Source organism: Paenibacillus sp. GM2 (assembly GCF_900069005.2).
Lineage (GTDB): Bacteria > Bacillota > Bacilli > Paenibacillales > Paenibacillaceae > Fontibacillus.
Genome location: NZ_LN831279.1, coordinates 3,192,071 through 3,307,413 on the forward strand (window position 1 = coordinate 3,192,071; position 115,343 = coordinate 3,307,413).

General features: G+C 46.7%; 93 protein-coding genes and 2 riboswitches (2 of these 95 running past the window's edge). Of the genes, 20 read left to right on the forward strand and 73 right to left on the reverse strand.

The window, feature by feature from the left end:
* The 3 genes from BN1360_RS24120 to BN1360_RS24130 all read right to left on the reverse strand — a co-directional run.
* Nucleotides 1–2,909, reverse strand: the 5' portion of a protein-coding gene (locus tag BN1360_RS24120; RefSeq protein ID WP_068782371.1) for a cellobiose phosphorylase. The gene continues 319 nt to the left of window position 1, outside the view; the window shows 2,909 of its 3,228 coding nt (coding positions 1–2,909); the start codon lies at nucleotides 2,907–2,909; its stop codon lies beyond the left edge, outside the window.
* Between the two features lie 23 nt (nucleotides 2,910–2,932).
* Complete coding sequence (locus BN1360_RS24125; RefSeq protein ID WP_068782372.1) at nucleotides 2,933–4,267, reverse strand: glycoside hydrolase family 30 protein; 1,335 nt, start codon at nucleotides 4,265–4,267, stop codon at nucleotides 2,933–2,935.
* Nucleotides 4,268–4,345: 78 nt separating this feature from the next.
* The gene (locus tag BN1360_RS24130; protein ID WP_068782558.1) at nucleotides 4,346–5,350 is read right to left on the reverse strand and encodes a LacI family DNA-binding transcriptional regulator; all 1,005 of its coding nucleotides are present in this window, start codon (nucleotides 5,348–5,350) and stop codon (nucleotides 4,346–4,348) included.
* Nucleotides 5,351–5,546: 196 nt separating this feature from the next.
* On the opposite strand from BN1360_RS24130, the gene BN1360_RS24135 reads away from it, so the two are divergent.
* On the forward strand, nucleotides 5,547–5,867 hold the full coding sequence (locus tag BN1360_RS24135; protein ID WP_068782373.1) for a hypothetical protein: 321 nt from the start codon (nucleotides 5,547–5,549) through the stop codon (nucleotides 5,865–5,867).
* 11 nt (nucleotides 5,868–5,878) lie between these two features.
* On the opposite strand, the gene BN1360_RS26335 is transcribed toward BN1360_RS24135, so the two are convergent.
* Nucleotides 5,879–6,283 (reverse strand): diguanylate cyclase, encoded by a 405-nt coding sequence (locus BN1360_RS26335; RefSeq protein WP_068782374.1) that lies wholly within the window; start codon nucleotides 6,281–6,283, stop codon nucleotides 5,879–5,881.
* 338 nt (nucleotides 6,284–6,621) lie between these two features.
* Here BN1360_RS26335 and BN1360_RS24145 point away from each other — a divergent pair, with 338 nt between their 5' ends.
* From BN1360_RS24145 to BN1360_RS24155, 3 genes are all read left to right on the forward strand, one after another.
* Nucleotides 6,622–6,960: a L,D-transpeptidase gene (locus BN1360_RS24145; protein WP_068782375.1), complete on the forward strand. Its 339-nt coding sequence runs from the start codon at nucleotides 6,622–6,624 to the stop codon at nucleotides 6,958–6,960.
* A gap of 88 nt (nucleotides 6,961–7,048) precedes the next feature.
* Entirely contained in the window at nucleotides 7,049–7,795 is a 747-nt protein-coding gene (locus BN1360_RS24150; RefSeq protein ID WP_068782376.1) for a threonine/serine exporter family protein, read from the forward strand.
* A gap of 30 nt (nucleotides 7,796–7,825) precedes the next feature.
* On the forward strand, nucleotides 7,826–8,281 hold the full coding sequence (locus BN1360_RS24155) for a threonine/serine exporter family protein (RefSeq protein ID WP_068782377.1): 456 nt from the start codon (nucleotides 7,826–7,828) through the stop codon (nucleotides 8,279–8,281).
* Between the two features lie 139 nt (nucleotides 8,282–8,420).
* Here the strand turns inward: BN1360_RS24155 and BN1360_RS24160 are convergent, their stop codons facing one another.
* The 8 genes from BN1360_RS24160 to BN1360_RS24195 form a co-directional block, all read right to left on the reverse strand.
* Nucleotides 8,421–9,530 (reverse strand): FtsW/RodA/SpoVE family cell cycle protein, encoded by a 1,110-nt coding sequence (locus tag BN1360_RS24160; protein ID WP_068782378.1) that lies wholly within the window; start codon nucleotides 9,528–9,530, stop codon nucleotides 8,421–8,423.
* 14 nt (nucleotides 9,531–9,544) lie between these two features.
* On the reverse strand, nucleotides 9,545–10,675 hold the full coding sequence (gene ftsW, locus BN1360_RS24165) for a putative lipid II flippase FtsW (protein ID WP_068782379.1): 1,131 nt from the start codon (nucleotides 10,673–10,675) through the stop codon (nucleotides 9,545–9,547).
* Nucleotides 10,676–10,719: 44 nt separating this feature from the next.
* Nucleotides 10,720–11,067 carry a hypothetical protein gene (locus BN1360_RS24170; protein WP_195714304.1) on the reverse strand — a complete coding sequence of 116 codons (348 nt, stop codon included), beginning with the start codon at nucleotides 11,065–11,067 and terminating at the stop codon, nucleotides 10,720–10,722.
* Between the two features lie 437 nt (nucleotides 11,068–11,504).
* On the reverse strand, nucleotides 11,505–12,602 hold the full coding sequence (locus BN1360_RS24175; RefSeq protein WP_229521098.1) for an FAD:protein FMN transferase: 1,098 nt from the start codon (nucleotides 12,600–12,602) through the stop codon (nucleotides 11,505–11,507).
* Nucleotides 12,603–12,742: 140 nt separating this feature from the next.
* Nucleotides 12,743–14,071 carry a magnesium transporter gene (mgtE, locus tag BN1360_RS24180; protein ID WP_068782559.1) on the reverse strand — a complete coding sequence of 443 codons (1,329 nt, stop codon included), beginning with the start codon at nucleotides 14,069–14,071 and terminating at the stop codon, nucleotides 12,743–12,745.
* 297 nt (nucleotides 14,072–14,368) lie between these two features.
* Nucleotides 14,369–14,541: riboswitch (M-box (ykoK) riboswitch) on the reverse strand.
* A gap of 243 nt (nucleotides 14,542–14,784) precedes the next feature.
* On the reverse strand, nucleotides 14,785–15,984 hold the full coding sequence (locus BN1360_RS24185; protein ID WP_068782382.1) for an AI-2E family transporter: 1,200 nt from the start codon (nucleotides 15,982–15,984) through the stop codon (nucleotides 14,785–14,787).
* A 288-nt stretch (nucleotides 15,985–16,272) separates the two neighbouring features.
* A complete protein-coding gene (locus BN1360_RS24190) occupies nucleotides 16,273–16,437 on the reverse strand; it encodes a hypothetical protein (RefSeq protein ID WP_157259361.1) in 165 nt (54 codons plus the stop codon).
* 582 nt (nucleotides 16,438–17,019) lie between these two features.
* A complete protein-coding gene (locus BN1360_RS24195; RefSeq protein ID WP_068782560.1) occupies nucleotides 17,020–17,517 on the reverse strand; it encodes a DUF2798 domain-containing protein in 498 nt (165 codons plus the stop codon).
* Nucleotides 17,518–17,856: 339 nt separating this feature from the next.
* Here BN1360_RS24195 and BN1360_RS24200 point away from each other — a divergent pair, with 339 nt between their 5' ends.
* Nucleotides 17,857–18,780, forward strand: a complete 924-nt coding sequence (locus BN1360_RS24200) for an AEC family transporter (protein ID WP_068782384.1) — start codon at nucleotides 17,857–17,859, stop codon at nucleotides 18,778–18,780.
* A gap of 90 nt (nucleotides 18,781–18,870) precedes the next feature.
* Here the strand turns inward: BN1360_RS24200 and BN1360_RS24205 are convergent, their stop codons facing one another.
* Complete coding sequence (locus tag BN1360_RS24205) at nucleotides 18,871–19,047, reverse strand: hypothetical protein (RefSeq protein ID WP_195714326.1); 177 nt, start codon at nucleotides 19,045–19,047, stop codon at nucleotides 18,871–18,873.
* A 334-nt stretch (nucleotides 19,048–19,381) separates the two neighbouring features.
* Here BN1360_RS24205 and BN1360_RS24210 point away from each other — a divergent pair, with 334 nt between their 5' ends.
* From BN1360_RS24210 to BN1360_RS24220, 3 genes are all read left to right on the forward strand, one after another.
* A complete protein-coding gene (locus tag BN1360_RS24210) occupies nucleotides 19,382–20,053 on the forward strand; it encodes a LemA family protein (protein ID WP_082790188.1) in 672 nt (223 codons plus the stop codon).
* Entirely contained in the window at nucleotides 20,050–20,868 is an 819-nt protein-coding gene (locus tag BN1360_RS24215) for a TPM domain-containing protein (RefSeq protein WP_082790189.1), read from the forward strand. The genes BN1360_RS24210 and BN1360_RS24215 overlap by 4 nt, the downstream gene beginning before the upstream one ends.
* A 102-nt stretch (nucleotides 20,869–20,970) precedes the next feature.
* Nucleotides 20,971–21,747 carry an HAD family hydrolase gene (locus tag BN1360_RS24220; protein ID WP_068782385.1) on the forward strand — a complete coding sequence of 259 codons (777 nt, stop codon included), beginning with the start codon at nucleotides 20,971–20,973 and terminating at the stop codon, nucleotides 21,745–21,747.
* 26 nt (nucleotides 21,748–21,773) lie between these two features.
* Here BN1360_RS24220 and BN1360_RS24225 read toward each other — a convergent pair whose 3' ends face one another.
* The 5 genes from BN1360_RS24225 to BN1360_RS24245 all read right to left on the reverse strand — a co-directional run bounded on the left by BN1360_RS24225 (nucleotide 21,774) and on the right by BN1360_RS24245 (nucleotide 30,421).
* Complete coding sequence (locus BN1360_RS24225; RefSeq protein WP_068782386.1) at nucleotides 21,774–23,849, reverse strand: GTP-binding protein; 2,076 nt, start codon at nucleotides 23,847–23,849, stop codon at nucleotides 21,774–21,776.
* Between the two features lie 171 nt (nucleotides 23,850–24,020).
* Nucleotides 24,021–24,764, reverse strand: a complete 744-nt coding sequence (locus BN1360_RS24230; RefSeq protein WP_068782387.1) for an amino acid ABC transporter ATP-binding protein — start codon at nucleotides 24,762–24,764, stop codon at nucleotides 24,021–24,023.
* A gap of 17 nt (nucleotides 24,765–24,781) precedes the next feature.
* Complete coding sequence (locus tag BN1360_RS24235) at nucleotides 24,782–25,441, reverse strand: amino acid ABC transporter permease (protein WP_068782388.1); 660 nt, start codon at nucleotides 25,439–25,441, stop codon at nucleotides 24,782–24,784.
* A 20-nt stretch (nucleotides 25,442–25,461) separates the two neighbouring features.
* Nucleotides 25,462–26,238: an amino acid ABC transporter substrate-binding protein gene (locus BN1360_RS24240; RefSeq protein WP_068782389.1), complete on the reverse strand. Its 777-nt coding sequence runs from the start codon at nucleotides 26,236–26,238 to the stop codon at nucleotides 25,462–25,464.
* A gap of 427 nt (nucleotides 26,239–26,665) precedes the next feature.
* Nucleotides 26,666–30,421, reverse strand: a complete 3,756-nt coding sequence (locus tag BN1360_RS24245) for a carbohydrate-binding domain-containing protein (RefSeq protein ID WP_069188409.1) — start codon at nucleotides 30,419–30,421, stop codon at nucleotides 26,666–26,668.
* 371 nt (nucleotides 30,422–30,792) lie between these two features.
* Here BN1360_RS24245 and BN1360_RS24250 point away from each other — a divergent pair, with 371 nt between their 5' ends.
* On the forward strand, nucleotides 30,793–31,800 hold the full coding sequence (locus BN1360_RS24250) for a LacI family DNA-binding transcriptional regulator (RefSeq protein WP_068782390.1): 1,008 nt from the start codon (nucleotides 30,793–30,795) through the stop codon (nucleotides 31,798–31,800).
* A gap of 171 nt (nucleotides 31,801–31,971) precedes the next feature.
* On the opposite strand, the gene BN1360_RS24255 is transcribed toward BN1360_RS24250, so the two are convergent.
* Together BN1360_RS24255 and BN1360_RS24260 are read right to left on the reverse strand one after the other, a co-directional pair.
* Nucleotides 31,972–32,496 (reverse strand): mismatch-specific DNA-glycosylase, encoded by a 525-nt coding sequence (locus BN1360_RS24255; RefSeq protein WP_068782391.1) that lies wholly within the window; start codon nucleotides 32,494–32,496, stop codon nucleotides 31,972–31,974.
* Nucleotides 32,493–33,248, reverse strand: coding sequence for a YwaF family protein (locus BN1360_RS24260; RefSeq protein WP_068782392.1), 756 nt, complete (start codon nucleotides 33,246–33,248; stop codon nucleotides 32,493–32,495). Before BN1360_RS24260 ends, BN1360_RS24255 begins: the two co-directional genes overlap by 4 nt.
* A 247-nt stretch (nucleotides 33,249–33,495) precedes the next feature.
* On the opposite strand from BN1360_RS24260, the gene BN1360_RS24265 reads away from it, so the two are divergent.
* Both BN1360_RS24265 and BN1360_RS24270 read left to right on the forward strand, forming a co-directional pair.
* On the forward strand, nucleotides 33,496–35,118 hold the full coding sequence (locus BN1360_RS24265) for a glycoside hydrolase family 9 protein (RefSeq protein ID WP_068782393.1): 1,623 nt from the start codon (nucleotides 33,496–33,498) through the stop codon (nucleotides 35,116–35,118).
* An 89-nt stretch (nucleotides 35,119–35,207) separates the two neighbouring features.
* Nucleotides 35,208–36,191, forward strand: a complete 984-nt coding sequence (locus BN1360_RS24270) for a hypothetical protein (RefSeq protein ID WP_068782394.1) — start codon at nucleotides 35,208–35,210, stop codon at nucleotides 36,189–36,191.
* Nucleotides 36,192–36,267: 76 nt separating this feature from the next.
* Here BN1360_RS24270 and BN1360_RS24275 read toward each other — a convergent pair whose 3' ends face one another.
* The 3 genes from BN1360_RS24275 to BN1360_RS24285 all read right to left on the reverse strand — a co-directional run bounded on the left by BN1360_RS24275 (nucleotide 36,268) and on the right by BN1360_RS24285 (nucleotide 42,073).
* On the reverse strand, nucleotides 36,268–37,194 hold the full coding sequence (locus BN1360_RS24275) for a DMT family transporter (protein ID WP_068782395.1): 927 nt from the start codon (nucleotides 37,192–37,194) through the stop codon (nucleotides 36,268–36,270).
* A 318-nt stretch (nucleotides 37,195–37,512) separates the two neighbouring features.
* A complete protein-coding gene (locus BN1360_RS24280) occupies nucleotides 37,513–40,944 on the reverse strand; it encodes a DUF5704 domain-containing protein (RefSeq protein WP_068782396.1) in 3,432 nt (1,143 codons plus the stop codon).
* 7 nt (nucleotides 40,945–40,951) lie between these two features.
* The gene (locus BN1360_RS24285) at nucleotides 40,952–42,073 is read right to left on the reverse strand and encodes a copper amine oxidase N-terminal domain-containing protein (RefSeq protein WP_068782397.1); all 1,122 of its coding nucleotides are present in this window, start codon (nucleotides 42,071–42,073) and stop codon (nucleotides 40,952–40,954) included.
* A 545-nt stretch (nucleotides 42,074–42,618) separates the two neighbouring features.
* On the opposite strand from BN1360_RS24285, the gene BN1360_RS24290 reads away from it, so the two are divergent.
* Together BN1360_RS24290 and BN1360_RS26475 are read left to right on the forward strand one after the other, a co-directional pair.
* Complete coding sequence (locus BN1360_RS24290) at nucleotides 42,619–42,972, forward strand: hypothetical protein (protein WP_082790190.1); 354 nt, start codon at nucleotides 42,619–42,621, stop codon at nucleotides 42,970–42,972.
* 503 nt (nucleotides 42,973–43,475) lie between these two features.
* A complete protein-coding gene (locus BN1360_RS26475; protein WP_082790191.1) occupies nucleotides 43,476–43,682 on the forward strand; it encodes an IS3 family transposase in 207 nt (68 codons plus the stop codon).
* Nucleotides 43,683–45,238: 1,556 nt separating this feature from the next.
* Here BN1360_RS26475 and BN1360_RS24300 read toward each other — a convergent pair.
* From BN1360_RS24300 to BN1360_RS24380, 21 genes are all read right to left on the reverse strand, one after another.
* The gene (locus BN1360_RS24300) at nucleotides 45,239–45,601 is read right to left on the reverse strand and encodes a hypothetical protein (protein ID WP_068782399.1); all 363 of its coding nucleotides are present in this window, start codon (nucleotides 45,599–45,601) and stop codon (nucleotides 45,239–45,241) included.
* A gap of 43 nt (nucleotides 45,602–45,644) precedes the next feature.
* Entirely contained in the window at nucleotides 45,645–45,878 is a 234-nt protein-coding gene (locus BN1360_RS24305) for a hypothetical protein (protein WP_068782400.1), read from the reverse strand.
* A gap of 207 nt (nucleotides 45,879–46,085) precedes the next feature.
* Nucleotides 46,086–46,187 carry a hypothetical protein gene (locus tag BN1360_RS26110; protein WP_229521151.1) on the reverse strand — a complete coding sequence of 34 codons (102 nt, stop codon included), beginning with the start codon at nucleotides 46,185–46,187 and terminating at the stop codon, nucleotides 46,086–46,088.
* A complete protein-coding gene (locus BN1360_RS26115) occupies nucleotides 46,144–46,482 on the reverse strand; it encodes a hypothetical protein (protein ID WP_229521156.1) in 339 nt (112 codons plus the stop codon). The genes BN1360_RS26110 and BN1360_RS26115 overlap by 44 nt, the downstream gene beginning before the upstream one ends.
* A 62-nt stretch (nucleotides 46,483–46,544) precedes the next feature.
* Nucleotides 46,545–46,823: a hypothetical protein gene (locus tag BN1360_RS26120; protein WP_068782401.1), complete on the reverse strand. Its 279-nt coding sequence runs from the start codon at nucleotides 46,821–46,823 to the stop codon at nucleotides 46,545–46,547.
* On the reverse strand, nucleotides 46,759–46,959 hold the full coding sequence (locus tag BN1360_RS26125; RefSeq protein WP_229521099.1) for a hypothetical protein: 201 nt from the start codon (nucleotides 46,957–46,959) through the stop codon (nucleotides 46,759–46,761). The genes BN1360_RS26120 and BN1360_RS26125 overlap by 65 nt, the downstream gene beginning before the upstream one ends.
* Before the next feature lie 781 nt (nucleotides 46,960–47,740).
* Entirely contained in the window at nucleotides 47,741–48,037 is a 297-nt protein-coding gene (locus BN1360_RS24315) for a DUF3349 domain-containing protein (protein ID WP_068782402.1), read from the reverse strand.
* 1 nt (nucleotide 48,038) lies between these two features.
* Entirely contained in the window at nucleotides 48,039–48,902 is an 864-nt protein-coding gene (locus BN1360_RS26130; RefSeq protein ID WP_082790192.1) for a DUF1308 domain-containing protein, read from the reverse strand.
* A gap of 62 nt (nucleotides 48,903–48,964) precedes the next feature.
* Nucleotides 48,965–49,243 (reverse strand): hypothetical protein, encoded by a 279-nt coding sequence (locus BN1360_RS26135; RefSeq protein WP_068782403.1) that lies wholly within the window; start codon nucleotides 49,241–49,243, stop codon nucleotides 48,965–48,967.
* Nucleotides 49,179–49,379, reverse strand: coding sequence for a hypothetical protein (locus tag BN1360_RS26140; protein ID WP_229521099.1), 201 nt, complete (start codon nucleotides 49,377–49,379; stop codon nucleotides 49,179–49,181). Before BN1360_RS26140 ends, BN1360_RS26135 begins: the two co-directional genes overlap by 65 nt.
* A gap of 758 nt (nucleotides 49,380–50,137) precedes the next feature.
* Nucleotides 50,138–50,650, reverse strand: coding sequence for a DNA polymerase III (locus BN1360_RS24330; RefSeq protein WP_068782404.1), 513 nt, complete (start codon nucleotides 50,648–50,650; stop codon nucleotides 50,138–50,140).
* 14 nt (nucleotides 50,651–50,664) lie between these two features.
* A complete protein-coding gene (locus tag BN1360_RS24335; protein ID WP_068782405.1) occupies nucleotides 50,665–55,437 on the reverse strand; it encodes an RHS repeat-associated core domain-containing protein in 4,773 nt (1,590 codons plus the stop codon).
* Nucleotides 55,438–55,449: 12 nt separating this feature from the next.
* The gene (locus BN1360_RS24340) at nucleotides 55,450–55,788 is read right to left on the reverse strand and encodes a WXG100 family type VII secretion target (protein ID WP_068782406.1); all 339 of its coding nucleotides are present in this window, start codon (nucleotides 55,786–55,788) and stop codon (nucleotides 55,450–55,452) included.
* A gap of 17 nt (nucleotides 55,789–55,805) precedes the next feature.
* On the reverse strand, nucleotides 55,806–56,084 hold the full coding sequence (locus tag BN1360_RS24345) for a WXG100 family type VII secretion target (RefSeq protein ID WP_068782563.1): 279 nt from the start codon (nucleotides 56,082–56,084) through the stop codon (nucleotides 55,806–55,808).
* 3 nt (nucleotides 56,085–56,087) lie between these two features.
* The gene (locus BN1360_RS24350) at nucleotides 56,088–56,882 is read right to left on the reverse strand and encodes a hypothetical protein (RefSeq protein WP_068782407.1); all 795 of its coding nucleotides are present in this window, start codon (nucleotides 56,880–56,882) and stop codon (nucleotides 56,088–56,090) included.
* A gap of 15 nt (nucleotides 56,883–56,897) precedes the next feature.
* Nucleotides 56,898–58,304 carry a hypothetical protein gene (locus BN1360_RS24355; RefSeq protein ID WP_148466640.1) on the reverse strand — a complete coding sequence of 469 codons (1,407 nt, stop codon included), beginning with the start codon at nucleotides 58,302–58,304 and terminating at the stop codon, nucleotides 56,898–56,900.
* A gap of 54 nt (nucleotides 58,305–58,358) precedes the next feature.
* Complete coding sequence (locus BN1360_RS24360) at nucleotides 58,359–58,652, reverse strand: EsaB/YukD family protein (protein ID WP_068782409.1); 294 nt, start codon at nucleotides 58,650–58,652, stop codon at nucleotides 58,359–58,361.
* 20 nt (nucleotides 58,653–58,672) lie between these two features.
* Entirely contained in the window at nucleotides 58,673–59,428 is a 756-nt protein-coding gene (locus BN1360_RS24365) for a vWA domain-containing protein (RefSeq protein WP_068782410.1), read from the reverse strand.
* 86 nt (nucleotides 59,429–59,514) lie between these two features.
* Entirely contained in the window at nucleotides 59,515–59,787 is a 273-nt protein-coding gene (locus BN1360_RS24370) for a WXG100 family type VII secretion target (RefSeq protein ID WP_068782411.1), read from the reverse strand.
* 93 nt (nucleotides 59,788–59,880) lie between these two features.
* Nucleotides 59,881–63,978, reverse strand: a complete 4,098-nt coding sequence (essC, locus tag BN1360_RS24375) for a type VII secretion protein EssC (RefSeq protein WP_195714306.1) — start codon at nucleotides 63,976–63,978, stop codon at nucleotides 59,881–59,883.
* A 617-nt stretch (nucleotides 63,979–64,595) separates the two neighbouring features.
* The gene (locus tag BN1360_RS24380) at nucleotides 64,596–64,901 is read right to left on the reverse strand and encodes a hypothetical protein (RefSeq protein ID WP_068782413.1); all 306 of its coding nucleotides are present in this window, start codon (nucleotides 64,899–64,901) and stop codon (nucleotides 64,596–64,598) included.
* Between the two features lie 225 nt (nucleotides 64,902–65,126).
* Here BN1360_RS24380 and BN1360_RS24385 point away from each other — a divergent pair, with 225 nt between their 5' ends.
* A complete protein-coding gene (locus BN1360_RS24385; protein WP_068782414.1) occupies nucleotides 65,127–66,488 on the forward strand; it encodes a lipase family protein in 1,362 nt (453 codons plus the stop codon).
* A 12-nt stretch (nucleotides 66,489–66,500) separates the two neighbouring features.
* Nucleotides 66,501–66,776, forward strand: coding sequence for a hypothetical protein (locus BN1360_RS24390; protein WP_068782415.1), 276 nt, complete (start codon nucleotides 66,501–66,503; stop codon nucleotides 66,774–66,776).
* Nucleotides 66,777–66,855: 79 nt separating this feature from the next.
* On the opposite strand, the gene BN1360_RS24395 is transcribed toward BN1360_RS24390, so the two are convergent.
* From BN1360_RS24395 to BN1360_RS24460, 14 genes are all read right to left on the reverse strand, one after another.
* Nucleotides 66,856–70,197, reverse strand: a complete 3,342-nt coding sequence (locus BN1360_RS24395; protein WP_068782416.1) for a DUF5704 domain-containing protein — start codon at nucleotides 70,195–70,197, stop codon at nucleotides 66,856–66,858.
* Nucleotides 70,198–70,213: 16 nt separating this feature from the next.
* Nucleotides 70,214–71,464: an S-layer homology domain-containing protein gene (locus BN1360_RS24400; RefSeq protein WP_068782417.1), complete on the reverse strand. Its 1,251-nt coding sequence runs from the start codon at nucleotides 71,462–71,464 to the stop codon at nucleotides 70,214–70,216.
* 63 nt (nucleotides 71,465–71,527) lie between these two features.
* Nucleotides 71,528–72,508, reverse strand: coding sequence for a F0F1-type ATP synthase (locus BN1360_RS24405; protein ID WP_068782418.1), 981 nt, complete (start codon nucleotides 72,506–72,508; stop codon nucleotides 71,528–71,530).
* On the reverse strand, nucleotides 72,495–73,088 hold the full coding sequence (locus tag BN1360_RS24410; protein WP_068782419.1) for a hypothetical protein: 594 nt from the start codon (nucleotides 73,086–73,088) through the stop codon (nucleotides 72,495–72,497). The genes BN1360_RS24405 and BN1360_RS24410 overlap by 14 nt, the downstream gene beginning before the upstream one ends.
* Nucleotides 73,089–73,103: 15 nt before the next feature.
* Complete coding sequence (locus BN1360_RS24415; RefSeq protein ID WP_068782420.1) at nucleotides 73,104–73,493, reverse strand: hypothetical protein; 390 nt, start codon at nucleotides 73,491–73,493, stop codon at nucleotides 73,104–73,106.
* 66 nt (nucleotides 73,494–73,559) lie between these two features.
* Nucleotides 73,560–74,048, reverse strand: coding sequence for an ABC transporter permease (locus tag BN1360_RS24420; protein WP_068782421.1), 489 nt, complete (start codon nucleotides 74,046–74,048; stop codon nucleotides 73,560–73,562).
* A gap of 228 nt (nucleotides 74,049–74,276) precedes the next feature.
* Complete coding sequence (locus BN1360_RS24425) at nucleotides 74,277–76,349, reverse strand: hypothetical protein (protein WP_068782422.1); 2,073 nt, start codon at nucleotides 76,347–76,349, stop codon at nucleotides 74,277–74,279.
* Nucleotides 76,342–78,243: a P-loop NTPase family protein gene (locus BN1360_RS24430; RefSeq protein ID WP_324254314.1), complete on the reverse strand. Its 1,902-nt coding sequence runs from the start codon at nucleotides 78,241–78,243 to the stop codon at nucleotides 76,342–76,344. Before BN1360_RS24430 ends, BN1360_RS24425 begins: the two co-directional genes overlap by 8 nt.
* A 14-nt stretch (nucleotides 78,244–78,257) precedes the next feature.
* Nucleotides 78,258–79,106 (reverse strand): hypothetical protein, encoded by an 849-nt coding sequence (locus tag BN1360_RS24435; protein WP_229521100.1) that lies wholly within the window; start codon nucleotides 79,104–79,106, stop codon nucleotides 78,258–78,260.
* Entirely contained in the window at nucleotides 79,106–79,786 is a 681-nt protein-coding gene (locus tag BN1360_RS24440; RefSeq protein WP_068782424.1) for a CpaE/TadZ family protein, read from the reverse strand. Before BN1360_RS24440 ends, BN1360_RS24435 begins: the two co-directional genes overlap by 1 nt.
* A gap of 9 nt (nucleotides 79,787–79,795) precedes the next feature.
* Nucleotides 79,796–80,845, reverse strand: coding sequence for an SAF domain-containing protein (locus BN1360_RS24445; protein WP_068782425.1), 1,050 nt, complete (start codon nucleotides 80,843–80,845; stop codon nucleotides 79,796–79,798).
* Between the two features lie 247 nt (nucleotides 80,846–81,092).
* On the reverse strand, nucleotides 81,093–82,343 hold the full coding sequence (locus tag BN1360_RS24450; RefSeq protein ID WP_068782426.1) for a hypothetical protein: 1,251 nt from the start codon (nucleotides 82,341–82,343) through the stop codon (nucleotides 81,093–81,095).
* Nucleotides 82,340–83,434 carry a hypothetical protein gene (locus BN1360_RS24455; RefSeq protein WP_068782427.1) on the reverse strand — a complete coding sequence of 365 codons (1,095 nt, stop codon included), beginning with the start codon at nucleotides 83,432–83,434 and terminating at the stop codon, nucleotides 82,340–82,342. Before BN1360_RS24455 ends, BN1360_RS24450 begins: the two co-directional genes overlap by 4 nt.
* A 98-nt stretch (nucleotides 83,435–83,532) precedes the next feature.
* Nucleotides 83,533–84,453, reverse strand: a complete 921-nt coding sequence (locus BN1360_RS24460) for an AraC family transcriptional regulator (RefSeq protein ID WP_068782428.1) — start codon at nucleotides 84,451–84,453, stop codon at nucleotides 83,533–83,535.
* Nucleotides 84,454–84,610: 157 nt separating this feature from the next.
* Between BN1360_RS24460 and BN1360_RS24465 the strand changes: the two genes are divergently transcribed.
* Entirely contained in the window at nucleotides 84,611–86,722 is a 2,112-nt protein-coding gene (locus tag BN1360_RS24465; protein ID WP_068782565.1) for a glycoside hydrolase family 52 protein, read from the forward strand.
* Nucleotides 86,723–87,503: 781 nt separating this feature from the next.
* On the opposite strand, the gene BN1360_RS24470 is transcribed toward BN1360_RS24465, so the two are convergent.
* The 9 genes from BN1360_RS24470 to BN1360_RS24510 form a co-directional block, all read right to left on the reverse strand.
* On the reverse strand, nucleotides 87,504–88,466 hold the full coding sequence (locus BN1360_RS24470; protein WP_068782429.1) for a DMT family transporter: 963 nt from the start codon (nucleotides 88,464–88,466) through the stop codon (nucleotides 87,504–87,506).
* A 141-nt stretch (nucleotides 88,467–88,607) separates the two neighbouring features.
* A riboswitch (FMN riboswitch) is annotated at nucleotides 88,608–88,774 on the reverse strand.
* 910 nt (nucleotides 88,775–89,684) lie between these two features.
* Nucleotides 89,685–90,653, reverse strand: a complete 969-nt coding sequence (locus BN1360_RS24475) for an ABC transporter ATP-binding protein (protein WP_068782430.1) — start codon at nucleotides 90,651–90,653, stop codon at nucleotides 89,685–89,687.
* Between the two features lie 14 nt (nucleotides 90,654–90,667).
* Nucleotides 90,668–91,405, reverse strand: coding sequence for an ABC transporter permease (locus tag BN1360_RS24480; protein WP_082790209.1), 738 nt, complete (start codon nucleotides 91,403–91,405; stop codon nucleotides 90,668–90,670).
* A gap of 407 nt (nucleotides 91,406–91,812) precedes the next feature.
* The gene (locus tag BN1360_RS24485) at nucleotides 91,813–92,589 is read right to left on the reverse strand and encodes an ABC transporter permease (RefSeq protein WP_068782431.1); all 777 of its coding nucleotides are present in this window, start codon (nucleotides 92,587–92,589) and stop codon (nucleotides 91,813–91,815) included.
* 705 nt (nucleotides 92,590–93,294) lie between these two features.
* Entirely contained in the window at nucleotides 93,295–93,456 is a 162-nt protein-coding gene (locus BN1360_RS24490) for a hypothetical protein (RefSeq protein WP_157259362.1), read from the reverse strand.
* A gap of 551 nt (nucleotides 93,457–94,007) precedes the next feature.
* The gene (locus BN1360_RS24495; protein ID WP_068782432.1) at nucleotides 94,008–100,415 is read right to left on the reverse strand and encodes an S-layer homology domain-containing protein; all 6,408 of its coding nucleotides are present in this window, start codon (nucleotides 100,413–100,415) and stop codon (nucleotides 94,008–94,010) included.
* 320 nt (nucleotides 100,416–100,735) lie between these two features.
* Nucleotides 100,736–101,503, reverse strand: a complete 768-nt coding sequence (locus BN1360_RS24500) for a prolipoprotein diacylglyceryl transferase (RefSeq protein WP_068782433.1) — start codon at nucleotides 101,501–101,503, stop codon at nucleotides 100,736–100,738.
* A gap of 1 nt (nucleotide 101,504) precedes the next feature.
* Nucleotides 101,505–102,119, reverse strand: coding sequence for a TetR/AcrR family transcriptional regulator (locus BN1360_RS24505; RefSeq protein ID WP_068782434.1), 615 nt, complete (start codon nucleotides 102,117–102,119; stop codon nucleotides 101,505–101,507).
* A gap of 201 nt (nucleotides 102,120–102,320) precedes the next feature.
* The gene (locus BN1360_RS24510; protein ID WP_068782435.1) at nucleotides 102,321–103,130 is read right to left on the reverse strand and encodes a histidinol-phosphatase; all 810 of its coding nucleotides are present in this window, start codon (nucleotides 103,128–103,130) and stop codon (nucleotides 102,321–102,323) included.
* A 440-nt stretch (nucleotides 103,131–103,570) separates the two neighbouring features.
* On the opposite strand from BN1360_RS24510, the gene BN1360_RS24515 reads away from it, so the two are divergent.
* A complete protein-coding gene (locus BN1360_RS24515; protein ID WP_068782436.1) occupies nucleotides 103,571–104,017 on the forward strand; it encodes a hypothetical protein in 447 nt (148 codons plus the stop codon).
* Between the two features lie 187 nt (nucleotides 104,018–104,204).
* On the opposite strand, the gene BN1360_RS24520 is transcribed toward BN1360_RS24515, so the two are convergent.
* On the reverse strand, nucleotides 104,205–105,950 hold the full coding sequence (locus tag BN1360_RS24520) for an ABC transporter ATP-binding protein (RefSeq protein ID WP_068782437.1): 1,746 nt from the start codon (nucleotides 105,948–105,950) through the stop codon (nucleotides 104,205–104,207).
* On the reverse strand, nucleotides 105,947–107,704 hold the full coding sequence (locus BN1360_RS24525) for an ABC transporter ATP-binding protein (protein WP_068782438.1): 1,758 nt from the start codon (nucleotides 107,702–107,704) through the stop codon (nucleotides 105,947–105,949). The genes BN1360_RS24520 and BN1360_RS24525 overlap by 4 nt, the downstream gene beginning before the upstream one ends.
* A gap of 216 nt (nucleotides 107,705–107,920) precedes the next feature.
* Between BN1360_RS24525 and BN1360_RS24530 the strand changes: the two genes are divergently transcribed.
* The gene (locus BN1360_RS24530) at nucleotides 107,921–108,790 is read left to right on the forward strand and encodes a LysR family transcriptional regulator (RefSeq protein ID WP_068782439.1); all 870 of its coding nucleotides are present in this window, start codon (nucleotides 107,921–107,923) and stop codon (nucleotides 108,788–108,790) included.
* A gap of 44 nt (nucleotides 108,791–108,834) precedes the next feature.
* On the opposite strand, the gene BN1360_RS24535 is transcribed toward BN1360_RS24530, so the two are convergent.
* From BN1360_RS24535 to BN1360_RS24545, 3 genes are all read right to left on the reverse strand, one after another.
* Nucleotides 108,835–109,323 (reverse strand): hypothetical protein, encoded by a 489-nt coding sequence (locus BN1360_RS24535; protein WP_068782440.1) that lies wholly within the window; start codon nucleotides 109,321–109,323, stop codon nucleotides 108,835–108,837.
* On the reverse strand, nucleotides 109,320–111,617 hold the full coding sequence (locus BN1360_RS24540; protein ID WP_068782441.1) for an outer membrane protein assembly factor BamB family protein: 2,298 nt from the start codon (nucleotides 111,615–111,617) through the stop codon (nucleotides 109,320–109,322). Before BN1360_RS24540 ends, BN1360_RS24535 begins: the two co-directional genes overlap by 4 nt.
* 190 nt (nucleotides 111,618–111,807) lie before the next feature.
* On the reverse strand, nucleotides 111,808–113,094 hold the full coding sequence (locus tag BN1360_RS24545; protein ID WP_068782442.1) for an S-layer homology domain-containing protein: 1,287 nt from the start codon (nucleotides 113,092–113,094) through the stop codon (nucleotides 111,808–111,810).
* 324 nt (nucleotides 113,095–113,418) lie between these two features.
* On the opposite strand from BN1360_RS24545, the gene BN1360_RS24550 reads away from it, so the two are divergent.
* Nucleotides 113,419–113,877: a hypothetical protein gene (locus BN1360_RS24550; RefSeq protein ID WP_068782443.1), complete on the forward strand. Its 459-nt coding sequence runs from the start codon at nucleotides 113,419–113,421 to the stop codon at nucleotides 113,875–113,877.
* Nucleotides 113,878–113,997: 120 nt separating this feature from the next.
* Here the strand turns inward: BN1360_RS24550 and BN1360_RS24555 are convergent, their stop codons facing one another.
* Nucleotides 113,998–114,348 (reverse strand): RidA family protein, encoded by a 351-nt coding sequence (locus tag BN1360_RS24555; RefSeq protein WP_068782444.1) that lies wholly within the window; start codon nucleotides 114,346–114,348, stop codon nucleotides 113,998–114,000.
* 221 nt (nucleotides 114,349–114,569) lie between these two features.
* On the opposite strand from BN1360_RS24555, the gene BN1360_RS24560 reads away from it, so the two are divergent.
* Nucleotides 114,570–115,343, forward strand: the 5' portion of a protein-coding gene (locus BN1360_RS24560; protein ID WP_068782445.1) for a S66 peptidase family protein. It continues 150 nt past the right edge of the window; 774 of the gene's 924 nt are visible here — the first part of the coding sequence; its start codon is at nucleotides 114,570–114,572; its stop codon lies off the right edge, out of view.

Here is a 115,343-nt window from a genome sequence, read left to right on the forward strand (position 1 = left end):
ATCATCCATATACTGATAAACTCAGCCGTAGATCCACTAAGTCTGGCCACAAATCCCCGACCATGCACCTTAGGGTCCGGATTGACACTGGTCGCGATAAAGGATGAGTTTTCCAGCGTACTGCGGCCATAAACCGCCGGATCAAGGAACGGAATTAATGAGGTTCTCATCTCATGGAAGAACTGCTCCTGCAGCCCGCTCTTCAGCAGTGCAAGCAGATATTTATAGCTCATATGAAGAAAGACGGATTCCCGCTCCAGCCAGCCTGCGGTGAAAGCACGGATTCGTCCGATTTCATGGCTTTCCCCATCGAGACTCACCGAGGTCTTATACATCTGGATCTTATCATCGAACAGATCGCTGCGGCGGATATGCTCATAAGCCTTTCTCGCTTCTTCCGGGTCATTTAGCGTCTTCATCCAGCGTGCTGGCCCCTCAAGGAAATGGGGGAGCGGTCTTGGATCAAGCCGCTTAACCCGGGCTTTCGGCAAGCCGTAGCCGCTAATGACAGGCTGACCCAGCTCATCAACGACTGCTTCATATTCAACCGCCTCATATACAAAATAGGTTGGTGTTAATCCCTCCCCAAACTGGATTGCCAGCTTAATGCCCTGATCAAGCTTCTGTTCCATTTGGCAATAGATCGGCAGCAATTCCCCTGCCTTCAGCATGACTTCCTCTCCGCTGATGCCGAACCGAATCTCTTCACGATAATGCTCCCGGGCCGAGGCCACTTGATCCCAATAATCGAATTCCGTTAACTCACCTGACAGATTCCGCGCTAAATATTCGGCTACTTTCTGGAGAAGTGTGAACATTTCCTTAGGCACTGCAAGGATTTGGTCTGGCGATTCCGCAGCCGACTCCAACACAAATTTTACAATCCGGGTTAATTCGAAGGTCTCACTCATACCCGAGCCCAATAAACCTGGCAAGCCATTCATCGCATCGTTCCAGCCGGGCTTATTGCCTTCCATCTCGATCCCCATTCCATAAGGATCCAGGGTGGCGAACTTCACCAGGGAGAGCGACAACAGCTTAACGAACAGATTCGTACGATATACCTCTCCGCTGCCGCAGCCGGTTCTCAGCCAGTTGGTATGCTTCAGCGACAATCCAAGCTTTTGCATTTTCTCATCATCATGAACCGTCGCCCCATACTGGCGAACCTGACCGCCATTCAGCACATATTTCTCACTACGCGGCAGAACGCGAACCGGGCTGTCGAAGAAGGTGTATTCCTTCTCCTCAAACAGCATCTCCGCCTTGTGATCCGGGAAAATATCCAGATAGCTGTCGATCAGATCCATATTATAGGTCCAGTGATCCGACCAATAACCTTCGCCAAAGGAGGCCTCTATATTCTGAACCGCCAGCTTCAAAATTCCACTAAGCAGTTCTTCCTCACTGGTCTTCAGCTTTACACTACGGCTGGCAGCATAAGTGATAATCTGGCCGGGAGTGAACTTGCCAAGGCAAATCGTCTCCAGCTCCTGCCGATGAGAATGAAGCGCCTCCTCCAGCCATTCCCGCAGCTGTGCTGCCTTGTCAGCTGGTACTTGGAAGCTGGTACCCTCCACACTTAATGGATTATAACCGTCAGCCTGAATCAGACTGAAGAAAGTCCTGATATTAAACGTGCCAACCTGTGGGTTGAAGTAGATATCACTGCGCCGGTTCTGATTCGCATCGCGGAAGTTCCCGTTGCCTTGGGAATAAAATTCCGGTGCAATCGAGAAGAAGTTGTAGTCCCGCTCAAGATCCCCATGTTTGCGGGAATATAAATGGATAACGTAGCCCTCTTTGCCATTATCAAAAATGAACGGATACCCTCCGCGCAGGAAATTATCAAGGTAGCTCTGCCTGCTATAGGCGTCGAACAGGGGCTCAGCCGTTTTTGTAGCAATATCCTCGGTTAATTCCTCGGTCAGCTTGCTCGCTTCCGCATACTTTAATTCCACATAAGCCGGGGAAGCGATCGAGGATACCTTCCGGTTTAAGCGATCCAGACTATCTATATTTCCGATCAAGCTATAAATAACCGTACTCTGTCCAGGTTGCAGCGTCACTTCCGTTCCGCTGAAGCCACATGGCACTTTATTCGTACAGTATTGGGTCTCCCGCTTAAGATCAGCAACCGAATGCTCTGCAAAGCGATCTGGATAACCAAGCGAGGTATTGTCGCCGAAGATAATCTCAAAATCAGCGATCGGCCGGATCAACTGACCTTCTTCGTTGAAAGATAAATAGAAGTGGCCGTTCTTCACCTCACTGACCTCCGCTTCGTCCCCTGTACTGGAACGGACGCGGTAATATGGAACGCCTTGATCCAGGTTCTCGACCTCCATCCAGCTGCGCAGCAGATTGCCGATCTCCTTATAGCCTGAGTTCTCTACACCGTACGGCAGTATTTCCGGCATCCCGTCCAGAGCTTCCAGATGAATTGGCCGCCCGGAAATATTCGTCAGCTCAACCTTGCGCACAAGCGCTGCGAAGTCATCATTAGGAATATGAAAATAAGTGACCTGGGTCTGCAAGCCTTTGGATGAGTGAACCTCTGTTATGCTAATATTGTTGGAACGGATTTCCATTCTGCGCACAGCATCCTTGTCCGGAGCGGCGCTCTGGAACGGCTCATAGATAGAGTCCTGTCCGTCCATCTTGATGAATGTACGGAACCCTTTCATCGATACCGACTGGTAGGAGATGCTGGCCGGGGAAAATTCCATAATCGGACTGTTCTTGTCGCGAATCCCGAAGCTGCATACGGCCTGGCCGCGGTTCACATAGAACGTCCACATCGGAATCCCTTTTAGCCCGGCAATCCCTGGCAGGAAGCTGGAGAATGGCTTCGCTTGATCAAACTGCTCGATAACAAATGCATTGTCCTTGAACATAAAATTAGGCATAAATAATTGCACCCCTATCGTATTTACTTGATGATATATGTCGCGATCGAATGTGCCGGGAGCACTTCGGAGACCCCTTCTGATCCCAGAATAAGCGAGAACGCTTGCTGCTCGTCTGTTTCATTCATGACCACAGCGGCTATACCTCCGTCCGGATTGCGGAATGCCGTCGCACCGAGGGCTGCATTCCCGCAGCTCACACCGATTCGCACCGCACCAGGTAGGATATATTTGCTGAAATGGCCGATATAGTAGTAGGAAATATTGTAATGAAGCGTATCTGTCTTCGTATCAGCAATAATGGGTGCATCGCACAAGTTGTTGACATGGTTCGGACCGCCGGTCTCATCGAGAACCAGATTCCAGTCCAGATAGCCCTCTGTCCATTGGTTCAGGTCTCCGATCATATTACGACCATAATGCTCACCATTTGACCAGCTGCCGAACTTAGCTCCCCCTTCCTTGCAACCCTCCGTGAATAGCAGATGCTTATCCGGGAACAGATCATGGACCTTGCCGACATTCTCGAATTCCTCACTGACATACCAGTGGAACCCGGTTCCCCATACATACTTGGCAGCCTCCGGGTCGGAGAGCACCGCCGATGCCCGTTCGACCATCAGATCGCGGTTATGGTCCCAGATCAGGATATTCACATCCGGCAATCCTTCGCGATGCATTGTAGGGCCAAGGTAATCGCGCACGAAATCGCGTTCCTCCTCGCCGCTGTATATACAGGAGTCCCAAGTCTGCACTGCAGCCGGTTCATTTTGAACAGTAATCCCCCAGATTGGAACGCCTTCCTCGCGATAGGCCTTGATGAACTTGGTATAATACAGCGCCCATACATCCCGGAATTCAGGCTTCAATTGGCCGCCGTTATTCATCTCTCCATTCGTCTTCATCCATGCCGGCGGACTCCAAGGCGATGCAAGCATCGTAATATCCTGCCCTGCTGTCTTCACAGCATCATGGATTAGCGGAAGAACCCATTTCCGGTCTCTGGAAATATCGAAGCTGTTCAGCTCTGTATCGTTGTCCTCCACATACGTGTAGTTCTCAAGTGCGAAGTCACAGCTATGGATATGCACCCTGCCGATCGTATAGCCCAGACCCTGTTTCGGATCAAAATAACTGCGGATGACTTCATCCCTCTTCTCCGGGTTTATACGCGACAGTGTATAAGCAGCCGCCTCGGTAAACGCCCCTCCGAATCCAAGGATCGTCTGGAACTGCTGCTCTGGATCAAGCTTGATTGCCGATGGCGCTAATTCACTGCTAACGCTTGCAATCTGTCCCTGAAATGCAAGCCTCTCTCCTGAATCACGTGCGGTTAATACCTTAGACCAACTAGCCATGTTCATCTCTCCTTTTCATTGTTATCACTAAATCGAAACCGGTTTCGATTTTCGTTAAAAAAAAGGGAAACCGGAACCTCATAGCGGACGGCATGATTCCCGGATTACCAATTCAACTGGAATAACAGCCTGTTGTATTTCTGTTCCGCCTTCTATGCAATAGATTAACATGTCAGCGGCGCGCTTGCCAAGTACATATGTATCCTGCCGGACTGTAGTTAAGGCCGGTGTTAAATATTTTGCCATTTCTATATCGTCAAAGCCAACTACTGAAATATCTTCCGGCACCGAAAGACCATGTGCTTTAATGGCATCCATTGCGCCAATTGCAAAATTGTCCCCAGCCACGAAGACAGCTGTTGGCAAGGTATCCAACTTCAGCAGCTCCTCCATCGCAATTCGCCCGGATTCCACCGTATAATCATAACTTCCCTGTACAATGCGCTGCGGTAGAACCGACAGGCCCAATTTCTGCATCCCCTGCATATAGCCCTGCAGACGCTTTTCGCCGGCAAAGGTCTGACCGCCGTTAATATAGGCGATATCCCGATGACCCAGCGAGTATAAGTATTCAATTGCCTCAATACTTCCCGCCACATTATCCGAGTAAACGGTGCTCTTGCTGTCCGACTCCTGATCCAGCAGCACACAAGGGATATCGGATTCCAATAGTTCGATGAAATAGGGATCCGTATAATCCGGCAGCACAATGACAACGCCGTCAACGCCACGAATTTTACAATGCTCCAAATAACCGCTCTTCTTGCCGCCGATATCCTTGGAGACAAACATCAGGTCATATCCTTTGGAAGTAGCTACCTTCTTGAACCCCTCGATTACCCCACCGAAGTAAGGATGGAGGAGTCCAACCCCAGAAGTTTCAATGAACAAGATGCCGATCGTCCATGACCGCTTCGTCGTTAATGACCGGGCATGAGCATTTGGCAAATAGCCCAGCTCCTCAGCCGTATCCATAATGATTCGTCTCGTCTTCTGGCTAACATCGGAATAACCGTTAAATACCTTGGAGACTGTCGTCGGTGAGAACCCTGTTTTTTTGGCAATATCATAAATGGTAACTATCCTTCTCGCCTCCTGTATCGTCCGCACGATTCATGGAAATTGTAGTCGTCCTCCACTTTGAAGTCAATAGCCAGTGCACAATATATGCATCTTGGTCAAGGAGCAAATTTCTTGGTTGAACCCGGGAAATCCGGGGCAAACTTCCCATATGACCAACCCATCACACTTATAGATTATATACAGGAGGAACTTCATCATGGACGACTACCCGAAGACGACTGGTGATCTTGTCTACGAGCAATATAAGCTGCTTGCAGAATACCGCTTCGAGAACGATATCCCGCGTGACGATGCACTCCCTTTCGATACCCGAATTACCCAGGGTATAAGTGAACCCGGGCCTGAGGACAGCAGCGGCGAGGATCGCGAAGAATCCTTCCCCGATGTTCCCGATGCCGACGCGATCCAGTCGGATACCCCTGTAGATCCAGCCGCCCCCGACATCGATACGACGATGCACGGTATAGATCTCTTGAACGGCTACAATGGAGATGAAGCAGAAGAAGAGCGTGAGTAACAAAAACCGGGCTAGAGGAATGCAACGCACATTCCTCTAGCCCGGTTTTCTTTTTTTATTCCCTGGCCATTCCTACCTGAGTCCTCCCGTTGTCGGACTGTGCTCCTTAACGCCTCGGCGAATTGCGACAACATCGCATTCCCCGCCGAATGTCCGTAGGTATCATTCACTTTTTTGAAATAATCAATATCCATGATCATTAAAGAGAAGAGGCTAATAGAAAGAGGTTCAGCGGAATCGTTAAGATATTTCAGTATGATGTACACGAATAATCCAACAATGCTATAGCAAAACACAAATATAATCCATGTGATCCAATTCTGATTTTCAAACATAAGATTAACGGAGGACGTAAGCAAGGTTAATCCAAGCGTCCAGCCCCATCTGCTTAATGAAGGCTCTTTGCGGCGGATCATTGAATGGCGAACTCCCGGAAATCGATAAATACCGCTTCCTCCATCGGGAAATATAGTACATCAGCATAATGCCCAGCACACTACGGATAAGCCCGCTTAACCGTTAAAAGGGTAAAGTTGTTAATTATATTCTCAATCATAGCTGGGTAGATCACTCCATAGAAACAAAAATCCAGGCAGTGTAGCACAGCCAGGATTTCAGGGTAATAGTAAGCATACCCTATAAAGAGATGAAAATAATCGCAAGGCTGGTGTGGGATTTTCTATTTCACAACAATTTTTTGGAACATCCCCCATTTCCTAAGCATCCATATTTTTGAATCAAGGGAGGACATTTCATGCCTGATTATCGCATCATTGTGGATATATCGGATCGACAGCTCTACTTGCTGGACGGGGATACAGTAGTCAAGGGGTACCCGATCGGCGTGGGCAAGATGCTCACGCCAACTCCCATTGGCGACTATGTGATTATTAACAAACAGCCTAATCCCGGAGGTCCCTTCGGCGCTTTCTGGATGGGGTTGTCCAAGCCGCATTATGGCATTCATGGGACGAATGATCCCTCCTCGATCGGTCATATTGTCTCCCATGGCTGTATCCGTATGTTCAATAGTGATGTATTGGAGCTCTCTTCCCTAGTACCGATTGGAACCCGAGTGACGATACGAGGCTAGCTGGGGGGCAAAAGTATTCGCTTTGGGGAACACTCATGATATAATGACTGCAGTTATTTAGAAAGGACGGGGAGCCGGTTTGGACAGCATGGCTGCAGCTACACATGATCCTATCGATATATGTCTTCTGGCAGGAAGAATCATGCTGCAAAGCGGAGCAGAGACGTATCGGGTGGAGGATACGATGATTCGAATCGCCGATGCATTAAATCTGACCCCTTCGCAAAGCTATGTTACCCCTACCGGCATTATCTTTCAGTGCGGAGAGGAGCAGCAAGCGAAGCTGATCCGGATACAGGACAGGACAACGGACCTGCAAAAGGTATCCAGGGTGAACGATATCTCCAGGAAATTATGCAGTCATGCACTATCCGTTGATGATGCCTATAAGCTATTGACTGAGGTCGATACCGTAAACCAGGCTTATCCCGTATGGGTACAAATTGCAGCCGCAGCTCTATCAAGCGGTTGCTTTACTTATATGTTCAAAGCGGGTTTATCCGATTTTATCCCCGGAGTGCTATGCGGCGGACTGGGATTTTCGGCGTTCATTTTGCTGCATCGCTGGGTCAAGGTAAGGTTTTTTGCCGAATTTGTCGCCTCCCTGTTGATCGGACTGCTCGCGTTCCTGCTCGTCTCTATTGGAGTCGGTTCCCAGCTGGACAAGATTATTATTGGCTCCGTGATGCCGCTTGTACCTGGTCTGCTGATTACAAATGCAGTCAGGGATTTGATGGCCGGCCATTTGGTCTCGGGTTTGTCCCGAGGTGCGGAAGCTTTTCTGACCGCCTTTGCGATTGGTTCAGGTGTCGCCGTGTTATTCACGATATTCTAATTTGCCGGAAAGGGAAGGCTTGATTGATATATGACGCTTATTCTTCAGCTTATTACCAGCTTCCTTGCCAGCGCCGCATTCGTCGTTATCTTCAATGCGCCGCGGCGCACCTTACTGCAGTGCGGTTTGTCCGGGATGTTAGGCTGGGCAGCTTACTATTTGCTAACCCCCCGCATCGATACGATATTTGCCACCGTCACAGCCACTTTCATCGTCGGGGTGATCAGCCAGTTCTTCGCCCGAATCTACAAGAAGCCTGTTATTATTTTTAGCGTTGCCGGAATCATTCCTCTCGTTCCCGGGGGTCTGGCCTACGACGCGATGCGCAGATTCGTGGAAAATAATTATGATGCAGCTATTCAGCTTGCAGCCCAGGCATTTCTGATCTCCGGCTCCATTGCTATCGGACTTGTCATATCCGAAGTGCTGAATCAGCTAATTCGCAAACTCCCCATCCGGGTACCCAATAAGCTCCGCAACAAATAGACCCCAGTTCCCTTCTTCTAGGCACAAAAAAACCGTTTCTTAGGCCATTATGAGATAAAACTCATTTTGACCTCGAAGACGGTCTCTTCGGTGATAGATAGACGGTACATACATTCAGGTTGTGATTGCGCCAAGTTGCTTAATCATTCTGAGCATTAACACTCAGAACAAATCCGATCGCTATCATATTGGTAAGTAAGGAGCTGCCCCCGTAACTGATAAACGGCAAAGAAATACCTGTCAACGGCAAAATCCCGATATGCATACCGATATTAACAGAAACTTGAAATACCAACATGCCAATAAAACCGATCACAATATATGCTCCGGATCGCTCTTTGCTGTCCATTGCTACATTAATCATACGATATACAAGTGCAAAATAAAGCAGCAGCAGCACGGAGGAACCTATGAAACCAAATTTCTCGCCGATCACTACATATATGGAATCGGAATATACGTAGGGAATAAACCCTTTGCGTATATAATAGCCATCACTTCCGCTTAATCCGCCCGTACCGATTGCCGTCATGGAATTTTTCACATGCCAGGATTTGTCGGGATCGCTGGACGGATCAAGAAACGTTTGGATTCTCGACATCTGATGGGGTTCCACGATCTTCAACAACAATTCATAATTGGCATAGTAGAGCCAAAGTACGGTACAAATGATTATAATAACGATCCCGATAAACAAAATCATATAGATGGAACGAATGTTGCCAACCCATACCATGCTCATTACAATCCCTAAAAATACCAGCGCAGTGCCTAAATCCGGCTGCTTCATGACCAGAACAAAGGGAATCAAAAAAACGCAACCGATCGGCAATAAATCCTGTAAAAAACGAAGCGGCCGCCCTTCCCTCTTACCTAATAGATGGGCAATCAGCAAAACCGTAAATATTTTGGCCATCTCGGAAGGCTGGATCTGGAATTGTCCGATACTGATCCAGCGGACCGCTCCATTTATATTATGTCCGGCAAATTTGACCAGAATAAGCATCAGGATGCCAATTCCATACAAAATATAAGACACCTTGCCGAGCAAAAAACGATAATCTATTATGGACAGGCCCAGCATAGGAATACAAAAAGCTGCAAAAAAATAAATATTGTATAAATAAATGCCGTCTAAATGCGTACCCTGTGTGGCTTCATATATCGCAACCGTCCCGATGGCAACAAGGCAGCAAACGATAAACAACGTGGACATATCCAGTTTCGAAATTTGACGGAATTTAATCATAAGGCCAACAACCCCTATTTTTTTGAATTTCTACCGAGCTCTTGATGTTTGGGATAGCTGGCACGCGAAATATTTAGTAAAATGCCAGTGCTGGCTAAACATAAAACAAGGGAAGACCCCCCATAACTGATGAAGGGAAGCGGCACACCCGTAATGGGCAGAGCTCCAACAACGGCTCCGACATTTAACAGGAATTGCAAAAATATCATCATCACAATTCCTATTCCGAGCATTAAAGCGAAAGAATTGTTGCTCCTAAAAGCAGCGCGAAATCCCCGCCAAATAAAAAGAAAAAATACAATAATAAGGGATGATGTTCCAACAAAGCCCAATTCTTCCCCGATAACGGCAAGAATAAAATCCGTATGCGCCTCAGGCAGGTAAAAAATCTTTTGAATGCTGTGACCAATTCCAGTCCCGGTAAAACCCCCATGTCCCAAAGCAATAAGCGACTGAATCAGTTGATAACCAGATCCTTGCGGATCTTCAAACGGACTCAGAAAAGAATTAATCCGCTTGAGACGGTAACTTTTGCTGAAAGCCAGGTAAGAAAAGAGCGAGATCAAAGACAAGCCAAGCAGAAACAGATGGCGAAGAGCCGCATCACCAACGAGCAGGATTGTCACAGCCATACCGATTAGAATCAAAACCGTGCCAAAATCCGGCTGCTTCAGGACAAGCAGCGAAATAAGTCCGATCACCGTTACAACGGGAATCAACCCTCTACGAAAATCACGGATTTGTTCCCCTTTTCTGCTGATGGCCGTTGCCAAATAGACGATGACGGTCAGCTTGGCCAACTCGGAGGGCTGCAACGTAAATCCACCCACGGCAACCCAGCGTCTTGCACCATTGACATCCCTGCTCTGAACTAATACAAAAGCAAGCATTAACAGCGTAACCAGCAGCAGGAAAGGCGAAGCCTTCTTCCAACAATCCAGAGGAACCAACATAAAAACAAACATCAAAAACAATCCAAAAAAAGCAAATACCCCTTGCTTCATGGCATAATATGATGAAAAATCATGCCTCATGATCGCGGTGGTATAACTTGCACTAAATACCATAATCAAACCAAAGCCTACAAGAAAAAAAGTCAAAAAAAGAAGCAGAAAATCCGGACGGCCTTTTCTTTTATCTTTCAATGCACAGAACACCTCTCGGTTATTTCTGCCATTTGTGCGAATGTTTATTCCAGATCCAATTTGCCCTGATACACCTTCTTGGATAGCAGCTTCAGCTTGTCATCCCGCCAGCCGTATACATCCAGACCATTCCCCGCTTTTCCCAGAGACCAGCCAAGGACAAGCTCGGGTCGGCCGTCATAATTGATATCCAAGATCCCGACATAAGCCAGTCCGTAACCGAAACCATCAACCTCCGTGACCTTGCGCCACTCCTCTTGATGCTTCTTGAACAGCGCCGCTTTTAGCTTTTTCCCGGTCTTGTTCTTCTCTTCATAAACGATGATCGCTTCGTCAATGCCATCTCCATCAAGATCACCAAACGAAACGACGTTTCCCTTATTTTCTTCCATTGATGAAACTATCTGTGCTTTGTAAGGCAGCATCTTGATGAAATCAGGACAGATATCTTTGTTTTGAAGGCTTTCCTCCGGTAATGGGGATTCAATCAACTCGGTTGAAGTAGTCGGAATTTCACATCCTCCAAACAGCAATAAAATGATTGTCGATACAATTTTGGTTCCCAAGAACTTTCTAGGCACTCCCGCTCACCTTCCCCCTTGCAAGCTCATTAATAATCATATCTTTTCGGAAACATATTGTGGTTATGAAATGGTTAAAGTTCATGTTCGTAAATCCTGCCATTTATAGCACATCACGGCCATCCATTTAAGTTTCCCAATCATAACTGGTATTCTGGTTTTCACGCACTCAACTGGAGCAAAGTCTACAATAAAAAAGACTGCCTCCTCGGCAGCCTGCAAAATTCTAAATCCCCTATAATAGGAGGTCAATCGATGGTCTTCACGGTATAGTTCGGATTATTGAAGCGAATTTGTTCCTTTAGCCCTGGTGTCATGTAAATCTGATTGTCTTCCGTAATAAAAAGCGCTTCAACCCCCAAATGCTGTTTAATAACCTTTATGCCCTCTTCAAGACCCATAATAAATACGGCGGTGGAAGATGGGGCGTCGTTCGACATCGAATCGCAAATGATCGTAACACTTTTCAGCCCGCTGCGGCTCGGATAGCCTGTTCGTGGGTCCATAATATGATGATATCTTACGCCATTTTCAATGAAAAATCGTTCGTAAACGCCAGATGAGTCAATTGTTTTATTTTTGATCAGCACTCGGCCGAGCACCTCCTCACGAGCTTTGTCGGGATCCTGCAGCCCAATATTCCAGCTTTGCCCGTCCGGTTTGCTGCCAAGCGCTATAATGCTGCTGCCACCAAGATTGATTATCGCACTGTCGACTTGCTGGGAATTTAAATACGCCGCAATCCGGTCGGCGGTGTATTCTTTACCGATTCCCCCCAGATCAAGCGCCATACCCGGCCGAAGAAGCTTGATGGTGCGTTCCTTGGAATTTATCTCTACATCCTTGTAGCCGATCAGATGCACAGCTTTGTTAAGCTCAGGTTCGGAAGGTATATGCGCCCCCTCGTTGCCAATATTCCATAAGCTGATGAGCGGTCCGACGGTCGGATCGTATAATCCGCCCGTATCTACAGCGTAATCCAAGGCTGTTTGCACCACGTCAAATGTGTCCTGGGATACACGAACTGCTTGCTTGCCCGCTGCCTGGTTCACTCTGTAAATCTCGCTAGTTTCCAGCGTCCGGCTCAATTTTTGATCCATGTCTTCCATCAGATCTTTAATGTATTCAAGCTGACTTGGCTTGGCATGTTCGCCATATAGCTTTACGTTAACGACAGTATCAAAAATAAAATAGGTTTGCGAATAAAAGGCTGTTTCTTTGGATTCGGTTTTTGTCTCCTGGCCGAAGCCGGACAGGAAAGAAAGGCTTCCCCGGGCGAACACGGCTGTACCTATAGCTACAATAAAAAGTATAACAAGCGTGCCTGCAATCCATTTTCGTCTCATCATTCATTCCCCCACGGTTGTTCGGTTTGCGTCCCACCCATAATGGACTGGGATAATCCATGGTTATGGATTGTGATGCCCACTCATTAACTTGTTCAGCAAACTTTTTTTCTCATCTACTTTTCACAAAATAAATTGATTTACAGATTCAATATTGTTTTCGCAACCATGAAGTAAATCACAAGCCCCGTGCCATCCACAAATGTTGTAATGAATGGACCGGAGACGACTGCCGGGTCAAGCCTTAGCTTTCTAATAATCAGCGGCAGGGCAGAGGCTACAATTGAAGACCAAATGACAATAAACAACATGGTAATGGCTACAACTTGTGCAACCTCAAAGCCAACGCCCAGTATCGAAGCACGGATGAGGCCTGCTATGCCCATCACAAGGCCCAAGCATATCCCGATTGTTGCCTCTCTCTTAATAACGCGAAATAGATCCCTGAATTTGATCTCTCCAACGCCAACCGCGCGAATAATCGTTGCAACAACCTGCGTACCCGTATTTCCACCCGTACCAACGAGCAATGGAACAAAAAATGCCAGTGAAACGACCGCTTCAAGCGTATCTTCAAAATGTTTCAGCACCGTTCCTGTATAAGCTTCAGCGATAAATAATATGAGCAGCCAAGGGAGACGCTTCTTGAAAATGCTCCAAAAGGAAGCCTCGAAGTAAGGCTCGTTTAGAGGTTCGCTGCCCCCTAATTTCTGAATATCCTCGGTGGCTTCTTCATGAATGACATCTATGAGGTCATCAACAGTGATGATTCCGATCATCCGCTGTTCTTCAGTAACGACCGGAAGAGCCACGAGGTCATAGTTGGACAACTGATTTGCGACCTCTTGCTGGTCCATTTGGGCGGGGACAGTGATCATATCCTTCTTCATGATTACTTCGATGCAAGTGTTCTCGGTGGCAAGAATCGTATCTTTGAGCGAGACAATCCCAACCAATATCCCGCTGGAATCAAGGACATAGATGTAATAGACCATCTCCGCGTCCTGCCCGACTTTGCGAATGTGCTGCAGAGTATGTTCGACCGTCCAATTGTTTCTTACCGCTATATAGTCAACGGTGGCGAGACTTCCTGCTGTTTTTTCAGGATACCGCATTAAAGCTTCGATCTTCTTGCGATGCTCCTCCGGCAGGAACTTAAGAAGGGTTTGAGCTTGGTGAGGATGAATGGCTATCAGGAGATCGACAACCTTGTCACTTGACATCTCATTTAGAATCAAAGCCGTTTTTCCCTTGGATACATGATCTAAAATATGATACTGAACATCAGGATCGACATATTCTAAAATTTCTGCTGCTAATTCATCGGAGAGGCTGTCGATCAGATCGGCCTGTTCATACTCCCCAAGTTTAAGGAGCATTTGTGCGATGTCGTACGGTTGATAGCGAACAAGAAACTCATAAAGACGCTCTTGATTTTTTTCAACCAACCACTTTTTTAATTCTTGAATCGTAATTTGTTTGACCATTTTGTATACCTCCTAGCGCTTTGTATGAATATACCTGGTTTGTTTGCCTATGCACTAGAAGCCATAAAAAGCCCTTCCAACACAAAGGAGAGCATGTAGTTCCTGTTCACCTCAATGTCTGGTCAGACTTCTGCATGTTTACACGGTAAGCTGTTACGTAGTCGGTAAGAGGGAAGGAAGGTATAATCGCAATGTTATTCTCCCCTTGGTTTGCGAAAATAAAACCCTTCTGGGACCTAATCCTAGAGGGGCTCGTGAAAGAACGCATGTGAAACATGCCTTCTACCCCCTAGTTGAGCTTTAGCACTATGCAACGTAAAGAAAAAACGTGATCTTAGCCACCTTAAGAAAAGCCTTAACCCGGCAATTCCTGTTCTACCCATTGGCATCTCTCGATATTTCTGGGCAGTGGCCTATGTTTGCTATAGGAGCCTCACCTAACAAGATAATATGAACATTGAACTTGCTTTGCCGTATTTCAGTATAGTGGAATGTTATTAAAAAAAGGTTATGTAAAAGTTAAAATGGCGGATTGGCCGCCTTACCGTTTATGGCGCACCTACTCGGTTAATCAGGGACAGAAGAACATTTAAAACCAAATCATCGGCTATTGGGGGTTCCGTTGAGGTCGGTTTCAAATACTATATGAAAATTACAATAGCCCAGTCCCTGCAGACTGAGCTTCTTCATTGCTTCTACTTTTTTATGAGCTGAGGATCTTCCTTTGTATCCGGCTTGTCCTCATTCGATTCGATCAGGTCATTCAGATCATATAAATGGGAGTGGCTCTCGAACCAGTGAAATAAATGAGTTACAATCACCTTCAACACAGCATAGCCCGGAACCCCAAGCAATATCCCAAAAAAGCCAAACAAATTCCCGGCAGTCAAAATTACAAAAATAATTGTAATCGGATGAATTTGCATCGTCTTGCCCAAAACTTGCGGCGAAATAAGCTTCCCATCAATAAACTGGACGATAACCCATACAATGAGCAATTTAAACAGCATTACCGGCGATGTAACTATAGCTATAATAATGGCCGGTGTTATGGCGATAGCTGGCCCCAGATAAGGAACGACGCTTGTGCAAGCGGCTACTAACGCCAGTATCAGCGAGTAATCAAGCCCGATAATAAGGAAACCGACGTACATCATGCTGCCAATACATACACTGTCAATAATTTGCCCGCGAATAAAATGGCTGATCTGCCCGTTCATTTCGGTAATTACTGTATATATACTCTCCCGAAGACGGCTTGGTACAAATTGGAGAATATAGTGCGGAAGCTTCTTCCCCTCCTTTAGCAAATAGAAGAGAATAAATGGCACCGTCGCCACGATGAGTATGACATCCTTGATAATACTAAGAAAACCGCCTATACGATGCCAAGCGTTATTTAGAATCGTAGTAGCCTGCTTGGAGAAGGTGTCTCCGATCGTAGACAGATCGAATCCCGTCGCGGACTGGAATTGGAGGAAGAATTCGCTTCCGATCAGACTTTCGAATTGCCGCTGTACCTCGTAGCTATACTTCGGGAGGTTATCGATGAGCCGGATGATCTGTTCCTGAAGGAGTGGAACGACAGACACGATAACAACGGTAAGCAAGCCGGTAATCAGCAGATATAGAACGGCAATCGTAAAAACACGTTTGACTCCTTTTTTCTCCAGCCAGTTAACGAGTGGATTCAACAGGTAGAAGATAGCACCCGAAAGCAGGATTGGTGGAAGAATCGTTTTTAACAGCACGGCAACCGGTCGGAAGACGAAGGAGATTTTATAAAAGATCAGGATATTCAAACCGATCAAAAACAGGATTAGCAGAAAAAGAACAAACCGGTTATTGACAAACCGCTTACTGAATCGCCCGCTCCCTGATTGTGAGTTATGCATACAACTGCAGGCCCCCCTAAAATACTTGAGAGTGTCAACGCTTTTCCCTCTTTATTGCCACAGGGTCAGCCTGGTTTATGAGACCGCAGTTGCGAACTCATAAACCATAACCAGCATCCCCACCTTATCGATTGCTATACAAGCTCTTATCGTAACACAAGTGCAGCTGGACTTACTCCTCGAAAAATTTGGACCAGGGGTTCGTCGTCTTTCGTTCCGTAATCACTTCACCTGCACGGTTCATCTCGAAATATTGATAAAAATTGGAACTGAAATTAAGCGCAGTCACTACTTGCCCCCAAACGGTTCGACCATTTCGTCCGTTAGTGCATCACTGTTCCAATAGAAATGAAGCAGCAAGCGGTTCTGGTTATACATGAGTCCATTCGTTTTGGAGTTGCCGATGACGATGATATTACTTCCTGCCAACTCCTTGGTCATTTTCTTTTTCAAAACCTGGCGCTCCGTAATAACGGTAGTGTTATGTCTGTTAATGATAACGCACCTTCGATCTGATTCCAAAACTCTTCCTGCTAAGGGGTGACCGACATCAGTTGGAGATACTTGGCTGTACCTCTCTGCTATGAAGGGGCTTATGAACGAAAGAAATCATTGCTTGCCAAATGAGATTCTGCAACAATATGAATGTTATAAACCTTTTGACAAATATTTAAAAAGAAAAAAAACATGACTGGCTTGATCATTCAGAACGATCAAAGATACCAGTCAGTACACGTCTCATGCGTACCCATGACACGCTACCACAGGTTGGCTCCCAAATCAGCCTGTCGTGCCGGGCGAACTCAAATAAACTTAAAGAACTGACGCCGATGAAATCCCGTTAATACGGACCTTTCCACTGACTTCTTCAGAGTACTCCACTGGGTTCGTACGGTACGATATAGGTCAAAACAAAGTGACATTTATTCCAAGTTGATGACAGTAATAGATATAACCCATCCTGGAAATCTTCATCCCACCGCTAAGGCACTTCTGGACTAATTATGACCCTTAATTTTTTGTAAAGTGTTACATTTAATTTTCGATATTCAATCCTTTATCCACTCTATTGGACTTAATATATTTTATAAATATATAACGCACTAATGGTCCCATAATAATGATTTGTAAAGGTAATGCCATAATCAAATTCTTGCCAAAAACTGAAAAATAATCTGCGACCACTGAGTTAGAAGTAAAACCGTTATGAATATACGTTGCAGCTAACCCGTAAACAGACATAAATAACGCCATTCCCAAAACCATGCATGTTGATATGGCCAGAACTGTATAGATTTTTTTAGTTGTATTTTCGGTTAATTTCAACGCTATTTTTTTAGCATTAGGCCCTACAATAAATATATCAAGTATAAAAGCAACAACAAATCCAATAAAAAAATCAGATATTACTTCTATGAAAGTAATTTTCCCAATTCCTCCATTAAGGTAAAGATTATACAGAGTCATAAATAATACCATTCCAAAACACATAATTAAACCAAATTGTAAACTTTCTTTCTTAGTTGTTGGCAATTCCATCATCCCTTCTTTTTTTCATACCTTGTAGTATAGGGATAGTAAGAAACTCTTCGTAAGTGAACAATTCGTAAACATTTTACGAACTAAAATTTTGAATGATTCGTGCAGGGTTACAGAAACACAAGCAACGGCTCTTAGTAAAGCGGTTAATGCTCATAGTGATTGATGAAATCGGACGTTCTCAAGAGAACATTGCAAGTACACCAACATGACGAATGCTCGGAGGTATTAACGATTTATGACAACGAACCATCTTCGAAAGATACATGATATAATAAACCTCTGAACCGCTATGCTTAAGGACATAGTTTGAAATGAGGATGAACCACCAAGATGATTATCGAAATATTGCTGGATGTCGTGCTGCCCATTTTCGTATTAATCGGAATCGGGGCCGTAATGCACCGTATCTTTCGGCTTGATCTATACACATTGGCCAAAATTAATTTTTATTACATTACCCCTGCGGTCGTCTTCCTTAGCATGTACCAATCGGAAATGTCAGCGGAATTGCTCGGAAGTGTAACTTTATTCTATGTACTCTATATTATCTTGCTCTACGGAATCAGCTCCCTCGTCAGCCGCAGGATGAAATTCAGTCAAGGCATGAAGGCGGCTTTTACGAACAGCCTGCTGCTCGACAATTCAGGGAACTACGGTCTGCCGGTTAATCAGCTCGCCTTCAAGGGAGAGCCTCTGGCGATGTCTCTACAGGCCCTCATTATGACCTTCCAGAGTCTCGTCACCTTCACCTATGGCGTAATGTCGATACAGAAAGCCAAGAATGGAGGCAGTTTGAAGGCAGCCTTAACCGGATTTCTAAAAATGCCGGTGCCTTACGCCCTCGTACTGGGTCTGATCTTCCATGTGCTGAAGCTGCCGCTGCCGAACTTCGTCTCGAAGCCGCTTGGTTATATGGCTGACTCGATGGTCAGCATCGCGCTCCTGACGCTTGGAGCACAGATCATAAAATATCCGCTGCGGCTGGATCGGCTTGATGTATATATCAGCGTATTGCTCCGCTTGCTTATAGGTCCGGTGGTTGGCTTCACCTTAATTATGATACTCGGTATGCGAGGCATTCCCGCCCAAGCGCTGCTCATCGCTTCCGGTATGCCAACCGGAGTCAACAGTACAATTCTGGCTGAGGAATATAATAACGAACCTGATTTCGCTTCGCAGACCGTATTGATCTCGACGCTGCTGAATATTGTAACGATTACCGCTCTTATCTCTATCGCAAAGCATTTATTATAATTTAAATTCACTAACAACAAAAAAATCAAGGATCATCCGCAGAATTTTCGTACCAGCGGATATCCCTGATTTTTTTGTGCAAAAGGCTGCTTAGGCTTGAGTTTTTCCATTTATCTCAAACGAAGTCTGATGCAGTTCTCTGATGGACATTTGCAGAAAGTGACTTTCTTGTCTTCCTAATCCGTATTGGTTCTCCTTGGCGATCAACTCACCAATCCGTCGTTTTAGCATTTCACTGCGGCGTTCCAACATCTCATGATTACGCAAGCAAAGTCATCTCCTCTAAGTTATAGTCACGATTAATAAACACAGTTTCTAGTATAGAGGTTTCACCCTTTCAGGGGAAATCCAGTACATCGCCTTCAAGCCAAAAATACTACAATCCAGCGCGGCCTGATTCAGCTCATAAATGGCATTCTTAAACATCCTCCATCATTCTCCCGCATGGTCTTAATCCCTCTTGCAAATTTTTCTCAATTTCTGAAAATCGAGTTTTTTTCAATAATTATGAAACTATGTACCCTCTAATTCGTAAAAATGAATAGTTCACGTGCAAGTCCCATAAAGTACTGTTAGCAGTAAATGAGAAGGAGAGATTCTGATGAATTCAAGAAGAAGAGGCTGGTTAATTCCAGTGATCGTTATCGTTGCTGTAATCGTCATCTTCATCGGCATGTTCGCAGGCAAATATAATACGTATGTCACTGCGGAGGAGACGGTAGATCAGCAATGGAGCAAGATTGACGTACAGCTGCAACGCCGATATGATCTGATTCCAAACCTGGTCAATACGGTAAAAGGTTATGCGGAACACGAGAAGGAAGTCATTAAGTCCGTCTCCGATGCCCGCGCGGCTCTGGGAGGAGCAAGAACCCCAGCCGAGATGGCAGATGCCGACGCACAGCTCTCAAGCGCGCTTAGCCGCTTGCTGGTCGTAGTTGAGAACTATCCTACGCTGAAGGCAGATACGCAATTTACTCAGCTGATGGACGAATTGTCAGGTACCGAGAATCGCATCGCCGTTGCCCGGAATGACTATAACAATGCAGTTGCCGATTACAATAAGCTGATCAAGCGTTTCCCGGGCAACCTGCTCGCCGGAATGATGGGCTTCGATAAGAAGGCGTATTTCGAGACAACCACAGAATCAAGAACGAATCCGCAGGTTGATTTTGGCACAGGAAACACGTCGCTGCGCTTGGATGATAAGTCTGCTCCAATCAACAGTGTATTCGCAGCAGCAGTAGTACCGATGGCCGGTGCTAGCGCATGATCAGCCACTCGAAGCGGCTTCTGCGGAATCTGTTCCGGCCTGGTCTGCTTCTGCTGGCAATCATCTCCCTGCTCTTCCCTTTCAGTCTAGTCGCTGATGCAGCCCCGAAAATACCGGCTCCTCGCGGAGATATCTATGTTCAGGATTTCGAGAAACTGCTATCCAGCGATCAGATGTACGAGCTGAACAGGCTTGGACGGGCGTTAGAGGATAAGACAAAAGCGCAAATCGCCGTTTTAACGGTGACTTCACTGGATGGCTATTCCGTGGAGGAATACGCGCTGCAAGCCTTCCGGGAGTTTCGTCTGGGCGATCAGAAATTGAACAACGGGGTGCTGCTGCTGCTATCGATGGAGGATGGAGAACCTGGTAATCGCCCGCTGCGGATTGAAGTGGGATACGGCTTGGAAGGGGCTTTGCCCGATGGGAAGGTTGGACGAATCCTCGATCAGGTCACGATTCCTTATCTCGTTCAGAACAAGCCTGGCGAGGCCATCGTGGAGACTTACAAGGTACTCTACAATGAGGTAGCCAAGGAATACGGGGTGGAGGATCAATTAACCCCGCAAAATGTAGCCGTTCCGGAATCTCCAGGTGACGAGGGCGGTGGTTTGCCTCTCGGCTGGATTATCTTGGTTGTCGTCTTCCTGGCGATCGATTTCATCTTCTTCGGCGGACGGATGACCCTCTTCCTGCTGGCGATGCTTAGCCGTGGCGGCGGCCGAGGAGGCGGAGGAGGCGGATTTGGCGGCGGGGGCTTCAGCGGAGGCGGGGGAGGTTCTTCAGGCGGCGGGGGCGCAAGTCGGAGATTTTAAGCCTTGCAATCCCGTCTGACTGGCTATATCCTCTGAGCAGCTGGTGCTTACATCCGGTATAATGTCTAGTAGACCATACTTGAAGGAGAGAGTCTCTAGAACATGAATAAGCCATCATCACAAGCTGCTCTATCCCCGCAGGCCGTATTCTTTGATGTAGATGATACCTTATATGATCATCTCGTCCCGTTTCGCCAAGCCTTGCAAAATGTACTTCATACCCCTGAACAGTTCCCCTATGAGGCTGCTTATCATCGGATGAGATATTATAGCGATTACTTGTCTGCTCAAGCCGGGGGGACGCCAACTCAGGGTACTGTACTTCTGGAAATGCGGCGTAACCGATTTAAATTCAGCTTGGAGGAATTTGGCCTGCATGTCACAGACACGCAAGCGGACAAGGTGCAGAAGGAGTATTTGCAGCATCAATTTACGATCCAATTATTCGACGGAGCCAAGGAGCTAATCGGGCAGTTGCAGAATGACGGGATTACCGTCGGATTGATTACGAACGGACCGCCACAGCATCAAATGAAGAAGATCGCTGCTCTGGGACTTAAGGAAACAATCCCCGCCGAGCTTATCTTCATCTCCGGTGCAGTCGGAATTACGAAGCCGGACCGCGGTTTGTTCGATCATGTCGCCGGAAAGCTCGGACTTCCTGCCGAAGCTTGCTGCTATATTGGCGACTCCTGGCGCAATGATGTCATCGGCGCATTAAACGGCGGCTGGAATGTGATCTGGTTCAATCATCGTAAAGTTGCGCCCGAATCCGAGCATCGTCCTCATTATGAGGCCGCGAGCTATGATGAATTGACAGCCCTTCTGCTAAAAAGAGAAGCAACAAATTTGCATAACGGCGGGAATTTTCTCCCGTAGACCAGAAAAGCGCTGCAGGATGGATATCATCCTTGCAGCGCTTTTCTGACGCTAAGTATATATTTTGCCTGGTCCAGCGGATTAACACCTCGGCGCTGTCTTACCGCCTTCACTTCTGGCGGACAGGGCTCGTAGCCGTCGAAGAAGGAAGCGAATGTACTGCGTCCTTTCGTATAGGAACTAAGCTCTACCGGGTAATTCATCGATGCCGCAAGCGGAACCCTGCCTTCAATCAGCATTCGCTCTCCTTGCAGCACAGGCGGCTCGAAGGTACCTCGCATCTGTGCCAGATCGTTCATGACCCGGCCACCGTTCTCTTCCGGGACGATGATTCGCACACGCAGCATGGGCTCCAGCAAGGCTGTTCCTGTATTCGTCAATCCATCCATGATCCCCATGGGCGTCGCCACAGCGAAATCAAGCGGATGAGTATGCCATACATGATGCTGGCCATATACCAGAGTGACCTTCAAATCGGTTACTTCCCATCCATAGAGTCCCTGCATAAGCGCCTCCGGTACTCGCCGCTGTACTTCGTTCTGGTATTGCGCCAGCAACTCCTCGCTTTTGACCTGTGATTCATATACCAGGCCGCTGCCCCGAGGCCCTGGCTCGATCTTGAAGCGCAGAATTGCCCAGCAAGGCTTAGGCATTGTATACGCGATGAAGCCCTCACCTTCCTGCAGCGGCGTCTCCTTGTAAATAACCGAGGGCTGACCAAAGGTTACGGCTAATCCGTACCTCGTCTCCAGAATACTGCTCAGTATTTCAAGCTGTATCGGTCCCATCACCTTGGCATGCAGCTCACGCTCATCCTGCAGCCACTGCACATCGAGCAACGGGTCCTCATCGGACAGCTCCTGCAGTGCCTGAACGACCTGCGGATATTGTTCCTCATTCGCCCAGTGAACGCGGACCGTAAGCAGTGGTACTGCAAGATGGGCCTCCGGCGGAATTGCCTCTGGCCCCCCCAGCACGTCTCCGATTCTGACCTGTGTCAGACCACAAACGGCGGCAATATCCCCCGCTTCCAGCAGCCCTAAATCCTCGGTGCGGCCTCCTTCAACCTTGCGGATTTGCGTCACTTTCTCCTGTATGCCCTGCGTATGGTTATATACGATATCCCGGTTGCGCATACTCCCTTCATATACACGAACATAAGCCATCCGCCCCATCGTCTTGTCCCGTTCTATCTTGAAGACGATGCCGGATAAAGCCCCTTGCGGATTGCCGCCCGCATCAGGCAAATATTGTACGATGGCATCCAGCAAAGCTGCGATGCCTGTCCCCCGCGATGCCGCTCCATACATGACCGGAAAAATAAGCGCCTTCCTGGTCAGCTCACTCATCGTGCTCATCCAGCGATCTGCCGGAACCGGTTCATTGTCCAGGTAGGCTTCAAATAAGGCTTCATCCCGTTCCGCGAGAAAGTCGCAAAGTCGGTCGTACGCTTGTTCAAAACTCCGCTCTTCCTCGTCAGTCCTAATTTCAACCGTTTGCTTTAATCCGTTGACCCCAGGTTCAGGCTGATGATTTGCCGGCGATTCCCCACCGTTTGCCGAATTTTCGTCTAGGAGAAGCACCGTGCCACGGAATTCCTGCTCCCTTCCCAATGGGACTTGCAGCGGTATGATATCAGGCGAGAGATGCTTGCGAATTTGCTCCAATACCGCCTTCGCATCAGCTCCAACCCGGTCCATTTTATTCACAAATAATAAGGTAGGAATCCCCAGTCTGCGCAAGCCGTTCCAAATCATCTCCGTCTGTGCCTGTACTCCTTCCACAGCCGACACGATCAGGACAGCACAGTCCATCACGCGCAATGAGCGCTCCACCTCGGACAAAAAGTCGACATGCCCCGGTGTATCTACCAAATTGATCTGAGCGCCGTTCCAATGAAATGAAGTAAGCGCAGATCGCACCGAGATACCACGCTGCCGCTCTATGTCCATTGAATCAGTCAAAGCCGTCCCCTCGTCCACGCTTCCTAATTCCCGGGTCCGGCCGCTCTCAAATAAAATATGCTCTGTCGTCGTTGTCTTTCCCGCATCCACATGCGCAAATATCCCGACGTTCAGCCGCTTCATTCTGGATTGTCCCATATGATTCTCCTTACTAGAGGTGTAGGGGTTAATTGTTCAATTATTATAACCGACCTGGCCATCCCATGATATAAGAAATACAGATTCAGATTCTTGCCAGAGCAAAAAACGAAGCACCTATGGCGCCCCGTTGTATGTTTTTGCTCAACAGCCGATTCTCGCTTCTTATTCCTATAATACTCTAGTTAAAAATGCTTTTGTCCGCTCCTGTTGTGGATGATCAAATATTTGTTCCGGAGTTCCTGCTTCAATGAACTCACCCTCGGCCATGAACATGACCCGATCGGCAACTTCACGCGCGAAGCCCATCTCATGCGTAACTACGATCATCGTCATATGCTCCTCAGCAAGCTGCTTCATAACTTCCAGCACTTCGCCGGTTAGCTCCGGATCAAGCGCCGATGTCGGCTCGTCGAAGAGCAGAATCTCCGGACTCATCATTAGTGCTCTTGCGATCGCAACTCTCTGCTTCTGCCCGCCGGATAGATTAGCCGGATAGACATCCGCCTTATCAAGCAGCCCGACCTTCTCCAACAACTCCGAAGCTCTATTACGCAGTTCTACAGCGGGAAGCTTCTTCACTAACCGGGGCGCAAGCTCCAGATTGTCGCGGACCGTCAAGTGAGGGAACAGATTGAAATGCTGGAACACCATTCCCATTCGTGCAGTAATCTCCTTCACCTTAGGGGCGGCAGAATAGTTCCTATCCTTGACCATAAATTGTCCGCCAATTTGAATGCTGCCGCCATCGATCTTCTCCAGATGAGCGAGGCTGCGCAGCATCGTACTCTTCCCGGAACCCGACGGACCGATGACGGCAACCACTTCCTGTGCATCGACCGATAAGGATACATTTTTCAGCACATCCACGGCACCAAACGATTTACTAAGATTCATAACCTCTATGATTGCCATAACGATTCTACGTCCTTTTATTCGAATTTGAGCCTCCGCTCAAGTGCTTTGAACAGGAAGGTCAACACTAGCGTCATCAATAGATATATAACCCCCGCCACGAAGAAAGGCACGATCGTAAAGTCGCGGTTCACCGCTGTCTGGGCAAAATGCAGCAGCTCCGGCACGGCAACGGCATAGAGCAGAGCAGTATCCTTCACAAGGGTAATCGATTCATTGGCTACCGCCGGAAGAGCGATTCGGAACATCTGCGGCAGCACGACTCGCGTCGTCGTATGCCATTTACTCAAGCCTAATACTTGAGCCGCTTCATACTGCCCCCGATCGATCGCCAGCAAGCCGCCTCGGAATATCTCAGCAAAATAAGCGCCATAGTTCAAGGTGAAGGCCAGACACGCAGCGACGAAGCGATCCATGACCAAATACTGTCCAATCCCCGGAATGACAGGCAATCCGAAGCAAATAACGAGCATTTGCAGCAATAGTGGCGTTCCCCGCATGACGTAAATATATATATGCGCCAGCCCTGCCAGCGGCTTAATTCGGCTCTTCACCATTAAGGTGACGAGGAATCCGAGTGGAACGGACGTGATGATGGCCAGAAAGAACAGCAGCACCGTCATTTTCACGCCTTCCAGCATAGGTCCGATGATCTCTAAGATGTAATCCAAGCTCATATCTATTGTCCCCTCACGATCTATTTCAGCACTTTATCCTCGCCGAACCATTTCTTAGAAATCTCCGCCGCAGTCCCATCGCTGTTCAGATTATCAAGTGCTTGCTGCAGCTTGGTCAGCAGCTCTTCATTGCCTTGCTTCACGCCAATACCATAGAGTTCAGGAGCCAGCGACTCCTCCAGAATCTTAAAGGTCCCTTCCTCCTGCGATAAATAGTAGCGAGCTACCACTTCATCGATAATTACCGCATCAAGACGCTTCGTCTTGAGGTCGCTTAATGCCAGGACATTATCGGAAAATTCAGATACGGTCTTGATCTTGTCTTTGATCGGATTGGCATCCAACGCATCGGCAGCCGACGACTGAGCCTGCAGACCAACAACCTTGCCTGCCAGATCATCCACTCCGGCAATCTCCGAATCCGCCAGCGTCACGATCACCTGGCTATTCTCCAGATAAGGCTTCGTGAACAGCACCATCTCTTTGCGTTCATCTGTAATCGTATATCCGTTCCAGATCAAGTCAATCCGGCCGCTCTTCAGCTCGGATTCCTTCGCCTTCCAATCGATAGGCTGGAACACCGCTTCCTTCCCCATCTTCTCCGCAGCAGCTCTAGCATAGTCTATATCGAAGCCTACGATATTATTATCTTTGTCCCGGAATCCAAGCGGTGCAAATTGATCATCGATCCCGATCACCAGCTTGTTCTCATTCTTGCCTGATCCCGATGCGCCGCATCCGGCCAAGGCCACCCACATTGCCACTACGATTAGGCTAATTAATCCCGTCTTCTTCATCATTTCTCTCTCCCCCGTAATACTCGATAATCGGAACAACCATGGTAAATATGTTGATATTATTTTGATCTTTAGCTCGCTTACGCCTGCTCTCGAATGATTGCTCCAGTTTAAGATTCAGTCTAAACGCTTTAGTTCGTTACCACGTTATCAGGACTCTATAATAGCATACTACTGTAAAATAGTCGATAGAAAGAAGTCATTTCCAACTGACCTATCCTATTCACCGAGAAAGATGTAATAATGCAGTTTTTTAGCGATTATTCGCCGGTTTACAAAGATACACCGTTTAAGTCAAGCAGGCGTGCAACCCCCCGACTGGGCACAATGTGCTTAACGCGATGACTACCGGCTGCATCGAACAAGGGCTGCCTCTGGGCCATAATCGACCCTGAAGCAGCCCTTTTGCAATAACCTTGATCCTCAATTATCCGTTAATCAATCTGGCAACTACCTGAGCAGCCTCAGCCCGGGTAGCCTTGCTCTGTGGTGCAAACTGGCCGTTGGCCCGCCCCGTCATGAAGCCAAGCGCATGCGCTTCGGCTACAGCCTCCTGGGCCCAGGAGCTAACGCTCGCTTGATCTGCGAACGCCCCCGCAGCCCCCGCCGAAGCCACCTGCCCCCTGCTGTACTCGTAGGCACGAACCAGAATGACAGCCATCTCCTCGCGGGTGATTGTCGCTCCAGGTTCAAAGCTCGAAGCGCTGCGCCCGTTTACGATCCCCAATTCACTAACCGCCGCGATGGCTTCCGCATACCAATCAGAAGCTGCTACATCGGTAAATGTCACCTCCGCATCGCCTGTTGCTTCAAGCCTTAGCGACCTGGCGATCATGGCCGCAAATTCTGCGCGAGTGATTGACTTCTCAGGTGCAAATTGAGCTGCGCCCGTTCCTTCAATAATGTGCTTCGCGGCCAATAGCTTCAATACGGGCGTTGCCCAATGCGTTCCGGCAACGTCGCTGAAGGACAGATCATAGCTTAATGGTCCATATACCCCATTTGTAATCAGATCTGCTATCAGCTTGCCATCTTGGGTCGTCCCGCCAATATATTTAATATGCCCGTCGGAAGTGATAAGGTACAACCCGATCAAATCCTTATTTACGCCGGTATCTACATTTAAAGTCATGATAAGCGGCTGCACAAATCGATCCGGCTTCAGTACGGGATAGTCTTTCCCTGCCGAGATAGATAGCGAGAAATTCAAAATTGCACCTGCCGTACGCACATCTACTTCTTCCCGACCATTAATCCGATCCAATAAAAGTGCACGGTCGCCCTCTGTCATTTGGCTGAATTGAACCGTGATAGTTCCATTCTTCAATTGCTCCTCTGTTAACAGGGCCTGCAATTGTTTGTAGACTGTCCCCGGCAATTGCAGTACGAAATCCTCGCTCTTCAGCTCGATGACCGTTTTATCGGTAATCCCCGTCGCATTCGCAGCAATAATCGCTTCTTCTGCCTCTTTGGCGATTTCCACAGCAATCTTGCCGTCTTGATCCGGCCCTGGAAGGACGATGATCTCGCTTCCTGAACCCTCCGGAGAGATATTGCCACTATTGCTGCCGCCGCTGCTATTCCCGGAGCTGCTGCCAGAATTGCCATTATTACCGCTGCCACCGTTATTTGAATTATAAGGAGTAGCCTGCCGCTCTACCGAATTCGCGCTTTCTCCCGCTTCGTTGCCAGCAGACACTACATAATAATAGGTGGTTCCATTGCTTAATCCGGTATCCTTATAACGAGTCGTTTGAAGGTGAGCTGCCACTGTCGTATAAGGCCCGGCCGATTGAACACCACGCTTCACGTTATAATATTGAGCCTCTGCAGCTGCTTCCCAGCTCAGTTCTACAGATCCGTCGCCTGCCTTCGCTTCCAGTCCACCGGGTACCGTCGGTATCACAACATCCGATCCATCTGTAAATTTGACATTATCGATATACATTCTTCCCGCAAAATCACTATCTACATCTGCAAAAATAAGAATCATATTTCGCAGCTCCGTATCGTCCGTGATTCCGTCTATTTCCCTCATATTAAGGCTGACCGGATAGTGGTACACGGAGTCCGTTACCGCAGCTCCTGCCAACTGATCGAACTCAATATTATAGCTCGCAGGAGCCTGCTGCCAATATCCGGCAGCAGGCGGCTGAAATATGAGATTAATCGCCATCGCTCCCACGCTTGCCCGTTCAGGCTTAAGATACAGATCGAACATGACATAATCATGATTCCCACGAATAAGTCCATCCTTATACAAATCTAACCTTGCCGCGGATGCCCAACCATCGGATGGTTTAACATCCGGATAAGCCAACTCCCAGGAAAGAGCCTGCGAGCCCTGGGCCTCTTCTATCGTGAGAGGACTCTTGACCGCGGATTCCGGATTCCAATCCCAACCCTGCCGTGTACCATCTTCGAAATCAGAAGGAAGCGCGGCCGTTCCTTTCGGAGCATGAATAACCGGAAGCTCCACCTTGGTGCCTGTCACTGTGATATTGTCGAGCGAGATTATGTCCGTATCCTTCGCCCCAACGAACAGAATCAAATTGTTCATCACATTATTTTCTGCACTCTCAGCGATCGTCTTAAATGAAGGAGAATCCTCTGTCGTAATGGAGAGGACAGCCTTATATTTATTGCTGCCATAAGGCTCAAAATCATCTTTATTCACCTGTACCGCCCGCTCCGGGTTCGCCCATCCTGATGAAGGTCCTTGCGGAATCGCCGCAATGGATACCGTCGTCTTCTCGTCCACGATAACATCCATAGTCAATTGTTCTGCGCCCAGGATGTTAGCCGTCTTCCCCCAGCCATCCGCAGATAAGCGGATATTGGCCCAATAATTATCCTCGCTTGTATCCGTGCTCACGTTCAGTCCAGTAATCTGCAAAGCATCACCCACATTGCTTAATGCAATGCTCTCTCGATTCGGACTGTCTCCATTGACCCCAAATCCCTGCGTCGTGCCGTCTTCGAAATCCCATAAAACCTGAGAATACTTATTCCGGTCAATCGGCTCATACGCAATCCCCTTGATTCTTGCCCGCACATATTCACCGGACACGGTCAACTCGGGAATAGACCAGACCTGATCCTCCCCGGGATCAAGAGCGGTTGCCGGCTGCTTGCCGAGTTCCAGCGGCATGAAGGCCGCAGAGGTCTCGTTCTTGTTCGTTAACGACCAGTTGACCCAACTAATGTTGTTCTCATTCAGGAAGCTAAGCCATTGATCAGCCTCCTGCAGATATGGCCCGCCGTCCCCGCTCGCCTGGCTCGTCCCCCATTCCGTGACAAAAATCGGGACACCCTGCTCCAACGCATATCTGGCATTGCTCATAATATTCGATCTATCAGAGCTATCCGCAGCAGGCATATGCGTTCCTGTGTAGAAATGAACCGTGTACATAATGTTATCCGCTTGGATCGGGTCATCCGCAGCCAAATCCGGACGCTGACTCCAGTTCGGAGTACCCACAATAATAATGTTGTTCTGTGCATCACCCTGACGCAGCATCTCTACAATCGGTTCAGCATACTCCTTAATGGCCTGCCACCCGGATTCATCATTTGGAATTCCTGGACCGTCTGTATTATTCGGGCTTGGCTCATTCGCTAATTCATAGATGATGTGTTCATTATTCGGGTAAAGCGAAGAAATATCTCTGAAGAAATCCATGGCACCGCTGTATATATCCGCCCTCGGATCCCCCGGTGCATGCACATGCCAATCCACAATTACATACAGATCATTAGCAATGGCCAAATCAATTCCGTCGAGCACCCTCTGCCTGATCTTTTCCTGATTCGCCGGGGTACCATATCCGTTCTCACCCACATACATTGCCAGCCTGATCACATTGGCTCCCCAATCATTGGCCAAAGCGGCATAGGCATTTTCGTTAATGATTTCCGGGAACCACTGCAAGCCATGTGTACTCATTCCCCGTAATTGAATCGGGTTCCCACTCTGATCGGCAAGTGTCTTCTCCCCGTCAATCTCGACAATCTGTAATGCGCCCCCTACTGACGGTTTTACCGCCGGAGCCGCTATCAAGCTGGAATCATGACCTGTATCACTGCCTTCCGGCTCCGCGGCAGCCATCATTGGCACAAGCGAGCTTAATAGCACCAAAGTCATCATCATAGCTATCATTCGCTTCCTGAGCTTCTTTCTCACCCTCAGCCCTCCCATAAATCAAGTTTTGATAATGTCTTAATCAATGATGAGACTATTCGGAAAGCGTTTTCCGAAAAGAGCAAAACAAGCTATGGACTTCTTCCATCCTACCTTAGTGCTTTTTTCTGCTGCCAATTTCTCTCCCTTCTTCACGGACTAATTTAATTCACTTCCCCTGATAAAAGCGGTTTCAATAAAGTGAACGCGCGTTTATCAAAATGTATATGGATTTGGTTCATGATTATAGCATACATGTAATAATTTGTATAGAAAACGTTTTCCGAAATAAATTGCAAAATGCACATAGAACAGCTATCCTTGAGTTATTATTCAGGGAAAGATGATAGAAAGAAGCTAGGTAGGTGGCATGTATGGCAAAAAATATTCATGATATTGCAAAAGCTGCAGGTGTATCAATAACAACCGTGTCCAAGGTTATTAACAATCGCCCCCATGTCAGTCCGAAGACAAGAGCACGCGTACAGCAAGTGATCCGTGATGAACAATTCATTCCCAATCATACGGCCCGCGGGCTGGTTCAGGGAAATTCGAAAACGATCGGGATGTTCTTAACTACCGGGTTAACCCACCCATTCTTCTCCAGAGTAGTCGTCGGACTTGAAAAGGCACTGAAAGAAACCGGATACGATCTGCTCTACCTTGTCCAGTTCGATATGGGCTCGGACTATAGTATTGTGCAGCATTGTCTGAGCCGCAATGTCGATGGGGTCTTGATCTTCGGATTCCAGAGCCATGATCTGAATTTTGAGGAAATGCTGCAGTCCGGCATTCCGACGATGTTTATAGATATGGACTTCACCGGACCACGTGCCGGATATATTACTTCCGAAAATATTGACAGCATCAAGATGGCCGTACGCTACCTGCATCAACTGCAGCATCAAAGGATTGCCTTCATCAACGGCCATCTCGATTCCTATGTCGGGAAGCAGCGGTTTGAGGGCTACCGGTTAGCATTGCAGGAGCTTGACCTGCCTTATGATCCAAAGTACATATCCATTGGGGATTTTAGCAAGGAATCGGGGTATGCCGCGATGCAGGAATTCCTGAAGCTAAGCAATCGACCGACATCGGTCATCTGCTGTTCTGATATGATTGCACTTGGCGTAATGGAGGCCGCCGCTGAAGCCGGGCTATCGGTTCCGGATGATCTGTCTGTCATCGGCTTTGATGGCATCGAGATGTCCCGGCATACCCAGCCTGCGTTGACGACGGTTCAGCAGGATTTTCTCACTCTGGGAGAACAGGCGATCCGTTCCTTGAATGAGATGATCCATTCACCTAACTTGCCTCCCCCGTCAATTATCGTTCCCACCAGTCTGGTGATTCGTGATTCATGCGCCGTCTGTCCGCTGTGATTCCCTGGGTAAAGCATAGTCCCTGTAGCTGCACCTCTAGTAAATGTTCAAAAAGCTTGGTTTTTCAGCCCCGAGAAGGTTGGATAAAGCTGGGGACTGAGGAGCGGAACGTACGTAGTTGGTTCGTGAGCATCGGGCCCGGCTGGATTCAAGATTCGCTATCGAATAGACTTACAGTTCGGCATCGGGTTCAAAAGGGGGCTTATTGAACACCCCCTTATAAATAGTAATGATCTCCTCCATTGGCATCCGCACTAACCCACTGGAGGAGGGGGCTACAAATTCCTGCACATCCTCGATGATCGGCTCCGCTTGGAATCCCCACTCTACTTGAGAACGGCGGCTAAATTCCGTATATACCCCTTTTCCGACAAAGCAAGCCACCTGCGGACGATACAGCTCAAGCTTATCGCACAGAATTTGCCTGCCTTGCGTATATTCTTCACGGGTGATCTCCTCCGCCGTACGCGTCGGCCTGGATACTATATTGGTGAAGCCGTATCCCAGCTCCAACAGTTCATGATCCTCTGCAGCCGTATACAAGCGAGGGGTCAGCCCCGAACGATACAGTATTCGCCAGAAGTTATTGCGCGGATTGGCATAATGATGACCCACCTCCCCTGATTTCAGACTGGGATTGAAGCCTATGAATACGACCGATAATCCGGTTCGCAAATGATCGGGTATCTCCTTCATGAGGATCGAGCTCCTTTCCTGCTGTGGTTATGCTGCGTTATTTTATCGGGAAGTAAGAAAAAGAAGATATACAATATTATAAACATCAGCAGGGCAATTCCTTCCTCCGCCAGCAAATAATACGGGTACGGGCCTAATAGATTGAGCAGAGATGCCGTATCCGGCTTATGGGCCAGAAACATATAGTTCGCCCCGATCGCATAATCCACTCCCCATACTGCCGCCGCTGAAATATTCAGCAAGAGCATCGCCCAAGCGACGGACTTCCAGCTCAACTTGTAGCCTTCGATCCAGGTCATGTATAACGAAGCTAATATAATCGCCGCATGAGAGATGAAAAATTGAAAATAACGAAAGTGCGGAAATTCATACGACAAATTAGGCGTAATTAGCGCTTGAAGCGCGCCCGCGATTCCGGCAAGGAACAGAAAGGGATAAAGCCAGCGACTGCGCGTCAACAGCATAATGATAGACAACAGCAGGGTAAGACTGCACAGCTCAAGCGGCAGCGTGTATCGGGCATCCCAGATGTTCTGCGACAAATACCAGATATTCAGGCTGGCCTCAGACAAGAGCAATAACAAGGCCAAGCCGTAGCGAATGGTTCTTCTTAACCTTGGGTGATTGCGTATTGCAATTCTCGTATGAAATAAGCCTAGAATCAAAAGCAGCACGACGGCAAGCGCCAGTATATGAGGAAAAGATAGAAGGACAAAGCCGGATATCGCCCCGGAGGAAAAAAAAGCATCCATGAATCCTTCACTCCTTCACTGATCGAATAATGATGTCAGGGTTTAGCTTCCCCTAATTATATGCAATCGTACCATGAGCCGACTAAGGATGAACAGTCCTCTGGCAGGGCGTGATTCATAATAATGAAGGGAAATGATTTAATAAGAAGTCTTGCCAAGCCGCCCTGAACATGTAAGGATGAGGATGAGGCTAACAGAAACTGGATTTAATATATGAAAACGATTACACAAGTGGAGGGTGAGAACAATGAACGGACAGGAGCAACGTAATATTTCCGTGAATCAAGTCGGCTATCCTATGCATTCTAGCAAGGTCGCCGTTATTGCTAACGATAGCGGGATTTTCCATCTTGTTGACGATCAGCGCGGAGAGAGTGTGCTTGAAGGGAATACCACACATCCCGTTGTGGATCAAGTGGCTGGTGTATCTATCTCTCAGGCCGACTTCTCCAGCTGGATTACACCCGGGATATATCATATTGAGCTCAATGGCCGCAGGTCAGCAGCTTTCACCATTTCAGAGCGCCCCTACGAACAGGTTCACCGCGGGCTATTAAGAGCGTTTTATCTGTTCCGCTGCGGTATGGAATTGAAGGGGGAATATGCCGGAGCGTGGACACATCAAGCCTGCCATACTCAGGAAGGGATCGTATACGATGATCCTTCGCGCAGGCTGGACAGCTGCGGAGGCTGGCATGATGCCGGAGATTACGGCAAATACTCCGGACCCGGAGCCAAGGCCGTCGCTGATCTGCTTCTCGCCTATGAGCTTCGTCCGGAGGCTTTTCAGCAGGCTATTCCTATTCCGGAGACGGACGGACGAATGCCTGATATTTTGCATGAATGCCGTTATGAACTGGAATGGCTGTTCAAAATGCAGGATAAACGGAGCGGTGGCGTGTTCCATAAGCTCACGACCAAATATTTTCCTGCGCTTAATATAATGCCGGAAAATGACCGGGATGATCTGTACTTCCTTCCTGTCTCAGCCACGGCCACCGGATGCTTCGCCGGAATTATGGCTATGGCCTGCCGGATTTACAAGCCCTTTGATCCTGAATTTGCACAGCATTGCCTTCAGGCAGCAAGACGGGCATGGTCCTGGCTTGAAGAACATCCGGACGTTCGAGGCTTTAGAAATCCTATGGATGTATACACTGGAGAATACGGAGACAACCTGGATTTGGATGAGCGCTACTGGGCCTCAGCCGAACTGTATCGAACTACCGGAGAGGCTGTTTACCACACCGCCTTTTTGGAGCTGGCGAGAAAATCTTTTCCCAAGTATGAGCTCGGTTGGGCAGATATGGGCGGGTATGGAACGATCGCCTATCTGCTGAATGATAGCTTTGAGGTTGATCAGGAGCAGCATTCCTCTCTGTTAAGCGGACTATTCAATGAAGCAGACCAATCAATTCGCCGCAGTACTGTAGATGGTAATCTAATCTCCCTGGAGGAGACGGACTATATCTGGGGCAGCAATATGGTTGTCATGAATCGGGCTATGCTGTTATTGCTGGCCAGTCATTTCAGTGAACAGAGAGATTACGAAGCTTGTGCGCTGGAGCATGTGCATTATTTGCTTGGGCGTAACGTGCTGGATATAAGCTATGTTACCGGGTATGGGGACCGCCCTGTCATGTATCCTCATCATCGCCCTTCCGTCGGGGACAAGGTTGATGAGCCGGTGCCCGGCCTGGTGGCTGGCGGTCCGAATCATGGACTTAATGACGATTATATGATGGAACATTTGCAAGGCAAAGCTCCTGCGCAATGTTATATCGATCATCAGGACAGCTTTGCTGGCAATGAGGTCACGATCTATTGGAACTCTCCTGCTGTATTCGTCATCTCTCATTTTATGAAATGAAGCCATACATTAGGAAATAGCTGCAACCTTTGGCCGTAAGCCAGCGTTATGATAACTAAAAGGCATCCCATCTAAGGAGGAATCTTACATTGCATAAGAAGCTGATGAGGATAACGCTGGCCCTTGCCACGGTATTGGCGCTTACTGCCTGCAGCAGCAAGCATCAAGATCCGGAACTAAATACAAATGCTCAGAACCATGAAAATGCAAGTGAACAGAATGACCCTTCCAATAAACAGAATAATCCCCTTACAGATCAAGAGGATCAAGCTGCGAAGGTGATAGCCGAGTATAACGCATTGCTGCAGAGCAATGGCAAGCTGTCAGAGGCGATCAGCTACCTTCAGGAGCATATTCATGAGGTAGCTAAAGAGCAGGCCACGCAAATGCTTCTCTCTCTTGAGAACGCGCAGATACAAGCGGCACCGGCCCTTGAAGAACGTTATTACGCAGAAGACATTTTGCAGGAGCTGGCCGATAAGGGTGCCTATACGCGCAGTATAGAAGACATCATCTCCCAATTACCGGATGGCAAGCTGAAAGATTTGCTGTCGGAGACACAAGACAATGGCTATTTTCTCTATTCCGTTGAGGGGATGTTCTTTCCAGTTATCGACTACGAGACTTATACTCCATACGAGGATGAAATTAATGAGGATATCGCCGCTTATTTCAAGCTAAAGGCCAAGGACACCCAAGCACCGGCGCTTCGTGACGCGGCGATTGCCGTCAGCCTGGAAGAGCTTCTGAATCGAGCGCTTGATGCCGAGGACTTCATGACAAATTACCCTTCCTCTCCCCGTTCTAAAGAAATGAAGGTCTTGTTTCAACAGTATAAGGGGGCTATTTTCTTCGGAAGCGATAATAGCCAATTATTCGACTATTCTACCCATATCATGAATGATGAAGCTCAGAAGACCTATAATGCTTATGTTGGTAAAACTGAGGCCAGCCAAAGCCAGCTTCTTAGGGAGCTCAAGCAATATATGGATGCCGCGGCCAAGGACGGTTATAAGGATTCGGATACACTAAAGCAAATGCGTGAGAAGTTTTTGGAGATAGAGCCTGAGTAGACATCAAATGATGAAGCAACCCGAAAGAGAAGCACCTTTGTTAGAAAGGAGGCTTCACTTCCGGGTTTTTGTTGCGCTAAGCTAGTAAACGCAGTAGCAAAATGCCTATCAGCGCGGTTGACAATCCCAAGACCTCACGCCGCGCCATCGACTCCTTCAGATAGAATCGGGCATACAGCAATACGAACACAACGTTCATGGCGCTGATCGCCGAGACGATCCCGGTCACTCCCCCACGAAAAGCCGGGATCAGGAAGATCATGCCGGCGATATTGGAGATCCCGACAAACAGCCCCCAGCTCAGCGTCTTGCCGCGGCTCCATTGCACAGGAGCGGAAGCTGTTGCAGGAGAAGCTGCACTCGATGCAGAGCCTTCAGTCTCTGTGACTGCACTAATGGCCACCTGCTTGGAGGTTCTGTACTGGCTTATGGCCCACTGCGCGCCAAACAGCACCGCTCCCGTTCCGTACATCACGGATAACAAGGGAAGCGTAGACGCACCCGACAGCGTAGCCTGCTTGGAGGTTAGATCAGTCATGCCAAAGAATAGCATGGTCAGAATCCCCCATTGGATGCCTTTTAGTTGTCCCAGCTTTAAATCCTGGGAGTACTTAATTAGCAACAGTCCGAGAATAACCACGACAAAGGAAACAATCTGCCACAGATTCAACGTCTCTCCCCACAACAGATATGCCATAATCACTACAACCACGGGCGGAAGTCCGGTGAATAAAGCGATCAACGATGCTTTGCCAACCGCATAGCCTTTATACATGGAAGCATTGGCGATGAAGGAGAATCCGCCCATTAACAGACCGATGATCGCTCCATTATTCCAGGCTTGACCTGCAAACACATTGCTGACCAGTGCTATGATAGTTCCCGACAAATAAACGCCAAATAACAGTAAATTCCGATCAAGCGGACGCTGGGACGTCCATTGGTACAAGATTCCCCGCATCCCAAAGCATGTTGCCGCAGCCATAGCAAAGACAAACCACATTTCTCTCGTCCTCCTACTTCAACTTTCTCTCTATTTATGTATTTTCCTTGATACCGCAAGCAGCTCATAGAAAAAAAGCTGACACCTCCGCGTCAACCCTATTTCTTGACATGATTATGTATGAAAAGCCCTCTTTAAATGCTTATTATATGAAACTCTTAAACGTTGATTATACACTAGAATTGGAAGAAGAGGTAGGGTAAATAATGTGGATATGCAGTACTCCATACGGACACTTTATTCCGCGGATGAATGCTTATCTAGGTATAGGCAAGCCGGAGGTACTCCGGCTTGCCTGGTCTTCGAGTCATTCTTCCATCAATGCGTCACTCGGGATTGAAAATCATCCCGGCTCGATTTGTTGGCGTGGTACAGAACCCCGTCCCCATTCTCCAGTTCAAACGTATTGCCGTAGGCATCCTGAACCTTGGACTGGAAACCTTCCATCTCCCACTGATTCTGACGCTTCACGCCCCTGATCACTTTGTTCATCTCCGGAGCGTGAATATACTGCAGATGCGGCTCGTCCAGCTTGCCGTCCCGGATACTTTCGATATCAAAGTTCACCAGAATGTACCCATTCTTATAACGGTTCTGCAGGAATATCTGCGATTTATTATCCAGCTTCCCATTCTTCCGGTGATATTCCTGCAGTGATTCCCCGGCCTTCACAATATACGGAGCAGCCGGCAGGCTATATTCTCCATACCACTGCTGAATCGAGGCGTTCGCCCGCTGCGCATCCACCACCTGCGGCATCGCTACTCCCTGATATTCCTTCTTCGGTCCAATCATCGTCCGCAGCTGCTCCGGCAGTAACAGCAAATCATAGCTCCCCACCGGCGTCTTCTGTAATGTGACTTTATCGACGTATTCACTTACGTACTGCTCCAGACTTTTCTGACCGCGTAACCATGCGGGTTCATACAGATAATATTTATACTTTGCCGTATCCTGCAAACTCGTTACTGGAACATTCCGCAAGCGCTCATTCAAGATTACATAACGGCTGACCTTATCATCCTTCGAGCCGATTTTGACAAATGGCTGACTGTTCGTGCTGTAGTATAAATCCACCTGCTCTCGTACCTTTCCGTCATGACTCACAAAGTAAAAGGTCGGTGTGATGCGGATTCCATCCAGCTTCTCGAACATATTGCCCTTGGTCTTCAGATCAAACTTGAAATGGTAGCCAGTCTTGATCGATACGTTCTTATAGCCTTGAAACGGGTGACTTCCTGGGCGAATGAGTACGCTGTACGGGGATTGATTCCCTCTCGGGTCTCCATCAATTTTCCCCATCCCTACCCAGTAGGACACTCCTGTTGGTTCTGCTGCTCCCTTGCCTTGACGGAATACATTCTCCCAGTTGTAATCGGCGATGTCAGTAATATGGAAATCATACAGCCGGCCGATCACCTCTACGGATACTTGGTCCAGGGCCATGTGATTCACCAGATCCAGGTTGGCATCATCCTGGGCCGGAATATCATCAGGATTGCCACCTGGAGCATTCTCCGCAATATTTCGGAAATACACCTGATAATCTCCTTCATCGACCCAGACTGGTAGGAAGAAGGTTGCTTCCTCCTGATTCACAGGAACCTCGATCCATGTTCCCTTGGGGACAAAGGTCTGGAAGCCGCTGCTCTCTCCCATATAGACATCGAACTCGAACTTGACCTGCTTCGATCTGAAATACTTGGCATAATCCCGATTCCCGTATCCGGGGTAATTGCTCTCATTTAAATGCTGGCCCGAGGTCGGAATTTTCACTATGAACGGCCGCTCCAAAATAAGGGCCGACCGCCTCTCATTCGGCTTCGTCTTCTGGTTATGTGCTGCATCATCCGATACTGACGAGTAGTTGACGACCGGGGTATGGACCGTGACGTTATTAATCCGGTTGATAGAAAACTCTTTCCCGCCGCTTCCGCCAACGTTTTCAGGCAGTAAATCATAATATATAGTTCCTGTACCTGGTGTCTTCGCCTTATTCAATAGAGATCGACTAATCAGGAGACGATCCTGGTATAATACCCTGTCCCCAATTGGCTCGGGTGGAGGGATGCTTCCTGGCGTAGGCCCACTTCTTAACACGGTCACATCATCCATAATGATCTCACTATTAAAGATAACAAGATCATTTTTAACATCAGGGTCATCCGTCTGAGACTCTGCCATTCCTAGTAATTGGGAAGTATCATCCGGTGGCGACGGTCGCTCATAGCCTCCTACAACGGTAGGTGGGTCAAAGATGATCGTCCCGGACTCCTTCGGCATAACATGGTCTTCTACCCTGTCGCTATTATCTAATAGCACATCCGGAGGATCATAAGCATCTGGCCATAATGTAACCTCGCCATCCGGGAGAGCATAATTTCGCATTTCTGCTCGGTCAATGCCGTACACCTCTAGATTTTTGATTTGCCAATAGTCATAGTCCCTTGTAAATTCAAAGGTATATGTCTTATGCTCCGTATCATACATATCGATATCGGGCTGTGGCACAGGGTTCCCTTCCGCATCCGTTGTATCCGGCTGCTTCTCCTTCCATTCAAGTTCGTATTCAACATCTACCTTGCATTTATATTGAACCTTACCTTGCATATTGCCAAATGTATGTTGATATAAGTAATTGAGTCCCCATGCATTCGTGTATAGATACTCCGAAGTAGGAATTGCCTGCTCAACATCGAACCTGTAGGGATAATTCCATAAATCATCCGCCAGAATAACGCCGGTCGCTTCTGGATCCATCACAGATGATTGTGGAGCAGCCACTTCTCCAGGTGGTGGAAGAGTCCATTCACAGTCTCCCTCTCCCCCTCCACACCCAGGAAGGGTAGGATCTTTGCTGCATTCCGGAACATCTTCCTTCCAAACTGAAACAACGTAGGTCCCTTGTAGATCGACCGTGAAATTTCGTTCAAATACTTTAGGATCTCCATTAGCCAATACCTGCTCAAATTTCCGATCAGAAGGTTTGTTCATTGAAGCCAGGTATGACTTGACAATAGAGTAGTTTTTTCCGTTATAGCTCAGTTTCTCCTGACCTTTGTTAATCGTATATTTTATGTCTTCTTCTCTCTTGTATTCTCCAACCTTTTCCGTTTTAAAGGGGCGTTTCGGATCATCCTTCTTGTCGGTAACATATACATGCTCTACCGGAAATAGAGCACTGTCATAAGTAGCCTCAATGTCGAAATATTCGTCAAGATCATCGCGATGAGCCCAAGATTCCGCATTTTTTATTCCCTGCAAGGAGTACCAGGGACCACTTCTTTTATTACCGTTTCCATCAATCGATATCATGACGGCACTTAAAAATAGTTTTCCCCCTTGCTTGATATCCCCCATCCCATTATCCAACAAACCTTTCGTAACCTTCGCCTCTGGAACCTCGAAGAAGGTCGTTACCGGTTTTCCAGGGGTAGGAGGGTTTGGATTTTGTCCTGTTTGTTTTACATCCTTTGTACCCTCGAAGGTTACAAATTTTCCACTAGCCGTGGGCCGACAATCCTCCTTGTTTTTTCCTTTCCACGTACAAACCTCATCGGTTCTAATCGTCCAGCCTATCGTTTTATAGCGGATGGAAGAACTGGCGGCGGTCGAGGTAATACTAAATTTGAGAGCGCCGTTTTCTATAAGTACATCTATCTTGGCCTCAACTTTATTAATAAATAGATTTGAGAATAATAGGGTAAACAATACAATAATTGAAATTGACTTCCTATGTTTATTAATCATTGACTATCTACTCTTTGCTTATTTGTGACTCTTCTAAAATACTTGCGTTAACAGTAACCTTTAATGTTGGTCCCCAGTAACCTCCTACATTTGTTCCAATGGGAAAGTCTACATAACCGGAATACCATACTCCTTTTTGAAAGTTGAAACCTTCTTCACTCCACCCTTCAGAAGTATCAAATATAAGCTGTTTAGATTTACTAAAGTTATTAAATTTAAATTTGACTGTTGATCGAACATAATAATAACCATATCCATTCGCAAATATCATTGAAGGTTCGGGGACGAGAGTTCCTTCGATTTGTATTTTATTTTTTATAGCCCAATTCGTATATTGTTTCAAGTCTTTATAAACAGCACTTTTCTCAAGTTCAGATGCATACTTAATCATATGAGTGCTCATATCCCTGATCCATTGATCATCAATCGTTCTGTAGTCCACATTTAATAAGAGATTCCCGTACTCCTGAATATGCGACATCCAAATATCTATATTCTCTTGGGTAAATTCCGGTAATTGATATAGTGTCGATGAAACTCTTGCTTTCCCCTCACGATAATACGGATACTTCATCTCATATAAACTGTTTGGAATGTCAGCCAGAATATACGGGTAGTCTTTATAGTTCTTTGGAAGGTTGGTTGTACGGATTTTCCGCCCATATGGATCGACCGCTCCAATCTCTTTCCCCGGGGTTTTAATAATGATTATGTTTCTCTCTTCATCCCACTCCACTTCCCCTTTCAATACTTCACTGACAACCTGCAAAGGAACCATGACTGTTCCATCCTTTTGCAGTACCTTCGCTGGCAGGTTGATTGTGTTGCCTGCAGCTATAGCTGTAGATGATCCTACCGTTAAGGTCAGATCAATTCCTTCCTTCTGAATTTGCAGAGATTTAGATGCGTTATTCCAGCTTACCTTGGCTCCTAATTTATCCGTTACAAAGCGGATCGGAACCATCGTTACTCCATTTTCCTGATACGGAATTGCTCCCTTCATTCCCTTTACATATATGTACTTTTCTCCATCCATCATTAGCTCGACCGGTTTCCCCGCCGCCAATGCCACATTTGCAATCATTAAACTTGCTATGAATATCCCGACTATTGTAGTAAGTCTTTTCATTATTCGTACTCCTCTCTTTTGTTTGGTAAATCAATATCATCCTGCTTCCTACATAACAGTTAAATAGTACCATATCGTTTTTAAAAATGTTGTCGTTTATTGTCGGCATTGGATTGTTTCTGTAACCAAAACCCTGTTATTACTTGCATTACTAGTTCTATCCGTCTATATCTGTAGACCTCTTCAAACGTAATCATTGGATTTGATTGGATTTAAGATAATAGGAGGTAGCACATCGAAAAGAAAAACCTTGAAAGGCTAGCAGCCAATCAAGGTTTAGATATTTTACAAGGAAGAAAAATATATGCAAAAAAGAAATCGTGGAGAGATTAAACTTATCTCAGATCTTAATTGGAGTCTTCTTATTAATAAATCGGCAGTTTGCACTTTCTCTCGACTTCTTTGGCTAACCCATTACAATGAAAATTTCAGAAAATTAATATATTGCATATAATCTTCATTTTGTTACAATAGTTAAAATATTACTTTTCAACCTTAACTTTTTCTTCTGTTACTCCATAATAAGAAGGGAGGTGAAATAATTAATGAAAAAAGTTGTATTAATCTTATTACTGGCGTTATTCTCCTTCTCTACTAGCGCATTTGCTGCTTATACTGCAACATCACATGATATGTCAGTCAGTCAAACAGCTCAATATAAATTGAGTGTCGGACTATGGAGCTCTACGAATGAAACTGTTGAGTTATCTCTTTATTCCAAAGGGCCTTCCGGTCAACTTAGTCAAGTCTTCTCAATTACTGCAAATATTGGACCAACCTCTTCAAGTCCTGTCGAGTATTCAGTAGGTTATCTTAGTCCAGGAACTTATGTCCTTAAAGGACAATTCCAAGGATCATATGGCAGTCTAGGGCCTGTTAGTTTGAATCAAGTTTATTAATATTCAAAAACGACCAGGCGTATTATTTCAATCGTTTGGTCGTTTTTTTGGGGGCCAAATAGCCAGCATATTTTCTTATATCGTATAAAAATAGTACATCCCTTATATCTTGTTATAATAAATAGACCAATCATGTTACTTCTAACCCTTAACGGCCTATTTTCACTTACGGAATAGAGTTTAATGAGCTCATTCGTCACCCAGTAAATAAGAAACCATGAAAGACACGAAACCAATCAAGGTCATAATGTTTATTCCTCTTCATAGCTCATTTTAATGTATCTCCCAATTTATAGGTATCCAAATTCATCATACCCATTTTAAATTCTGCCTCTGTATTTACGATAGCAGAGCATTTTGGACATTCTATGCTAATTAATAGTAAGTTATACATGATAATATCCCACTATTTTTCACATATTACACCAATCCCCTGCTCATTCCAACCAATATTCTTCACATGATTACAAGCAACTTCAGGTTAAGTACGATTTACTAAAAGTATGCCGCATGTGAGCCGATGTCTGGATAACCAGCCTATTGAACGCTTTTGGGGTGCTTTTAAGACGGAAAGCTTTTATCTGACGAAACATGATACCTATGAAGATGTCCTCGAAGACGTGGGAAAGTATATCCGCTACTTCAACAATTTCCGCTATACAGAACGATTAAATGGCTTGTCTCCTAACGAATATCGACGGGCTGCATAATGACGAAAGAAAAATAAAAAACCTCAGCTCTGTAAAAATTGAACTGAGGGAACTAACGATTTTTTTGCACTGTCTACGTGACAGGGGGCACTTCAGTTCAAGTAGGAAAGAGCTTTTTAGAAGTTTATAAAGTTTCTCAAGTATTTATTGTTTGGTTTGTTGATTGTTTTGTACGACCTAATTGTTGGGATTGTAAAGATTATAGACAAAATGTTGGCGCAACCCCCATGGGTTCTAAATATCCACTCGTTCTATTTTTTCTATAAAGTCTTCAAAAGTCTCTGCTAATGGAAATATTGCATGATCAATACTCTCAAATGCACGTTCATAGCACCATAATATAACCTTCGGTGGTAAATTTCGGTCAAGAAAGGGTAGACATACATAATCATCATACCCCGTTCGCAATAGGGATACTACCATCCTTCATCAAATCTCTATATTCGGTATAAACTTGAAAAATGCTCTCCTCTTCAGAGTCAAATTCTAATACCTTAATTATTGAAATAGAGCCGATTTCATAGTTCAGTACAAGTTTCGCCATTAAAGATAAAATTGGATATATAATCCATTTTCTCTTCGAAATTATTTGGGAATTTCACATTTAAAGCCTCCTCTAATTTAGTAATACTTTGCATATTAATCACCGCCATAAAAGGAAATTGTGAGTCTCTATTAGTCTTTGTTGGCTTTTTTTCAAGATTAATAAAAACCCTACGCGACCAGTCGGAGTATCTGGTTACTTTTATTAAATGGATATTCTTTTTTATAAACCATTACGTTGTGGTCTTTATTATAGGCCACCGAATCTGGATGTAATAAAGTATCTTCTCTTAATTTGGCAACATCTATATCTTTTCCAAATTGTGTTTTTACTAGTAGTCGATTGAACATTTGAATTATATAAATGTTTTTCAGAATGAGTAGGAAAGAAATCTGCGGCATTCATGCCTCCATTTTCTTTATAAAATTCCTCAGGAATGGAGTTATCAAGTTTTTCCTTCACCTCACACTTAAACAACCCCAGCGGATTCACATACTTCACCGAATCCCCGTTGACATAAGCATAACGGTTAAAGGTTTGCCCATCTCTTATTCCCGAATCGTCATCCTTACTGTTCTATGTTAACTGGTCGTCTCCAGATTGTATTTACAAGATAACCATCGTTACAATCGTCATTTCAGTTGCAGACAAATTCCTATTCTTTTCTGATTCTCTCATTCACAGTCACTTATCCATTGGGATAGTTGCAAACCATGTTCCTACGCATCTAAGGAAGCGCAATCTACTACAGATGTTATAAGAGAAAGCGAAGATAACAAAAAACAGGTCAATCATGGTGGTATCTGACCATAATCGACCCGTTCAATGTAACGGAATATGGATATTTGAATTATAACTGTGCGTACAACCGCAATGAAGAAATCTTTATACGGGTATTACATGGGTTAGATGGGTTAGATGGGTTATTGGTTGAATGATCGGTTTTTTCGGCACTGGGTAGCCCCCACAAAAAAGAAACCTTGAAGGCATTAAGCCAATCAAGGTTCATACATTAGTTATTTAAGAAATTGACGGTTAATCGGTCTACCCTTATTTGAACATATTGTTCATGCAGATAACCATAATCCATCAGGAACTCACTATCAATTTCAAAAGTAATACCACCTACCTCTAAAGTCCCTTCATCAATATCTAGTTTTCCTTGTAAGGTGTAAGCCAAACTATTGTTCTCCTGCTGAATTTTGTACTCTTTCAAGTTCACTTGCTTGATAATAAATTCATCAAGTATGGTCACATCGAGTTCAATATGATATACCTCTCCAACAATGAGTTCAAACGGGTATTCATTTGCGAAGGCAATAATTTGAATTCCGTTTATTTCAAGCGTAACCTCTTCTTCAATTATGGTGCTCATGTTAATAACCTTCGCCGTGTACTGAATGGGAATTCCTCCTCTTTTACTCAAACGGGTTAATAGTTTTATTATGCTTGTTGCCATTTAACAATTTACATAAATCTTCTCCACGTTTTACATGATAGGTTGTTATATTTCCATTATTATTTGTACCAAAAAATTCAAATTTAGCTTCGCCTTTCTGAGTGTTACCCATAAATTTAACATAACCATTTCTTGTATCAACCGTTCCATTCTTTAACTTATATTCGTATTGAACTTTAGTGCCGCCGTTCATTACATCACTTGCCCCTTGAAGGTACTCATCAGCATTTTTATACGAATCTTTAAATTCTCGACCATGCTTCTCATAGTGCCCCTCAAGTTTGATGAAGGTTCTCCCTTCCCCTCACCACGTAACATACTCCCAATATTATCGCCTGCAGCACGTTCTCTCATATTAGGGAGGGTTTGTTCTTACACAACCCCAGCGGATCCACATATTTCACCGGATCCCCGTTGACATAAGCATAGCGGTTAAAGGTTTGACCATCATTAATAAATTAATATCCCCGCGGATCAGGTCTCGGTTCAGGAATCGCTCCAAACCAGGGTGGTAGTAGCGGGCTCGCATGTAGTATAAGCCGTTCGGGTCGGTCATGTCCGTCTCTACCGTTGTACTGGAATGGTTGGGTGGTAGTTCCTTCGCGCTGCTCTAATTCTCCACATAACCCATAGGTATATCGGTCGGTTACGGTACCCTGCTCATTCGTCAGTAGGGTGGTACTTCCACGTAATTCACTGTGGTAACTAGAGTACTGCCCTTGGGCATCTTCACGCCCAATTAATCCCAGTCCATAGATATAGTATGCCTTCACTTCCCCCGTTTCGTCCAGTTCCATTAAGACTCGGCTTAATCGGGAAGCATCATCCACGACATAACGAGTTGTCTTCCCACGGTAGGTCAGGGAGATTCGTTCCCCTTCCAGTCGTAGCGATAATTTGCTTTCCCGGAGCGTGTCAGGCGGTTTCTCGCATCGTACTCATATGCGCCCATCTTCTCGCCGTCGCTATAGTACAAGAGATTGCCGTCGGCATCCAATTCCACCGGATATAGACCAACGCTAGATAAGCGATTGTCCTTTCCGTAGGACAGGCTCCATGGCGAAGCTTGTTGACTATCCCGTGTTTCTGTCAGGTTGCCCCCGGTATCTATCGTAACTATACTGGATCTTCCGACCACCCCAAGCCCCGCTAATCAGTCTACGCAGCTTATCACAGGTATACTGCTTCTCCTCTTCCTGGGTGATCTGTCCGATTTCGTTATAGACATATCGATACTGCTGCAGCATGATTCCCTGCGGCGATTGATCCTTCAATCGTGTGAGCTGACCTGCTATATCATATCGATATGTAGTTTTTCAACCCCGAGTAACTTCGTTGCTCATCTAGACTTGCTCTTCATCGTAGTCTTCTTCCAGAAGCATTCATTTTCCCGATTAACAGGCTGCTTGATTATAACGAAGCCCTAAGTTGTTGCCGTTGGTGTATAGGAATGACTTCATCAGAGCTGTGCTTAGTTAACTGGCTTGTATAGGAATTACACAGGTTATCGGCGCCGTGGATAGTGATTACTTCACTCTGTACTGGATCAACCAAATAAAAAATCTTGAGAGGCTAGCCTAAAACGTATCCTTACCTGTTTATTTCAATTGGTTGTCTCCAGATTGTATTTACAAGATAACCATCGTTACAATAGTCATTTCAGTTACAGACAAATTCCTATTCTTTTCTGATCCTCTCAATCACAGTCACTCTATCCATTGTGATAGTTGCAAACCATGTTCCTACGCACCTAAGGAAGCGTATCTACTACAGATGTTATAGATTTGAAAAAAATGAGAGAAAGCGAAGATAACAAAAAACAGGTCAATCATGGTGGTATCTGACCATAATCGACCCGTTCAATGTAACGGAGTAGCGTTATTTAGTGATGAAATTCAAGCAATTATGTGCGTACTATCAAAATAGCGAAATCTTCATACGGGTATTACATGGGTTATATGTGTTATTGGTTGAATGATGGGTTTATTCGGCACTGGGTAACTCCACCAAAAAAGAAACCTTGAAAGGCACGAAACCAATCAAGGTCCACAGTCTTTATTCTTCTTCTGTCCATTCCTCAAAACCATAAGGTAAAAGTTTTTTTCTTATATTCTGTATGACTTCATCACTTGACAGGTTAACAGATACTGATTTTTGAATGTCATTAAGAGTAATAGCTATGTCTTTCCCAGTAATTGACGAAATAACTTCGGCCAAGTTCCTGTCAGACATATATTCGTAGAGCAAGGACATGAGCGGAAAATAATCATCGTTTCCAATACCATTAGGGAAAGCATGTTTTAACATCTTGTATGTGCTTTCCAAGTGTTTTGGCATTAAAGTGTCACTCAATTTACTTACCTCCTAAAGGTACTGGTGAGTGTATATATGCATCAAAATCCACTCCTTGGGCAAAAGCCCCTCTTACAAATTTAGCATCACCAGTCATAGTTGTAATTCCTAAATTATCGCCCGTACCAAAAATAATCTTATCATTCGCTCCGACTTTCTTGGTTTCTACTAGATTCATAGCCCTAGAGGACGGGTTATCAGGGATGACTTGAACGCGATTCATAAATCTTTCCGCGCGTGCTTTCTCCAATGGTCCTCCAACTCCGTTTATTATATTTCTAAATTCCCCTGCGGCAGTGTCAGTCATAACCATCTGTTTTCCATTTACATATGCTTTTAACTCATGTCTGATAGAAGAACCTTCAGATATGAATGCATTAGCAGTTCCGGTATCAATATTTACCTTCGGAAGATCACCCGTCCCCTTAGTAACTGGCAGCTCGCACTTACACAACCCCAGCGGATCCACATATTTCACCGGATCCCCGTTGACATAAGCATAGCGGTTAAAGGTTTGACCATCTCTTATATCCCCACGGATTAGATCCCGGTTCAGGAATCGCTTCAAGCCAGGGTGGTAGTAGCGGGCTCGCATGTAGTATAAGCCGTTCGGGTCGGTCATGACTCCGTCTCTACCGTTGTACTGGAATGGTTGGGAGATGGTTCCTTCGTGCTGCTCTAATTCTCCATATAACCCATAGGTGTATCGGTCGGTTACCATCCCTTGCTCATTCGTTAGTATGGTGGTACTTCCACGTAAGTCACTGTGGTAACTAGAGTACTGCCCTTGGGCATCTTCACGTCCAATTAATCCCAATCCATAGATATAGTATGCCTTCACTTCCCCCGTTTCGTCCAGTTCCATTAAGACTCGGCTTAATCGGGTAGCATCATCCACGACATAACGAGTTGTCTTCCCACGGTAGGTCAGGGAAATTCGTTCCCCTTCCAGTCGTAGCGATAATTTGCTTTCCCGGAGCGTGTCAGGCGGTTTCTCGCATCGTACTCATATGCGCCCATCTTCTCGCCGTCGCTATAGTACAAGAGATTGCCGTCGGCATCCAATTCCACCGGATATAGACCAACGCTAGATAAGCGATTGTCCTTTCCGTAGGACAGGCTCCATGGCGAAGCTTGTTGACTATCCCGTGTTTCTGTCAGGTTGCCCCCGGTATCTATCGTAACTATACTGGATCTTCCGACCACCCCAAGCCCCGCTAATCAGTCTACGCAGCTTATCACAGGTATACTGCTTCTCCTCTTCCTGGGTGATCTGTCCGATTTCGTTATAGACATATCGATACTGCTGCAGCATGATTCCCTGCGGCGATTGATCCTTCAATCGTGTGAGCTGACCTGCTATATCATATCGATATGTAGTTTTTCAACCCCGAGTAACTTCGTTGCTCATCTAGACTTGCTCATCATCGTAGGCTTCCTCCAGAAGCATTCATTTTCCCGATTAACAGGCTGCTTGATTATAACGAAGCCCTAAGTTGTTGTCGTTGGTATCAGTATAGGAATGACTTCATCAGAGCTGTGCTTAGTTAACTGGCTTGTATAGGAATTACACAGGTTATCGGCGCCGTGGATAGTGATTACTTCACTCTGTACTGGATCAACCAAATAAAAAATCTTGAGAGGCTAGCCTAAAACGTATCCTTACCTGTTTATTTCAATTGGTTGTCTCCAGATTGTATTTACAAGATAACCATCGTTACAATAGTCATTTCAGTTACAGACAAATTCCTATTCTTTTCTGATCCTCTCAATCACAGTCACTCTATCCATTGTGATAGTTGCAAACCATGTTCCTACGCACCTAAGGAAGCGTATCTACTACAGATGTTATAGATTTGAAAAAAATGAGAGAAAACGAAGATAACAAAAAGCAGGTCAATCATGGTGGTATCTGACCATAATCGACCCGTTCAATGTAACGGAATACGGATATTTGAATTATAAAATTAAAGAATCTTATGTGCGTACAACCGCAATGAAGAAATCTTTATACCAGTATTACATGGGTTAGATGTGTTATTGGTTGAATGATCGGTTTTTTCGGCACTGGGTAACTCCAGACAAATCAAATATCCACGTTTACGATTTTTCTTCACACACTCGAATAATCTCTTTAGGTATTGACTCAAAAACTAATACCTCTGGTTTTGGATAAGGTCTTTTTAACAAGTATGCTTGAAGTGTCATCATGCTATCCCAATATAACCTAATCCAATGCTCAATGCTTTCCCCTGTATAAAAGTTCAATGCTTCTTCATCAAAATCCTTGAAATCATCGTAGAAAGCTTGGTCATAGATAGAAATAGAAATATCACCATCAAATATGAGAATTTTATCCGTAAACACAGGGAAACAAAACGACTTAGAAAAACGATTAGATATATCAACACCTATAGCTTCTTTAAAATTAACCCAATCAGGAGTATTAAAAGGTCTCAAACTTTCGGTCTTTTCAAATTTCACTCTACCACCGTTACTATAACGATTATTAGACTTTGTGAAAAATTGTATTCCTTCTTGCATGACTTGTTCTTCTGAAACAAAATGTGCGTGATTTTCAGGTAAATAAGCATGATACAAAAAAAAACTCACGTTCTCTCACCCACTCATTCTTTATTTCTTGGCACATAAGGGAAGTGTGAACTTCTTGTAGGCTCATCTAGGTGTTCAAAAACTCTATGACTTCCCGTTGGAGTATCAGGTGTACTGATGTTTCCGTCAAATTCTTTATAATACTTGGTTATCCGGTTTGGATTCGGATTATTGGGGTTTGGCCAATTTGAAAATGCCTTATCAGGATTGATCATTGTTTCTTGCCTTAATTTCTCCACATCAACATCTTTCCCATATTGTGACCGATTGGGAGTAGATGGTCTACTTGGATTATACAGGTGCTTTTCAGAATGAGGATTGACAAAATCTTTGGGATTGCTTCCCCCATCGAATTTTGTAGGAACTGGAGCATTCCCCTTCCCCTCACCCCGCAACATACTTCCAATATTATCGCCTGCAGCACGCTCTCCCATATTAGGGAGGGTTTGTTCCTTACACAACCCCAGCGGATCCACATATTTCACCGGATCCCCGTTGACATAAGCATAACGGTTAAAGGTTTGACCATCTCTTATATCCCCACGGATTAGATCCCGGTTCAGGAATCGCTTCAAGCCAGGGTGGTAGTAGCGGGCTCGCATGTAGTATAAGCCGTTCGGGTCGGTCATGACTCCGTCTCTACCGTTGTACTGGAATGGTTGGGAGATGGTTCCTTCGTGCTGCTCTAATTCTCCATATAACCCATAGGTGTATCGGTCGGTTACCATCCCCTGCTCATTCGTCAGTAGGGTGGTACTTCCACGTAAGTCACTGTGGTAACTAGAGTACTGCCCTTGGGCATCTTCACGCCCAATTAATCCCAGTCCATAGATATAGTATGCCTTCACTTCCCCCGTTTCGTCCAGTTCCATTAGGACTTGGCTTAATCGGGTAGCATCATCCACGACATATCGGGTGGTTTTACCCCGATAGGTGAGTGAGATCCGCTCGCCCTTCCAGTCGTAGCGGTAACTCGCTTTCCCGGAGCGTGTCAAGCGGTTTCTCGCGTCATACTCATATGCGCCCATCTTCTCGCCGTCGCTATAGTACAAGAGATTGCCGTCGGCATCCAATTCCACCGGATATAGACCAACGCTAGATAAGCGATTGTCCTTTCCGTAGGACAGCCTCCATGGCGAAGCTTGTTGACTATCCCGTGTTTCTGTCAGGTTGCCCCCGGTATCGTAACTATACTGGATCTTCCGACCACCCCAGGCTCCGCTAATCAGTCTACGCAGCTTATCATAGGTATACTGCTTCTCCTCTTCCTGGGTGATCTGTCCGATTTCGTTATAGACATATCGATACTGCTGTAGCATGATTCCCTGCGGCGATTGATCTTTTAACCGTGTGAGCTGACCTGCTACATCGTATTCGCGCTGCTCTCGCGTACCGTTGGGACGAAGGGTTTCCTGCAAGCGGCCATTCCTATCATACGTATACCGGGTCACCCTTCCTTTCCAATCTCGAACCTCGGTTAATTCACCCGCCAGGTTATAGCGGTATTCCACCACTTTGCCGTCCGGATACGTCAGCTGCGTTAAGCGCCCAACCACGTCATAGCCATACCGGATCGAGTGTCCCCATACATCTGTGCTTTCCACCAGTCTTCCGGCCGCGTCATATTGCCGGCTTGTGCTGGCTTCACCCTCTGTCGCAGAAATAAGACGTCCATCGCCGTCATAACCAAATTGAATACGGCCCACTTCATCCTTGGCCTGCAGCAGTTGACCAGCGGCATCATATTTATACGTAGTCTCTTGATCCCGGGCATTGCTTCGCCCGCTCATCCAGCCTCGCTCATCATACGTATAACGCCGACTTCCTCCCGAAGCATTTGCTTCCTCGACTAACAAGCCGCTTCGGTCATAACGAAGCTGCGTGGTATTGCCGTTGGCATCCGTATAAGAAGTAAGCTTGTTCTCCCCATCATAGCTCTGCGTATAGCGGGCTACGTCTTCCTCGATCACTTCCTGCAAGCGATGTGCCGCATCATAGCGATACTCGGTTACTTTTCCTGCCGCGTCCGTCCGCTCTACAACCTGATGCATTGCATTAAACCGGTGACGAGTGGTATGGCCCAGACCATCGGTTACTCCTAGCGGATTTCCTGCCGCATCATAGGCGAGACTCAGTACGGTCCGACCTTCCGCATCTGTCACCGTCAGTTGCCGTCCGGCGGCATCGTAGGTATACGCGACAGGTCGTCCTAACGGATCGATGATCTGGCTGATCCGGCCCGCTTCGCTATATTCGAAACGTGTAACGGCCCCGGCTGCATCCTGCTCCGAGATCAAGCGATCCTCTGCATCATAAGAATAGCGCTTCGTATTCCCCAGTGGATCGGTAATTGTCTCGACTTGTCCGCTTGGCGTATAAGTATATCTCGTCGCAGCTCCGGAAGGCATACGCACCTCCAGAAGCTGATCGTTCTCGTTATACGTATAGTTCCACGTTCTTCCTAAGGAATCGATCACTTGTGTCAAATTATCCTTGGCATCATAAATCCGGCGCAGTTTACCATCCAAAGCATCTCTGACGCCATTCATCCGGCCTGCTTCGTCATAGCTTACTGTCCGAAGTCGGCCTTCTCCGTCTTCTATCGCGATCAACTGGCCGCTCTCTCCGTACTCAAACTTCGTTACACCGCCATTGAAGTCCTGGTAAGAGATACGCTGACCGTGTTCGTTATATTGAATTTTCGAAGATGTTCCATCCGGCTTAGTGATGCCAGCAAGGCGTCCGTGCTCATCATATCGATAGGAAGTCACTCGGCCCAGAGCATCTCGTTCCTCGATCAATCCATATCGCTCATCGTAGCGATAGGAAGTTGTATTCCCAAGCGGATCGGTCCAGGAGATGAGTTGTCCGTTGGAATCATACAACTTCTGAGTTGTCTCCCCAAGCGGATTTGTTGCACTCGTCTCGAGCCCCGTCTCGCTGTACGTAAACTTTTGCGTACTTCCATCAACTTCTGTCACCTCAAGCAGCAGATAGTTCTCATCATGCAGGAACTGACGCTGTTCTCCCAGACGGTTCGTCAGAGTCGTCCGAGTGAACCACGGCTGGCTTTCCGTATCGTATTCTAATCGGTTAACCCTTCCCTCGGCATCCTCTTGGGCAATGATCCGGTACTGTTCATCATATGTATTCGCAAATTCTAGTTGTCCATTAATCAACATCTGCAAGATCCGGCCTTCCGAATCACAAACGAATTCGGTCGATATCCCCGTTGGATTCACGTATTCTCGTAGATAACCTTGCTCATGATAGTGAAGCGTCACTTCTCTGGAGCCATCACTGATCGATTGAAGCAGTCCTTCTTCGTTATATGTCAAAGTAAAAGAGCGATCCGTTAAAGAATCGGTCAAAGAGACGAGCTGTTCTTGTTCGTCATAACCGGCTTCTAGTATAAGGCCATAAGGATCGACATGAGCTTGCAGTTGCCCCTCCGAGTTGAACTGATATCGCTCCCGGGAAGAACGCAGCTCCAGCTCATAGCCAGATTCCAACTGACGCAAAATATCTCCCTGTACGTCGATATCCCGGCTGCGGTAGCTTCCATCCTCCTGACGGATAAAACGGTTGCGACGCCCCGCATTCCACCAGACGGTAATGGTACCCATTTCCTCCTTCTCCCACTCCAACCGAAGCGCATAGTTATGCGTCCAGGCCAAGCCCAGCTCACTGCGCTGCAGAAGGCCGGAGTTATAGTCCAGTACAAGCTCCCAGGTCGTAGCCCCGTAGAGCTTCATGACCGGATGCTTGATAAACTGATGCCCTGTTCCCGCATGGATCGGGTCCGAAACGTGACTGAGGCTATTTCGCTGTGCTGAATTCATTTGCTGTACGCTTCCCCCATTAGACTGAGAAGGTTTGCTTCTTATTGTAAAATCCCCTACTTTTCTCTCTGCCTCAACTACATTCTCAGCCTGCCTCACTCCAGAAGCCACATCTCCGCCTGCATTCGCCGACTTCCCGGCTGCAGATAGACCACCGGCAACTGCAGCGCCCCCAGCTCCGGCGATACCTGCTGCTACTACTCCTCCATCTGTGATCGTCTCACCAGTCTTGGCTCCACCTGAGACTTTACTACCATCGGCGACCACCTCTACGACTCTGTCGGCAGATTTTATATCGTGAGCAGCATCCGCTATCTTACCTCCGGTACCTATTGCATCTCCGATCTTCTCAGTAGCCTTTGCAGTTTCCGTTACACCTTCTACGACTCGTTCCCCTGATTTCACAGCATCCGTCACACCGGTCACTTTGCTAACTAAGGCAATACCTCCAGCGGCTTCCGTGGCTACTTTACCAAGCTTTGCTGTAGCAGAGACGCCCTTACCCAGCGGTCCCAGAATACCCACTCCCCGTTCCCACAAAGCCAGCTTGTCGCCAGTCACTAAATCACGACCGGTTACTGCCTCAATCAGTCCCTTGGCATTGCCAACAATCGGTACGAAGTCGAGTGCCATGCTCACTGCGATCCCAATAAACTTCCAGGCACCGGCACTAATGAGCGGTTTGCCCTTGCCATCCGCCTCCTGGAACTGCTCACCCTTCCGCTGTGACAGCTTTGACAGTTCCTCCAGCTCTTGACGAATCTCCTGAAGCTGCTGATTAATCGTCTGATAGGTGCTATCCACATCCGAACGGCGCCGGCTCTCCAGCGTTAATTGACCCATCGCCCGCCGCAGGCTCGATTGGATGCTCTCCAATTGTGCCTCCGCTTGCCTCAGATCTCTCCCGGTCTGCTGCAGGTCGGAGACGTTGACTTCGATCTTCAATCCAATTCCCCCTTAGCGATTCTTACTGGCTGCTCGGGCATACGCCTCTTGCTGACGTCGGGCTAGCTCTTCCTGCTCTCTTCTTCGATCCTCTGCAAGGTCAGCTTGGCGGAATGCTTCAGCAATTCGTTCCAATGTGTCTGCAAAGGCATTCATCTTATCCGCTGTGCGACCCATCTTGCTATTCGTTGATCGAAAACCTTGAATAAACCACTGATAAGCATTGCCTTTCCAGACTATCGATGACACTCCCTGATTTAATCGAGAGGCTTCGCTTGTTAATTTACCGCTTCCTGCACGTACTTGCTTAGCGATGCTCTGCAACTCATACACATCCGCACGGATTGGCATAAGTTCATTTCCCCCTTTTAATAAGTAGTTGAATCCGCCTGACTAAACCGCTTGGCTATTGCATTCAGTTCGTCTCCAACATCCTTGAGCATTGCAGAGACACTCTCAAGCTGCTTATGTGCATCCGTATAAGAGGAGTAGAAGCGCTCTCTCGAATTTCCCTCCCAATCTCCCTGCAAGCCATCAATTAATGACTTCAGTTCCTTGGCCATGTTCAGATTCTCTTCACTGCAGCGTAAGAAGCGATCCCCAATCGTATGAATTTGTTCCGGTTCAATTTTAATCTTCTTAGCCATCATCTATGCTCCTTCCAATACGATATCGAACTGCTCGGCAAATCTAAGTAACGAATCCAAGAATATCTGAGGCTGATAAGCCTCAATTCGAAGTACCTGATCATCCGGTTCAGTGACAAGATACAATTCATTGTTGTCGTGAGCATAATGATAGGCTTCCTGATACCAAGCCGATCCAACTCTTCTCCAATACACAACTGAACCATCCTTCTGACCATGATGAAAAGTATTCACAATAGAATGCGCCGCTTCATCATCACATCCGGAACTAACCAGCTTATGAATTTGCAACTCCTGATCCAACTGATTCCATCGATTCCAATCCATCTCCATTAAGTCCACCCGACAATCCCGCTCCGACTGCAATTGAAGTGGAAAAAAACCAAGCAACACATTCATCGACAACTCTGCATTAGCCACCGGACATAGAATAACCTCATTCTCCTCGTCACTAGTTCGTTCTACTACAATCTGCGGCAAGAAATATAAGAAGGCATCATAGTGCTCTACGCCGCGAATATCTTTCTTGGCATGAATGACATCTTCTGCCCCACACGCTGCTATACAAATGCCTAACACATCATCGATAATCAAGCTGGAATCAGAGGCTGAATCGATCTTCAAATACCCTAAATCCAGAAGCTGCTTCTTAATGGCTTCATACTCTTCCTCTAGCTCCTCTATGAGAAATCCCCGATAAGGATCTTCAAATCCGGCAACATTATGTATCTCCATCATCTGGGTCAAAAAGAAGAATTGCCCCTTCGTAAGCTGAAAAATAAAATTTTCCTGTTCCATGCCGCCTCATTCCTCCTAAAAATGATTAAAAATATAGAATGCAAGTGCTAAAACGATAAGCATCACCGAGACAATGAGCGTTATAAGCCATACATTTCGATAAATGGATCCATTAGGAATCTCTTCTTCGGATTTCAGCAAGCTTTTAATAGGTGAAGTAGAAGTGCTGTCGGAGACATAAGAATTGTCAATTGCCTGCTGAACCTCAGCCATGGCGATTTCAATTTCCCGCAAAATAGATGGATTATCCGCGTACTGTTCTACTAACTTTCCATATTCCCACAAAGCAGAAGGAAGTTTATTTTGCCCTTCTAAGCTGCGCGCTTTTAACAGGGCTGCTTCCATCTCTTTACTAGGAAAATCCCGCATAGCAAGCGGATTGACGGGCTCGTTGGGAACCCCATCTTCAAGGGGTTCTTCTTGCCCTATCCCTTGTATAGCTTTATTAACGATATCCGTTTCCTGAGACTGAGAATTAGGCGTTTCTGGCTCTCTTTTCCTTTTTACCGAGGATAGCTCAATCGCCCACTCACCGAACGATGGACATAGATTTAGTTGCTCAGCATTCCATACTCTGGCGAACATTCCTGAGACGACGACACCATAGTTCTCCTCAAGCACCCGCAGCAGCAACGAGAAGCGTTCGCATTCTTTCTGCATCTCCTGCGGATCGAAGAAGCTTTCCCCCCAGGACATACCGCGAACCTCCGCACTGCTCCATGCCAATATTTCAGCCAGAAGCACTCCCCCAGAGAAGCGATTATAATGGAGCCCCCACGGGTATTCTTCATGGTGATGGACAGGCATATAACCGTTCAGTCCCTCAGGTAAATAATCAGGTTCTAGGAATCCCTCCATGAACATATCTTCCACATCAATCAACTCTACCTTTGCCGGTTCATCCCATGACGTAGTCTCAGGAATATCGCATAACATTAAATTACTGGACGATAGGTCAATATGTGCGGCTCCCTTTTGCTCCATTTCAGCAAGAGTATTAGCTAGAGCCAGCGCCAGACTCCGGCATTGTTCAACGCTCAGCCCGGTTCTCCCCAGCAATACATCCGTCCAGGTTAATCCCTCGATCCAGGGCATAATTGAGCTATATAACAACTCAGGGTATTCCTGAAGTAATTCCATATCCTGCTGCGGATTAAGAATCTCCCGGGCACAGACGCTTAATCCCTCTACTTGCGATAATTCATGAAATTGCGACAAGGTATTGATGGCGGCAGGATTCCTAAACAGTGGACGGTAGATCTTCAGAGCAGCCGCGCGACTATTATCAGAATGCAACAGCTTGTATACTGTGCCTTGCCTTCCTTCTTGGCCATAAGGTGTTCCTGGAAACAAAGGATGCTCGGCGATCGTATATATCTGTTCACGAATACAGAACTGACTTCCTGCTTCAGGTGGAAACATGCTGATTAGCTCCCTTTTGAATTCAAAATATTCACTCATAGTATCTATCCATAATTAAGAATGATTGGAAACCGTCGAATAGGATTGTACCCTCTCAATTCTTAGGTAATAACCATCCATGACCCCCAGATCTTGAAGGCTCATAGTAGGCTGAACTGCCTTCCATTCCGTTCCACCGCCGTTAATAAACCATCGGCAACTGGTAAAATCCCCGCCAAAGGCCATCCATTCGTTAATCCCCCGCAGCATTGGTTCAATGATATCAACGAGCGGCGCATTGTTCGGCAATTCCAAATCAATCTTCTTACCGGTAGAGTCTATGATAAGCGTAATTAATGTTCTATCCATCTGTTATTTCTAACTCCCTTCTAACCTCTTATAGGCGTTGAGGCCGACATTTGGAAACCCAGAGATACCAAGTCCGCGCTTGTTCCAGGCAGCATCATCAGAGCTCCCGGCCGAATGGAGTAGGCGGATTCCATCATCATCTCCCGATAGCTTTCGGGAATAATAGAGGACATCCTCATTAACTTCGCCGAATAGGGGTCTTCAGTAGGAGAGTCCGGCATTAGCCCCTTCCAGGACCTAACATCCTTCACCTTGCTATAAACGGCCTCATCCGTTAGAAAAATATTCTCAATAAGAACATTTCCATCGGGTACCGCCATTTCCATAATCCGCTTGGCAATAGGCTCAGGATCCTCTCCAGTGTATACACCATCAGTCATATGACAGATGATCGGAGCCGGACAGTGCTCCATGCCCAGAAGCTCATGCTGCAACAGCTTCTCGGCCTGCTTGAACGCCTTCGCAGTATCCGTAAATCTCTTGGGGTACAGCTCCGGCATATTTCCCAGATTGGCGATTCTATCAATCGACTTCACTCCATCCAGAAGATCATAGACTTCGTCACTATAGGCCAATATGCTGATCCGGTAACGTGGAGATAGACTAGAACCCTTTGTCGAACGGTAGATGATCTGTCTGATCGCCGTTTTCAGGGCATCATTTACCACATCCATCCTACGGCGTCCTTCAAATTCCAACGTCATCGATCCGCTAATATCCAATAAATATATAATTAAGGCAGGCGTGCTTCCCGTGGCCTGAATCTGATATTTCACGTTGATTACCCCTCATGGTTCTTAATAGAAATAGATTAAAGGCCAGGCCATAATCTATACCTGGCCTGGCCTTTAGCTTACTGATTTTAACCTTGTTGATCGGCTTGTCTAAAGCGATTAGCGATAGTCTTTAATTCTTCGGAGATAGCCTTAAGGTTCTCTATGTATGTCTGCATATTCTTCTTATCTACCTCATATCTCTGAATGAATTTATTTTGAGTTGCCCCATCCCATTGAGACTGCAGCGATGAAATCGCGGAGTTCAATTTACTAGTTAATTGCTCACTTTGAGAAGCACCATCCAAGAACTGTTTAGCAATCTGATCCATTTCCTCAGGTGTAATTAAAATACGGGCCATGAAATTTCCTCCTCAAATAGAAAATATAGGTTTATGATATAATAGTACTAAATTCACATCTGCTCTTCAATACAATTATTTACAGTAAAATCATTATTGTGACAAAACAGGACTATTTACCCACTTCTTATTAACTTGTTCAATTTGTTCCTCGAGTTGGCTCAAGCCATAGGCAAAGGCATGAACAGTCTTCACTCTCTCAAATTTCCTTCTAATATAGAAACCTTCCCCAGCAGGCAGTACCTTTCCGCTCTGTTCGTACGGCAACTTAATATTAAATAACTGAACATCTGATAAATCTGTTGTCCCAAGCAGCCAACCGAGTTGGGTTGATTTGATTTCCTTCAGCCATGCATCCCAATTCGAATTAAATTCACTTGCTTGTCCTGCTACAATGATCTTGACTCCACATTCTTGTCCATAACGAGTAATGTACTCGAGATGCTCTGTCACATTAAAGTTACTGGAAATTCGCTTGGCGGTAATGTCAGCATCATCGATAAATAGCATGATTGTCTTAAATTGACGATTGTTGGAGGAATCGATCGTTCTCCGCTCTACTTCATCTTTAATGTTCTGCAGCATTTCCTCTAAGCTTCTCTCATCAGAGCTATAACCTTGAGTATGAGGAAGAGATTTTAATACACTTAACCCCGGAGCTGGCCGTCTGAAGTCGCATAAGTATATGTCTATCTGTTCAGGTGACTGATACAGGGCCGAGATTAAACCGAGCGATACCATCATCGAGGTCTTGCCTGACTCCATACGTCCACTTACCATAAAGAACGGGCCATCCTGAGGGTTCCATGCAAAAGGTTTAAGATTGTCCACACGAAGTCCGATTGGCAAGCTATGTTCTGTAAACCTTTCACTCTGCTCCCAAACCTCCTGAAGCGGAACAACCTCCGGCAACGTTCTGATCTCAGATGGCCTTAAGCCATTCCAGCCTTGATCCATTGAAGTGAATATATCCCGTAAAGCCCGCGTACGTGCAGATTCGCTTGAAGCTTGTATGGCAAGTGCCGTTTGGAATTCATAAGGGGGAACGGAACCTTTTACAAATCCCCGCCCTTCAGGCAATTGTCCCGGATTTTTACCTAAGCGTCCTACTGTGTAATGATAGTCACCGGAATCAGATAACAAATAAGCAACGGCATTAGGATAATTACTCCTTACTTTGTCTGTAACATCAGATACTCGGTTTACCGTCAGCATGAAATAAATTCCCAGGCTTGCCCCTTCACGCATTATGGCTTCAGTCCGTTCCTGGAGTGCCTCGAATTGACCTTTGAAGCTCAAGTAACCGTCAATTATGAACAGAATAGCCGGCAGTTTCTCACCTGTTTCTTCGCAATAAGCCAATCTTGATTTAACGCCAGCATCTGCGAATAAGTTTTTGCGGTTGCGTACTTCTTCCTCGAGGTAACCGATCAGTCTGACCACTTTCTCCTCCTGATCATCCTGAATCACGTCTCCAACATGAGGAAGAAGCTTGTAATCCCTAAGCATTCGCCCAAAATCAAGTGCATAAATATGAATTTCATCCGGTTTAGCTGATAAGGCAGTAGAATATATCAAAGATTGAACGAAAGTAGTCTTGCCTGTCCCAGGCATACCGTAAACAATCCAATGGCCTGATTCAATGTCAATATGCAGCGGATACTGGGTCTGGTTAGCCACATCATCGATGAGTCCAATCTTTGGATTTAACGGTTTATTCTTCTCCTCAGGTTCCTCCGGCAGTTGTTCCAGAGCAATGTCAAATGGCAATGGAGGGAGCCAAGGACCTGGAAGACGAGGAATATTATTATTCTCCGCTTGTTCAGAGATATATTGGATTAATACATCAAGCTGTTTCTTTTCGAGACCCTTATCCTCTTTGTGTTCCTGAACGACTTCTGCCAATGGATCCTTAAGTTTGCTGCGTCTTCCATCCAGTCCAACCTCATACAGGGTCCAATCTTCCTGCTTGACCGTCTGGCCTGGACGATATGGAGCGCCGCTCCAAGCAAATTGAACAGATTCGAACACTTCGTTACTGCCGACCTGCAAAAATCCTCGACCAGGATTCGTTATGTAAGCCGCGTCTGGAATCTTCAGCATCTCCCGACTATCCGCCTCATCCTGAACCCTAAGGCATATGCGATACCTGGAGTTGCTCCAAATCTTATCATCAACAACACCGCCAGGCTTCTGGGTGGCTAGCAATAAATGCACGCCTAACGTTCGGCCAATCGCCGCAATACTTACCAGTTCACTCATGAATTCCGGCTGATCCTTCTTCAACTGTGCAAATTCATCAATAACGATGAATAAGTGAGGCAGCGGTTCTCTTTCTCTCCATTCCGTCTTATAGTACTCATCAATATGCTGAACATTACCCGCAGCAACGAATAATTTTTGTCTCCGTCTTAATTCTGCCTTTAAGGAAACCTGGGAACGCTCAATTAGGCCTTCTTCTTCCAGGTTAGTTATCGTGGCGATAACATGCGGAAGACCTTGGAAAGTATTTGACATCCCTCCGCCCTTATAGTCAATCAGCATAAATGCTAGATCGTGAGGGTGATAATGCACCGCCATGGAAGCGATCATTGACTGAATGACCTCACTCTTACCAGAGCCTGTTGTCCCAGCCATAAGACCGTGCGGCCCATGTCCTTTGCGCTCGATCTTATCATGCAGATTAAGGAGTACCGGCTTAAGTCCTCCCCTGACCCCCACTGGAAACGGCAGCGTGTTAGGGTATCGGTTCTCCCCCCAACTCCCCACGACTTCCAACTCATCGACTTTGTCAACATGGAACATATCAAACAAGGTCAATACATTTACAATCTCATCGGCCGAGCTTGTCTTCATTCGATACGGGGCTATAGCTCGCGCAAACTGATCCACTTGGACCAAGTCCAAATGATCAGGAATAAATGGCTGTACATAGGGGATCTTGTCTTTCGGCTTGGAATTAGTGTCCTCAGCATTCCCGCTAGTCACGTTAGTAGAGCGCATAATTCCCTCCGTACCACGCAGTTCTACAACGAGCTCACACTCCTTAGGGAGCAGTTCCCTACTGGGAGCTAATATGACTGTACTCGCAGATATGACCTCCGAGCTCTTAAGAAATAGCGGCAGAATGGGTTCATACTCAAGCATTTCCACATACGGCAAGAAATTTATAAAGAACGGAGAGGCCTTCTCATTTGGCTTCATCCACAACCTGCGCTGCAGCAAGGCAAATAAATTCTCAAGGACTTGCGGCTGGTATCCTCCCTCCTGGAACAGATACCTATGGGTTCTGGTATCATCCCATACATGCGGAAGCCATCTAACCCAATCCCACTTCTCAGCCTGGAGCGCGTTAAAAAAGGCAGTGATCTTGACCTCATCGGGTGAATGATGCGTTGCAAGCTGCGTAGCTATCGTCCGACAGAAGGTAACTAATTCCTCTTCCTCCCCCACCAGGCCAACAACCCGATACTTGTTCAGATCCATGAGGGCGGGAACATTTTGAATCGTCGAGAATCTTTCCGCCAGCTCATTTGCCTTCTGAATCAGCGGATCGTTATCCAGGCCTTCTTGCTTAGGGGCCCTAATCTCAAAACCGCTGGGAACCGTCCCAATTCCGGCACGCACTTTAAGGAAGTCCTCATCCTGCGGAATTCTCTCCCAGATAGCTGGACTCCGATCAGCAACCAATGTTGCACAGAATTGGGGCTCCAAATGAGTTTGATGCCAATTCAAGACGAGTTCATTTTTCCAACCCTGCATAATCTCCCGCTTTTCGTTCAAATGCGCCTCATATTTCTTCACTCTCTGCTTCAGGGCTTCGCGATGCTTGGACTTCTGCTGGATATGAACTAGTACCGGAACAAAATACGATGCAACCATCGTCGACATTGTGACCATTTGGATAATTGCCGAATTGCCGTTGCCTGATCTGCTGTAAAATGCCATCATCGCCGTGGCCCCACCAACGGAGACCATAATTGGTACAATAATAGATATCAAATTCAAAGTTGGTGCCTGCGGCACTGTCGGTGGCTTGAGCAGCTCGATTTCCCGCTTTGCCTGTTCCTTGATTATTCGCGGCGACCTGCGGTAATAGAAATATGACATGACACTTAACCACTCACTTTCCTTAATCTCATGGTGCCGATGAACCATATTGGATAGACGCCACCAATCCCAATTACCCACTTTGGATGTAAAGACTAGGAAAATTATAACATGTTCAATTTGAAAATATTGTCGATTTATGTTGAAACTAACTTTTTTTCTTGTTTAATTCTGAAATTTCTACAAAAAAAGCATTCTGCCAGAAGCAGGATGCTTTCATACTTAGGAAATATGTACTTACTTATGCCTTTTTCGTTTAGAACTTTGGGGGGATCGGAATCTAAATTTTCGTTCTCTGGATATTTCTCCCAAAAGCCTTCTGATAGAGTTCTGGTCCTACTTCATATGTACGATAATTCACTAGCAAGAGAAATTCCTGTTCCTTATCCTCTACCCTACTCTATATATATTCAGGCCTTACATTGAACTCTGTGAAAACTACATCAATAATTATAGTTCTTTTTAAAATATTCAATTCCTGTTTGATTTGCTTTTTCTATGATTTCTTTCTCTTTGGCTTTAGAGGTGCCACAACCAACTAATATTACAGATAAGATCAAGAAGAAGATCATTAATTTCCCTTTCAAAAAATACAAATTCTGTCTATGTACTTCCGGGATTGTCCTTATTCTTTTTTCTCACTCTACAAAGACATCCTGCCGAAGCAGGACGCAAAATCATTGTTAGGAAATATGTATTTAATCTTTTGTTTCTTCTTTTTGAATTAAATCAGGATCTATATTTTCGTTCTTTGGATATTTCTCATCAAAACCTTCAAAAACACTCCCTATTTCTACTTCATACGTCCGATAATTTATCATCAAATATATCGTCTCATCTTCGGCTCCTTGAACATGGCCATGCATACTAACACTGCTACTAATATATTCAGGCATCACCTTAAATTCTGTGAAGACCACATCAATGTTATAGTTCTTTTGAAAATAATCAATGCCTATTTGATTTGCCTTTTCTATAATTCCTTCCTTTTTAGAACTATTCATATTACACCCTCCAAAAATACAACTAATTATCAATATACAAAAGAAAATGATTAATTTCCTTTTCAAAAGCAACCCTCCTTTTTTCTAATTTCCCCCATTCTTGAGACTGTTTAAATCGAAATAAAATAATTGAATTTTTTCTTTTTATTTACTATTTAATTATATATTATATTATATACATATAAAACAACAATTATATTTCAACCACAAAGGAGGGTAAGAAGTATGACATATATTTCTGATGAAATATATCAAAAAATGTCTAAAGCAGCTTATGACCCACCTAAGCCCGGAGAACTATTAAAAAACATAAGCGACCCAAATTGGAAAGTAGTCGAACCTGAAGGAGCCCAATTACATAGCAAAATATCAGGATTTGATGCAGCTGTATTTTACAATAAAAGCACAAACCAAGTAGTTATCGGTTATAGAGGTACCGAGCCTGAATTTGGTGACTTCAATCAAACTCTGAATCGAATTATGGATATCGATGCAGATGCGGCAGATGTTGTCTTCGGGCGTTATAAGAAACTCGAAGAGAAAGTAAACTCGCCGATAAAGACTTTACTTCTCGAGTCTCCATTAGGATTTCTGAGCAATTATCAGCAATATGAGAATAACCAATTTCATCAGGCAGAGGAACTGTATATTGCTGTGAAGAAGCAGTATCCCGATGCTCAAATCACGGCAACAGGACATTCCTTAGGTGGAGCACTGACTCAATTCGTTGCTGCTCGTAATGGTATATCTGGAGTTACCTTCAGTGCCCCAAGTGTAACTAACTTGTTATCTGATGATTTGCTTAAGAAAATAAACAACGGAGAATTTGACAAACAAATTGTTAATTATGTACATCCAAGCGACTCTGTCGGAGCTGGTCCATTATCAGAGTATGGCCGACATGTTGGATCTACTTACTATTTAGGATCGAATTTCGACACGGCAAATGCCAAGTATGACAATATGGATGTCCCTATAAACTTAAGTCTCAATGGCGGCCCAATGTTTAAAGTTGGAGACCTTCCCGGAAGCTGGGGACCAGGTCAAATCGCCAGAGTAATTGATTCATTTAGTGAAAGTAGTAATCACCCAGCCTATCACTCACTTGAAAACTATACTTTCGATGAAAATGGGAACATCAACAATATGTTATTTGATCGTAATACTAGGGAACAAGTACAAGGCTCGCCACGGTGGAGCAACTATACAGAAGCAATGGCAGCTTGGGAGAATTTAAAGAATCGTGGTTTGGATATAATGCATTCTATTGTCGAGAAGTTCTTCCCAATGATGGCCTTGATCGGCGGATCAACTATCCAATTACAACCGGAGGAGCTGAAGGAATCCAGCCAGAAGATTAAGCAGCATGTTCAGGAATTTCAACAATCACTGCCTACTACCCTTCGTTCAATTCAAAATCTCCTTGAAACGAGCCAAAGTCGTTCTTTACAGCCTATTGTGCAGGGAACTATAGATGAACTAAACCAGTTCATTCGCTGGTATTCTTCCACAGCTAACGATATAGCCGTATTTATCAATAAAAAAGCAGACGACTTTATTAGAGCCGACCAAGGCGTAGCCCCTTAAGGAGGTTAAGACGTGTCAAAAATCCTAGTTGAAATAGATGATCTACGACAAGCGAAGAATCAATTAGACCAAGTTATACATAAGCTCAATCAAGACGAAGCTTACTTAAAAACAGTGTATGGTAGATTATTCGGCTGGAAAGGTGTGGCCGGCGAAGAAATGCGTAAACGTATGAATATCTTCTTTAATGATTTGTCTAAATGGAATGATCGTTTTGAAGGGCGTAGAGATGAACTCGTCAAATATATTGATCGAATGAAACAGGTAGACGAAATGTTCAGGTATTAAGCACTCCTTCTTCCTCTCCATAACCACAAAAGGCAAGCCGGAGTACTCCCGCTTGCCTGATCTTCGAGTCATTCTTCCATCAATGCGTCACTCGGGATTGAAAATCGTCCCGGCTCGATTTGTTGGCGTGGTACAGAACCACGTCCCCATTCTCCAGTTCAAACGTATTGCCGTAGGCATCCTGAACCTTGGACTGGAAACCTTCCATCTCCCACTGATTCTGACGCTTCACGCCCCCGATCACTTTGTTCATCTCCGGAGCGTGAATATACTGCAGATGCGGCTCGTCCAGCTTGCCGTCCCGGATACTCTCGATATCAAAGTTCACCAGAATGTACCCATTCTTATAACGGTTCTGCAGGAATATCTGCGATTTATTATCCAGCTTCCCATTCTTCCGGTGATATTCCTGCAGTGATTCCCCGGCCTTCACAATATACGGAGCAGCCGGCAGACTATATTCTCCATACCACTGCTGAATCGAGGCGTTCGCCCGCTGCGCATCCACCACCTGCGGCATCGCTACTCCCTGATATTCCTTCTTCGGTCCAATCATCGTCCGCAGCTGCTCCGACAGTAACAGCAAATCATAGCTCCCCACCGGCGTCTTCTGTAATGTGACTTTATCGACGTATTCACTTACGTACTGCTCCAGACTTTTCTGACCGCGTAACCATGCGGGTTCATACAGATAATATTTATACTTTGCCGTATCCTGCAAACTCGTTACTGGAACATTCCGCAAGCGCTCATTCAAGATTACATAACGGCTGACCTTATCATCCTTCGAGCCGATTTTGACAAATGGCTGACTGTTCGTGCTGTAGTATAAATCCACCTGCTCTCGTACCTCCCCGTCATGACTCACAAAGTAAAAGGTCGGTGTGATGCGGATTCCATCCAGCTTCTCGAACATATTACCCTTGGTCTTCAGATCAAACTTGAAATGGTAGCCAGTCTTGATCGATACGTTCTTATAGCCTTGAAACGGGTGACTTCCTGGGCGAATGAGTACGCTGTACGGGGATAGATTCCCTCTCGGGTCTCCATCAATATTCCCCATCCCTACCCAGTAGGACACTCCTGTTGGTTCTGCTGCTCCCTTGCCTTGACGGAATACATTCTCCCAGTTGTAATCGGCGATGTCAGTAATATGGAAATCATACAGCCGGCCGATCACCTCTACGGATACTTGGTCCAGGGCCATGTGATTCACCAGATCCAGGTTGGCATCATTCTGGGCCGGAATATCATCAGGATTGCCACCTGGAGCATTCTCCGCAATATTTCGGAAATACACCTGATAATCTCCTTCATCGACCCAGACTGGTAGGAAGAAGGTTGCTTCCTCCTGATTCACAGGAACCTCGATCCATGTTCCCTTGGGGACAAAGGTCTGGAAGCCGCTGCTCTCTCCCATATAGACATCGAACTCGAACTTGACCTGCTTCGATCTGAAATACTTGGCATAATCCCGATTCCCGTATCCGGGGTAATTGCTCTCATTTAAATGCTGGCCCGAGGTCGGAATTTTCACTATGAACGGCCGCTCCAAAATAAGGGCCGACCGCCTCTCATTCGGCTTCGTCTTCTGGTTATGTGCTGCATCATCTGATACTGACGAGTAGTTGACGACCGGGGTATGGACTGTAACAGAGTTCAATCCATTAATCTCATAATCCTTCTCTCCGTTGCCGCCCACGGAACTATAATAAATCTTTCCAGTGCTTGGCTGACTGGCCTTATTCGTCTTGCTGATTGGAATCATGTTCCCACGACTGTACAGAACATTGTCTCCGATCATCGAAGCATTCGGGATTTCTTCTGGCGTCCTACCACTCCCCTCCGTTACCGATCCATCCATGAGGGTTCGCCCGTTAAACGTAAACGTGTCATTGCTTACAATTACTTCTCCAACCGCGGCCTCAGCTGCAGACTGGGGATCTTGTCCTTCCATCGCTTCAACATTATCAGGTACAGGCGGGGGGATATAACTGCTAGTCTGTGCCGTTGCATAATAAGGCGGGTTATATTCTGAAGGAAGAATCTGAATCGAGCCATTGCTAAATGCATAATTAATCAGCTCTGCTACTTTAATCCGGTACACCTGCACGTCTTGGATCGTCCAAAAAGAATATTCCCTTACGACCTCCACCTGTTCTGTAGAGCCTTCAGGCTCTTCCCCTGCTTCTCCGGTCCCAGCTTCAGTATCCGGAGCATTCGGATCAGGAGGTGGAGGAGGAATCGTCACATTCACTTGATAGCGACACTGTCCAATCATTTCCTGATACTCATATTGATGAAGATATGATTTGGCCCACACATTCCCATACAAGCTCTCCGAGGTGGGTATACCCTTTAATACATCAAAGGGTTCATTTCCTCGCATATCTGCCTTGATAACTCCATTCGCCTCCGGATCCATATCTTCTCCATACATCTTTTGACCAGGGGCAGGTTCCGTACACTCACCGCTAGGATCGCCAGGGCCGTCTTCCCCCTCCGTATAGTAAACTTTCATCTTTCCGGGATATTGGTAGGTATAGGAACGCAGGTCAAACTTCATATGGAAGAAATAGTACATCATAGCTGCCCCGGTTGCTGGTAAGTTTACTTTTGTACCAACATGATCATAAGTTTGACCGATTCTTACCTTGATTCCATCTAGATTATCTATGTCTTTGCCAATGATAACAGTTGATCTATCTGTTAGTCCTTTTACAACAGGATTTGATCCATTTATCTCTACTTCTTTATCTATAATTTTCGTAATATTCTCTTTGCCTGGAAGGTTCCATTGCAATAATCGGGATTTATCATCAACGATCACATAAGTTGGAAACTGCGTTCTTTGCAAATTATAAAATGCATTATGCCTAACACGCGGGATTTCAAGCACAACTTGATAACCTGGGTACTTATCTCTTCTAATACCACCAACTGTCTCCTTTTCGATCTGACTATCAGGTAAACGATCCATTACGACCCAGCCAATTTCCGAAGCCCCAACTGTCCAACGAGATTCAGAACTGCTCCGCTGCCAGGCTACCCATCCTCCGGTTCCTTCATTATCTTTTGATATAACTTCAATTGGTTTCCCTATGAACTCTACCGTCCCTGAGTATTTCTGAGTATTTGGATTTATCGTCTTCACAATTTCGGTGCCCATAATAAACTCTATTTTTGTAATCACATTCCCTACACCAACATCAACATTAAGAGGTTTGGTTTTAAGCTTTGATTTTTTTGCATAAATAGAGTTATTCCCGGACAAAGTTTTCTCAATATTGTAGGTAACCTCCTGTTCAGGTAATTCCTGCTCCACAGATGCAAATACCTTGAAGTGATTTATTGATAAGAAGGTTGTTAATAACAACGAGCTGGTTACCACAGCTGCGGTTAACCTTTTAAATCTATTCACCCTATTCTCCCATATATCAATTTTCAGGAGGGTAGATCGTCATTATATTTTGATTCATATATGCTGAGCTAGATGGTGTCTGAAGTGAAAAAGTAATGCCATGTACTTTATCAAGTAACCAACCTCTCTTCGGAATAATTCTTACTGGAATGTCAAATAACTTATGATGATAAACATATGCAGAAGAATTCAGCTCTCCTGAATAAAATTTTTTTTCATCGGGAGAACCATAACCTGAAACTGAGAAATTGACACTATTATTATATTTCTTCGTGTCGTTGTTATATATCACTCTACTTTTCATTACCAATAGATAACTTTGGGGCCATTTCGAGATTTTTAAACTCGTATCTTCAAAATCACCATTGAACCACTTCAACTCCCCTACCGGAGGGAGTAGCTTCCAGTTCGGATCGTTCGGATCCTCCATATCGATGGCAATGAGCGCTTCTAATTGAGCTTTATATTTCCCGTCCTTAGAGGTAATGGTCATCATTTCCTCATTCCACAGCTCTTCCACGGACCTTCCCTTAAGCTCACTTTCATCTGAAACCAAAATCTCTGGCATAACCGTAAATATATTCGTCCCATGCCATACAAGCTCGGCATTAGACACTGCGTATTTATCAACCGGCAAAGTCTCACCAGCATTTACCTTTAAGATCCGCTCAATAATCGTGACTGATTGTGCTCGTGTTGTTGTCTTGTCCTCCCCGAGAACTCCTTTTCCAAGCCCGGTGATCAGTCCGGACTTCGTTGCTAAATACATCCACTTATCATTTTCGCTAGTCGCTTGTCCAATAGCCCGCACAGCAATCCGCGCCATCTCTTGACGCGTAATATCCTTGTTCCACTGCTCCTCGTTATTTGCAAAATCCACCGCTGCATAAAGCGATTGGTTCTGCGCAACCTTCACATACGGCTCATACCATACACCTTCTACAGCTTCCGTTGGCAGTCCAAGCGCTGTCACAACCATCTTTATAAATTCACCACGAGTGATCGCCTGCTCCGGTTTGAATTTTCCTCCCGGATACCCGCTGACATAGCCCTTGCTAACTGCCATCTGGATTGCTGCCTTCGCCCAGTGATCTGCCCCAACATCACTGAACTGAACACTTCCGCTCGAAGGCAAAGTTTGTCCAGACTCTACGGTAACCTCATTCGTCTCCACGGATTCTCGATCGTCCGCTGAAGCTGCAACTGTACCCAACAACAACGATAACAACACTGCTCCGCCTATACCTTTTGATACCCATTTGTTCACCCTAAACCCTCACCTTCTGATGTACTCTATTCCTCAAATCCAGGGCCTACTCAGCCCTAGCCTTCACCTTACACATTCTCTAGGATAATATCCTGCCGCCGCCGCATCCCTCACACTATCAAAAGTTTCCTCAACCCGGTAAGGATAATTGCAACCGCTCTGGTAGTAATATTTCATGCCTGTCCTCTCATCTACTCCCCCATTAATTACCGTCTTCTTAACAAGTCTTCCGCCACCGAAGGCGTAGTTATTATAGAATTGGTCACCTACAGGAATCCCTTGAATAAAAGCAAGCATGCCAATATCATTGATCGAATTGACCCATTCCTCTTGCGGAATACTAGGAAGCTTGAACGTATAATGAATCCCATTTCGGGTTGAGAACTCATTATGCTGATTAATGAAATAAGCAAGATCCTCCTGGATTCTTTTTACGATAGTACTTCGTCTCTTCGCATCAAAGCTGGCTGTATCCTTAAGCAACGATGCATTCGTCTTCTTCATTACATCCTGTCTGAGTCCATTAACCCATGTCTTGCTTGCTGCATCATACACATGAACATATTCGTCCAAGGTAAAGTTGAAGCTGTTGCCCGCATCGTCTGCGAACGCATAAGGCTTCTTTGGGCGCCACATATGCTTGTAATTCTTCTCCCCGAAAGCATCCGTATATTCCGTCATAACGTACAAGTAATAGCCATCATAGTCCATAACGACAACGGCAGGGATATAGGCAGCTAAGGCCCCTTGACCAATAGGATCGTTATTCACACCAAAATTCAAATATAAGGTCTGAAAGAACGTATCGATCGCCAATTCCTTGTTAACCTTAAAATATTTATCCGACTGATATTCCGCCTCATATTCCTGTAGCTCATTTAAATTCAGAATAACCCCGGCATCCTGTGCGGCCGTGCGAAGCGCCTTCGTATATTGCTGATTAAGTGCGGCCACTGTTTTTAGATCAGCCGTATGGACATCCATCACCAGAAAGAAGGGAAGAAAGATACATACGAAGAGAATCGCCCAATTAATAATCTTCATTGATGATCATGCCCCCATACGGGATATATATCTTCGTATTGCTTCCGGTATTCCCACTCGTAAAAAAGTCAAATAGAACCGTAGCCATAGTTCGATTCACATTCTTCACTTTTACTGTGAAAAAATCGCCCACAGTCATTGGATCAGCCCCGCTTCCGTTAAGATCAGCATCCGGTTTGGGGTATCTCCGCTGCTTGCTGTTTAGAGGCTCCGTATTATCGGGGAATAGCGTGGCCATAATTTCGCCCGTATAATGACCATTAAAATAAACATCAAAATCATTCTGAAAGGAACTTGGATCAGCTGGTTCAGAATAACTAGGGTTATAACGTTTATGTAAATGCTCCATCTGAATATCATACTGATTGCCGGTAGCTCCCAGCTTACGGTTAAAATCCAGATACATGGCAGGAGTAATATAACCCTTCGTACGAACGGCATCTACAAACTCAGTGACGGCAGTATGGACCACGAGCTGTGACAGCTCATCATGACGCTGGGCCTGCTGATATAATGGGTAGCCGAACAGGAGTGCTACCGCAAGCAGTATGGCTACAATTTTTGATAACGAGTTCTCCATTTCCCCACCTTCAATCTATGTGAACTCTATGGTTTCTATGGTTCCATTGCTGTCGCGAAAATAGGTAACATCATAGGTTCGGTGCAGATTAATACCGGAAATATCCAACTTCTCCAAATCAAGATCCTTTGGGAAGAAAAGGGTTTGACTGTCAACTACCCGTATATTCGCACCTAGAACATGTATTTGGTATATACTCTGCAGCACTTCAGCCCCGGTATAGGTCTCCCGGCCGTTCACCTCAAGACTAGTGAACAGCCGGCGTTCCTCCTGCTCCGCCGCATGGCGAAACGTATCAATCGCCTTCTCTTGCCCCTGCATCCCACCTACTGTGAAAGTACAGGCCACAATAAACAAGAACAGCTCGGCCACGATAAATAAAGTTCTTTCCAGGTTGTCGCTCATTTTGGTTAAGATCCTTTTTTAAGATTTTCATAGAAAAGATCGGTTCTCTATAGGTTCATTTATTCGTTACGGAGTAATTTGAGTAAATACGACTCCGCGTATCATGTTATTTTTATCTCTAACAATGCTTGATTTAAATTGCCCGCTTGGATTGATATATTCAGGGTATTTTTGATCTTCAGCTAACTCTAGTCTCCCTGAAGGATTTTTCTCTTTTGAAACATCAGTTACTAATGAGCCATCTAAATTAAGTATATTACCGTAATATACACCTTTGTCTGCATCTTGTTTGCCCGTTTTCACATATATCCCAAATTGCTCCAAATTCATATATTGCCGAATCGCATTCAGCACCTGACTACCAGACAACGTTGTATTGTTATACGTATTAAACTCTGTATCCGATAATTGCGTTGTAATCGAGGCCATCTTCATTTGTCCTTGCTTAGCCGCATCCTGAGAAGAAATCGTGATGATAACTACAATCGTGATCAACATAATAGTCAGGAATATCCCTGCCGCTACTCGTATACCTACGCCAGTATTTTCTTCCATGTACATTCATCTCCCTTAATCATCTTTTATTATTGAATTTATAATTGTGTGTTCAAAAAGTTCGGTTTTCAGCACCGAGAAGGTTGGATGAAGCTAGGGTCCGAGGAGCGCAGCGTACGTAGTGGGTACGTGAGCACCGGAGGGCCCGGCTGAATTCAAGATTCGATGTCGAGTTACTTCTTTGGTTCACTTCGTGATCAAAAGCGGACTTTTTGACTACCTCTAAGCTCAGATCCCCTGAATTTGAGTCGATAGCTGACCAAGCTGCCCGAACGACATGTACAAGAACGGAAAGACCAGATATAACGCGATCAGAAGAGCTCCCGGCGTCCAGCCGATCATTTTGCCCCAGGAGGCTTTCTGGCGAATGAGCCGTTCCAGCCGCTCCTTTTTCTGTTCTGCATAATATTCCTGCTCCATCTCCAGATCATCGAAGGCTTCACGAATCGTAATCTTCTCAACCGCCTGGTTCAGTCGCTTCACGATTCTGACGAATGACTCAAATGGCGCTTCGTTCATCAGCGTCTGCATGGCCCCCTCGGCCCCGCTGTCATAGGTCAGCAAGCAGCGCTGCAGCGCCGGTCGGAAAATAATACCGTATCGTTCCATCCATTCCAGAATCGTCTCGACCGACATACGTTCGAACTCCGAGAGAATACTGATCAGAACGTGGAACTGATCCACCTCATTTTGCATTTCGAGCGCTCGCATCCGGCGCTGGAACAATAAAATCCAAAGCGGAAGGTAATATCCTGCGATGGCTAGGCAGATGGCCAGCAACAACTCCCACCATTTGAAGAACTCGCCATGAATAGTCTGCATCTTGCCTTCAATCCGATTTACCGTATTATTAAATGCCACATCATTTAGAGGCTGCCCGGTATTCATCAGCACCTTATTCGCAATAGCCTCTCTGCTCAACTCCCCCTTCCCGTTCAATTCCCGAATAATGTTATTGTCAAACTCTGTGAGCTCCCTGGCTCTCTGCATCTCCTTCTCGTCCATATAACCCAATATCGTGTTCTGCTCCTTCGTCGGATTGTGATACACATGGTATATAGCACTGAAGTGCAGAGCGATAGACAAGAATACGACACCGATAAAGCAAGTCACGCTTATTAAAACACGCTGTATATAAAACCATTCCAGCATCAGAGGAGAGTTGGCTTCCTTCAGAAGCAGATTCAATCTGTAATGCTTGCGTGTATGTGAGGCGGGAACCAGCCTGTCCACCAACCAGCGAATCCATGGTACCTCGTACAGCTTCTTCTCCCACTGCCGACGAGGCCCCTTGGGAATGTACTTCGCTTCATCGTTCTCTGACAATTTCCTGATCAGTACATAGCATAGGGCAGCGATTGCAAAAATCACCAGACGAATAATTATCCCCAGCTTACTTTCATAGAAATCCTTTGTAATAGGAAAATACCCTTCCGCCCAACGAACTAGAGGAAATGACAGCAAAATCGGGGCAAGCGCAATCATCGTTAGTCCGCCGAGGCGGTATCTCAGTTTCTGGCGGCGCAGCAAATCGTATCTGATTTCCTGAACGAATTTATTAATTGCACTCAAATACATCGAACCCTTGCTTAGAGTCCGGTCACCATATTCCATAATCAAATGCGAGATACCGGAAAATACTTTTAAGTAGCGGTTCGGAGCTACAGCATAATAGTTCTCTAATCCCTTCTGAGGTTCATTGGAGGTCAGAATCTCATGAATTCTCTCTACCTGCAGCTTAATTTCCTGTGGCGAAGCCTGAGCAGCCTGATAAATCGCCTCGTCAACCATGCGAACCTCTTGATAATAATGGCGATTATCCTCCAAAAATTGCGAGAATTGCTTCAGCAGCCTGTCCTCAACCCGGTTCACAAACATATCAACCAGCATCTCATTCAGAACGATAGCAGCCAGAACGCCGAAGAACACCGCCATCCAGCTCTTGCTGATCACTGCTAATATAACGATTCCAAGCAGCATCGAGCCTAGCGTCATGAACGTAATCCGCATCGTTTCTTTGCGCAGAGTGTACTCATCGTAAGTATTGATCGCTGTTAACCGCTTGCGTATGCGTAGAATCTGGCCTTTAATAACTGGCACCTTCATGAGCCGCATGTACGATTTCTGATAAAAAATTAGCAGCTTAGCGGGTGTTGTCCGGTTGGATGCAGCTCCTGTCTTCCAGACAGGTCCGGAGTTTTTGCGCCTTCTGCGCTCCTTCATAATCATATACAGAAGCACGGAACCTGAGAGGAAGATGGCTATTCCGCATACCAGCAGAATCCAGAACCATTTATTCATGAGCTTCCCCCCAGTGTCGCGTTAGAAAGGCTTCAAACGCCAATCTGTCCTCAGCCGTCATATTGAACTTCATATGTTCTATCTTGGTTGTAGAGATGGGAGCCACGGCAACATATTCTCCATTTCTGTATTCAATGATGTTTCTTGCCGTCCATACCCTTCCACTGCTGCGACGGTAGGCCTCACGCTGCAAATCGATCAAGGCATCCAGCTTGTTCTCCACGCTGTCTCCCTTGCTAAACGTTTCTCCCTCCAGAATCTCTGACTCATAAGTGACCGGAGTAATCTCGGTAATTCGCTCGATATAACGCCTTCCGTCATTTTCCTTACGCATATGAATATCCCACTTCACCGCATTGGCAACCTGCTCTTCTGCGATCCGTTCATTCTGGAACACGCCGGTCTTGAGCAGTGAGTTACGCAATGACCAGACCAATTCTCTAACCGTAGTGGCATGGTGTGTAAAAATTGTAAATAAGCTCGCCACCTGCGACATTTGGATCATCCAGGCCGCCACCGGATCGGTGGCTACTTCTCCAAGAATATTAACCGAACCATCCGTCTTCTTCTGCAGGTCCAGTCCGGCTTGACCTGATATGTTATCTGTCTCTCGAAAACCCAGCGAGTTTCGTTCCGGATACAAGCGCCTTAGATGAAGCTCAAAGGTCATTTCCTGAATCCGCAGCGTTAGGGTCGCATATATGTATTTGACTGCAGCCATGACAAGCGAGGTCTTTCCCGAACCCTGCGGACCGGTAAACGCCGTCACCTGTGCGCCCTTCATCAGGAATTTGATCATCTCACGAGGCAGCTCCGCATTTTCCCCAGATTGGGTCGATACCAGCTTTTCCAGATTCATATTGGGAAGGTCGAACTTGCGCACGAAGAAGGCCCAGCTTTCCGCAAATGGAGGTCTGACAACGACAACGCGCGAGCCGTCCTTCATTTCATTCACCTTGAAACCGTTGGATTCGGTGAGCTGTCCCGGATTATCATACTTATAGATATTTTGGCAGATTCGCTTGAGTTCGATATCCGAGCCAAAGCTGAGGAATGATAAATGAATCGACTTCCCGCGATAAAAAATCCACACGCTCTGATAGCCCGGATGCTGGGCTTGCCGCATCCCCTGCATCAATTCAACCTCATCCTCTATAATCTGCATCGTCGTCGGAATGCCTGATATCCCTCCCGAGACGCCATCGATCGCCATATCGCGAATTTCATCAATTACACCGAAGCCCTTGTATCTGCTGTATATCCGCTGAACTATAATGCTCAGCTTATCGGTAAATTCCAGCCTGCCACGAGCTTCCTGATGATAGATTCTGCGAATTTCTTCTCCGGTAATAATATAGGAATCAACGGTTTGGTCCTCAATCACCCGCTTGGGCTGATCAAGACCATATTTCCCTATCATTTCAGCCAAGCCGCGAAAGCCGTACTTCTTCTTATATAAATGCAGCAAAATATCGAACTTATCTTGATCACTCAGCAGCTCAGGATCTTCAAAGGGAATAATGAAGTTAATGTTCTCTTCATCCAATCCATAATTGCGGTCAAGGAGATCATAGATATACTGCTTCAAATAAATTTTCTCCTGAATGTCCCCGTTGGTAGCATTCTTCATAGCACTTCGCAGCTCAGCTACGACCGATTGCCTTCGGGTATACTCTTCTCCCGACAAGCCCATATCCAATAAGCTGCTATTTACAAATTCATTGATCGTCGTCTTGATATACTGTAGTAGATAATCAAAATCAAACCTTGATCGATCTTCCTTCATCCTCTTGCCTGATGATGCCGACTGTGCCACAGGCTTGCGATTAAGCACTAGGAATAAGTACACGATCAACCCGCCGAGGATGAGAACGATCAGAAGAAAATTGATCATATAAGGCATCCCCATTACAGCGCCCTTCTTTCACTATATTTCAGCTTCGGATTTATGCCGATCTCGGTCAAGATAAGCTCTGTCACTTTGCGAACCTCATGAATGAAGTAATAATTCTCATGCGTGCTGGAGACAGATCCATTGCGGGCAAAGAATCCCTTCACATCCCCATCGTTAAAATGATCACGAAAGCTAGTGTTATAAGGAATAGCAGCAATTCTACCCTTGAACTTATACTTCGCGGCAATATTTCTAACCTTATATTTCGAGTCAGGATCATATTGACCGATTAAGATAAGCTGTGGAATTCTCCGCACCTCCTCCGGAAGGCTCTTATAATAATTCAGAAAGTATTTATCAAGTACGTTAATATTCTGATTCAGACATACCACGATTAAATCCGAGTTCCGCAGCGTATCTACAATTGATGGACTATTCAGCCCGCTATGAACATCCAGCAGCAAGGCATCATAATACTCCTGTGCCCGCTGAAACACGATATTGAACAGTTCATTTGATCTCTCAAAAAGAGTCTTATCCGATTTCTCGCTGCCGCTGAGCAAATCGAGGCGATCCCTCTCTATCATCAGGGAATGATTCTTAATCGTCTCCCTCTCCAGCTTGCTGCTCCTAACTGCACGCTCTAATGCATCAAGCCCTGTCCCGGAGACTTCCAGAAATCTACGGTTATATTGATTAATAGTCTTAGAGAAGGAGCGCTCCAGAGTGGAATCCGACCATTGCGGCTGTGAAATAAGTGAACGAAGATCATATTCCAGCCCAATTAATGCGGCTATTGCAGCAGTATTACTCGTGACTCCCAACCCATGCTGCACGCCCCAAAAGGATACTTGACCCATCATTAACGACTCCTCTCGGCTCTTTTCCATAGTTTTTTTGCTTCTGCCGGGCCGATTTCCATAATAGACTCCGCCATCTCGTTGAGGACTTTCCTATACTCCCCTGAAATCCTCTTGATATTGACATTACTGCGCGCCTGGTTATGAATCCGGGCGGCAAGGTCTCGTTCATCCGGATAATATACGAGGGTATCCTTCCATTCGATAGGAAGAGGAGAGAATAGATCATCCAAATATTCCTCAAGCAGGGTACCGGCCACTTCACATATCACCCTGGTTACTGGGATAAGTCTTGTTCCATCCAAGCTGGAACTAAACGCCTCCATCAGACGTAAATTTCTCTGCATGACCGGGTTATCGTAGGAGGTCACCATGAAGAACTGGTCTGCCTCCGACCAATGGCTCGCAAATTCGATATCCTCCAAATCTATCAGTACATAATCATAAGTCCCTTCTGCGATCAACCTCTGATAGATCTCCATAGCTGTGACCTCTTCCGCAATATCGAACTGATCATGCTGGTGAATCTCCGTATCCAATTCTATCTTCGGGTATGCGTATTTGTAGCGTTCATATCCTGTAGCATCGACCAGCAGCACTTTATGATTCAACGAGACCAGCTTGCACAGATAGAGCATCATATCTGTCTTATCCAAGGCTCCAATTATTACAATCTGCTTCATCTTGCAGCCCTACCCTTCAAACGGAACCGTTTCGTTATAGTCTTTGAATTCACTATTTGTAGCGGCGCTATCTTGTCCCGATGACCCGCTCCCCGCATTAAAGTCCGGTGTTTCTGTTGAATCAAGCAGTGGGTTATTCTGTGCAGAATTCTCCCCATTCCCCTGATTGCCCTCATCTCCCTCTTCGTAATAAGTACTTCCTGAAGGATTAGTATTCAAATTGGATTTGCCGCTGTTATATTTCTGCCGTTCATCTTCAGGCATCGACTTAATATCCTGCTCTAATTTCTCGCGAAGCCGCTTCTCCAGGTACTTTGTAGCCACGTTAACGATATTGGGATCTGTTAAGATTAATTCCTGGACTTTCGCATTAGGAGGATAGTTAACATATGCTTTCTCCTGCATATAAGGATCAACATAGCTGAGGGCATAAATCGTAGCATCATTAATAAAAGCATCAACAATTGCACTGGACATCAACAGAATTTCTTCTTCATTCATCTGATACCAAATCGTACCGTTATTTAAATCCTGCACTTTCTTCTTGGATAGAACGATGTAATCCTGGCCCGTCGGAAATTTAATGCGTACATCGACAAAATCCTTCGTTGATAGCTTAAATGGCAGTTGAATCAACTTAAATTCCTGATTACGGAGGTCATTTGGAGTGACCCCTTCTTCGTATAGCATAGGAGAAGTAATCAATGTATTCTTCTGCAAATCAATTTTGGGATACTTGCCTATAAGCTTCTGTAAATCATCAACGGCGTTATCAGGAATTGCTGCCCTTGGCACGCTCATTGTAACAAGGTCTTCCTCCCTCAATATCGTTCCAGCCAAATGGTTCTCCTTGACTACTGTGATGGCCGAACGTTCCTCATTCAACTGCTTCTGCGCCAACGCCAGTTGCTGCTCAATCTTACTGGTATGTTCCTTGTACTTATGCTGCAGCTTGCTGATGTACAAATAGCCTGTACCAACACTAAGAAGCAGGACGATTGCACCACCGATGGCTCCGGCCACTATTAATTGTTTCTGCCGCAGTCTTATTCTGGACATGCTTTGTCTCCTTTCTTCGCCAAAAACGATCCTGAATACCTATGTATATTTTGAATCTAAGGAAAATTATAACATGTGATTTCTGAAAAAAATGTCGTTTTGTGTCAAAAAATAATTAATATTAGAAATTTTAGGAGAATAGCACCATAACTATGGAATTATTTTATATTTAAACAACAAAATAACCCTATACTCGCCAAAACGAGATAGGGTTATTAGACCTACGAGGTGCTTGCCAAAGGGCTACTTACTTCAATATTAATAAAATAATTAAAGCTGCAATAATAACCATGCAGCCACTAAGAATTGAATAAAACCATACTTTGGTGGATGCTTTCTTTCTGACTCCTAGATAAGGCTTGAGAATCTTAGTTAGGGCCGCATCAGTTTCACTGGAAGCCTTGTACGGATCAGGATGAGGGGGAAGACGAAATACTTGATTTCCTGGCAATTCCTTTCTGATATCCGTGATGCTGATTGGATCGACAAACGGGATGCAATAATACCAGTTCGACTGGTCCATCTTACTATACATTTTCCTGAACTGCTTAATCTTAGGCTGCCGCCACTCACTGCCGGCACCAAGCAATATTTGCGCATTGGCCCTGAAAAATTCCTGACTCCAGTCACTCTCTTCATGACTCCCAATATCAAGTATTAAATAATCATACCCCATTGCCAATAGCGAACTCATATCTGCCTTACTATTGTGCTTGTAATACATAACTCCATTAATGCTAAATTGACTGGTTGAATTTGTATAATCCCTGATGCCTTCATAAGCACTCTCTATGTATGCAAAGTCCTGCGATCCATTAGCCTCCAGCAAGGCGACCGAATAACCCTTGCGATTAAGATAGTTCGCTATTAATATGCTAAGATGCGTGGAACCGATTTTGGATTCAACACCCATTACAGCGACAGTTATCGTACCTACAATTCTCTCCTGGACAACAACTCTCTCCTGAAAAGGCAGGTCAGGAAGCTCCATGTCCAGCACATCAGCGCCTTCCAGATAAGTACTGTGCAATTTAGAAGTAAATCGATAGATTTGATCCTTGATCCGATCCATCTGTATTCCTTCGGCTTCCATATCCGCGGCGATATTAGCAGACTTTGCACTTTCAGGCATGAGCTTTAGCAGCGCATGTGTAATCGTCTCAGCCTTTGTCCCCGGGGATGTAGTAATAACCTGAACCCCCAGCTCTGCTAGCTGATGAACCATTCCATCTTCCTCATGACGATCCAATGCTATAACTATGATTCGCGTGCTGCTGCGCAGCATCCGATACTGGCGAATTCCTTGCATAAAGATTAACATATCCGTGCAATCCAGGTCGGTAATTAGAGTCTGAATATGGATTCGAGATACTGCCTGGATGTATTCGAGAAATTCGGAGCCTTCAAATTTCCCCGTCTTCTCGTAGCTTATATCTGAATGGCCTATAGCCTTCAGTACATGCTCTGCCGCTCTATTGGATACGATTACTGCGTTCACTGTTCCACCCCGCCATCCGTCAAGATTCTGCTCTGGTTGATGTCAAACATTTTATCCATACCATGTTCCCTGGTTCGAAGTGCCCCTTGCTTTGCTCCGAGTAGAAGCTCTTCCAGTGGCTCATCCCCGGCAATATTCATGTACCCCATACTAAACGGATAAGTGATTTCCGCTGAGAGGTTCAGCCTCAATGAATCCGTCAGATTATTCAGATCCATGGAGGATTTATTGATGATTACAGCTACGCCATCTTGCTCATAACGACTTGCAAACCCAAAGCGATCTGTATATTTCAGCACAACTGGACCCATTTTTCTGAAAATCTCCTCGGTTTGCCCATTTTTATTATCCTTATTCTGGGAGAAATCAAATAGTACGTAGACGACCCCGTACACCTGTCTTTTTAGCAAAGCTTGATTAGCTTGTTGAATGAAATGCTTGCGTGTATAAAAACCGGTCACTTCATCTCTCGTTGAAGTATAGGCAGCAGCCTGCATAATCTCAATGACCCGTTCAAACAATTGCATGAAGGTCAGCAGCAGAAAAACCGCTAAAAAAGCTAGACTTGATATAAGAATAGCCTCTATTCTAGTAACTGCCGCAACGGTATATAACAGAATATGTACGAAATAACTTGCTAAGGCCATCGTATTCTTCATCTTAGTTCCTGCCTCAGGGAAGAGCTTGAACAAGGAATACAGAGTAACAGCCCCAACAATAAGCACTAGAAGCAATGATGCCATCTCCGGTGGCAGCAATAGCGAGCCTGCAGCAGTAATTAAGCTAAGTCCTGTCCCTGCAAGATGAACATATAGCTTATCCTGTCTCTTGGTATAGAGAATGCGGTAAACGGCCAGTTGGATGAGCACTACGCTGCAGGTCAGCAAAGATTGGAAAAACATATAAAACGCACTAAATTTATTAGGGAGGCTGAGCATGGCTATTGACGATAACAACCCCAAGCCGGTTGAGCTAAATAATATGAGGTAAAATTGGCTCCTCCACCTGAAATACATCATTCCTCCCATTGCAAGCAGCACTCCCATCCAGGCGACCTGCAAGGTGTACAGCATGAGTTGCAATTGATCCAAATGTATCACCCTCCGACAAAATTTGACCTGAATATATAATATACTAGATCACCTAGATTTAGGAAGCGGAAGATAATCATGGATTCTGTTTCTATTTCTCAAACATGAAACCGGGCCCGAAATTTACCCGGGGACTCTCCGGTCCAGCGCTTGAATTGGCGGCTGAAATGGGCAATATCCTTGTAGCCGAGACGGGTGGAGACGGCCTCTACCGTAAGCTCAGGCTCCATGAGCAGAAGCTTGGCCTTCTTCAGCTTCAGGCCTGATAAATATTGGCGCGGCGATATGCCGTATACCCGTTGAAAAATGCGGTTGCAGGACGAAGCGCTGTATCCAAGATCCGCGGTGGCAGCCGCTACCGCATCTCTGGAGTGCTGCTCCTCCCTTTCAACCTCGGACAAAGTCTCTCCCTGGATATCGCTATCCTCCACACACTTCTCCAATCTTGCCGCAATCTCAAAAGCTACCCTGCCCATCTTGCTGCTGGCCAGTTCCTCCTCGCCCTGCTCAGACAGCACCTCGCTCAGGCCAGCCAGCAAGTCAAATACGGCGGACATGGCTCTCATCTTGTTGGCCAGCTTAAGCGGCACCTCATTAGCTGAGGTGAGCGAGATTAACTTGTCCAGGCTGGGGCGAATCGTCCGGGTCAGGGCGCTTGTCGACTCATACAGGTCGAAGTTCCTGCGGCTCAGCAAGGCATGGAGTATAGGGTCATCCGCATTAAAATGCAAACAGTAATAAGTCATCGGCTCCTCACCAATCGCCCGACTCTCATGAACATCCTCCGGTCTAAGCAGTAATAAATCACCGGGCTTCTGAATATAACGCTGACTGTTCACAATCATCTCCTGTCCTCCGGCGAGCAGCAAATTGACTTCAAACAAAGGATGAGTATGCCTGGGGTATGACCAGTCCTTGGTCACCGTACGGACATGGGATGCAAATATCCGAAATGTCGAATCCATATCCGGCAGCATAAATTCCGCGATATAACGATTGTTAGCCAGTTCCAGTTCCATAGCAGCAGCCTCCTTGTACACAAGCTCAATAATTTAGTAGTCAATTTGGGTAAATTGATTCATGGTTTGGATATAATATATCATTTTATACCTTGTTATAATTAACATATCACATAATCATCTCTATATACAGGAGGTAGTTAAATTGGATAAGAAGATGTTATTCAACGCACACCACTCTCCAGTGGGAGCGTTTGCAAGTTTTACACTAGGTTATCCCGGCAAGAAAGGCGGCCTAGATCTTGAATTGGCTAGCCCGCCCAATCAGAATATATACATTGGACTGCAAGAGGATGGCAAGAACCATTACCAGGCGCTGCCTTTTTTTGGGGAAGGCCAGGATGAGCGCGACCGCTATACTTCTGAACAGGATGGCGAGAAGGAAGTCGTTGAAGATAAGCTGATCACTTCTTTTGCTCAAGAGAGCATTACTCGCAACTTCAATGCGGCAACCGATGAATGGCAAGCCGGAGATTTGACCTTGCGGATCTATTCGCCATTTGACAGTGTGCCTGATCCAGCTGCCGCCAAGGATGAGGAGCTCAAATTTGCCATTATGCCAGCCGTTCTGGCTGAGATCGTCGTTGACAATACGCGCGGAACAAGCAGCCGCCGGGCCTTCTTCGGCTTGCAGAACAGCGACCCGTACAGATCGATCCGCCGTCTTGAAGATGTAACAAACGGTCAGATTATCGGGATTGGACAAGGCAGACATACCGCAATTGCGACGAGTGACAGCCGAATCAAAAGCGCTGGCTTCTTCACCATGGAAGCGATTCTTGAACCTAAGGTCGAAGAGAATCTGCGTTTCGGTCTCGGAGCCGTCGGCGCCTTGCTAATGGATACACCTGCAGGGGAAAAAGCGACTTATCGCTTTGCGATCTGCTTCTACCGTGAGGGATATGTTACTACCGGTCTTGATACTACCTACTATTACACACGCTATTTTGCAAATATTGAAGAGGTTGCGGCTTATGCGATGGATAACTTCGATAAAAAGGTAGAAATTGCACTGCAGGCTGACCGCATCACAGATGCGCCTCATCTGAATGACGATCAGCGCTTTATGCTGAGACATTCGATTCGCAGCTACTATGGCTCCACACAATTGCTCGATCACAAAGGAGAAGCGCTCTGGGTTGTAAATGAAGGCGAATACCGGATGATGAATACATTTGATCTGACCGTAGACCAACTGTTCTTTGAGATGAAAATGAACCCGTGGACCGTGAAAAATGAGCTCGATCTGTTCGTAAAGCGCTACAGCTATACCGATCAGGTTCATTTCCCTGGAGATCCGACCCCTTATCCGGGCGGCATCAGCTTCACCCATGATATGGGCGTGGCCAATGCATTCTCCAAGCCTGAATATTCCTCCTACGAGCTTCATGCGATTGATGACTGCTTCTCACATATGACGCATGAGCAGCTTGTGAACTGGTTACTTTGCGCTACTGTATACGTACAGCAAACACAGGATAACAAGTGGATCAAGGATAACTTGAGCATTATGGAGCAATGTTTGGAGAGCATGGTGAACCGTGATCATCCAGATCCAGCCAAACGCACGGGGATTATGGGTCTCGACAGCTCCCGCACGATGGGCGGAGCTGAGATTACAACCTATGACAGCCTTGACGTATCGCTTGGACAAGCAAGGAACAACATCTATTTGGCCGGCAAAAGCTGGGCTGCTTATGTCGCTATGGAGAAGCTGTTCACGAAGCTTGGCCGCAAGGAGCAAGCAAGTCTGGCCGCGGAACAGGCTGATCGCTGCGCAGCGACTATTGTGTCGCAAATGCTGCCGGAAGGTTACGTTCCAGCCGTCATTCAAGAGAATAATGATTCGCAAATTATTCCGGCTATCGAAGGGCTGATCTTCCCGCTCTTTACCGGCTGCAAAGAGGCGCTTGATCCGAATGGACGCTTCGGCTCATACATCCAGACGTTGAACAAGCATCTGAATACCGTGCTTCAACCAGGTGTGTGCCTGTTTGAGGACGGAGGCTGGAAGCTCTCCTCCACCAGCGATAACTCCTGGCTCAGTAAGATCTATCTGTGCCAATTCATCGCTCGACAAATTCTCGGCCTGGAGTGGAACGAGCAAGGCAAAGCCGCGGACGCCGCCCACGTTGGCTGGCTGACATCCACGGCGAATGCTTACTGGAGCTGGAGCGACCAAATGCTCGCCGGAGTAATCTGCGGCAGTCGCTACTATCCGCGCGGAGTGACATCCATTCTGTGGCTGGATGAGCAACCGACTGCGTAATAATAAGCTAACCAAGCTATCACAAAAGCCCCACACGACTTTCATCCCCCCAGCAATGGGGAAATAAAGAGCATGTGGGGCTCTTTTCTTGCGATAAATTCGTAATGGGCACATGCTCGCATCCACTCTCTGAACCTATATACCCATCCACTAATGAAACTGGGTATCGCAGTTCGGGCCAATTGAGCGTATAGAAACCGTAACGATACTGGACATCATTATTCAAAACAAACGTAGACTTGAATATTCTAACGAAACTGGGTATCGCTATTTAGAACAAACCCGGTACTTGGCGATACTAACGAAGCTGTTGTATCGTCATTACAACAAATCGAGCACCTGGATGTTCTAACGTAACTGGGTATCCTCATTACAACTAATCAGGCAGCTGGATTCCTAACGTAACTAGGTATCGTCATTACAACAAATCGAGCACCTGGGAGTTCTAACGAAACTGGGTATCCTCATTACAACTAATCAGGCAGCTGGATTCCTAACGTAACTAGGTATCTTCTTACAACAAATCGAGCACCTGGAAGTTCTAACGAAACTGGGTATCGCTATTCGGGCCAAATTGGGCACTAAAAAAATCTAACGAAACTAGGTATCGTTATTGGAGCAAAATAGGGGCTTAAAGTGTGAATTTCACCTAAATAACGATCTGTAGTTTCGTTAGATTTTATTCGCGGCTTTTAATGAGGTAATAACGATCTGTAGTTTCGTTAGAGATAGTAAATAAATACCCGGGACGATCTGTCCCGGGTTATCTCCTATGAAAAACTTAAGCCGCTGAAGCACTGTTTTGTCTGGAAATCGCAAACAATACGAACCAGATCAGCAGGAAACCTAGCGCTTGAGGGATGGTCACGATTTGCTGGAAAGCGATCCAGTTGATCAAGACGCCGACCATTGGGAAGCTAAGCTCTGCCAGTGTAGCCACAGACGCCTTCGTGGTGGTCAAGCCCTTGTAGTAGACTAGGATGCTGAGCAGCCCTGGCAGCAACGCCTGACCAAGCAGGTTAAGTCCTACCAAAGATAACTCATAGGAGCCCGATGGAAGATTCCATGCCGCACCTTCATTCCAGGTTACCGCAAGCAGCAGCGGAAGAGCGAGAACAAATCGAAGCGAGGTTACTGTCTCGTATTTCATCTGTCCGACCATCAACCTGCCCATCACAGTGGAACCGCCCCATAGAGCCGCAGCCCCCAAAGATAACAGACTTCCAACTTGCACAAATTCATTCCAGTGGCCGAATGGAATCGCAAATCCAAAGGTTAGAAAATAGGTTCCAGCCAGCGCAATCAGGAACAGAATCGAGAAGTGACGCGGCAGCTTCTCTTTGAGCAACAAGCTCGCTAAAATGATAGCGAACAACGGCTGCAGCTTCTGCAGCAGCAATACTGCGTTGGCGTTGCCGTTAGCAAGCCCCATCGTGAACAGGATAGTTGCTATGGCTGAGCCGCCCCAGGAAATGAAAAGCAATGCACCGAGATGCTTCATGCTCATGCCCTTTAATTCCCCGCGATTCTTCCATAATACTGGAATAGCGATCAATGCGATAATCACATGCTCCAGCAGAACGATTTGCGCTGATGTCAGTGCACGGAGCAAAATGATCCGAAATAATGGATCGACACCCCATAATGCCGCTCCCAATACCACTAGCCAAAAACCGCTTTTTGCCTTCGCAGGACGCACCGAAGTGGGCTCCTGCACCTTATAGCCTGTACTTACGTTTTCCATCTTGCTGTCTCTCCCTCTCCTTGAATACGGAGTCTTGCCAGCAGAAAGCCCCCGTTGAATCGACAACAGTCGACATCTACGGGGGCTGATCAAATAAGCATGCGCAAAGACAGGCTTACCACCTTGTCGCACAAACTTAAGATTGATCTTCTCCCATCCGGACTTTACCGTCGGCTCTGGATTTGCACCAGATCAGTCGCTATCGTCCCAAAGGACGGACAGCGAGTCGCGGGCTGTGATTCAATCGCTAAGTGCTGATTGAACCATTCACCGCCGGTCAGGAATTTCACCTTACCCCGAAGATCCATATTCAAATTTTTAATTATTTGATTTTACAATATCCGCTGAATTCATATTACAATCTTTGCCGCGGATATAACTGTAATGAATATCACATTATATTTAGTATATGACTTGTTTCATGTATTTTCAATGAGAATAATTTCATTGTTTCATGCTATTTAATATTTGTATGCAGCATAGCAGGCTCATGCAACCCCAAAACGTCCCATCTACCTAAGTAGTACGTGTGCAAAGAGGCCTGACTCACAGTACCTAAGCTTCTGCTTACGATGTGCGTTTTACAAAACGTTTCCGTTGGTTGAAGCTCGGGGCAAAAGGAATTGAGCTACACGTTTCCGCAGTTCGTTGCAAATGCTTGTAGTAGGGTCGTGAGCACTCAGAAGTTTCCAAAGGAAACATGACTTCCTAAGCAGTTACTTGTAGTGGAACGTGAGCACTCAGAAGTTCCCGAAGGAAACATGACTTCCTAAGCAGTTACTTGTAGTGGAACGTGAGCACTCAGAAGTTCCCGAAGGAAACATGACTTCCTAAGCAGTTACTTGTAGTGGAACGTGAGCACTCAGAAGTTCCCGAAGGAAACCTGTTTTCGTAAACATCTGTCTGTAGTGGATACGTAAGTACCTTAGAGGTTTCCAGCGGCGTCATTCATCGTAGCATCTGCTTTAGTATGTCCTAAGCACCTGAGTCTTCCAAAAGAAACATAACTCCGTAATCAGTTGCCTGCAGTGGGCGCTCACGAATTCCCATAGGGAACAGATTTTAGGCATCCGCTTCTGCAAGTCCTAAGCCCCTCACAATTTTTCCAGAGAAAACATGCTTCATAACCCATCTTCCGAGCTTCCGCTGAATTCAAGATTCGATTTCGAGCAGCTTCCTTATTGCTACATGAGCCAAAGCAAACAGTTTGAGCAGCCTTTAATAAACCTTGTGGATGATCTCCTCGAAATCCGGTTCCTTCATCTCGAAATCGTCGATGTCCCCCCAGGTCTCCAGCTCACGCAAAATATCGACCGTGCTCCATTCCTGGCGATTGGCCTCGATCGTTACGACATCATCCTCCCTGCCCGTTACTTGAATTGCGGGATTAAGGGTATCCGGCAGCTGAAATTGACCGCGGAATGTGACGCGGATCTCGGTCGGCAGGCCGATGGTTTCACGAAGCGAGCGCGCGGTGCCATCGAAAGTGAGTTCACCGTGATTGATCACCATCACGCGACCACAGAGCTGCTCAATATCATCCATATCATGCGTAGTAAGCAATATCGTCTTTCCAAAGTCCTGATTGAGCTGCTTGAGGAATTTTCGTATATTCCGCTTCGCATTTACATCGAGTCCAATCGTGGGTTCATCCAGGAACAGAACATCGGGGTCATGCAGCATAGATGCAGCCAGATCGGCCCGCATTCTTTGTCCGAGCGACAGCTTTCGAACCGGTGTAGCCCAGAACTCATACAAATCCAGAAGCTCCGCCAATTGGTCCAAGCGCCTTCGCTTATCGCTATCGGTCACATTGTACATTTTGGCCAAAATATCATAGGAAGCCTTGACCGGAAGATCCCACCACAATTGACTTCGCTGGCCAAACACAACACCAAGGTTCCGCACCGCCTTCCGACGCTCCTGGTGAGGATTATAACCTCCAACAACTACTTCACCTGAGCTGGGATGCAGAATCCCCGTAAGCATCTTGATCGTCGTCGATTTGCCGGCTCCGTTCGGTCCAATATATCCGACGAATTCGCCCTGCTCGATCTGGAAGCTGATGCCACGGACCGCTTCTTTTCTAGTATATTCCCGTGCGAATAGGGTCCGAATGCCGGAGAATCGTCCCTCCCTGACGATCGGAGTCTTGAATTCTTTATATAAATTTTTGGCTTCGATCATTTCTGTAGCCTCCCTTAGCTTCCTGTGCTCTGATATTTCGTAATTCCGAATCGCCAGAACCGCATACTTGCCCCAAGACAAATCGTTGCCACCGCAGCCACGACGACCAGTACCCAGGCTCCAAGCTCACCCCGAATAATGTATAGTGCAGGAACATAATTGACAAAGCCGACGGGGATAACGATCAGCAGCATGGATGACATCCATTTGGGATATAAGGTTAGCGGATATTGCCCGGCTGTTCTGGCTGCATCCTCAGTGAAGGTTTGTAATTCTTCAATCCGCGTCGTCCAGAAACCTATTGTTGCTGTAGCCAACCCGATTGAGAAAAGAATGACCGCTCCAGTCACAATAATGAATAAAGTAAATACGATGGAGGCCCAATCGATCTGCCCGCTGCGCCATAATCCGTTCATTGACCAGCATAGGATGAAGCCGCCCTGCAACAACTCTCCAAGCATAATGCGGAAATTCCGCGGCATGATGGCAAGAAGCACGGGGACGGGCCTGGTCAGAATTTGATCCAGTTCACCGTCTACCAAATATTTTTCCAAATGGTGAACCTCATCGGCGAACGTTCGGTACAACGTCTTGGATAGTGTGATTACTGAGAATAAATAACCGATTTCATATAAGGACCAGCCCTGAATAGCTCCGAATTTATATAATACGATGGCGACCATCAGAAACTCCGAAATTTGAATCAACGCCGCGAGTACAGAACCGAGAATAAAATTAAAGCGGTATTGCATTCGGCTGCGGACACTGGTCTTGATCAGAAGCACATATAGCTCCCGCCATGACTTTAGCTTGGTGCTTAGCTTTGTCTCTTCTCTGCTGCTTAGCTTAGGGATTGGGTTTAACTTTGACCCTAGCTTTGGCTTAGAGCTTACCTTTGACCTTGGCTCTGTCTTACTCTCTGTTTCTGTCTTTACCTTTGACTCGCCGCTTAGCCTTCGCTTCTCCTTCGGCTTTTCCATTGGCTCGCTACTTAGCTTCCGCTTTTCTTTCGACTTTTCCATTGACTCGCCGCTTAGCTTCCGCTTCGGCCCCGGGTCAGAAATGTTGCTTTGATCCAGCCCTTTGTGCAAATTGGGCTTATCGGCTGCTGTCGATTGTTCACCCGAAGTTGGCTGGCTGCTTGTATTCAGCTTGTCACTCATCCGCCCTGCACCTCCACTTTATGCCGCAGCACCTTAGTTGCCAGCAGGCAGATCAACGTCAAGAAGGCGCACCAAAGCAACGTCCCCCATAAATGAGAGCCGTGTTCATAACCGAGATAAATACGCGTAGGAACATAGAGAAGATACGGGTATGGCGATAACCAGGCTAATTGAGATAACCAGGAGGGCAGCCATTCCAGGGGAATGAAAAACCCCGCCAATAAATTCACAAGCGCATGATTCGCCCAATAGAACCAGGTAGATTCCGTCGTCCACAGGGCAGTGACCCCGATCAGATAATTCATGCAAATCGATATGTAGGCTGCGCCAACTATACTGATTGCAACAAGCATAATGGTGAGGCTGCTCCTGGGAATGTGTAGCGGGAAAATAATGAGATACAGCATGTAGATAGGGATTGATTTGTAAATGAACTGGTAGGCGATTTGCCCCCATTCGCGCGCCGCCATATGGCTGAACAAATGAATGGGTCGCATCAGATCCAGCGAGATTTGACCGGTCCGCACGGCTTGCGGAATACCAAGTCCGTTCGAAACGAAGCTGGTAATCCACAGCAGGCTCTGCGTGAAGCAGATGTAACTGATCATGCCATGGGTTCCATAAGTGCCGAGGGGATGATCCTTGCCGAGCCCGATCCAGATACTGGCGTAGATAAATCCGAACATCGCACTGGCAAGATTGTGCACCATATGTGCACCGCGGTACTGCAAATTGCGTGAATAGGCCTTGGCAGCCAACGTAAAATAAAGCATGAAGCACCTCCGATAAGCATTTTTGACGGCTTGTTCCGTCCACTTCAGACAAGGGCATTTTCAGCAGTAGGGAAAAATATCATACCTTATTGTTCCAGAGGTGGCAACTGTTATTTTATAGGTCTTTGAGATAATGAGTGACTTAAAAGCTTGGATGATTTAATTAAGCATCAGATAACCATACATACCATACACTTGAGAGCCTACAGCGCAGGCCAAGCAATTGCCGTAAAAACACAATTTTTCAAATCCGATAGCATCCAAAATCGAAGATTTTTACGATCATCCTCTTTTTTCGCTGGATCTCCCATTCATTTCGAGCGGACAACGCTAAAAGCCAACAAATCTACCGGCTTTCTATATATGCAGGCAGTTTTTCATACCCAAAACTGCAGATTTGCAGGTTTTCGCTGCTTCTAACTTACCAGGTGTAGCCAAGAATCAATTGAAGGCTTCATCGAACACATCCCCCTCTTTCCCCGTTTAGTTAGTGTTCAAAGAAAGCAAAGTATTAGACTATTCAATCCTTCCATACAAAAAAGCCAGTCATAACACGGAAATAAAGTGTTAGAACAGCCTGGTTTATTAAGCTATCATACCCGTTAGCTTCATGATTTCGAATTTCCTCGGATTCTTGTAGAGGTACCACCAGCAAAATTCGAATTTACAACGTTAAGGAACCCTGTCCATAAAAATAGCCGATTTTCACCACGCTAAGGGTGTAACCGGCTTTATCGGGATCCCGCCAACTGAGACACGAACTCCGCGTGTGTTCGTCATATAGTCATTGATTTGTTCTAGCAGATAGGTTCCAATGTCCATGCGTTCAGCCGTATCAAGATTAAGAATTGAGTTATGCTTCGTCATGCGGAAAATGCATCTCCCTTCATCCTATGAAATTCATTTGCTGATTCAGATTATACACTCGCAGAATTCGGGTGGCGCATTTTCGAATGAAACCGCAAGATTTTGAGATAATTTCTTTTCAATCGGACGTTTTTACGGCGTACTCCGGTGAAGGCCGCCGAAATGAAAAATCCACCAAAAATTTGAACCGTGAAAAAACGTCTATAAGCCGACGGTCCCCTAAAGCAGGGATTATCTGCTTGTTGTATTGAATATTGGATTAGCGTATATTTTCGTTAAAATGTTGACCCCCCCTATAAAACCGGTGACACCCTTAGCGTGTTACTTCGATTGTACATTAAACTCTACTGCCAGTTAGTTGAGTACTGGCGTTAGTCTAACACTTTATATTTCGGTCTAATACTTTATTTTACAGTCTACAACTTTATTTTTCCGGAACATTTAGAAGTTTAACTCGCATCCCTATGTTCAAAAAAGAAAGAGGGCGCTAATAAGCGCCCTCTTTTGTTAACCTCCATCCCTCAACTCTGCACGTTCACCCATTCCATTTCCTAAGGATTGAGCAGCTTTACTGCTGCAAGCAGTCGGGACAGGATGGCCGCCGCTTCCGCTCTTGTCGTGCGGCTGGCGGGAGCAAATTTATCTTGGCTTTGCCCCTGCATAATACCTGCCTGGAGCATTAGCTCCGCTTCTGCCTGGGACCATGGATGAAGCTGTGGACCGTCGGCATAACCCGACACCAGATCCGTGCCCTCCCCGGCAGCCAGGAACGCTTCCGTGCCCGTTCCCTGCTTCACCCCGTTCTGCAGTAACCGCAGCGCCCGCGCGCCCATTACGGACATTTCCTCGCGGGTAATTTGCGCATTCGGACGGAAGCTGTGATCGGCATAGCCTTGCACCAATCCGTAATGAACAGCCGCAGCAATGGCATCTCCATACCATGCATCGGACTTCACATCGTTATACGAAGCATCTCCACTGCTGCTACCCTGAAGATCAAGCGCTCTAACGAGCATCGCGGCAAATTCAGCCCGGCTGACAGGCTGCCGCGGTGCAAACAGATCCCCACCGACCCCGTTCAGGATCTGTCTTGCTGCCAGCTTCTCAATGGCCATCTGAGCCCAGTGGCCTTCGATATCCGCAAAAGTTGCCGGATGCTGAGCAGCAACAAAGATTCCGTTCGCTGCACTCTTCACCATGACAGTAGTCGTTCCATCGGCGTTATTCTCCAGCCACGCCGGCACATAGCTTAGCTTGCCGGTTGCCGGATCATACAGCAGAACGACCGTAGTTGATGGATCAAGCTCGCGGTCTACAATCCATTGGCGCAAAACATAGTTAGCTCCGTCATAACGCTCGATCTGGACTGTCTTGGCTCCTTCAGAGACTTGAACCCTGAATTCCATAGCATTTCCCACCAGCTCCATGCCTTGCTGTTTTGCCTTATCATTGAATCCTGCCTGCTTCTGAGAGGAAATTTGAATCGACACAACCGCTTGCTTCTGATCCACAACACCTGCCTGCTCGATTACTTGATCGGTCAGACTAAGCGGGAAGCGGTATACCGATCCTCCTTCTCCCCTGGCCTCGATTACCGCCTCCGGATGTTCAGCCGCAGCTGCCGCTAATACGGCCGCTGTCAGATTCACCCTGCCTTCAGCATCGGTCTTCAGCTCAATCGCCGTTTTACCTTGGCGCAAAGCTTCCTGCAAGATAGAGTCAGACAAGGAACCCGCAGACTGGCCAGTACCAGTTCCTCCACTTAACCCGCCAGTGCTGCCTGTGCCTGGATGCTCTCCTCCCCCGGGACCTGGATTCCCGGGTTCTTCCGGATCGACCGAAGGCTTCTTTCCGGAAGCAAAGCCCTCGTTAATCTCCTTAAAGCTGAAGGCAGACGATGGATTGGACACCATCTTCATCCGATCTCCACGAATAATCATATTGTCGACGGTTGCAGAACCTTTAAGCCCTGACGTAACATCAACCCCGTTGGTTCCCGTTCCATCGATGACGATATTTCTCAGCAGGACATCCTCTACCGTAAAATCGCCATGGGCAATCAGTCCGGCATACGTGCTGTCTTTTACTACATTATCCTGAACTACAATCTTGCCCTTCATATCGCTCTCCCCGGCAAATAACCAGAGCGCTCCCAGACTCACGCCATATCCGGTATCATAGCTGCCGGTCCGGATTAGCGTATTCCGCTCCACGACCGTCGTTCCGGCAAAAGGCTCGGCGTTAAAGCGAGTGGATACCGCAATCCCCGCACCATTCGCTACCGTATCCTTGACGATATTATCCTGGATCTTATTGTCCCTGCCGCCAAATACAACGATGTTGTCCGCAAGCCAAGGCAAGGCCACCGTATTGAAGCGGGCCGTATTGTTCACACTAGGGGTTCTCTCCGAGCCGTTCATATCCGTCAGCTTGCTGTCAGTAAATGACCACATCGCAATGCCGTCATCGCCCGGATAGCGGATATCGCTCTGCTCCATCATACTGTTTGTCGTTCCTACAGCGAAGTTGATGCCGTCGGCCATCAGATTGCGAATTCTGAGCCCCATCATGTACAGCTCGTTGGTCCGTGCCTTCTCCCCGATTGGCTGCGTGAGCCACAGGCCGGCCTTGGTATGCTCAATCCACACCTGCTGAAGGATCGAACCCGGGCCAAATGCTCCATGAAAAGCATTGGTGAACGCTTCATCATCCCGCTCATTCATGCCGCCGTCGATCAGCAGGTCATAGACTTCTACCGTTCCTCCATGTCCATAGAACTTGGCTCCGTTCAATGTCGTGTACCACATCCCCGCACCGCGAATTACCGCTGCATCCAAATCCAGCAGTTGATCGCCGAAGTCAAAGCTGCCTGCCGGGAACCATACGCCGGTTCCCCGGTCTCTGGCTGCGGACAAAGCCTCTTTCAAGGCCATCGTATCGTCCTGCCCATCGTTCGGAACCGCCCCAAAATCAATGACCGATACGAAGCCTTCCGGCATCTCATAAGCGGGTGCCACCTGCTCCATGTCAACCAGATCAATGGCATAGAAGTCGGCTTGATCCCCCGCATCCTTTTGCAGTCGGATCACTGTTCCTTGCGGCACATCGCCGATCAGCGCATGGATCTCATCGAAGAAGCGATGCCCACTGCCTTGACGAGGGTCGTTCGACCAAGGATAGCTTCCGTACTCCCAGGCATATTTTGAGGTCAGCTTAAGCGACTGCTTGAATTGCTCGTTTACATACAGCGACAAGGTCTGCTCATCGCCCGCTCCATCTGTACTATCCGGAATCGAATAGCGAACAACAAGCGAATTGGCCGCTTCAGCTAAGGCAAATTCCACATAATCTCCTGTCTGCTTCAACTGGATTGCCTGACGTCCCGATGCTTCCGAAGCTATATTGCGGTACTTCCGCGAAGGCCCAAGCAGAACACCGTTCGTCTTCATATCCTCCGCTTCATAGTTTACATAAGGCACCGTTGCTCCGCGATACGCTTTATTCACGCTATTTTTGACGGTTAAACTGTCAATTTGCACGGCCGATAGGTCCCCATTTGCACCGCTCAGCGATACCGTATTCATACCGGCGCGCAAATTCAGCTTTACTTCCACAGTGCTTAAGCCGACCGAAGGTTTAAATGCTGCTGACTGCTCCTCCAGTCCGTTCACTTTTACACTCAATAACTGCTCGGTGCCGGAGTCATTTTTATAGCGAATTAGACCCTTGTATTCCCCTTGCTCCTGCGCATGAACCGCAAAGCGGATCACCTTGTCTGTCCTAAAGGCATCCCCCGCCGCATAGGCGATATCCGCAGCTACAGGAGTAAAACTCCAAAGAGCCGATTCCGAAGTTGCTGCTGCTGTTCCATAGAAGATACCGTCCATGTTGTATTGCAGCAGACCGCTCGCATCCACGGTATTGGACAAAGTGCGATAGCCCAATGGTTCATTTAATATCCACTGCGCGCCCAACGGCTTCATAGACGTCGATACGGATAGCTTCAAGCTTTTATCCAGTGACAAATAGTGACCCGTAGCCGTGTTCTTGATCAGATGCCGTCCGTTAAAATCCTGCAAAATCCATCTCGAAGCTGCATGCGCTTCATCTCCGCTAACCAGCTGAATCGTTCCGCTCTGTTCTGCAAGCATCTTGCCGCCAGCCCCTTGCGGCGCTATCGCTATGACATTCGTATCATCCTGTACAGGTGTGGCAGTATTCAGGTTGCGTTCTTCGTCCATATTAGGCGTACTGAACTGCGACGGCGCTGACTCCAGCTCCCACTGCACCGATGCCGAGGAGTCCGGGTACAGGCCTCGTTCCGCATACCCCGTATTGTTCTGAACATGAATGAATTCATCATTGTAATCGCCATATTGGCTGCGAATCAGAACCTGATCCCCGCCTGCGACACGATTTATCGCCCACATTGAAGCGGTGCTGTCCCCGCCAGACAGTTCCTTGCTCTCGACGAAATTATAATCCTCATTCAGCATTAGATAATGTCCTGTAGCCCGGTTCTGAACGCGCTGCCGTCCATCCGCCGATGGCTCAATCACCCAATGCGAATAACCATTATCTGCGGCCGGATCACCATATAATACAACCCCGGAGCGATTTTCGTATAAATAGGCATGATTCAATGCACTCTTGATCCGTACAGGTCCATCTGGCAGAGGTTTCTCGGCGATTTGCGCAGGCTCGGCCATAAATATGGATTCCGCGCGATCCGCCGCTCCTTCCGCTCTGCTTACTTTAAAGACAGGTTTACCTTGCTCATTCAGCGTGGCGTATAGATAGTGTCCTGTCCAAGCGCTTCTGATATTTACTTCATCCTGATCCCGCTGCTCTATTTTCCATTTGATGCTGCCCCAGGTATCGTAAACTTCAGACCTGGCCTCTACGGTCAGCGCCGGCTCATCCTCACTCTCCACTTGTGCATCCGCTAAATTCTGAATAGACAGATAACGTCCGCTGCCCATATTCTTCATCATTACCGGGCCATCCGCGCCATTCTTCTCATCCAGGAACCAGATAGAATATTCATCATCCGCTGGGCCGTAAGTCACCTCGGTCACCGAATCCGCTGTCCGCTCATCCTGCAAATATTGGCCCTCGGTTCCCGGAATGCGAAAGCGATACAGCTGTTGGTGCTTCTCACCTACAGGGAGGAACTTCCACTGCGGGCTGCCCCAGTTCGGATTAATGACGCTGTACTCGGCATATTTACTCAGATTCTGGATAGATATGAACTTCGTAAAAGGCTCGCCAGGCACTTTATCCGTAACATTGCTGAGTAGATACGTGCCTCCGCCGATATTTTTGCCGCTCCAGATATAGGTCTCATCGATGTTGGATAAATCGCTTAGCGGCGTCGCCTGGATATGCCCGTCAGGCATGTCGGCAATATTCATGTAATGGCCGGTCTCCCGGTTCTTCAGCAGCTTGCGGCCATCATGCTTGACCACGAGCCATTGATCGCGCTGATCGTCCGTGCGCATATTGCCGTATTTTATCGTGCCATCCGCATTCTCATATATGTAAAATGGCTGCCAGACATTCTGAATGCGAATATATTGATCCGATCCGTCCAGAACCAGCGCTGGGTCCACACGCTCCCATTGCGAGCCAAGACCGTCCGCGTCTGTTGTCACCGTCGCGCTGCCGCCTGATCCGGTGGAAATATACAGCTCAGGCCGTCCGACATTTCGAATCGTATTGTAATCGTCATAGCTGTCAGAGGCTGTGAACGACCACTCATAGGTTGCGTTAGTCACACTGGCCTCTCCACTCGACAGCTGGTCCCCGGCGATATTTAAATAATGATTGCTGGCCGCATTGCGGATTCGCTTGCTCAGATCGTAATCCTCTATGATCCATAAATAACGCGAGTCCGAGCCTGAAGCCGGATCTATCGCACCATAGCGTACTTCTCCTCCGTCTTCATACAGGAAATCTGCCGGGGCCGGGGCATCGGTATATGCCGCGATTCGAACAGCAGGCAGGTCCGATGCCGGAACAACTTTCCACAAAGCATTAAACCCATCAGGCCCTCCGGCCCAATCGTTCGAGCGCACGTTGTTATCGTCCGGAAATTGTGGGTTCATCCAATTCCCCGGCAGCCCTGCATTCTCAAACACAATATAACCGGGCTGATTAACCGCATCTTCCTGCTTCCACCGGCTGAGCTCAGGCTGCGCCGGATCCTCATCTATGGCAAATATCCCTGCCCAGGTTGTCTCATTCTGAGTCATGAAATGCCCGGTGGCCCGATTGCGAATCGTGATCTGGTTCCCGCTGCTGCTCTCAATATACCAATGCGACATCAGATCGTCAGCCGGCCTTGCGCCATGCTTAACTAGCCCGTCTTCCTCATAGATGACACTACCGGGATGCATATAGCTCTCAATCCGGACCGGACTGCCCTCCACCGCAATGAAAGCCCACTGTGGACTCTCAAATGTAATATTGATATCCGAGCTCGCCTCTGCAAAGCCCAGCTGATCCTCCTCATGGATCACGAGATTGCCCTCCGGTACCGTTGCACTGCGGATAACCATATACCCCGCCCGGTTCGACCTGTCGATAATCCATGTCTCCGCGTGCGAGTTTGCTGTCTCGTTCGTCGTCAGCGCTTGATAGCGCTGTGTCGTCCTGGCCACGGTGATGTAATGACCTGTCTTGACATTCTTAATCCGCGACTGTCCTTGATCCGTATCTACGACCCACTGTGCCGATTCGTCGGCTGGATTCGTCATACCGTATCTGACCGTACCGTCTGATGCTTCGTATAAATAATTGCTCTTCCATTTGTTCTTGATCAGGACTTTGCCGGAGGGTATCTCCGCAGCCCCGCTTCCTTCCGCCGCGGCCTTTGCCTGATCGGCAAACGTCGGAAAAGCCGAAACTATCAGCAGCAAAGACATCAGCGCAGCCAAGATCGGCTTGAATTGTCTCATTGCAGCAACCCCCTTTATTTAAATTGGGACTTCCTCCTCATCATAAAATAACAGCGCTTACAATCTGATGTGTGTTTGTATTGGAAAAAGGTGTATTTTTACGCAACTGCCCTGGCACCCTTGCTTAATAGAAAAATCCAGCTGGCATTCATTATGGTATGGGTTAGAAATCCGGGGTCTGCCTGAAGACTCTCGATCAGCCAAAAGTGAGATTTGTGGAAAATCCGTAGGAAGATCACCCATTTTTAAGAGCGGCGAGAAGAAGCTTCCAAAATGATGTAATCAGAATACAAACACAGCAAAGCCGCTGTTATCACTGCCTATCGCAGTGAGATAGCGGCCTTATATTGCCTTGCTATGAACATCCCGCATCCGATCAGGAACAGGAAAATGGCTATAAATTGCGAGGTCGATAGCATACCGACGCTTCCACGTATAATATCCCCTCTGAAAAATTCAAGTATAAACCGGCCTCCGCTATATAAGATTAAATAGAGCGCTGCTACCTGGCCTTCGGCTTTTTTTCTCTTCGCATAGACAATCAATGCCGCAAACAGAAGGAAATCCAAGCCGCTTGAAATTAACTGTGTGGGGATCAGCGGTACGCCACCCGGGGCTAGCGAGGAGGTTGGAAACATCACTCCAAACGCACTATCGGTCTCCCTGCCATAACAGCAGCCTGCCATAAAGCAGCCAATGCGTCCGAAGCCTTGGGCTAGCGCTACAGAAGGAATAATCAGGTCAAAATACTTCAGGAACCCTATCTGCTTCTTCCGGCAATAGATATATCCGGCTAATACGCCGCCTATAATCCCTCCGTATACCACAAAGCCGTCTGTGATCGTCAGCAGCAAGAGACTAGGATTTTGCAAGATATTCCCGATCTGAGTGAACCAAAATAAAACCTTGGCGCCGATGGCCCCACCTACCAGAACCCAAACAGTTAGCGAATCCATAGGACTGCTATCAATATTAAGCCGCCTGGCTCGCTTCATCATAACCATGTAAGCAGCGAGGACACCAATGGCGATCATCACCCCGTATCCATGAATCGTAAAAGGGCCTATCGAAAATAAATCATTGTGCACACTATTCCTCCTCTGCAAAGTTAAACATACCTTCATCAGCATCCAGCATCGCCGCTATTCTTTGGGAGACCTCGGCAAAAATATGCAGGGCATTGTCATTACTGCCGATGCGGCTTCTCTCTTCATTCAGCAATCCAAAAGTTCCATAGACTATAAAGATAGCAGAGCTATGGCTGTCGTCTGTCTTTATCAATCTCTGCTCGATGCCCTCGTCCAAATAACGCCTCACCGGATCGATCGCACCGCTCAGCATTTTACCGGACAATACACGGAACACCTCAACATCATGCCAGGTCCCTCGTACCTTGTCACGGCCGTTCATTAATCCCATCCAATGGATGAGAACCCGCTTGTAGCGCTCAGGATAGGGAATCCTCTTATCCTGCAAAATCTCGGAAATGCCGGACACGAACAAGTCGGTATACTTGACCATGGCGGCTTCAAATATTTCTTCCTTCGAAGCAAAGTGGTGATAGAACATGCCAAACGAACCGTTAGCCTGTGTGTAAATATCTTTGACCGAAGTATTGATATAGCCCTTCTCCATAAACAGCTTGATTGCAATATCCAGCAATTCTTCTTTTCTCTCTTCCGGCTTCTTAACAACCCTGGCCATAGAACACTCCCCTAACAGAGTCTGACTCTGTTAATATTGTGCCTTACAGAGCAAAACTCTGTCAAGTGTAAAACCGTAACTCCTATAGCAATGTTGTTCTATTCTAAAACGGGCGTGCTGGCCTAACAGCTTTATAAGAAGAAACGCCGCCTCTTATAACGCCAGGCGACGCTTCGAAGATATGGTGTCCGAAAGTAATTCTTAGGAATGAATATCCAAGTAATAAGGCCTGCGCTGTCTGAAAATAACCCATCGTTTATAACCAATATGCTCTAGTGTCTGGCGAACCTCTTCCCACTCATCTCCGACCCGCAGCGGGTCATGCGCATCTGAGCCAAAGGTAACATCTACACCATAATGGCAGGCCTGCTCGATGATATTAATTGAAGGATACCAGTCCTGCGCGCTTTTTCGGAATCCACCCGTATTCACTTCCAGCACGGTTCCTCTCTCAGCCATCGTCTTGAGCAACGCAGGGATATAGGGGGCATACAGTTCTCCGAACGATGGATTCCCTCGATGAACCCGGTCCAAATGCCCGATTATGTTCACCCCATCACTCTGTACGGCAAGCTGCATCAGCTCTATGAATCTGCTGAATTCCGCCATTTGCTCTTCCTCAGAAGCCCGGCTCCAATCCAGTCCCTGAAGAATAAGGGCCGGAGAGGTGAAATGGATCGAGCCAATCACATAATCCAATGGAAAGCCGCTGTATACCTGGTTGTATAATCCTATATGCTCCTTAAAAATATCCGATTCGACTCCTATTAACAGCTCGATCCGGTCCCTGTATTTCTCTTTTAACCGTACAGCCTCTTCCACATAGCGAGCAAATTCGCTCTTGGCCATAGCCAAGCCAGGAAAGGGATGATCCTTATCCGCAAAAAAATACGGAGAATGATCGGTAATACCAAGCACCTGTATCCCTTTAGAGATAGCGCTTTCGATATACTGCTCGATGGTCCCCGTAGCATGTCCGCAGCGCTCGTGATGCGTATGTAAATCAAACATAGCTCCTCCTCCATTCTTCTTGGTTTATCCACTCAAAATCAAAGCAACTATAGGCGCACGAGCTATATAAGCCCGAACTCCAGAATAATTCAGCAGGTTGCCGGACGCGCTTTTTTCGTGCAACCGATTGCACTACTATTATATAAAACATTCTATCGCATTGAAATGAATTTTCAAGCAAAAAGCCGCTCCCTATCTTGCGGAAGCAGCTGCTTAAAAATGAGTATGAATCTATATTATTGTATTCATTCCCCGCGGTACTGCGCGAATTGATCGTCCACCCCATTGGGAACATCATGAAACACAGGCTTCAAGCGTTACGAACTCTTTCTCTTTTTCAAAAAGCTTTTCGGTTCCACAAGTATGCAACATCATGGCCGGTTCATTCGTCATCTGGAATAAGAATATCCAGCAGCCCGATGCGGAGGGAGGAAAACACTATGAGAGGATTCATTATGAGACGACGATACCGGACACTGGCTGTCTGCATGCTCACGATTATGGTTGCGGGGTTCGTATTAACGGCTTGCTCCGTGTCTGGAGCCGGGGCCGGTGAGGATCAAGTGCAGGTAAGCTCCACTCACAATCCCACGGGTGAGGAGGTGCTCAAGCTCAATCCTGAAGCTGATATCTTCATGTTCGGGGATTTGATCTATATCCAAGCCGATCCATCAAGCTGGGTTCAGGAATTAAAGTATGAGGATCAAAGTAAGGTCGGGGAAATTACAGCTGTATACAATAAGCAAGACAGCTTCATTAATGGCATGTCTACGAAGCTGCCTGTCAAAACTGAGATTTACGCTCCTTCGCCCCGCCAAGGAGGAGAAGTTCTTATCATTGAGCTGGACGGTAAGCAGTACCGCTATTTGGCACTTATCGAAGGGTAAAGGGCGCATAAGCTCTTTAAAATCGCGTGTGAACACAGCAAAGCCGTTGTTCCACTGCTCTAGCGGCATGATGACAGTGGAACATCAGGTACTCTTACTCCATCGGATAGAGGCCTTAGACAAAAATCCCCCTTCCGGCTGGTACATCAGGCGTTCACCAGCGGGAAGGGGGATTACGATTATCCTGCTACCCGTTCACAGCCGCGAACTGGCTGTTGTACAGATTGGCGTAGTACCCGCCGCGTTCCAGCAGCTGCTCATGACTGCCGCTCTCGACTACATCCCCGTCCTTCATGTAGAGGATCATATCGGCCTCGCGGATCGTCGACAGACGATGGGCGATCACGAAGCTCGTTCTGCCTTCCATCATCTTCAGAAACGCCGCCTGGATCCGGATCTCCGTCAGCGTATCGATGCTGCTCGTCGCTTCATCGAGAATCAGCATCGGCGGATCAACCAGCATAACCCGAGCGATCGTCAGGAGCTGCTTCTGCCCCTGGGACAGGCTTTCGCCGGAGCCGCTGATCACCGTATCATAGCCCTGCGGCAGCCGCTTGATAAAGCTGTGGGCGTTAGCCGCCTTAGCGGCAGCGATGACCTCCTCCTGGCTGGCATTCGGCTTCCCGTAAGCAATATTATCGCGAATCGTCCCGCCGAACAGCCAGGTATCCTGCAGCACCATCCCGAAAGTGTGGCGCAAGCTGTCTCGGGTCATATCGTTAATATTCAAGCCGTCTATTGCGATCTCGCCGGCATCAACATCATAGAAACGCATTAACAAATTCACCAGCGTCGTCTTGCCAGCACCGGTCTGTCCCACGATTGCAACCCGCGTACCCGGTTCAACAACGAGATTCAAATCGGTAATCAGCGGCCGATCAGGCTGATAGGCGAACTTCACATGACGGAACGCAATCGTCCCCTGCTTCGCCGGAATATGAACAGCATCGGCAGCATCCGGTGATTCCTCCGCTTCATCAAGCACCTGGAAGATACGCTGCGCCGAGGCGGTAGCGGATTGCAGCTGCGTAATGACGCCGGTAATCTCGTTAAACGGCTTAGCGAACAGATTGGCATAGATCAGGAAGCTGGACAGTCCCCCGATCGATATCCTGGACATGATGACCATAATACTCCCGATTAAGGCGATGATGGAGAAGGTCACATTGTTTACCAAACGGGTAGATGGGTTCGACAGAGAACTGACGAATTGCGATTTTACACCGGTATGGTACAATTCATCATTTCGCGCTGTAAACTCCGCAAAAGAGTGATCTTCATAACGGAAGGCCTGGACCACCTTCTGCCCGCCGATCATCTCCTCGACATAGCCGTTCAGCCCGCCCAATATGCGGGCCTGATCACGAAATAGCTGCTGGGAGCGCATCGTAATGAACCGTGCAACGAAGAAGGTCGCTGGTGCCGATAGCAGCACGACGAGGGTCATAAGCGAATTCGTATACAGCATGAGCGCGATCGCCCCGATGATGGTAACAACGCCGGTTAATAGTGTGGAGAAGCCTTGCAGCAATCCATCCGATATGGCATCCATATCGTTGACGAACCGGCTGATGCTATCCCCTTGCGGATGATTATCATGATATTTCAGCGGCAAAACGTTCAGCCTGTCGAACATCTCGCTGCGCAGATCATTTACCGTTTGATAAGCAAGCCGGTTCGTAAGATAGGTCAGCAGCCAGCCAAATAGGCTTCCGATGAGGTACACCAGACCCAGCTGCGTCAGCAGTCTGAATATGTCCGCGAACTCAACAGCCCCCTTGCCGACCATATGGTCGATTGTAATCCCGATCATATACGGGCCGATCAAGCTGGACGCTACGCTGATAATCGCACTAATGAAGGCCCAGATGGCATAGCTCTTATATTTTCCCGTATAAGTCAGCAGTCTTCCCCATGTTTGCTTCATGTTCATTGTTGTCCTGCCTCCTCATTAGAGAACTGTGAGCGGCAAATCTCCTGATAGACACTGCAATCTCGCTTCAGTTCAGCATCGGTGCCAATGCCGGCGATCCGCCCGTCTTCGATGACGATGATCTTATCCGCCTGCTGTACGGTGCTAACCCGCTGCGAGGCGAGGAATACCGTCATTCCCTGACTGTTCTCCCGGATCGACCTTCTTAACGCCGCATCTGTGGCAAAATCGAGCGCACTCGAAGAATCATCCAGGATGAGAATATCGGGATTGGCGACAATTGCCCGGGCAATCGTTAAGCGCTGCTTCTGCCCGCCTGACAGATTAAGCCCGCCTCTGGACACCGGAGTATTGTAGCCTTCCGGCATTTTCGAGATAAATTCATCGGCCTGTGCAATGACCGCTGCTCGCTTAACCTCTTCATCTACAGCTAATTCGTTGCCCCAGCGGATGTTGTCAGCAATCGTTCCTGTGAAGAGCAGCGCCTTCTGCGGAACGATCCCGATCTTGCCGCGCAGCTCATGCAGGCTGTAATCCTTTACATCGACCCCATTAACTAGGATTCGCCCGGAGGTAACGTCATAAAATCTCGGAATCAGGTTCACAAATGTAGATTTGCCTGAACCCGTCCCCCCGATAATCCCCACGGTCTCGCCGCGTCTTATCTCCAGCGATATATCTGTGAGAGCCGGATCCCCCGTTGCGCTATAACCGAAGATAACATGATCAAACACAACGGCAGGGCTATCCTTCTCCACTTCTATTTTTGCGGCAGCCTGTTTGCGCTCTTCAGGCGCAGGGTCAGCAATGGAAGGAACGCTGTCCAGCACCTCATTGATCCGGGCCGCCGAGGAAGCTGCCTTGGTGAATAAAATAATCAGGTTTGATACGACGATCAAAGCAAGCAAAATTTGCGTGACATAGTTAATAAAGGCGATAATCTCGCCGGAAGATAATGTTCCCGCATTGATGTGGATACCGCCGATCCATAGAATAGCGATAATCGCCCCGTTGACAACCACCGTTGTTACCGGACTAAGCAGCGCAGACACACGCCCTACCCGGATCGCAGTGGCCGTAATATCGTCGGAGGCCTCGCGGAATCTCGCCTTTTCGGCCTGTCTTTTTGCAAACGCACGGATGACGCGAACCCCGGTCAGATTCTCGCTCAATACTAGGGCGATTCTGTCCAGCTTCTTCTGGTATAACCGATACATCGGTGCGGTCTTGGTAATAATCAAATAGAGAAGAATTGCAAATACAGGTGTTGCTGCAAGCAGTACAAGCGACAGTCTAAAATCAAGCAGCATCGACATGATGATGGCCCCAATGCAGATGAACGGAGCGCGAATCACAAGCCGAATCAGCATCGCTACCGCGATTTGCAGCTGATTGACATCATTGGTGATACGGTTGATCAGTGATGGTGTCCCAAAGCGGTCAATCTCAGCATAAGACAGCGTTGATACATGCCGGAACAGCGTATTACGCAGCGTTGTCCCGAAGCCCTGTGATGCCCGGGCCGCATAATATTGACAGATCAGCGAGCTGCCAAAGCCGAGGATCGACATCACAACCATTAAGCCGCCCATCTTCCATACATAAGCGATATCATTTCTGCCAATCCCATGGTTCACAATCAGAGCCACAATCGTCGGCAGAAGCAGCTCGAGAATAGCCTCCACCAGTTTAAAGAAGGGCCCTAAAATGCTTTCCTTCTTATAAGGTTTTAAATATGCAGCGAGTCTAAACAAAGTACCATCCCCATCATGACTGTTATAAAGGCCGCTTGGATCTAGACAAACCGGCCATTCTCAACTTCGATTACTAATTAAATTTCATACAATACAAAGCGTTTGACGAAATTGATTTACCGGATATGATTATGACATAACATCTTCCATATTAATAATATTTGATTTATATCTAATCTATATGAAATTAATATGCCAATACAAAAGGAGAATCTTATGGACATCAGGCAGTTGAAATATTTTCTGACGATTGCGGAGGAAGGCCAGATTACCTCGGCCGCCAAAAAGCTGCAAATGGCCCAACCCCCGCTTAGCCAGCAGCTTAAGCTGTTGGAGGAGGAGCTTGGCGTGAAGCTCGTTGAGCGCGGTCCGCGGAGTATCCGGCTTACGGACGCCGGGGAGATTCTGCGCCGCAGAGCGCAGCAAATTGTGGATTTAACAGATTCGACGTCCAGAGAGGTCAGTGATTTTGCCAAAGGATTAAAAGGCACATTGACGATCGGTACAGTGTCCTCCTCAGGAGCAACGTTATTAAAGGATAGATTATCCGAATTTCACAAAACTTACACCGGGATCAAATTCGAAATTCACGAGGGCAACACGTTCAGGGTCATTGAATTGCTGCAGAGTGGAGTCATTGAACTGGGGATCGTCAGAACTCCTTTTCATAATGCGGGGATAGGTTACAAATATGCCGAGAGCGAGCCGATGATCGCCGTGATGCCCCCGGAGCTGGATTGGAGCGGCGAACGGGATACCATCCAGATCCATGAACTCCGCGAGCGCCCTCTGATCATTTACCGTCGATTCGAACAGTTGATTCGCGAAACATGCCAGAAATCGGGCTTTGATCCAAACCTTTTTTGCAAAAATGATGATGCCCGGACCACCCTGCTATGGGCCAATGCCGGCCTCGGTATCGGAATTATCCCGAAATCCGCGTTCGAGCTGGCGAACCACAGCAATCTGATCTATAAGGTAATCGACAATCCCTCCCTCCAGACCCGGGTCGCAGCGATCTGGATCAAGGATCGTTACATGTCCTCTCTGGCCAGAAAGTTCCTGGAGAGCTTCAGTAAGGAATAAGCAAAAAAGGAGTGAGTTGGGTATTCACCGTTCACTCCTTTGAATTATGACCATAGAAGATTCTGTTTTTTCCTCTCAAACAAGGCTCTGACATCATTGAACCATAGCTTGCCGCTTCCGCCAAAAATCAACGTATTTGATCTTTTGTGCTTAAATCCCTTGTTTACTTCCACATCCCCAAACGAGTCCATTTTGTACTCTAGCGTTAGATTATTATCAGATATTAACTCAATCCGCAATTCAAAGGAATCACTCGAATAATTTTTTATCGGACCTGTGTGAGGAAATAATTTGATCGCTGTTCTACTTTCCAGGAGCCGGATTACTTCAGCGATCTCTTCTTCGTCCGTGGTTCTAATTTGTTGAAGCGTTGCCCCTATACCGGGCTTGTTTTCAAAAAGTCCTATAACTACTCCCTTTACATGCTCATGTTTATAGAAACTTATTGTATACATATACCCAGTATATAAAACATAACTCAGCAGTCCGAAAAGGAGTAAACCTATCAATATTATGCTTTTTTTCTTACTCAATACGATGTTTCCTCCACAGAATCAAGTCTCAAAATGAATTCCTGCTCTATCTCACGCAAGCTAAACCGCACGGTCGCCCCGTTGGCCGTGCCAACATACAGTTCGTCTCCCGAGCTGTTGATTGTTCCGTTGCGCGATTCCAGCTCACGCAGCTCTGCGTAGCCCATCAGCATATTTTCCATTCGTCCCAGCAGTTCTCCGCTCTGTCGATCGATAACGATCAGGTTCGGGCCATACGGGAGAAGCAAGTAATCGTTCATCACCATATACCCGCCTCCGGCAAAATAGGACATATTCTCTGTCTCGGCGGTGATGTGGTTCATTTGCCAGATCGGTTTACCATCATCAAGCCTTACCGCCGCAGGAATCCCGTCAGCCAAAAGATATAATGCATCCCCGGCGATGGTTCCCTTGGAAGCTCGCCCCTTCATCGTCCATAGCTCCCGCCCTCGCTCCGCATCATACAGGGCTGATTCATACTGCTCCTCGCTCCGGTTAATGCCGGTATGATCGGCGGTCTTCATCGGGCGTTGCACAAGCAAATAACGCTGATCGATCAGCTCGATGCGTTCATTAGCAGTCAAGGCATAATCGGCCAAGCTGTTCCCCGTCTGCAAATCCAACAGCATCCAGTGATCACCAAGCAGCATCCAACGACTGGACGAAGGCGGCTCAAACGGATTAATCCTTGGTCCACCCGGATAGTAGGCATCGTAGCTCGCGTAGTCAGACTGCGGCCCCTGGAGCTCAACCGCCCACTTCACCCGCCCGGAATTCGGATCATAACTGTTCAAGGCATTCTGATCGCGAACCAGTACATAGGGATCCTGACTACCTGCATTGAATATTTGTGCCTCTGCAGGGACTTCACGCTTCCATTTCAGCTTGCCCGTGGTATTGTCAAAGACAGATAGCTGCGCGGGTTGATCCTTCTCCCCCGCATCCGGAGTCTCCAGCATAATTACGCTGTTTTGCGCCAGTCCCATTCCAGCTCTAACCCCTGAGTCCCCCGACTTTTTCTCCCATAGAACCTTGCCATCGGATAAACGAATCTGCCGCAATCGGTTCTCATATTGCTTCGCCTCCGGGTTGTAATCCGTCAGGATCGTGACCAGTTCCCCGGCTGCTTCCGCCTGCAAAATTCCAAACCCGGCCTCTACCTGCCACAGCTTTTTGCCATCCGCCCGGGTGACTGCATATATATTAGAACTCTGATGCATTCCGCTAAAACCGCCGTCATCTCCCTTGATTAACAATATGTCCGGCGTAGCCGCCAGCAGGTAAGCAAAATCCAAATCCCCCTGCTGTCTCCATAACGGATCTGCCTGCAACGTCTCCGGCATAGGCGTATTCATAAAATGATATGAATAACGATAGTCTTCCCCAGTGTAGATGCTCCTGCTCTCATTTGCCCCAGGAATGATCCAACCGATCCTCTCCAGCATGCCTTCCTGAGAGAAAGTCACTAAGAATTGCCCATCAGGCCGTTCGTAACGCCAGGTCTTCCCGAGCTGCATCGGCTTTCCAGTCTCCTGCTGCAAATTCCCTGAAGTCTCTATAAATTGCGGTGCGCCCAGCAGCTTCTTCACATCTGAACTGTCTGTGCCGGGAACCAGCAGCCAGCTGGCTATATTTCTGAACATATCCGTCGATATCTTGGAGCCAGGGGCAAAGCTTCCCGGTGGCAGCGGAGCTTCACTCGCTATATCCTGCTTCTGAATCCACAGTAGAACCGGCTGATAGATTTCTCCATCCTGCTGCCATGGCTCGGGATTCACGAGTACAGCAACCCAGCTCTTCCATTGGGCTGCAGCAACCCATTCAGCATCACCTGCCGCTTGGCTTTGGCTATCCCATGTGATCGAACTGTTCGGGGTTAACGCCAGCTTGGCCTTGCCGCTTAGAGTAATCCGCCTCAGCTCTCCAAGCTGTACTACCTGACCTGCATCCTTTGTCCAATACCAGAGCGGGGTCCAAACCTCACCCCGATCATCGGAATGAATTTTAAGCAGCTCGCCCTTCATATCACGGACTTTAAATCGCTCTCCCTTCTGCCCGTAATATGAGGCGTTTAATTTATGAATGTCGCTCTTGGCGGTCAGCTGCTTTGGAAAAAGAGGAACCCGTTGCTGTGCCTCCAGGGAATCCCCCTTTTTCGGAAGTACAGTACTAGAGAAGTCAGTTGCGGCAAACGTGGTATGACCAGCTTCAGCCCCCAGAGCAGCATCTAGCGGAGAAAGTATTAACACCGTGCATAAACTCAGCCCAGCAGCCATTTTGCTTAACGATAACATCGCCTCAGCTCCCTTATGAACCATGATCAGATTATGCGCTTAGTTATTACCGAATAGAGTGATTTATTTCATTAGACGAGGGACATTCGGAAAAGTTCTGGAATGATATGCAACAGAATAACAAAAAGCCCTCAGCTCCCTGTGTTTAGGAAAACCGAAGGCTTATTGTCATTGCGATCATTTTCTGCAATTATCCCTTTTTGAGGGCGATTGAGAATACCACTGTCTTGGCTGAGTTATCAACCAGAACATTGACGGTATAATCTCCGAGATCAGCCTGCTTGGAAGCTAATGATCTGCCCGCTTCAACCTCGGCGCAAATGGCATCGAACCAGCGATTGAAGGCAATCGCGTCATAAGAGAACAACTGATTGGCGAAGAGCTGGATGGGCTCCTTGTTTCGCGCCAGGGTGCCTTCGCGCAGCCGCACCGTAATTCCATACGTATTGTAGGCCGGGTCGAGCCAGATCGCCGCCTCTTCGGTAGCAGCCTTCGCGCTTGTAGCCCCCAATGCTGTGCTCTCTTGCACCGCTTTCTTCTCTTTCTCATCCTTGAACAGGCGCAGCGTCGTATCAAACAGATCATAATTGGTTCCGCGCAGCTGCCCCGCCTGCTTTAACGTATCGTAAGCATCCCACATCTTCTTGTCCGGGAAAGCAACGATTTTCTGTCCGCCCCCGTTCGTAGGCACAAGCCGTTGCAGCATATCGACCCGTGGAAGCACGGGAATACGCTTTGCTTTATCAGTCAGGCGATTTAAGATCACCAGAGACTCAGCGCGGGTGACATAACGGCCTACGCCAAATTTACCATCCGGATATCCCTCCATGATTCCTTTGATCAAGGACTCCGCAATGAATTTCTGCTCTCGATCAGTAGCGCTGGTTAAATCCCCATAACCTTGTGCAACTGAACGGCTGAACTGTTCATCCTCCAGAAACTCGGTTTCCTGTAAAGTGTAGAACAATACTTCCGCTACATTTTCACGGGTCATATTCGCTTGAAAATCGCTGTACCGGCCTTTATTTAGAAAATTCAGATCACTTGCCACATCTATGTAAGGCTTAGCCCAATACCCGGTCATCGCAGGCTTGAAATCGAAATATCGGTAATCCTGCTTCAGGATCGTCCGATTCTCCTCCGAGAGGGAGTCAAGGAAGGAGCTCTTCCAGGTTCGCTCCAGATTGGGATGCTGCTCACTGTAAGACATTATTAACATTTTGATGAACTGATCGACCTTCACCGGCTCGTTCGGGCGGAAGCTTCCGTCCGGGTAACCGTCCAGAATGCCTTGCTGTACCATAGCCTCGATCTCTTGTCTCGCCCAATGCCCTTTGATGTCTTTGAATACCGGCTCCTTCGCTTCTACGGGTACCGCACCCGCCTTGGCTTGGGATACCCCGGCAAATAGTCCGACGATCAAGCTGAGAGATAGGAGGATACGCACACCTCTTGGCTTGATTAAATGAATTCTCATAGATATGCCCCCTGAATAATATAATACAAGCTGCATGACAGCAAAATCTTGCACCATTATTCAGAAAACCACAATTCCGGACAATTGTGAATAGGCCGTACGGGCCGCCAAAAACCGTTACAAATGTTCGAAAAATGTCGCTTGATGGACAACGCCGGCGGTCGACTTTGCAACTTTATACCGATACCGCAAGGTATTTGGGATTATAACTTAGTACCTAGACGAGAGTTGTAGGTATAGAATCGTTTTATTTTTAAGGTTCACACGCTATAATATAGGGTAATCCTATTGATTTACTAGTATCCGATGGAGAGGAAGAGAGACATGACTCATATATCTATTAAATTATCGCAGAGCACCGCTATCTTGCTGGAGCATGCCCGCAGAGCAGGAATGTCTGACCAGGCGATCCTGGCTGCAGTCGAAGCCAAGGATGTTGCTGCCTTTCGGCAAATCGAAGATGAACGCTTCAAGTATGAGCACTTCATCAGCTATGCCGAAGAGCATGGAGAGAGACTGGCCGAAGCTATTAAGGAAGGATATCGTCTGACCTTCAATACCCGCAACGGGCTAAAAAGCTGGCTGGAGCAAGCCTTTGGCCTGCAAGGCGGTCAGGATTTTGAGGTAGGCGAGGGCATCATCGAGAAATTGCAACTCACCGAGCAGCAAGCTGAACTGGTTCATCAGCGCTTGGCTGTGAACTGGACTGTGGCTGAAACCAAGGAAGCTCCTGACGGCAAGGAATTGACGCTGAAGCTGCGTGCGCCGGAGGTCCGTATTTGAGATCAATCTAACGGTTTCTGGTTACAAGGTGCAAGGACATCCATATGTTAGCGTTAGAATTGATGATTAAAAATGGCGAAAAGATAGTAAGCCAGACTATCTTTTCGCCATTTTGCTTAATTATTGAGATATTGGAAGATAGGCTATTCCATCGATCATCAGCAGGCAATCCGAATCAATAAACTCAGTCGTTGAGGTCATTCTGGCTGGAAATCGATCTGTCTCAAAGTAGTCAAAAAAGACCTTTTCCATTTCGGGCAAATCCTTTATGTTCTTTAGATATACTTGGACCTTTACGACACTATCCAATGATGCATTGCATTGTAGCAGTGTCTTCTTCAGATGTTCAAAGGTGTCATGAATCTGCTTCGTAAACGTCTCGCCAAACCCTCTATGCAACCCTAAGAATATGTAATCCCCGGCCACAACTGCTGATGAATAACTGAAAGGTGTGGAAACTCGATTTATCATCGCTAACATCCTCCTTATTCCATCATATTTAAGTCACTATAAATTATAGAACATACGTTCTATAATAGCAATAATTAATTTCTATGAAATCCGTTCAGATTCAACCGATCATAATATAGCCACTTGCTGCTATTTAGTACTGCATTGTCGACTTTGTCAATATAATCTAAAAATAGGTATTACAATGGCTTCTTCTATTTTCAGGAGAGGAAGATGAGCATATGCCGATACGTCCGCCAATATTACAGAAGGGAGATACCGTTGGCATCGTTACTTTAGGCAGCCCGTTAGCTGCAAACATAATTGATGAACGGATCGAATTTTTGAAGGCAATGGGGCTTAATGTCCGATTGGGTCAATACGTATATGCACAAGATGGTTTTCTAGCCGGTACAGACGAGCAGCGAGCCTCCGATTTAATGATGATGTTTCAGGACGAGCAGGTTAGAATGATTCTGCCCACCAGAGGTGGTACAGGTGTGGCCGGAATTCTTCCGTACCTGGACTATAATGTGATTCAGAACCATCCCAAAATCATTACAGGCTATAGTGACATCACGGTATTATTAAACGTACTGTATGAAATTGTAGATTTAATAACCTTCCATAGTCTGCTGCTTATTGACTTCAATTCCGGCACACCTAACTACAATTTCGACCAATTTTTCTCGGCGACATCCCTTTACTCATTAACCAGACCGATCCTGAATCCGCCGGGAATGCCGCTGATTAGCCGGGTACCCGGCAATGTGACGGGGCCGTTAGTGGGCGGTAATCTGACATCTTTTGTGGATACCTTAGGCACCCCATACGAAATCGATACACGAGGAAAAATCCTCGTTCTTGAAGAAACCCATGAACCTACCAATACCGTCTACAGATACTTAAATCATTTGAAGCTGGCTGGAAAATTCCATGATTGCATCGGCATTGTTATGGGGGAATGCACGGGCTGCCAAGCAGCATATGGCAAGTCCTATGAGGATATAATTGAA

Excerpts from the sequence above, each read along its gene's own strand:
- BN1360_RS24150 (WP_068782376.1), top strand. The coding sequence starts at position 7,049 with ATGGCTGCAGCTACACATGATCCTATCGATATATGTCTTCTGGCAGGA.
- BN1360_RS24185 (WP_068782382.1), bottom strand. The coding sequence starts at position 15,984 with ATGCATAACTCACAATCAGGGAGCGGGCGATTCAGTAAGCGGTTTGTC.
- BN1360_RS26335 (WP_068782374.1), bottom strand. The coding sequence starts at position 6,283 with ATGATCCGCCGCAAAGAGCCTTCATTAAGCAGATGGGGCTGGACGCTT.
- BN1360_RS24135 (WP_068782373.1), top strand. The coding sequence starts at position 5,547 with ATGGACGACTACCCGAAGACGACTGGTGATCTTGTCTACGAGCAATAT.
- BN1360_RS24430 (WP_324254314.1), bottom strand. The coding sequence starts at position 78,243 with ATGATCAATTTTCTTCTGATCGTTCTCATCCTCGGCGGGTTGATCGTG.
- BN1360_RS24405 (WP_068782418.1), bottom strand. The coding sequence starts at position 72,508 with ATGAAGATTATTAATTGGGCGATTCTCTTCGTATGTATCTTTCTTCCC.
- BN1360_RS24550 (WP_068782443.1), top strand. The coding sequence starts at position 113,419 with ATGACTCATATATCTATTAAATTATCGCAGAGCACCGCTATCTTGCTG.
- BN1360_RS24520 (WP_068782437.1), bottom strand. The coding sequence starts at position 105,950 with ATGAACATGAAGCAAACATGGGGAAGACTGCTGACTTATACGGGAAAA.
- BN1360_RS24175 (WP_229521098.1), bottom strand. The coding sequence starts at position 12,602 with ATGAGACGAAAATGGATTGCAGGCACGCTTGTTATACTTTTTATTGTA.
- BN1360_RS24340 (WP_068782406.1), bottom strand. The coding sequence starts at position 55,788 with ATGCCAATCCGTGCGGATGTGTATGAGTTGCAGAGCATCGCTAAGCAA.
- BN1360_RS24265 (WP_068782393.1), top strand. The coding sequence starts at position 33,496 with ATGAACGGACAGGAGCAACGTAATATTTCCGTGAATCAAGTCGGCTAT.
- BN1360_RS24470 (WP_068782429.1), bottom strand. The coding sequence starts at position 88,466 with ATGGAAAACGTAAGTACAGGCTATAAGGTGCAGGAGCCCACTTCGGTG.
- BN1360_RS24505 (WP_068782434.1), bottom strand. The coding sequence starts at position 102,119 with ATGGCCAGGGTTGTTAAGAAGCCGGAAGAGAGAAAAGAAGAATTGCTG.
- BN1360_RS24240 (WP_068782389.1), bottom strand. The coding sequence starts at position 26,238 with ATGAAGAAGACGGGATTAATTAGCCTAATCGTAGTGGCAATGTGGGTG.
- BN1360_RS24475 (WP_068782430.1), bottom strand. The coding sequence starts at position 90,653 with ATGATCGAAGCCAAAAATTTATATAAAGAATTCAAGACTCCGATCGTC.
- BN1360_RS24415 (WP_068782420.1), bottom strand. The coding sequence starts at position 73,493 with ATGAGCGACAACCTGGAAAGAACTTTATTTATCGTGGCCGAGCTGTTC.
- BN1360_RS24490 (WP_157259362.1), bottom strand. The coding sequence starts at position 93,456 with ATGACGAAGCATAACTCAATTCTTAATCTTGATACGGCTGAACGCATG.
- BN1360_RS24200 (WP_068782384.1), top strand. The coding sequence starts at position 17,857 with ATGATTATCGAAATATTGCTGGATGTCGTGCTGCCCATTTTCGTATTA.
- BN1360_RS24360 (WP_068782409.1), bottom strand. The coding sequence starts at position 58,652 with ATGGATAGAACATTAATTACGCTTATCATAGACTCTACCGGTAAGAAG.
- BN1360_RS24445 (WP_068782425.1), bottom strand. The coding sequence starts at position 80,845 with ATGTCCAGAATAAGACTGCGGCAGAAACAATTAATAGTGGCCGGAGCC.
- BN1360_RS24290 (WP_082790190.1), top strand. The coding sequence starts at position 42,619 with ATGAAAAAAGTTGTATTAATCTTATTACTGGCGTTATTCTCCTTCTCT.
- BN1360_RS26115 (WP_229521156.1), bottom strand. The coding sequence starts at position 46,482 with ATGGAACTGGACGAAACGGGGGAAGTGAAGGCATACTATATCTATGGA.
- BN1360_RS24145 (WP_068782375.1), top strand. The coding sequence starts at position 6,622 with ATGCCTGATTATCGCATCATTGTGGATATATCGGATCGACAGCTCTAC.
- BN1360_RS24380 (WP_068782413.1), bottom strand. The coding sequence starts at position 64,901 with ATGAATAGTTCTAAAAAGGAAGGAATTATAGAAAAGGCAAATCAAATA.
- BN1360_RS24210 (WP_082790188.1), top strand. The coding sequence starts at position 19,382 with ATGAATTCAAGAAGAAGAGGCTGGTTAATTCCAGTGATCGTTATCGTT.
- BN1360_RS24300 (WP_068782399.1), bottom strand. The coding sequence starts at position 45,601 with ATGAGCACCATAATTGAAGAAGAGGTTACGCTTGAAATAAACGGAATT.
- BN1360_RS24255 (WP_068782391.1), bottom strand. The coding sequence starts at position 32,496 with ATGAAGGAGATACCCGATCATTTGCGAACCGGATTATCGGTCGTATTC.
- BN1360_RS24220 (WP_068782385.1), top strand. The coding sequence starts at position 20,971 with ATGAATAAGCCATCATCACAAGCTGCTCTATCCCCGCAGGCCGTATTC.
- BN1360_RS24420 (WP_068782421.1), bottom strand. The coding sequence starts at position 74,048 with ATGGAAGAAAATACTGGCGTAGGTATACGAGTAGCGGCAGGGATATTC.
- BN1360_RS24460 (WP_068782428.1), bottom strand. The coding sequence starts at position 84,453 with ATGGAACTGGAACTGGCTAACAATCGTTATATCGCGGAATTTATGCTG.
- BN1360_RS24155 (WP_068782377.1), top strand. The coding sequence starts at position 7,826 with ATGACGCTTATTCTTCAGCTTATTACCAGCTTCCTTGCCAGCGCCGCA.
- BN1360_RS24235 (WP_068782388.1), bottom strand. The coding sequence starts at position 25,441 with ATGAGCTTGGATTACATCTTAGAGATCATCGGACCTATGCTGGAAGGC.
- BN1360_RS24465 (WP_068782565.1), top strand. The coding sequence starts at position 84,611 with ATGTTATTCAACGCACACCACTCTCCAGTGGGAGCGTTTGCAAGTTTT.
- BN1360_RS24260 (WP_068782392.1), bottom strand. The coding sequence starts at position 33,248 with ATGGATGCTTTTTTTTCCTCCGGGGCGATATCCGGCTTTGTCCTTCTA.
- BN1360_RS24515 (WP_068782436.1), top strand. The coding sequence starts at position 103,571 with ATGAGAGGATTCATTATGAGACGACGATACCGGACACTGGCTGTCTGC.
- BN1360_RS24435 (WP_229521100.1), bottom strand. The coding sequence starts at position 79,106 with ATGATGGGTCAAGTATCCTTTTGGGGCGTGCAGCATGGGTTGGGAGTC.
- BN1360_RS24540 (WP_068782441.1), bottom strand. The coding sequence starts at position 111,617 with ATGTTATCGTTAAGCAAAATGGCTGCTGGGCTGAGTTTATGCACGGTG.
- BN1360_RS24345 (WP_068782563.1), bottom strand. The coding sequence starts at position 56,084 with ATGGCTAAGAAGATTAAAATTGAACCGGAACAAATTCATACGATTGGG.
- BN1360_RS24385 (WP_068782414.1), top strand. The coding sequence starts at position 65,127 with ATGACATATATTTCTGATGAAATATATCAAAAAATGTCTAAAGCAGCT.
- BN1360_RS24160 (WP_068782378.1), bottom strand. The coding sequence starts at position 9,530 with ATGATTAAATTCCGTCAAATTTCGAAACTGGATATGTCCACGTTGTTT.
- BN1360_RS24225 (WP_068782386.1), bottom strand. The coding sequence starts at position 23,849 with ATGGGACAATCCAGAATGAAGCGGCTGAACGTCGGGATATTTGCGCAT.
- BN1360_RS24370 (WP_068782411.1), bottom strand. The coding sequence starts at position 59,787 with ATGGCCCGTATTTTAATTACACCTGAGGAAATGGATCAGATTGCTAAA.
- BN1360_RS24530 (WP_068782439.1), top strand. The coding sequence starts at position 107,921 with ATGGACATCAGGCAGTTGAAATATTTTCTGACGATTGCGGAGGAAGGC.
- BN1360_RS24125 (WP_068782372.1), bottom strand. The coding sequence starts at position 4,267 with ATGGCTAGTTGGTCTAAGGTATTAACCGCACGTGATTCAGGAGAGAGG.
- BN1360_RS26130 (WP_082790192.1), bottom strand. The coding sequence starts at position 48,902 with ATGGAACTGGACGAAACGGGGGAAGTGAAGGCATACTATATCTATGGA.
- BN1360_RS24230 (WP_068782387.1), bottom strand. The coding sequence starts at position 24,764 with ATGGCAATCATAGAGGTTATGAATCTTAGTAAATCGTTTGGTGCCGTG.
- BN1360_RS24305 (WP_068782400.1), bottom strand. The coding sequence starts at position 45,878 with ATGAACGGCGGCACTAAAGTTCAATACGAATATAAGTTAAAGAATGGA.
- BN1360_RS24355 (WP_148466640.1), bottom strand. The coding sequence starts at position 58,304 with ATGTTTCCACCTGAAGCAGGAAGTCAGTTCTGTATTCGTGAACAGATA.
- BN1360_RS24250 (WP_068782390.1), top strand. The coding sequence starts at position 30,793 with ATGGCAAAAAATATTCATGATATTGCAAAAGCTGCAGGTGTATCAATA.
- BN1360_RS24170 (WP_195714304.1), bottom strand. The coding sequence starts at position 11,067 with ATGGAAGAAAATAAGGGAAACGTCGTTTCGTTTGGTGATCTTGATGGA.
- BN1360_RS24285 (WP_068782397.1), bottom strand. The coding sequence starts at position 42,073 with ATGAAAAGACTTACTACAATAGTCGGGATATTCATAGCAAGTTTAATG.
- BN1360_RS24215 (WP_082790189.1), top strand. The coding sequence starts at position 20,050 with ATGATCAGCCACTCGAAGCGGCTTCTGCGGAATCTGTTCCGGCCTGGT.
- BN1360_RS24425 (WP_068782422.1), bottom strand. The coding sequence starts at position 76,349 with ATGAATAAATGGTTCTGGATTCTGCTGGTATGCGGAATAGCCATCTTC.
- BN1360_RS24555 (WP_068782444.1), bottom strand. The coding sequence starts at position 114,348 with ATGATAAATCGAGTTTCCACACCTTTCAGTTATTCATCAGCAGTTGTG.
- BN1360_RS24485 (WP_068782431.1), bottom strand. The coding sequence starts at position 92,589 with ATGCTTTATTTTACGTTGGCTGCCAAGGCCTATTCACGCAATTTGCAG.
- BN1360_RS24350 (WP_068782407.1), bottom strand. The coding sequence starts at position 56,882 with ATGGAACAGGAAAATTTTATTTTTCAGCTTACGAAGGGGCAATTCTTC.
- BN1360_RS24545 (WP_068782442.1), bottom strand. The coding sequence starts at position 113,094 with ATGAGAATTCATTTAATCAAGCCAAGAGGTGTGCGTATCCTCCTATCT.
- BN1360_RS26475 (WP_082790191.1), top strand. The coding sequence starts at position 43,476 with ATGCCGCATGTGAGCCGATGTCTGGATAACCAGCCTATTGAACGCTTT.
- BN1360_RS24480 (WP_082790209.1), bottom strand. The coding sequence starts at position 91,405 with ATGCAATACCGCTTTAATTTTATTCTCGGTTCTGTACTCGCGGCGTTG.
- BN1360_RS24275 (WP_068782395.1), bottom strand. The coding sequence starts at position 37,194 with ATGTGGTTTGTCTTTGCTATGGCTGCGGCAACATGCTTTGGGATGCGG.
- BN1360_RS24280 (WP_068782396.1), bottom strand. The coding sequence starts at position 40,944 with ATGATTAATAAACATAGGAAGTCAATTTCAATTATTGTATTGTTTACC.
- BN1360_RS24440 (WP_068782424.1), bottom strand. The coding sequence starts at position 79,786 with ATGAAGCAGATTGTAATAATTGGAGCCTTGGATAAGACAGATATGATG.
- BN1360_RS24495 (WP_068782432.1), bottom strand. The coding sequence starts at position 100,415 with ATGAGACAATTCAAGCCGATCTTGGCTGCGCTGATGTCTTTGCTGCTG.
- BN1360_RS24410 (WP_068782419.1), bottom strand. The coding sequence starts at position 73,088 with ATGGAGAACTCGTTATCAAAAATTGTAGCCATACTGCTTGCGGTAGCA.
- BN1360_RS24510 (WP_068782435.1), bottom strand. The coding sequence starts at position 103,130 with ATGTTTGATTTACATACGCATCACGAGCGCTGCGGACATGCTACGGGG.